The organism is Nibrella saemangeumensis (assembly GCF_039541915.1).
Taxonomy (GTDB): Bacteria; Bacteroidota; Bacteroidia; order Cytophagales; family Spirosomataceae; genus Nibrella; species Nibrella saemangeumensis.
On the sequence record NZ_BAABHD010000084.1, the window covers coordinates 230,686 to 346,028 of the forward strand.

Below are 115,343 nucleotides of genomic sequence, written 5' to 3' on the forward strand. Positions count from 1 at the left end.
CCTACGATGATGCCAATGCCGTAGCCATGGAAATTGGCGAATATGAAGTGTTACCCGTGGTTGAGCAAATCCCGGTAATCTGCGGAGTACATGGCTCCGACCCCCGCCGGCGTATGTGGCACCATTTGCTGAAAGTAAAAGAGATGGGCTTTTCGGGCGTCAATAACTTTCCTACGCACTGCATCGTCGACGGCCAGTTCCGGCGGGTGCTGGAAGAAACCGGAATGGGCTTTGACAAAGAAGTGGAGATGATCCGGCTGGCTACCAAAATGGACCTGTTCTCGATTGTCTACGTGGCTACGCCAGCGGAAGCGCGTCAGATGGCCGAAGCCGGGGCCGATGCCGTCATCGCCCACGTAGGCACTACGGTGGGTGGCTCCATTGGGGTTGTCGAGGCTACCTGCTCCATGGATGAGGCTGCGGAACGAACCCGGCAAATTATTGATGCGGCTAAAGCGGTGAATCCGGACACCTTTTTTCTGACGCATGGCGGCCCGATCAATACCCCCGATGATGTCCGCCTGATTCTGGACCGAACCCAGGCGCATGGATTTGTAGGAGCCTCTTCGCTGGAACGTATGGGTGTTGAAGCCTCCTTAACCGAGTTAACCAGACAGTTCAAGGCGCTGACGCTCAACCGGTCCTGACCAATATTTTTTGCCAGGCAGGTTGCTTACCTTGATGCGTGGTATACCTTCTTCAGACACTTTTCTTATTTTTACATACCGATGTAACGCATTCCGGTTCCTTTACTCTTACATGATGAAGCCTAAATTTATAACCATTAGTGAAACCATTATTGAAAAAATAAAATCCGGAGAGCTACAGCCAGGGGATCAGATACCTTCTGAAAACGAACTCATCAAACATTATCAGGTCAGCAACACCACGGCCCGCAAAAGTCTGCTGGACATTGAGTCGAGGGGCTGGGCGAAACGAATCAAAGGCAAGGGTACTTACGTGCTGAACCGGACGCGGGACCACCACCTGATCCGTACCCTGGGCTCCATTTATGCCACTCGGAGGGGTTTTCACGAGAGCCTGCTGGCCGAAGGGTTTCAACCCAAAAATCTGGTGCTTGAAAAAACGATTCTGCCCGATGGCATCTCGTCGGAAATCGGCGGCAAACATTTTATCATTGATGGCCCAGTGCTCAAACTACACCAGCTCCGGTACGCCGACGAGGAAATCATCAAAGACGAACTGAAGTACATTTCCCTAAAGCTCTGTCCGAACATCAACCGCATGCCGACGGAGATTTCGTATTTTAAAGTGTACGAAAGCTCCTACCACCTGAAAATTGAGGAGGTCAAACAGACGCTGAGTGCCGATATTCTGCAACCCGACTCGGCGGAAAACAACTTTGAGCTGAAAAAGGCAACCCCCATGTTTATTCTGGACAGCGCGGTGGTCTGCACGGGCAATAAAGTCGTTGAAATTGAACGTTCCTACTACCGGGGTGACAAGTATAAGTTTGCCATCATCGCCAATCCGGATTACAACGATACCAACGGCCAGTCGGAAAGCTAATCTGCCTTTATTTCGTGTTGGCTAACCATTCGATGATGGTATTGGCGATGATCTCATGGCCCGCCAGATTCGGGTGGTTAACGTGCGACATATAATCTTTCACCGCCCCGGTAAGCGCTATTTTCTTGAACACTGCATACGGATCAGCGAGCCCGACATGATGCGTCTCTGCCAGTTGCCGGATCTGGATGGTATGCTGTTCCAGCGGATTGTCGGCCGCCAGCAGGTCAACCCGCTGGTCGGGCGAGGGGGTTAGCAGGATCACTTTAATATGTTGCGCCAGCGCCTTCCGAATCATGCCGTCCCAGGCCTCTTTTGTCTTCTCCATCCCCTGAAACCGATCATTGAGGGCGTAGTCGATCAGGAGCACATCAGGTCTATGCACCAGTACCTCCTTTTCCAGCCGTGCATTCCCTTTTTGTGAGTTCTCTCCCCCGATAGCCGTCACGATGACATTAACCACCGCATACGGGTATTGCTCTTTAAGCTTCCTCAGCACCAGATGCGGATACGACTCCAGCGTATGAACCTCATGATTATGCCAGAACCCGGCCGGCACGGAATGCCCGTGAAAGACGATATTGATGGTCCGGTTTTTCGGCCAGACGGCATTCAGTTCTTTCTTTACGTCGGCCAGATACGAATTCTTATCCGCTACCTGCGCCTGACTGGTAATTGACAGGAAAAGCAGGATACCAGGAAGACAGGTCAGAAGTTTCATGGTTTTAGGGGTTTTACGGTCCAGAGGGTAACGGGCCCCAGCAGGCCCGACTTTTTGAGCGGTACATCGCCCCATGGGGTCAGGTTCTTGTTCGCTTTAACGATATTGGTATTCGTGAATTTTTCGCCGGTGAGCGCATCGCCGGTCATGCGGTTCGACCAGGTATTGGCTACCTCTACTTTCAATTGATTGGTCCCCGGTATGAGAGCGTCCGTAATATCAAACCGGTGCGGCTTCGCCCAGGTAATGCCCATGGGCTTGTTGTTCACCCATACTTCAGCGACCTCAGCCATATCGCCCAAATCCAGATAGATTCGTTCATTTGGTGCGGGTTTGGCGACGGCAAACGACTTCTGATAGGCCGCGATACCCGAAAAGTAGCGAATGCCTTTTTCGGGAGCCTCGGTCCAGGACATCAGTTTCGGGAACGAAGCTTTTTCGGGCGCTCCCCAGTTTTTGGGGAACGTGAGGTTCCACGCACCGGTGAGTGTGGTAACGGGCGATAAGACGTCTACCCGCTGCGTAGTGGCTCCCTTCTTTACGCCGGAGGGGCTTTTCTCCAGCGAAAAGAAACCAGACGGGGTGTACTGGATCATCGGCGGCCCCCCACCCGCGCCGGCAGTAACCTGGTAGTGAGCAGCCGGCTTTTCGTTGGTGAATACAATAAAATAAGTTCCATGAGGAGGCAGGGTGAGCGGCATCACCGCCTGGCTACCCGTCTGATCGTAGACGCTAACCGGCACGATCTCGCCGGATACGGGGTCCCATAGCTGGGGCGCTTTGCCCTGCTGACGGAAACTACAGTTTCTGGATACCCATTGATCTGTGGTGTTCCGAATCAGATAGAAGTCATTACCATTCCGGGCGGAGTGAATATAGTCAAGCGTACCGGCTTTCTGATCCGAATAACTGAAATCAGGGGAGACCTGTAAGGCTTCCAGTACCTTCACGGGTTCGGTCGTAGCGTATATCTTGCCATTCTCACGAGCTGTACGGGTAAAGGCGCTGGTCGTCCATAGCTGATTCGCTGCGGCTGCCACCTCGCTGCTGGCTTTGGGCTGGTGGGTCAGGCCCGCCGATCCAGCCGGCTTCTGGCCTACGATGATCGCTCCCTGTTCGGCCAGTAGCTTGAGTTTAGCCAGCGCCTGCGGGTTCATCCCGGACTCGTTGCCGATGCTGAGTACCTTGTAGCGGCCGACACCCGGCAAAACCAGTTCACCCTTGTCGACGGTCAGATTGTTGATGAGCACTTCGGTATTGACGATCTCGTAGTCATAACCCGGTCCGACGCTGAAGCGCGTATTCTTGGGGGGCACCAGGTTCGGCACGTTGTCGCCGTAGTAATGGAGTACATCCGCTACAAAGTCCGTGTTCTGAAGAATAAAGGAGATACGCGCCAGGTAGTCATTGAACGGCTTGATCTTGGGCCACCAGACACGCCGGTCGTTGTAGTGCGTACCGGCAAAGTAAGCGATACCCGGATACCCGAAGCCGGTTGGATTATGGGGAAAGCCGTGAATGACCAGCCGGTTCATTCCTTCGCAGAAGGCGCGGTCGGCAATGACCTTCAGATTGGCCGGCCCTTCCTGCCAGTCCCAGTAGCTGGTGAAAGCCTCTTCTTCCACCATGCCCCGTTTGTAGATATGCGAAGCAGCCGCAATCTCTTTGACCAGCCAGATCAGATCCACGATACTGTCTTTATCGAAGAACGTGCGGTTGTACCAAAACTCTCCGCGGGGAATGTCGAGTGAACCGAGCGCTTTCAGGGTCTCCACCGGAATGTGGTGCAGGTGACCCGGTCCGCCGGCTTCCGAGGTGATCTTTAGCCCATACCTATTGCAGATCTCCTTCGACTTCCGGTAGTGATTGTTGATCATCAGCTCCGAAAACGTCTTGGTAAAATCAACCTGAAAGCCTTCGTAGGTGTTAGACGCGAACAGAGCGGGCGTGTAGATGGCCGGCAGGAACTTGTAAATATCATAGCCGTGCAGTTTCCGGAACGTTGCGGGCAGCGACGACGTCCAGGTAAACTCCTTGGCCTCGTAACTGGCGAGGTATAGGTACTTCAGAGCACTCTGGCGGAAATCACCGATCCGGGGCTTCAGACGGTCAATAAAATACATCAGGTGCATCTCGGTCGCCGTCGAATCGAAATGGTCGATAATGGGCCCCAGCGAATTGGGCGTAGGCCGGATCAACTGCTCGCCGGAGTTGGAGCAGACATAGCGGTACACATCCCAATCACCGGCGGGGGCTTGCCAGGCAAGGGTTTCCGACGCGGCATCGAAGTGTTTCGTTACATTGATGATCGCTGAGGTATCCGTCAGATTGCCGGCACCGGCCGGCACCGCAATAACGGCTACATCTTCCCGGTAAACGGGCCTCCCGGTATCATCGTACTCAATCTTGCGCGGATTGCCCTGCCGGTCGGGCGTAATGGTCGGGAAGGGCAACTTGACGCGGGCAGGGGAACTGCCGGTAAGGGTTGTTTTGGAGAAATAGAGCGTTTTGGCTGCGTGCTTCGGCTGCACCCAGCTTCCGCCGGCATTCCAGCTACTGGCCAGGTTCAGGCCTACCTCCAGGTTTAGTTTACCGGCTTCCTGAATGGCCATCTGGATCACATCCAGCGACTGATCCCCCATAAAAGCGGGACCCGCCGGAATAATCCGGTTGGGATCGCTGGCGGGCGGCAGTCCGATTTCGAAAATATCGACGCCACCTAAACCGGCATTTTTGATGGCCCGCAGTTCTTCTTTGAGCCTGACGGTATCCACGTAGCCGTTGAGCCACCACCAGTATACCTTAGGACGTGCCGGGAGCGGTGGGCGTTTAAACCCTTCTTTTAGGACGATCAGCTCATCGGAAGGCTTCTGGCCAATGCGAAACGAGAGTAACGTGGCCGTTCCCACCAGGATCAGGGCACCCATGATTATCCACCTGGTCAATCGCGGCTGACGGTTATCACGCTGATTTCTGCTAAAGCTTTCCATTCGTAGTTATGTGAAAGGGTTGAACAGTTTGGAGGGTAACCGGTCCCAAAAGACCCGACTCGACTAAGGGCGTTTCAGACCACAGCAACTCCCGGGAGCCTCTTACTTTCAGGTTGGTCTGGGTATAGTTTTCCTTCTCCCTGATATCGCCGATGATCCGGTTCGACCAGGTATTGATGACTTCGACGCGCAGCGAGTTTTCACCGGGTTTTATGACATCCGTCACATCGTAGCGGTAGGGCGCGGCCCAGGTTATGCCCAGCGGTTTTCCGTTCAGCCATACGTCAGCCACCTTACCTACTTTGCCGAGGTCGAGGTAAGTCCGGCCGGAGGAAGCCGCAGGCCTGGTGTAGGTAAACGTTTTGGTGTACAGACCGGCCCCGGAATAATGCGCAATACCTTTATCGGCAGACTGTGTCCAGGAGATCAGGGTCGGAAACGTTGCCGTTTCGGGTGCTCCCCAGCCTTTGGTGAAGGTAACATGCCAGGTTCCTTCAATGGGCTGAACCTGTATCCTGTTATCTATCCGACTGGCTTTGGCGGTACCCGTAAGTTCAACATTGCCGTTCTCCAGAAACTCCAGCCCATTAGGGGTATACGTAAACAGCGGTGGATGCGCCGTTGTCGAGGTTACCGCTTTGAAGGGCGGGGGGCTGCTTTGCCGGTTGAACACGACAAAGCAGGAACCGTACGGACCAAACGTAAGCGGTACCTCAACATGATCTCCAACCTGGTTGTAGACCGGGATTGGAATGATCTGCCCCGTCACGGCATCCCATAATTCGGGGGCTTTACCGGGTTGTCGGAAAGAGCAGAGCCGGGCTACGGTCTTGTCGGTGGTATTGCGTACGAAGTAAAAATCCAGTTCCCCTTTTTTGTGGTGGATGTAGTCGAGCAGGGGTTGACTCTTGCCCATGTAGTCGATCCGCTGCGAGCCTTTGTCGGGATAGTCGAAATCGGGCGATACCCTGAGGGCCTGCAGGATTTGCCCGGCCGGTGTCGTAAAGACCTTCCCTTTTTTCAGCTCATTCGGTGAAAAGTTACCTGTACCGTTCCACAGCCGGTTGGCTACTGTCTGGCTGGCACCCCACACGCCCGTTGGTTTCGCTCCAGTGATAATGGCCCCGGCTTTGGCGAGTTCTTCCAGTTTTCGAAGTACAGCCGGGTCATCTCCGATGATTTCATCCAGCGCCAGGACTTTAAACTGCGCCCCGTACGGCAGGGTAAGCAACCCGTTTTTGACGGTGAGGTCGCTCAGGAGCTTTTCGGTATTAATAAGCTCATAGTCATACCCGGAGCCAACGGCAAAACGGGAGTTCTTGGGCGTACCAAAGTTGGGCACCTTGTTGCCGTAGTAGTACAGGACATCGGCGACAAAGCCGGTCTCCTGCAACACGTACGAGACCCGCGCCAGGTAATCGTTGAACGGTTTTACTTTAGGCCACCAGGTGGTCTTGACGTTGAAATGGGTACCGGCGGCATACACATTACCCGGAAATCCCTGCCGGGTAGGATTATGGGTAAAGCCATGAATGACCGGACGACTCATGCCCTCACAAAAGGCCCGGTCGCCGATGGGCCGCATATCGCCGGGGCCTTCCTGCCAGTTCTGAAAGCTGGTGAAAGCCTCCAGTTCGGTGATTTTGCGTCGGTAGAGGTGCGAAGCAGCCGCAATCTCTTTGACCAGCATCAGCAGGTCGATACTGTCTTTGGTATCGTCGAGCCGGGCGTGATTGATCCAGAACTCACCGCGGGGTACATCCAGCGAGCCCAGAGCTTTAATGGCTTCCACCGGCACATTATGCAGTGGTGGCCCCGGCCCGCCCGACTCCGAAATCAGGTTCAGTCCGTAGCGATTGGCAATTTCTTTACCCTTTCGGTAGTGGTTGTTGATCATCAGCTCGGAAATGGTCCGGTTCAGATCCTGCTGGAAACGATCGGTGGTTTTCGGGTCGAAAGCCGTTTTGTTGAAGATGTAAGGCAGAAATTTGGCTATGTCGTAGCCGTTCAGTTTCTTAAACTGATCCGCTAGGGAAGGGGTCCACAAGGCATTTTTGGCTTCGAAGCTGGCCAGGTAAAGATTCTTCAGTGCCGTTTTCCGGAAATCCCCCAGCACCGGTTTCAGCCGGTTGATGAAGTACATAAAGTGCATCCGGGTGGCGGTCGAGTCGAAATGATCGATGATGGGGCCCTTCGAGTTGGGACTGGGCAGCAACAGCGGATCCCCCGAGTTGGAGCAGACGTAGCGATGAATTTCCCAGGTACCGGTCGGTACAGACCAGTTCAGGGTTTCTGTTTTCGGGTCAAAATAGCGGGTTACATTAACAATCCGGCTGGTGTCCAGATACGTTTGTCCGGCCTGAACCGGTATGGCCAGCACGGCTACCTCCTGGCGGTACACGGGCCTGCCATCGGGTGCAAACTGAATCAACAACTCATTCCCTCTGCTGTCTTTCTTCGGAATGTCGGGAAACGGTACCGGAATCGACTGGCGGCCCGGCTTATCCATCATGAGTTTAGACACGTACAGCGACTTTGCCGCGTACTCGGGCGTTACCCAACTGCCACCGGCATTCCAGCTGCTGGCCAGATTCAGGCCTACCTCCAGGCCGAGCTTCGTCGCTTCCTGAATCGCAAACGTGATGGTCTTCAGCGACTCGTCACCCATGAACGACGGCCCGGCGGGAACCAGGCCGTCGGACCGGAAACCGATTTCAAAAATATCGACCCCACCCAGCCCGGCATTCTTAATGCTTTGCAGTTCTTCCCGCAGCAGGGTGGTGTCGGTATGTCCGTTGAGCCACCACCAGTACACCTTAGGCCGAGCAGTGCCTTTGGGATCTTTAAAGCCGGCCTGCATGGTTTTCAGATCCTGCGCCTTGCTGGCGTATGGTAACGCCAGGCAGGCAAGCCAGCAGGCCGAAAAAACAATAAAAGCCAGGTAGTTGCGTGTCCGTATTTTCATGGTTGTTCAGGGGTTAGGATGCCGGAGTGCGAACGTCACCAGGATACGACCAGATTACCGGTTACGTTTTCCACGATATAGTGCTTACCGAAGCGGTTGTCGCCGGCTTTAAAAGTGACCTGGCCTGTTTTCCAGGGGTAGGCCGCATTGACGTAGGCGTGAAACTGCTGATCCGTTATGTGTTCTTCGGGATAGATCCGGACCGTAGCATTTTTCAGGCCCTCGACGCTATACCGTTTGGTAATACCTTTCTGACCGGAGTGAAGCTCTTTGAAGGAGACAATTCCATCGGTCTGCTCCACAAAAACCCGGCACTCCCGGTTCCAGGATGTCGGCATGGTGTAGGTGGAATTTCCGCGGTCCAGTTTTGTCTCCAACCCCAGCAGCAGCGGAGCGCCCTGCTGGAACCGGAAGCGCTGTTTTACGGTACTGTTGGGGTTGTAGCCGGAGAATATAAAGGCATTGTTACTGCGGGCGATGGTCAGCACCGGGTTCTTGATGGATGGGTCCTGCTTCTCCACCGAGTGGCCGAGGCCAAACTCCTGCAGGATATACCGCAGGTGCAGCGGACCCGTAAACCATTTCTCCGGGTCATCGGGCGTCAGTAACCGCCCCCCCGTAAAACTGCTGGCGTTGGTGCCGCGCAGGTAAGCCACTTTTCCGCCCTGCCATTCCGGCCTGGTGCGAACCCAGACTGCATCGCGGCTTTTACCACCCTGCTCTACCTGCACCAGCAGTTTGGTGCCGGCATCACTGCTGTTTTTCAGCGTCGTGCGGAAACCGCCACCGCTGAACAGGGCGCGGTGGTTAATCACGCTGGGGTACGCTTTCTCCAGCATATCGGTCATGTAGTTCGTCCTGATCCGGAACTCGCCTTCGAGCGGAGCGTCATTCGTCTGGTTCAGGAAATCCAGAAAGGCCGGGCTGGCATGATCCGTAGGGCCAAAAATGATGAGCTTGCCGCCTTTCTGGACAAAACCCATCAGGGCCTTTTCCAACGCGGAGCCCACATCCGGCGCAATGGTCAGCAACGTCGACTCCCGGAAGTAGCCCGGCTGTCTGGCTATAACCGACTGGAACGAGGTGGTGGAAATGACCGTGTTCAGCGGCAGGCCGTTATTGATGGCCTGCCGGATGTACCAGTCACCGTAGTAGACTTCCGGTAGCCGGTCTTTAGCCGAGTACGCCCACTGGTGGTACTCATCAAAGGGATAGACCCAGACCAGCGGGCCGGGGGCCGTGGGTGCATCGTAGCGGGCTTTCAGGATGTGCGGGGTAACCTCATCGGGTACCTGCGTGGGCATTTCGCCCAGGGAGTTGTCGATGGTCAGGAAGTTCAGGTGCGTGGGGATGCCGATTTTGCCGTTGGCGTCAATCCGGCTGACTGACATCGGCAGGTAAATATCGTGCGCTTCCCGCCCGTAGCGATCGAGCCAGGGGCTGTTGAGCCACCAGGGGTCGTGGGTGTAATAGCGGAACAGAAAGCGGTTGTCGGGCAGTTCGGCCATACGCGACATATAGCCGACCATCTCCAGACCAAAATCCCCATCCAGAGCCGCCCAGGGCGAGTTCGGCGGAGGCAGCATGTTGTAGTTACCCTCGTAAATCTGTTTCAGGTTGACGGCATCCCGCGCCAGGTCAGCACCGACCGACAGGTTGGTACCTCTCGTCTGGATCTGAAACGTTGGGCATTCCTTCCGGAACAGCTTCCAGAAATCATTGATTTTCGCGGTTAAGTCCGCCAGCCGGTTTTGGGCAAAGTCTTTACCGGTAAAGATGGCACCCGTAGCCGACCAGCCTTCGGCCCCGAACCCAAACCCGTTGCTGAACCAGATGTAATCGTACCCTAAGTCCTTCAGAAAATGCTGACTCTGCCGGCCGAAGAATAGGCCAAAGGGTGTGTTGGCCGGAATGCCTTTGGGAAAGCCGGCGTAGGTGTTGTTATCGGCGTTCAAAACGGAATAACAACTGACAAAGCTTTTATGGCCCATGGCGCTGCCGCCCAGGATTTCCGGATGCTTTTTGTATTTGAACTCCGATTTGGCAAACTCCGGACCGGGGTCGAAGGTAGCCCCCACCAGAATCGGCTTGCCCGTCACGCGTTTCCCTGCTTCTTTCAGCGCCTGAATGATAAATTTGAGGTCGCCGTAGGTAAACGCGGGCGGGTTGTCCATGTAGAGGTAAGCCCGCTCGTGGATGGAGAGTTCTTCCGGTCCGGAGCCTACTTCGTGTTTGGTGTTGGGATTGCCCAGGTAGCGGGCCCACTCCAGCGACTGATCAAGCGTACCCTTGTAGTCCAGGATTTCGGAACCATCGCTGGTCCACAGCATCACAGACACCGTATCGGTATGGCGAAGCAGCGAATGCCACTGGGTGAACATTTCGGTAGCGACCTCGCGGATATAGGCTTTATCATTCCTTTTGAACGGCTTTAGCGAGGCCTCCAGCGTAATGTTGTTGAATGATTTGCCTTTCAGGTAAGAATTACCAGCCTGAGCCTGAGCAGGCTGCGGATTTACACCGCAGCCCAGCATCAGGCAAAAGAGAAGGATGAATAAATGGACCGGGAATGTTTGCATACGTACGACGTAACAGCCAGGGTACTGTGGGGTCTGGTTAGTACCCTGGGTTTTGTTTGACAGTTGAATTCAGGTCTACCTCATTCTGCGGAATCGGGAACAGCAGTTCAAAGTCTTCTACCGAAAAGTTTAACTTTTGACTGGCGTAGTGAGCATTCAGTACTTCCCTGGCCCGGCCCGTCCGGACCAGATCAAACCAGCGGTGTCCCTCCAGAAAGAACTCCAGTTGCCGTTCTTTTTCCATAGCTGTCCGGAACTGCTGCTGGCTGAGATTGGCTAACTCCGGCAGTTTTGCCCGCTTCCGGACCTGATTTAAATAAGGCAGCGCTTCGGCGGTTTTACCCAGTTCGTTCAGGGCTTCGGCGTACATCAGCAGCACATCCGCGTAACGCAGCACAGTAAACGTTACGCCCCCGTCCGAAAGGGCAATGGCGTTGAAGTCGACAAACTTCAGACCGTAGCGGGAGTAACTCTTTCGGCCGTTGATCAGCCGGACGGAGTCACTGACCGATACCGTTTTACGGTCGTCCCCAGCTTCGTACGTGTTTATCAGATTGAGCGTAGGAACAATCCGGCCGGAACCCTGCAGGTTGTTGGGAAAAATAGCCATGCTGGTGATGGCGGGCGTAAAGACTGCGGAGTAGTTGTTGCCCAGGTTGCGGTTCGTGGTGTACTGAATTTCCAGCATCGACTCGGCCAGGTTGTTATTGCCCGACGAGAAGAGGGTTTTGTAAGCGGGAGCCAGCGAATACCGATTGGCGTCAATCACCTCCTTCAACTTATCCGCGGCCGGCTGGTACTGTTGAAGGGTCAGGTACACTTTACCCAGCAGTGCTTTCACCGTACTGCGCGACGCTCGCGTTTTATCGGTATTCAGGGCCGCCGGAAGGAGTGATTCGGCACTCTGCAAATCCGCGATAATTATTTTATAGACCTCCTCCTTCGGCTTTAAGGATAAGTCGCTAGCCGCAATCTGGCCAGGGCTGGTAAACTCCTGATCGGTGATGGGTACGTTGCCGAACAGACGAACCAGGTAGAAATAGCTCAACGCCCGCAGGAATTTGGTTTCTCCAATGATCTTGTCTTTGGTGGCCTGGTCGAACTCCACCTTGTCGATGCGGTTCAGCAGGGTGTTGCTTTTGGAAATGGTGGACAAACAGGTACTCCACATCCCGCTGACGATACCATTGGTGGAGGTCAGGCCGTTCTGATCAAGCTGCATCTCGTCCGTTGTCGGCGACGACCACTGGATCTCGGCGTTATCGGTATTCAACTCGGCGACATACTGTACGGCGCTGTTGCTGTACAGGCCCCGAATATTGCTGTAGATACCGACCAGTGCTTTCTCAAAATCATTCTGGTTCTTGAAAAAGCTTCCGGTGCTGATCTGGTGCTGCGGGTATAATTCAAGGAAATCACGGCATGAAGACAGGCCCACCATCAGGAGGGTGGCTGCTATTAGCATCTTCTTCATAGCATTTATCGATGTTTTAACTGTTTAGGACTGATTAAAGCGCCACCCGGACCCCAACGGTATAGGTACGCGGATTGGGATAGGCGAAAAAGTCGATACCCGTCCGGCCGATGTTGTCACCGCCGGTACCTCCTTCCGGATCATAGCCGGGGTACTTCGTGAAGGTGTACAAATTGGTGATGTTGGCGTAGAGCGACAGGGCCTGTAGCTTCAGCTTTTCGGCAATCGTTTTCGGGAAAGCGTAACCCAGATTGACATTGCGGATGCGCACAAACGACCCATCGAACAGGTATTTGGAGGTACCCGCGCTGAAGCCGAAGGCGTAGTCGTTGCGGATGGAACGGGAGTAGATCCCGGCGCCGGGACTGCTCTCGGAACGCCAGCGGTCGGCCAGGGCAGCCAACTGGTTTTGTACACCGGCTCCGTTGATCGATACCTCTCCACCCTGAAAATACATATCATTGCCATGTGAGCCGTAGACGTCTACGCTGAGGGACAAACTTTTATACGCAAAGCGGTTGCCCATACCCAAGGTAAATTTAGGCCAGGGGTTGCCCACGATGGTCCGGTCGGCCTGGGTGATGACCTTGTTGCCGTCGGCGTCCAGGAACCGGTAGTCGCCCGGCTGGACTCGGGGGTGTTGGAGCGGGCTGGATTTAACTTCTTCGGCATTCTGGAAGACACCCTGAATCTTGAGCAGCCGGAAGCTGGAAATCGGATAACCCACCTGGGCTACCTGATACTCGGAGGTATTGATCCGGGCATTTTCTGTGTTGAGGGCCAGTACCTTATTGCGATTCATGCTGAAGTTCATGTCTGTACTCCACGTAAAGCCGCCTTTGGCGATGTTCTGCGAATTCAGCGTCAGTTCCAGCCCTTTGTTTTCGAGTTCGCCGATGTTCTGAAGTGAATTGGAGAAGCCGGAGGCCGCCGGTAAGGCTACCGTGAGCAGCAGGTCTTTTTTATGGCTGCGGTAGACATCGGCGGTCAGCGTCAGGCGGTTCTGGAAAAGCGACAAGTCTAATCCGAGGTTGGTCTGTATCGATCGCTCCCAGGTGAGCTCGTCGTTGGCCAGGCTGGTAGGGGTGATGCCGGCAATGACCTGTCCGCTGCTAACGGTACGGGCAATGCTGAGCAGACCCAAACTGGCGTAATTGCCGATCAGGTTGTTGCCGGAGGTTCCGATGCTGGCCCGGATTTTCAGTTCGCTGATCGCCGGAATGGCTTTCATAAAGTCCTCGTCCGATAGCCGGTAGGCGGCCGACAGCGACGGGAACGTACCCCACTTATTCCTGGCCCCGAACCGGGAACTTCCGTCGCGCCGGACAGTAGCCGTCAGCAGGTACTTGTCGGCATAGGAATAGTTGAGTCGCCCCAGCCAGGAGAGCATTGACCACTCACTTTCGAAGTTGGTACCGGAGGTAATGCTACCGGCGGCCAGGAACGGTACATCGTCGGTGGGGAAATCAGACGCCCCCGCCTGCAGAATATTGTCGTTGTTCTTCTGCGCGGTGAACCCAACGATGGCATCGAAGCTGTGTTTCTCGTTGATCAACCGGCGGTAATTCAGCGTATTCTCATTCAGCCAGTTCAGGCTGTTCAACTCCGTAACACCGGCGGTAGCGGCACCGGTCCGGCTGGTAGCGAGACCTACTTTGGACGATTTCCACAGCCGCGTAATGTTATTGGAATAGTTGACACCCACCGACGATTTCAGGACCAGGCCACTGGCGATCTCGTATTCCAGATAGGTGTTGGAAAAGACGTTATTGTTCTTTCGCTTATCCGAAAATTCACTGGCGATCAGGAGCGGATGCTCGACCGGGATACCCGTAGGGTCAGAGAACTCAGAATAGTAGTTGCCGGTGGCATCGTATACCGGAATGGTCGGATCGCTGGCCAGCGCGGCCGAGATTAACCCCCGGTGCTGCAGGTGCCCTTCGGCTCTGGCAAAATCACCGTAGGAATGGGTGCCGGCGAAGGAGGTACCCAGCTTCAGTTTAGGGGTCAGGTAAACGTCCAGGTTGGTCCGTAAATTGAATTTTTTGAACGTCGAGCCGATGATAATGCCGTCCTGATCCAGAAAACCACCCGATACAAAGTAGTTGAGGTCATTTTTACTACCCGTTGCCGATAACTGGTAGTTATGTACCAGGGCTTTTCTAAAAATAAGGTCCTGCCAGTCGGTACCGTAGCCTTCGTTGGCGAACTGCTCCGGATTGCGGAAGGCCGGTTTGACGCGGTTATTGGCCGCCCGTGCTTCGTTCGGGTCGGTGGCTTTGCCGCCTGAGAATACCCAGGCATTGTCCCGGCCTTCGGCGACGAATTCGGCATACTGTCGGGGCGTTAACAATTCAATCTTTTTAACTAACTCCTGCACGCCGGTCGAGTGCTCGAAGTTAATCTGCGAGCGGCCCTGCTTTCCCCGCTTGGTCGTGATGATGATGACCCCGTTGGCTCCTCTGGACCCATAAATGGCGGTAGCCGACGCATCTTTCAAGACCTGAATGGATTCAATATCAGCCGGGTTAATGGTACTCAGCGGGTTAATCCGGTTGACACCGCTGCTGCTGGCAATCCCACTGGTTGAGTACGAGTTGGCCGCGAAGGAGCTGAGGTCAGACCCCCCTCCGCCGGTCCCGATGGCGTAGCCGTCAATGACGTATAACGGCTGGTTGCCCCCGGTAATGGAGTTAACCCCTCGCACCAGCACATTCACGTTGCCGCCCGGTGCGCCTGAGTTCTGCGTAATCTGCACGCCGGCTACTTTACCCTGCATCATCTGATCGAAGCTGGAAGCCGATGGTACCGGCACCAGATCCTTGGGAGTCAGGTTGACGATAGAGCCGGTCACATCTTTTTTACGCTGGGTACCGTAGCCGACCACCACCACATCGTTGAGTTGCTGCATATCGGGCTTCAACGCCACGTTTACGGTACTGCGGTTATCGACCGGAAACTCCTGTAAGGTGTAACCGATGAAGCTGACAACGACGGTGGCACCGGGAGAGACATTCAACTGAAACGACCCATTGGCATCGGTAGCCGTGCCATTGGTGGTCCCTTTCTCAGCAACGGTAGCGCCAATCAGGGGCGCGTTACTTTCGGCATCGGTAACCTTACCCTGAATAAGCCGCTTTCCGGTCGACTGAGCCCTGCCTTCATAAACTGAAGCAATCAGGCTCAGCACAAAGCACATAAAGGCCAGTGTGAGACGAGGCTTTAAAAAGTGTATCATGGTAAACAGGTTTAGATTGTAGAGGCAATGGTAGTTGGGTGGGAAAAGACTTTAGGAACATATGACTCAGTTGATGACGACCGACTCGATATTGAGGTAATTGGCAATTTTCTGGATCGTGGCGGCATGATGACCGATGCCCAGCGCGAAATGGTGAGTAGGGCCTTCTTTCATCCATCGCTTCAAAAAGGTCCGGACATCCGGTTTAAAGAAGCCCCGCGTGTTGGTATTGCCGGTTGGCGGGATAGGCCCTTTGATGGATTCTCCTTCGGCAATCACGAATTTGAACTTCCCGTCAAACGTCGAGCTGATGCTCAGCATGGTGATGGGTCCTTCCTTGATCTGGAACTCGACCCCGGCGCCAAAGCCGGGTTTGCCGTGGTATTTCTTCAGGCTGCGCAGGACCGGCCGACCTTCGGCAATGGCGATGTTATGGGGGCCATCGTGCCCGACCAGCACAAAATCCTCTTTGAAATCGACCGGGTGGAACTCGGCAAAGCTGCCGCCAATGCCCAGCCTTTCCATAATGAGCATTGCAATACAGGTCTTCAGGTCCGACTCGCCACACATCGGAAAGCCCGCGCCGGTAAGCAGGGAGTTGCCCACGATCAGGTTCGACATCACAATCCGGGTATCACTCCCGTCTTCACCATCGTAGTAATAGGCAAGAGCATCCAGGTTTTTCTCCCGGACAAATTTTTCCAGTGCCACGGTTACCTGGGCGGCAATTTGCAGATCGGCCTCTTTGAGTTTTTCGGAAATAGGGTCCGATACCGGGTCGGGCGTGTCGAAAAAATCCAGAATGCGCTCTTTCACCGGTTCGATCTCCTCGTCGGTGGCGGTCCGGAACTTAGTCACAATTTCATGAGCTTCGCATTGCACAATGTGCGGACTGAAATGGGCGGTCAGCATGGTGGAGTCCGAATGCATATCGAGCATAGACTCGATCGGGTGGCCGATGTGGCCGATCCGGGCTGTTTTGAGATCGTGCAGCACGGTGGCGATCCGGCAGTATTCCTGAATTTCAGCTTCGGCGGCCGGATCGTCGTGCAGGGTACCGATAATCATTTCCGGGATCTTCTTGCCCATTCGGACAGCTACCCCGGCAAATTCAGGCAGGGCACAGATGTCATCGTTGTAGAGTTGGAGGTAGGTAGAGGCATTACCGTAGTCCAGCGCCTTATCGGGTTGCAGGGCCACCAGCACAATCGGCGTATCAATGCTTTTGATGATGATACCGAAGGTACTCGATGTGGCATAGGTGAGCATGTCACAGAAGATTAGGTCGAGGTTGGCCGCCTTCAGTTTCGGCACCAGTTCGTAGGCTTTGGTGGCGTCGTCAACCAGTCCGAAGTCAATGATCTCCACATCACTACCGGCGTTGATCTTTTCGATAAAAACCTCCTGCTTCCGGAGCAACTGATCCAGGAGACCCTCGAACTGCCCCCAGTATTTGAAATACCCTACGCCGAAAACCCCAATTCTGGGTCGGGTGCGTTTGCGGTGTCTGACTGACAATGAGTTCTCCTCCGGAGTGACGAGCAGGCTTGTCGTATTTTCCATTTTATTCGTTAGTTTCTTCTACTTAACGCACTAAGTTATTTTGCCAAAAAATTTTTGTTCGCTAACCGGACCTGTTCTTACACGTTAACGGGCTCGGCCGCGTTGAACACGGAATCATACAACGGCTTTATTTTCGGTATGAAAAGGATAAAGACGATAAACGCCAGTGGGTACAACAGACCGGACGCAATCCAGAGCGGACGATAGGTGTAGTTCTGGATAATAAGGCCCATAAGTGGATTCAGCAGCAGGCCCGAAACCGCTCCGGCTGTGCCGCTCAGCCCAACCACTGTAGAGGTAGCCCGCTCCCCGAACATATCGGAAATCGAGGTAATATAATTGGTAATCCAGAAGCCGTGGGCAAACATAAACACTGACATCAGGGCGATAGCGACTTCTACCGAAGCAACCCATTCAATCATGGGTGCCACCAGCGTTAGGGCAGCCGCTACACCCATAATGGTCTTCCGGGCTTTGTTGATGGAAAAGTTATGTTTGATCAGTTTATCGGAAAGCCAGCCCCCGATGATGTTGGCAATGCCCAGCGCCAGAAACGGTATCCAGAAAAGACCACCGATTCGTTCGAAGGAGACATTCCGAACCTCACTGAGGTATTTAGGAATCCAGAACATGAGGAAGTAAAAAACGGGATCGAGCAGAAAACGAATCAGAATCAGCACCCAAACGGGTCTGTTTTTCAGAAGGTTAGTAAATGGAATGCTTTCCTTAGCTACGGAGGGCTCCTCTGCCCGCTCAGGCTGTACCGCTTTTGTTTTTTGCTGCCAGGGAATCAATAGCCATACGACCACCCAGCCGATGCCAATCAGGCCCGGCAGAATAAACCCGCCCCGCCAGCCGTACAATTCGGCGATCCAGATCGTCAGAGGAGGGGCAATAACGGCTCCAATGGCCGAACCCCCAATGGCGATGCCGTTGGCCAGCGCCCGCTCTTTTTTGTCAAACCAGTCATAGACGGTTTTGGCGGCTCCGGGAAAACATCCGCCTTCGCCCATACCCAGCAGGAAGCGAAAAGCAAGCAGCTGTCCAACCGTAGTCATGAACCCATGCAAACAGTTCGCAATCGACCATAGACCTACCGAAAGAGCCAGGCCGGTTTTTCCCCCGATTTTGTCAATAAGCCGCCCACCCAGGGTAAACATGAGCGCGTAGCTGATCAGGAAGCTCGTATTGATCATGCCGTACTGAACATCCGTGATGGAGAACTCCTTCTGTATCTTTATGATGGCAATCGACAGCACCTGCCGGTCCAGGAAGCTCAGCCCGGTGGCCACAAACAGCAACGAAACAATAAACCAGCGGGTAGAGGAACTTTTCATTAGCTTAACGCACTAAGTTAACGTGAGCAAAGCTAAAACCTCTGAAATAGAAAGTCAACAGGTATGGTACTTTTATTTTGTTTAATTGCAGAATGTCGCGGTCGGGCTGCTTAGCCTGGGGTAGGTTATAGCGGCTGTTTCCATCCGTACGCAGGACGTGCAACAGGTGAGTAGTAAGCCATCATTAAGTCCGAAAACCAGCTTGTTTGGTGAAAACCGGATCAAGGCTTTGCCTGCTCCAGTTCGGCCAGCGTCCAGGGATTTGTCCGGCTGGCAGTTTCCTGACGGAGTTTGGTTACTTCTTCCGGTTTAATGATGGGCAGAATCCGGCGGTACACACCCGTAGCCGTCACGGGAGGCCGGATTGGTGCGGAGCCGGTCGCGCTGCCTGTTGCCTGGGCAGGGCGGTTCTGAGCCGGTGGGGGCGGGGTACCAAATTCAAACCGGATGTAGTTGGCGACGGAAGCAATCCACTCGTCGGTGTTGTCGGCCATAGCCGGCATCACGGTCGGGTAGTTTTTGCCTTCAATCGGTCCGGAAAGGCCATGCAGCAGAATTTTCAGCAGCATATCTCTGTCGGCCAGGTGCTTCGAACCGGCAATGGGCGGAGCCACCTGGCTGGCCAGTCCTTTGCCATCGGTGCCGTGGCAGGAGGAGCAAAGGGATTTGAAAATCTCAGCGCCTTTCAGGACGGAAGTGCGGTCAACGGCAAGCAGCCCGCCCAGTTTACTGCCGTACCGTTTGTAGTCTTCATTCCTTTGCAAACTGCCTTTCACGGCCATCAGCATCGGATTGTCGGCGTTTTTCGCCAGCAGTTCGCTACTTACCACCTGGGCTTTAGCCGAGGGGCTGGTGTTCAGGGATTCCAGCAACTGTACCCGTACGTCTAAGCTCGGGTCATTCAGCAGGGAGGCAACCTGCGTGATCATCGCTTCATCATTTTTCTTCAGATACGGCTCGCTGATCCAGATGGCGGCCCGTCTCACCTGCGCATCCTCATCCTTTAGCGCAAGGGCGATCGTGGCCGGGTCAATAGCCTCCAAACCCTCCAGCGTCCACAGCGCATGAAGGCGGCCGAGGGCACTGGGTTTTTTGGCCAGAGCGGCCTGCTCACCAGCAACTAGTTGCTTCAGCGAAGGCACTACCGACGGGTCGCCCAGCACAATCAGTTGCCGCTGGGCGTTATCGCGCCACCAGCCGTTCGGATGGTCCAGGTGCGCAATCAACTGACGGGCCGACTCGTTCAGCATGTTCGGTTTGGGGCTGGGCTTCACGCCATCCTGCACCAGCCGCCAGATGCGACCGTGCTGAACGTGCTTGTCCAGGCCCAGCCGCTCAATCTGCGGACGAATCCAGCTTCCTTTTGGCGTCCATTGCGATTCCTGAATGATGCCCCGGTTCATATCCACGATGTACAGGTTGCCATCCGGACCGGTATAGGTATTGACCGGCCGGAAATTGAAGTCGGTGGAGGCAATGAACTCCTGCTGGTGGTATACGTTTTCGAGGTGTGTTTTGCCTTGCTTGTTCACGACGTTCGCCCGCCGGACAATGCGGGCCACTGGTTCGCAGATCAGGTAATCGCCGACCAGATCGGCCGGTAGTTTATCGCCCCGGTAGATGGATTGCCCGCAGCCGGCCGTGAAGTGATTCAGCGTACTGTCGGGGCGAAGGCGCCGGGGGCCACCCTGCACGTCGGGGTTGGCGATGATGGACCATACGGGAGCGAATGTTTCTTCATCGTAGGCATCGGCAAATTCGAGGGAGCCATATTTTGGATTGATCTGAAAACCAGAACCGGCATTTTCGCCACCACCCCGACTGAAGAAGAGCCGACCGTAATTGTCGTGCGTCAGCCCCCACTGCCCGTTGGAACCACTATGGAGTGAGTCGACCTGAATAGTCCCTTTGGTGTAGCGGAACCGCACCGGATCGACGGTGACATACAGCCAGTTGTCGATGTTCCAGTCGAGCCCGCTGCGTTGATGCTCCAGGTTGCCGGGCGCTTTTCGGGGGACCTGGTAAATGCGCTTTTTGGTATCTGCTACGCCATCGCCGTTGGTATCGGTGTAGCTCCACAGGTCGTAGGTGTGGGTTTCGTTGACGAGCACTTCATTGCCGACGCAGAGGATCATGCGGGGCAGCAGTAGTTTGTCAATGAATACCGAGCTCTTATCCATCTTGCCGTCGCCGTTGGTGTCTTCCAGCCGCACGATGCGGCTCACCGGCTCATGCTCGCCGGTAGCGTCGGCATCCTGCATGTAGGTATCCATTTCGGCCACGTACATACGGGCGTTGCCGTCCCAGGCAATCGCCACCGGTTCGCGCACCATCGGTTCACTGGCAACCAGCTCCATATGGTAGCCTTTCGGTACCCGGAATGCTTTCAGGCTTTGTTCTGGCGTTAAGTGGGCAGGGTTGGCAACAGGATTGACTACTGGCTTTGGGCCGAGGTCGTCTCCGGAGGGAGAGACCGACTGAGCAGTCTGCGGGCTGTTGGTTTTTGAAACGGTACAGGTAACGACCAGCCCCGAAACCGCCAGCATGCCGGCGAGCCAGAGTGTATTTTTCATAGGAGCGTTCAGACTTGAAAAAGGAATAGAATAGTTAACGGATAAAGCCTTCTGGCTTTGGAATTTACCGGTTGAGCTCTAAATAAAATCAGCCCGGTTGTTAGCAACCGGGCTGAGTAGGGTAAATCCTGTTTCTATCTGGCTATGAGCAGCCGCTGCACCATTCGTTTGGCAGCCGTTTGCCACTGTACCAGGTACAAACCCGGCGGCAGGTGGCTCAGGTCGGGCGTGTACTCGTTCAGGCCAGCCCGTACCGGTACGGGCTGGCTGTAGACGGACCTACCCAACGGGTCCAGCACCGTGAGCGTACCCGGCTGCGTGTCGCTTGTCAGCACCTGCACCCGCACCGGTCCGTTTGTAGGGTTGGGGCTCATGGTTATCCGGCTTTCGGCTGGTACCTCGGCCGAGGAGGCCGCGAGCCGGACCGCACTGTTGGGTGTCTCAATACGGACATTATCCAGATAAATCTGGTTTGCCCCCGACGTTTGCGACTGAACAACCAGGCGCTTGATGCGGGCTGGATTACCCAATTGCGGCATAGTGATCACCACTTCCTGCCAACCGTTCGGCTTCGGTTTGAAGCTGTACGTCTGACTTGCCTGACTGTCGTTCTCGGCGTAGGTGGTTACCCCAATCTGTTTATTCGTCGTGGCATACATCCAGAACCGGATCGTTGTCTGCGCAGTCGGGATCAGGTGCGTGTTTCGGAAGATGGACCAGCCCCCCCAGCCGTCGGTATAAGCCAGTGATGCAGAATAGGTGCCCACTTTGACTGGACTGGTAGTGGCGTAGTTGGTCTTGAGCGACCAGGACCATTCCTGCCAGCCGGTGTTCAGTGCTTCGTCATAAATCAGCTCAACTGTCGACGATCCGGGGCAGAAGGTAGTCGTGGCACTTACCGGTGCGCTGGATACCTGTGATCCTCCGGTGGCTTCCTTCGCAACTACCGCGAAGGTATATGCTGTGCCGCAGGTCAGACCAGTAACGTCGTACACGGTGGCTGTGACGTTACTGTTCAGTAGGGTACCGTCCCGGTAGACTTCGTACGCTGAAGCCGTCATGCCGGTAGGGGCGGCCCAACTCAGCCGCAGGCCGGTGGTGGTTACGTTGCTGGCAACCACTGGAAAGGAAGGTTCCAGGCGAACGTTGTCGAGATAGATCTGGTTGGTACCCGATGCATGCGACTGAATAACCAGCCGTTTGATTCGGGCGGGATTGCCTAACTGCGGCATAGTGATTACCACTTCCTGCCAGCCGTTTGATGCAGGCACGAACGAAAACGTCGCACCCGGCAGGCTTTCATTCTCAGCATACGTGGTTACCCCAATTGTCTTATTGGTGGTCGCGTAGATCCAAAAACGCAAGGTAGTCTGCGGAGAGGGCATAAAATAACTGTTCCGGATGATGGACCAGCCCCCCCAGCCGTCGGTATAAGCCAGTGATGCAGAATAGGTGCCCACTTTAACCGGACTGGTATTCGCGTAATTAGTCTGCAGCGACCATGACCATTCCTGCCAGTTGGAACTGAGTGCTTCCCCATAAATAACCTCACTGCCAGAAGGCGGACAGGCGGGTGTTGTTACACTGACCGATGGGCTTTGGACCGACTTGTTTCCGGCCGCGTCTTTGGCGAGTACCGTAAACGTATAGACCGTTCCGCACACAAGATTGCCTACGTTCAGCGAGGTGCCGGTAACGTTGCCGTTCAGCAGGGTGCCGTTCTGGTATACTTCATACGCACTGACGCCCACGTTGTCGGTGGATGCCGTCCACGTTAGTGTCAGACCTGCAGCGGTTACGTTGCCGGCTACCAGGTTGGCTGGCACGGTTGGTGCCTGGCTATCGGCGCAGGCGGAGGTTGTTACGCTCAACTCCTCGCTGCCCGTAGAAAGGTTACCCGCGGCATCTTTTGCCCGCACCGTGAAGCTATAACCGGTATTGCAACGTAAGCCCGTCACATCGAACGACGTACTGGTAACATTTCCATTCAGCAGCGTTGTCCCCTGATATACTTCGTAGGCTGTGACACCCACGTTATCGGTGGATGCCGTCCAGGTCAGGCGCAGGCTGGTACTGGTTACGGCATTGGCAGACAGGTTAGCCGGAGCCGTCGGTGGCTGATTGTCGGAGACTGCCTCTCCGGCAATCAGCCGCACATCGTCGATGATGAAACTCTGCGGGCCGCCCGAGCCATCGGCAAAAGAGATCCGCTGTAGCTGCACCGGATTACCCCATTCGCTCCACGGAATCCGCACGAGCGTCCAGGTATTGGGCTCAGCGCTGATGCGATAAAACACCTCCGTCGGCCCGGTGTCGATCTGGCTCATGGTCACGCGTACGGGTTTGTCGGAACCGTAGAACCAGAACTGTAACCCGCCGGGATAATTGGCCGTGTTCAGCACCTCACTGTTACGCAGGCTCAGGGCCCCCCAGGCTGCAGTTACGTTTACCTTCAGCGACCTCTGTCCAACTTTTACCGGGTCGGTATTGGCAAAATCCTGGGTGCTGTTCCACGACCAGTTGGAGAATGTGCTCTTCAGCGCATCGCCGTAGATAATATAATCGTTGGCGCTGGGCGCAGGTGTGTTGACGGTCACCGCATTGCTCGGATTCGACCGATTGGCCGAGAAGTCGATGGCCTTCACCGTGAATATATAAGTGTTGCTGGGCGAAAGCGTCGTAACGTTGAAAAACGTTTGTGTCGATTCGGCGATTTTGGTGCCGTCCTGATAAATCTCATACGCCGTTACGGCCCGGTTATCGACCGATCCCGTCCACGACAGCCTGACCGAATACGGCGACAGATCAGACGCTACCAGGTTAGTTGGGGCGGTCGGCGCTTCGGTATCGGTGGGGTCGGAGGTGGGCGTCATCAGGCGACTCAGCAGACTGATATAAGGAGCCTGGTTGTAAATAGCCACTTCGGTAAAAATCCAGGAATTCTCCGGGTAGCCCGTATTCCAGTCTTTGTACCGTTTTTGTAATGGTTCATTGCGGATGTAGCCTTGCGTGCCGTCGTACTGGTCCATGTTGTTGGGACCGCCCGTCAGGTAGCCGGGGGCCGGGCCTTTGGATGAGGTCAGCGCGTTATCCCAGGCGGTGCCGTCGGCGAACCAGGTGTGGTAGATCTCGTTCTGCGAGTCATCAGCCCCGTAAGCGTACATGTTCGACAGCATCACTTTTCCCTGGGCGTTTACACCGTGAAACCAGTGTAGATACTGCTCAGCCACTTCCCGGTACAAGGCCTTGCTGCCGGTATTTACGCTGAAATCAACAAAGTCCAGGTTAGCCACCCCCGCATTGCCACGTACCTGATTGCTACCCCAGTGGTACTGCGGATCAGCCATGTGGGCGCGGTACAGGTCGGTGCGGGCGTTGTAGTCGTTGATGGACAATACACTGTTCTGCTGACTTTTCAGACTCCGGATGTGCGTGGCTACCGAAGGCGTAGCGGCCGGATGTGCGGCATAGCGCAGTAGGGCCGTGTGAACGTGCATGGTATACGGTCCCCACCACTCGTTAGCAATCGGCTGAATCGACTGGTACCGTGAATCAATAAACGTTTTGTATTCAGCTTTGCCGGTAGCCTCGAACAGGTAGATAGCCGCCACCATGGCCGATTGCCGCTGTATGTCGGCCGGCTTGTCGGCATCACCCGACTTAATGTCGCCGTCGTCGCAACTGGTCTGAAAGGTCGTAAAGTCGTTGGTTGTTACTTTCGCTCTGGCAAAGGCGCGTTCGGCGCGGACGATCATGTCCTGTGCGAAGGCATGCAGGGCCGGGATGTTTCGGTAAACAGCGCCGGCTGCCGCAAACATAGCCGCCCCTGACAGGGTCGAGGAGGTACATTCAGGCAGGTAGTAGCGTGGCCGCGTGTCGGCGCTGGGTGGATTGGTTTCGTTGTAGTTGTCTACACCGACCTTCAGGAACAGCCCGCCCGTACCGGTAGCGTCCTGCATCCGGCGCATGAAGTCAAGCTCCCACTTCACTTCATCCAGAATATCCGGAATACCATTGCCTGATTCGGGAATGTTGACGTTGTCCCCGAATACCGACGGGTTCAATCGATACGATTCCAGCAGCAACACCACCGGTTCCTCTGCAAAGGTTACGTACTTGTTCATATCGCCGGCATCCATCCAGCCACCATGCAGGTCGCGGGCGGTACTCATGTCGCCTTTGGCGTAGCGACTGGTAGCTTCACGGTCCTGCCCCGGCCCTTCGTGCGTAGCACCGTCTGCCCATTTGGCGTCGGTATAAGGCGGTTGCTTGGCGAAGTTAATACGCTGGTAGAAATACGTGCGGACGGCGGCCTTTAGCACCTCATTGTACACATTGTCGCCAATCTCGAAGCGATAGGAACCTACATTGTTCCCCACATCGAAGATGTAATACGAGCCGGGCGTGTTGACGGGCGAAAAGTCAAACCACCAGCCCTTATCGCCGGACGACGTTTGCGTGGCGCCGTTGTTCCAGGCCTGGATGGTGCCGCTAAAGACTACGGTATCGTCGGACCACCGGCGTACCTGGTACTGGTTGGGCCCCGTGCTGGCGTTGAAGGGCTGATTGGCATTGGAGCCGACCTGCGGATTAATGATGACCGCCACTTTGCGGGCGTTCTGCAGGTAACCGAACTGATCGACGCGGATGAAGCCGGTTGTGGTGGGTGGTGAGGATAGACTGGGATACGTGGTCAGTAGCCAGACCAGTAACCATAACAGTTGTTTTTTCATTAAAAGGATAGTCCCGCGCCCTGAACGGGTCGTTTACGTTTACACAAGTGCTTTTTCAGGGCATAAAAGCACCGGCAAACTTAGGGCGGAGGGGCTCGGGGAACAGGTCAGCTAAGGACGAACCGGTATAAACAGTCGTTGAGCTGAACGAAAGTGCATATGAGAAGAGCCGCAATCAGCAGAAAATGGCCGCAATGACCTTACAATTGGCTCACACCCACTGCTCGGTCTGGTGTTCTTCCAGATCCCACACCAGCCATTTGTATCGCCGGGCGGTGTCTTCGAGCGGTTGCACTTCCCGGTGTGAGTCCAGCAGGCAATAGGGACGCTCAATACGCACCGCTCCGGAGTCGAAAAAAGTCAGGCGGTGATAAGTATTATCTTCTGAACTAATGCCGCAGAGGATGCGAACGACGGTTGATTGAGTTAAGGCTTCCATGGTGCAGATCGTTTAGTGGTTAGACCTGTTTTCTGGCCGAACGTTTAATGCCGGCCGATTACTTATCTACTTTACCAACGATACGTTATCACCGGTAGCCTTTTCTTTTGGGCGCTTTGATTCCGCTGTCAGGGAGAGGACCTATACCCACTGTTCAGTCTGGTGTTCTTCTATATCCCAGACCAGCCACTTATGCCGTTCCGCAGCTTCCTCAATGGTTTCGACAGGCTGGTGGGTATCACACAAACTATAAGGACGTTCGATCCGGACAGTGCCGGTATCATAAAAAGTAAGCCGGTAATAGGTATCGTCGGAGGGATTAATGCCACACAGAACGCGAACGACGGTAGGTTGGGCAATGGCTTCCATAGCGCATAGGAACAGGTTAGTAAGAAATTAGTCGGTGCTGTTGATCATTTGGTAACCGTGTGACTATAGCAGACCACCTGCACGGGCAGGGGTAACCAGTATAGGACCAACAGCAGGAAAGAACCAGGTTAGTTAAGGATTTTCCACCTGACTGGCGGGCTTAGACTCCTCGTCGGGCAAGATGAACAGCAGCAGCAGACAGGCCGTTGCCAGCATCGGTAGCAGTACCGTGATATTAATGGTACTCAGCCCCAGGTTGTCAATGAATACCTTATAGGCGGCCTGGCCGGAGAAGGTTAATTTCTGCACAAAAAGCAGGCTGATGGCAAACAGGACCATCAGTACGGGGCGTATATATCGTTTGAGCGTTGTCATAAGGTTGAAACTGCTATAACCATCAGGCTGGATCAGGTCGTTGCGCCTTCACATAGGGTAACTGGTTATCGAACCCCTTGCAAAATCAGTGCTAACTTTTCATATAAGCCCAGGGAATCGAGGAAACGGTTATCTCCGGTGGGCAAGAACTGCCGGGAGGAAATTGAAATCTGCTTCTGAAAAGGTGGGTTACTAAACTAGTCTGGCACGCATTTTGTTTATTCATTGGATAAGTAAGATAGAACTTAATCCGCTACCGAATGATATAAAGACAAAAAGCTTAACAGTGGGTATAAGAAGCCGGCCGGAGTGCCGGCTTTTTTGTTGCCGGAGCGTCAACCGGTTTGCGTATACGCCGGAGAGACGGGCACTAGTAAAAAAGAAGTTTTGGCGTATTGATTACAGGTGGGAAAAAAAATCTACACCGGTTGTAGAAGGTGTGGAGGTCACGCCGACTGATCTTATCTCAGGTACCCCAGCGACGTTAAGAATTGATCCGCCTGCTGAACGGTTTCGCTGTAGTACCTGGAATTCTGGTGGTTAAAGAAGCCATGTTCCTGGCCTTCGTAGAGATGGAGGTCGCACCGGCTGCCGGCTTCCTTCATTTTTTGCTGATACAACTGCGCCGTTGCCACCGGAACCAGTGCATCCCTGGTACCTAAAAAAACAATGGTGGGTGGTGCCCCCGGCCTGATGTTATGCAGGGGGGAAATTTCCGGGTACCTGTTGCCAAATTGTTTATATCCATAACCTCCGGGACCATTGTCAAAGACCGGGTTGAACAAGACCAGGGCATTCGGTCTGGAAGAAACCGAAAGGTCTTCATTGGCTTCTTCCAGGCCAATAATATTCCCGGCCGCAGCGGCTAAGTGGCCCCCCGCAGATCCTCCTGCCGCTACAATCCGCTGGGGGTCTATGTGGAGCCGGTCGGCCTGCTGCCTGAGAAAACGAATGGCTGACTTGGCATCGCGCACCGCGTCAAAGGGACTGGTGTGGTGAAGGGAGTCGACCCGGTAATCGGCCAGTACGCTGACTATACCCCTGCCGGCGAAGTAAGCCGCATGGGGCAGAAACTGCCGGTAGCTTCCCTTATACCAGCCACCCCCAAAGAAAAAGATGATAACCGGATACGATCGGGTAGTGTCCAGGTCGGGAGGATAATAGACCCGCAGGAAGAGTTGTACGGAACTAACCCGTTTGTATTCCAGCCTGAGTGACTCTTCCTGCGCACAAACCCAGGGAATCGTACCTGCGATGAGAAAAAGGAAAAGAGCGGCCACCTTTTTCATTAGAAAAGTTTTTTAGGTGAATCGATTTTGGACCTAGAAGGCAAAGAAAGAAGGGGTCGCCGTTCGTTCCTGCCCTCCCGTTAATTCGCTATTGAAAATAAATTTCAGCCGTCTGTTCTTCCTGTTCCATTCGCTTTTTTACATACCCCCGGTAGTGGGCCTGCTGGCCCGCGTAGGCATCTCCGCACGATAAGGCATTGTACGTCATGTAGAGCTGCCTACGGCTCACCTGTGATCGGTTGGGTTCACTGCTGTGGGGAGTCAGGGAGTGGAATACAATAATGTCACCAGGCTCGGTGGTAGCCACGACTTGACCGGATAGATCCATTCGGGCGATTTCCGCTTCCTGCATGTTGCGTAGTTGGCCTACCGGTGTAAGCAGTTCGCGGTGGTAACCAGGGTAGAGTTCAAGGGCACCATTTTCCCGGGTAGCCGGGTCTATCGCCAGCATCACCGACAGGATTTTGTCCGGATGAATGGCCTCAAAGGTATCCTCCCCCGCCTGTGGTTGCCACCAGGCAAAGTCCTGGTGCATCTCGTAGCCCCGCATACGGGGTACCTTGAAGATTAGTTTATCCTTAAACAGCACCGGCTCCTCGCCAAATATAGAGCGGAGGGGTTCCAGAATCCGGTCATCGAAGAGCAGGGCTTTGAACCGGACCGACACGTCAATCACCGGGTCCACGCGCTCTACCACCTTTTGTCCGTCGGGCATCTGATGCATGGGGGTACGCAGGTTGTTCTCGGCGATAAAATCCGCGTGTAAAAGCTGGTCGGCTTCCTGCTGCCAGGCTTGTACTTCGTCGGGAGAAAAACGGTTGCGCAGGATAAGGTACCCGTTATCCCGGTAAAACTGGATTTGCTCCGGACTTAATTCAGTTGACCGGAGCTGACTTGCTTGATTCATAGTTTTCTGAGGTTTGGTGTTGTTTATGTTGTTTCAGATTGAATCGTAGAATGGCTGCTCCCAGTAGCAGAATTCCTGCCCCAAGAAAGGCAACATACCAATGGTGAGCGGTGGTAAGTATACTGAGGATCGTAAAGCCTAGTCCCGTGCACATAAAGGTCCAGGCCACTACCCGTATGCCGTAGCTATTGGTCGTCATACTACTACCCCTGGTCTCAGGTTCTAAAGAGGACAGGGGAGTGGCAGCGGGGCACCAGGTCCCTTCGAAGGTGCTACTTTTGTACTTGATCCATTCGTAGGCAATAAGGATCAGCGGTGTAACGATTAGCCCTATTACCGTTTCTTCGGTCCGGTTCAGGCTCAGGCCCATCCAGGATGGTGTCACAAACTTGAAGAACAGATTTACCAGCAGTCCACCGCCGATGGAGAGGTACATGCCCCGTCGGTCGAGACGGGAGGAAAAAAGCGCCCAGACGGGTGGAGCCAGGAGCGGTACGTAAGTAAGCGCATTGATGGAAAACACCAGCGCCACTACCCCGCCAATGCGGGGTACGCTATCGGCAATCACAATCATCAGAATACCAAAGCCAACGGTAGATAAACGGGCGATGCGCATGAGGCTCCGGTCGGAGCTGTCGGGCCGGATGAGCTTCCGGTACAGGTCGTTGGTAAACACGGCCGCGCACATGTTGAGGATGGTATTGGCACTACTGGCGGTAGCGGATACCATGGCGGCCAGCATCATACCCAGCATACCCACAGGGAGTACGCGCTGGCACATCTGAATGTAGGCCGTTTCGGCCCCCTGCTTGTCCAGGGTACCATTGAGGATAAAATACGCCATGGGCGGTATCATCCAGAAGACCGGGCTCAGGATATAAAGTCCGCCAAAGAGCAAACCGGTCCGTCGGGCGGCCGCTTCGTTCCGGACGCTGGTGAACCGCTGGATGTAAGTCCAATCACCCCCTATTTTGAAGATATGGACCAGAATGAATGATACCATGAACAGGGGCGTGTACTCGCTGCTGGTCAGCGAGCGGTGGGTGTCGGGCAGCTTATCCAGAAACCCCGAAAGGCCGCCTACTTCCATCAGCGAAAGGGGGACGGTGAGTACCACCGTGGCGGTCAATATCACAAACTGCAGCACGTCGGTAACCAGTACGGCCCAAAGACCGCCCAGAGCGGTGTAGAGGATGATGATACCGCCCAGCAGGAGGATAGACCAGAAGAGGGACAGGTCCGTAGCTACCTCGAGCATACGGGCCACCGGATAAAGTACCGCGCCGGCCACAATAATGCCGATAATCATGAAGAGGTAGATGTACACCTGCTGCAGGGGCGTACCGAAGCGTTCGCCAATGTACTCCGCGGCCGTCAGGATATTGGCCCGCTTCCAGCGGGGGGCAATCCAGAAGGCCACGACAAACCCCGCGATGCACATGGTCCACTGAATGGCGATGGCTACCAGGCCCTGCTGGTAAGCGATGGAGCCCCACACCACAAAAACTCCGGCCGAAAAAAAGCTCATGTACAGCGAAAGGCCGCTGATCCACCAGGGTACCTCCCCTCCGGCCGCAAAGAAGCTGCGGGTGTCGGTACCGGACCGGTTGAAGAGGACGCCAATGACCAGCATCATCAGGAAGTACACTACCAGAACCGATAAATCAAGACTATTCATTGGGATTGGGGACAGTTGAAAAGGTACGAGAAGCCATTTTTATCGAAAAATCATGCTTTGTTCATCATTGATTTATATCGGTCTGTGAGTAGCGGGAAATAGCGCTACTTCATGAAATGCGCCAGAAACCCGAGCGTATAGGGAGAGATCACCCGGTACCCTCCGGTCTGTAAGGCCGGGCCTCCTTTATTGGCCTGCGCCGTTCCGGTCAGGTAGCCATCGGGCGTAAGGTAAGGCTGTAAACCCCGACGCGTCCGTTCAATGTGCGGGAGTACCCGGTCCGGCAGAAGTCCGTACCGGTGTCCATAGGCTAAGGCAGCCGCGATGCCGGCCGAACCCGAGGTTTCAAATCCGGTGTCGGGCTGGTCGGTGAAGCAGTACCACAGCCCGTTGGGCTGCTGCCGGGCGAGGACCCGCGTTACCGCCGATCTGAAAACCGCCCGCAGCAGGCGCGTCTGTTCATCCTCGGGCAGGTGGTGCAGCGTCTTAGCCAGGCCCAGCAGGTACCATACGACGCCCCGGCCCCAGTTGGGGTACTGCGGCTCGCCCTGTTCCAGGGTGCGCTGGTAGATAGTTTCCTCCCGGTCCAGCCGCTCCACCCTGGCTTTCAGGGTACTTATGGAGAGCGCTGCCAGCTCGGGTTGGTTCAGCAGCCGGGCCATTACCGCCAGCGGGTAGCTCACGGTGTAGCACTCCTCGGTCTTGATTGGTCGGTTCCCCTGTCCATCGGCTATCACTCCCCGGGCGTCGACGTGAGAGCTACTGAAGTCAATGGCCAGCTTGAGCAAGGGGTGGTTGGGCTGGCTTTGGGCCAGGATCGCGAAGGGGAGCAGTGACTCCACTCCATTGACCTGATTGGTAGTTTTTTGATTATTAAGATTGGCATAGACCAGGTCCTGCTTGCCAAAGTACATGGCCAAATGGGCCTGAAGTACCTCCCGGGCCCGGCGGGAGTTTTTGGAAAGTTCGTGAATCCCATCCAGGTTACAGCCGTGCATCCAGCCGAAGGTCTGCAACGATTCCAGCGAAAGCAGCCGGTCCTTCCAGGCATCCGATGCAGGACCTGAACCTGGTAACAGCAGGTGGGGGAGGTAGGCAGCCGGTGCCGACTGGCTGGTAGTTCCGGCCGTGAATACATAGAAAGGTTTCTGTCCGTGGGACTGATGGAGTACCACCCCTTCCTGCATTATATCCGGTACCAGCTCATCGGGAACCAGGAGTTCGTAGGGCTGCATGTACACAGCATACCGGATATCAAACTCCCCGATTGACTTTCCCGACCGGGCGGTCCTTACCTGAATACGGGTTTCTTCCCGCACATCCGTAGCGCTGGTCAGGCGCAGACGTACTCCTTTTGTGACGCTTGTTTTCTCCCATTGTAGCCGTAATCCTTTTCCTTCGGTGGGCACACGGGCAGCCACCCAGTCAAATGGAATATAAACAGGTACTTCGGGGATCTTACCTGGGTTTTTGGCAACAAGGTACCGGTAAGGGAATAGAGGTCTATTGGGCTCCCATCCCGGCAGAAATGGCAGAGTCGTGAGTACCGATGCGGAGCGTAACCACTGTCGTCGTGTTAATTGATTCATAGTAATAGTATACATCCCAGTCAGGGTAGCGCTTTTTTCCAGCCCTGGTGTAATTGCTTTTTCAGCCTTTCCATTACGGGCCGGTAGGCGGGAAGTGCCGCCAGATTTTTGTTTTCCTGGGTGTCCGTCTGGTGGTCATAGAGTTCGTATTCGTAAAATCCTTTTTCGGGAACGGTCCATTCCACCAGCCGGTAGCGGTCGGTGCGCAGGGTATAGCCGAAGCCGTCGCCTACGCCGGGTATCTTCCAGGGGTACAGGCTGAAAGCGGCTTTTTTCCACGCCCGCCGGGGTTGTTCGATGAGGGGGCGCAGGCTGATGCCTTCCAGGTCGTTAGCTACGGGCAGTCCTGCGTAATCGGCCAGCGTTGGGTACACGTCCACAAACTCTACCAGTCCGTTGGTAGCCTGCCCCGCGTGTCGCATACCTGGCACGGATACAATCAGCGGGGCGCGGGTAGAGATTTCGTAGTTGTTATGCTTGCACCACATGTTATGCTCACCCAGCTGAAAGCCGTGGTCTCCCCACAGTACCACGATGGTGGTCTTATCCAGCCCCAGTCGTTGCAGTTTATCCAGTACCAGCCCTACCTGCGCATCCACAAAGCTGACCGCGGCCAGGTATCCATGCTTTAACTCCCGGCTTAGTTCGGCATCAATGGCTTTGCCTTTGGAAATATTGTCGTAGGTCCGGAGTTCGCCGGAGCTGTGCTGGGCGTAGGCGGGTGCCCCCACGGGCAGATACGGATTCGGAGCGGGCGGAATGCGGGCCGGGTCGTACAACTCCCAGTACCGGCGGGGAGCCACAAAGGGCAGGTGGGGCTTCAAAAAACCCAGGGCCAGAAAAAAAGGCGTACCTGCTTCGGCCCCCTTTTTCAACTGCCTGAGCTGCTCCATGGCCCGTACGGCCAGTTCCCCGTCCATCAACAGGGAGTCGGGAACTTCGGGCGCTTCGAAGGCCGGACCGCGCCGGCGGTTTTTCCAGTCGGACCAGTCCACGCCACTGGCTTTGAGCGAGTCAACCAGGTCCTTGATTTCCTCAGCCTTCTGCGGACTGAACAGGGCTTTTGAAAAGTACCATTCAGGTTGTGAAAAAGACGCGGGGTTGGGGTGATGAAAGATCTTGCCCATCCCCAGCGTGTGGTACCCTGCGTTTTTGAATAGCTGAGGCAGCGTAACCACGTCAGGTACTGCCTTTCGTACCGGCGTTTCGAGGTCAAATATCCGGATGGTCTCCGGGCGCTTACCCGTCAGCAGCGAAGCTCGCGACGGAGCACAAACTGCCTGCTGGCAGTAGGCCCGATTGAACAGCAGGCCCCGGCTGGCCAGTTTATCTATATTGGGCGTTTTGACCAGCGTATCCCCGTAGCAGCCCAGCAGCGGCCGCAGGTCGTCCACGGTAATAAACAGGACATTATACTTTCCTGGCGTTTGCGGATGCCCCGGGTACCCCAGGAGTAGGAAAAGGCCGATGGCTAGTGCTGTTACCGATTTGCGCATGTGTACTTTGGATTAATAAAAACATAACCCTAAAAGCAGGCAGACCCCTGTTGGCGTGGAGAGTATCCTTCCCAATCCGGGTACTGCCTGCTTTTAGGATAATCAAATCGGATCCATATACCCTTCTATTTGATAATAAACTGCTTCCGCAGGGAACGGCGGCTGGTGTTTATTTGCAGGAAGTACACGCCCGCCGGCAGCTCCCGCAGTTCCAGTTCCTGCCGGTTGCCCGCTACTTTCCGGTCCAGGACGGTCTGTCCCAGGATCGTATGGATCAACAGCTTCGCAGTGGGTTCCAACTGCTCGTCCCGGTTCCATTCCACGGTAAGCTTACCCTCGGAAGGATTAGGGTACAGTCTAAATACCTGGTTATCTGCTGCTTCGCTTACGCTCAGCCGGGCTCCGGCCGCGCAGGTTACAGATTTTGTGGTTGCCGTAGCGGTCCGCAGCTTCCCATCGGGACCGGCCACCGACCACGATACCTGTCCACCAGCCGGAAAAGAGACCGTAAAGGCGTTCTGCACCCGCTGGGGCTGGAACTGGACGACCTGGCTGGTACCGGCGGGTGTCAGGTAGTTGGCCGGTCCGGCGGGTATGTACACGGGCATATCCATGTCATTCTTATAGCCGAAGCGGGCGGTCCACTGGTCTCCGCCGTTGTCTACAATACATTCCAGGATGGGTTTTACTCCTTTATCCTTATCGGTCGTTGTAACGGTAAACGTCTGAATTACATCGGCCGCCGGGGCGTACTCCTGATTACCCGCCTGCGAGGCTTTCAGGGTAATAGGCCCGATCCCGGTGATGGTCAATAAACCGTCCGACAGTGTAGCGGGACCCGACACCAGCTCGATACTGACCGGAAGGCCGGAGGTGGCCGTAGCCGTCAGGGCAAAGCTTTGGGGCGGGTTACTCTGGTACACCACATCGGCCAGCTGCGTAAAGGTAATGGTCTGCGCGTCGAGGGGGCGGGCTATGTACAGGTTCAGGACCGACACGGGCGTACCCGCTGATATTAGTCGTTTGGGCGTTTCGTCCCGCTCGAGGTAGCGTGTTACATCACCCCGCGTTTCGGTCACCAGTCGCTTGAAGTACTGCTGGTTGGTAAAGGCGGTGGTACTTACCTGCTCACTGAAAATAAAGTTGGCTTTGGCATTGATTACCTCAAAAGCGGGCATATCAGCGGGTACATTGTCGGCGGCAATGCTTTGTCCACCCAGTATTTCTACTTCGGCCCCGTTGATGGCTTTTACCAGCGTCCCGAATTTCTCGGTCTTCAGACCCAGCACGTACAGGGAGCCCCCGTCAACAAGTACCTTGGTTTCAATCTGCTCGGGGTTCAACTGCCGGGCGTACACCTCCTGATTCCTGAATTCAAACTGCGGAGTTCCCTCCGGAGGCATCGAGTTTTTAAAGGGTTCGGGCGCTACGTTGCTGTGGTTGCCTCCTTTGACATCTTCGATGAATACCCTTCCGGTGGCGGTTCCGGTCTTATAAATCTTCCCGGTATGGCACATGACATTCTGGATCACCATATCCTTGTCTGAATTATTTTCAAACAGGGGGAATCGCTTGCGACGGTCCACGCTGCCGGGCCAGCTCAACGGAAGCGGCAGGCTGATGCCTTCGAGGACGACGGCCGGGTAGTTGGTACTTTGGATGGTAAAGAGGGCGGTGGTTTGATTTTCCAGTTCTACGGTTGTGAACATGGCGGCATAGTTGCCGACGTACCGCCTGACGTTGCCATAGATGGTGACCGGGCTGGCGATGGTGTAGATACCAGGTTTCAAATAGAGCGTCGTCTTGGCTTCGTTGCCCGGCTGATTCATGTACGCAATGGCCGCCCGGATAGCCGGACCGATGTCCTGCGGGTTGGCGGCATCCACGCCGGGTACGTAGCCACCGGCAAAGTCACAGACATTCACCCAGTTTTCGGGCAGGTCCCAGGGTACTTCGGGCGCATCGGGAATGGCTCCTTTTTTCAGGTTGAGGGTTTTGGTGGGGGTATCGTCCCATTTTTTAAGCGTTGACCCGTGTACAAATTCTTCGATGGGTCCCGTGATAGTCGTGCCGTGGTTGGTCAGGCTGCTGGCAAAACCAGTGACCGTGACATTTCGTACAAACGCGTAGCCTTCTTCGTTTACCAGAGCGGAAGCGTCAGAAGAGCCTTCCAGTTCGGAGTCAACGATAGTGATCATGCTGTTAGCCGAACGGCTCAGTACCGCCGGCCCCCCGAGACCGGAGGTTTTGAGCTTGCGGATGCTCAGGACATTGTCGGTATTGAGGATACCTCCCAGTCGTGAGTTCTTGATGGTAATGTGTTCCATCACCATGCTGTAATTGGGGGAAGCAATCCGGATGCCGTAGTCAAAACCCTCAATGGTCACATTTTTTATCAGGGAAGGACCGGGAATTTTGGCCCGTTCCATGTCCAGCCCAGCCCAGTCCGTCGGCGGACCGGATCAGTACATCCCGTACACTGCCCTGGTTGTTGGCAATGAACCGTAGGCCAGCCGCACCGGGATTGCCACTGCCCACGTCGATGGTCAGGTTGAATACGCCCTGCTTAAAGGCGACATTCACAAAGCTACCCGGCTGGTAGTCGGCGCGGGAGTTGCTCAGTACCGGGCGGGGATTGTCGGGGTTCTGGAAGTTGGGGTTGTTGTCCGTTAGTTTCAGGATGGTATGGTCGCGGCTTTGTCCCTGAAAAATAATCCCCTTACCGTTGCCATTACCAGTGAAGGTTGCGTTGAGGTTGTCCACAAAGACAGCATCCGATAACTTATAGGTACCGTTGGGAAAGTACAGTACCTTCCGCTTCACCGCCAGGTAGGGGTCCCGAGTGTGCTCGGCAATCGCCTGCATAATGTAGGGGGTAGCGTCCACTACGCCCTGGTTCAGGTCGGCCCGGTAACAAAGGATATTAATAACCGCGTCATTGGGGAAAACAACGTTCTGACCGGGGAATGCGGCAGCCGTCGGTGCTACCGGCTGAATTTGCCGGGTGCGGGTATCCTGGCCGGGGCTCGGCGGATTGAAGCCATCGCTGATGGTGACTGTAACCGTTCGGGCAGCCAGGCTGGGCGAGGCACTGGTCGTTTTAAAGAGAACCGCCCGCAGGGCCTGCTGGTACACCAGGCCGGGCAGGTTGCCTGTGAGGGTTAGCTTCCCTACCGAAGGGTCCCATTGGGCCGTCATGCCGGCGGGCGGTACGGGCAGGGAAAGTACATCGCTGCCAAGTTGGTAGTTGTTCGTAATTTGTACAGTAAGCGAATTCAATCCAAACGCATCAACAACCGAACTGGTGGTAAGGCGGTACGAAACGGCCTCATTACAGCCAATGACGTATTCCAGAGCGGTACTTTCCATGCTCCCCAACAGAGGCTGCGGAGGAGGGGTAACGTTGATCACGCGGCTGAGCAGGTTGCTGGCGATAGCCTCCTGGTAAGTAGTGAACGCGACGGTTCGCAGCCCGAAATCGGGAGCTAAAGAATTGAGATTCTGGTAAGTCACCCGGCGCAGCGCGGTCTGGTAAGCCAGGGGCGACGCGCTGCCGGACAGGGTCAGGGTACCGGTAGAGGCATCCCAGTTGCTGCTGACGCCCGCGGGCAGTTCCGTCGCTGTCAACTGGTCTTTGCCTTCCCGGTAGCCCCCGGTAATCCGGACAGTAGCGGACGTAAGATTACCACCGGCGCTGCTGAGCAGGCTGGCAGTGACAGGTACCTGCGAGCTGCCCGGCAGTACGTACAGCAACTCGTTGGCTTCGATGTCGGCCAGGTAAAAGGCCTGCGCGTCGCGCTCGTACGCGCCGATACTCCGGCTGTTTGGGTTATTACGCAGGAAACCCCGCTGGTCTTTGGGTAGTACCCCTGCCAGCGAGGCAATGGTACCTGCCTCGGTCAGTACAGCCGGGTTGGCCCCGGCGACCAGCGCCACCGTTTGAGTAATGCCCTCCGTGCCACCGTTGTCAACCAGCGTAGGCGTAGTGGTACCGTACAGCAGCAACAGGCTGTTGCCCGTGGTATTGGCAGGGTCCGGATTTACCCAGGTATAGCCGTTGACACTGCCCAGCCGGTTGTAGTTAAACTCGGAGTTGAAACTACCATTGAGGTCTACCCCGTTGGGGGACGTGTTACCGGATACGATCGAATAGTTCAGCCAGGAATTGGCGCTGGAAGCTCCCCAGAACCCTCCGCCCACGCCAGCGCTGTTGGCTACTACGGTGGCCTGGTGCAGGGTGATCCTACCGGTGCTGGCATTGGAAATTCCGCCCCCGGCTCCGGTAGCGCTGTTTCCAAATAAAGTACTGTTTGTAATGGTGGCGCTGCCGGAGTTGGCAAAGCGAATACCGCCCCCCCCGCTGCTGGTCGCCAGCGCCTGGTTGTTATGAATAGCTGAATTACTAATGAAAACAGCTCCGGTACTGTTGAAGAAAAGACCAGCCCCGTGGCTGCTGGACCCTGTTTCGGTGAGGTTGTTACGGACCGTCACCCCATTCAGGGTGGAGGTACTTCCCCCCGTTTTGTAAAGGGCCCCACCACCGATAGCCCGTGCGGTGTTCCCGTACAGGCTACCGCCGGTTATTATGAGGGTACCGGCTACATAGATACCACCCCCGCCCCCCCGGGTAGAGAGATTGTCGTAGACGGCCGAGTTCGTGAGGGAAAGGGAAGAGATGGCGTAAATACCGCCACCCCCGTTGGTGAGCCCGGCGGACATATTGTTATAAATCTGCGAGTTTTCGATGGTTACAGGACCATCCGCATAGACGCCACCGCCCCCATGGCCTGTGCTGGTACCGGTAGATGCATTATTGTGAATTTTACAGTTGATCAGGTGTAACTGCGGTATTGGGTTAGCGCCACCCAGGTTTCTGCTATAAATACCTCCTCCGCGTTGCGTGGCGCTATTGCCGTAGATGGTGCAATTGATCAGGGTCATGGTAGAGCTATTGTTGAGTACGCCCCCGCCCAGTCCTAAGCCTCCCCCGCCGGTAATAGTCAGATTCGTCAGGGTGATGGTGTTGCCGGCCGGGGTACCCAGCGGCCTGATGCCACTGTGGGCCTGAATAGTGAAACCCGTTGCGGGCCCCAGAATGGAAATGTGGGTACCCAGGGAGGGTAGTTGGGACGTCAGCACCAGGGTACCCGTTACGTCAATCCGGATCAGGTGCGGCTCCTGCGGGGTGGCGGAGCCATCGCCGTTGGCCTCGGCGATGGCCCAGCGTAAGGTTTGCGTGGCCGGACCAGGCTCACCCGGTCCATCAGCAGTAGTATTGACCACAAAAGTGGTCGCCTGAGCAACCGTAGCCCAAAGCAGCAAAAGGAGTACCGTATAGAGTCGTTGCATCATGATTTTGCAGGTGAGATATCGTTTTGAAGAGACAAAGAGAGATCTGGCCGGACCTTCTGGCCCGGCTGATAACGAATTACCCTAACCTTAATTCAGCTTAATACCCTGGATTCTGGGTCAGTGATTTGTTGATCTGAAGTTCACGCAGCGGAATGGGAAAGAGAAGCTTGCCTTGGGTAACCTGACCGATCTTGTTGTAGAGATAAGGTGTACTGCTGTTTTTGCGCTGTTGCAAATGAGCACTCATAACGTCCAGCGCTTTGCCAAAGCGAAGCAGATCGAACCAGCGGTGGTTTTCGAAAGCAAATTCCACTCTTCTTTCCTGGAGTAAGACATCCACAAAATTCTGGGTCCGGTCCGCATTGCCCAGGCCGGCTCTGGTCCTGATGCGGTCAAGCAGGTCCCAGCCCTCGCCGGTAGGGCCCACGGCCTCGGCCAGCATCAGCAGTACATCGGCGTAGCGTATAATTGGAAAGTTGTCATCGGAGTCAAGGGGTAGGCTGGGGGCATCTGAGAATTTGAGAATTCGGGGTTCCAGCACTACCTGCCCGTTTGCTTTAGTATACGACTCGGCTACAGAAACTTTTTTGCGCAGATCGCCTTTTTCGTAAGCCGCAATAATATCCTGGGTGGGCGAGTTCAGGCCCTGTCCGCCACCGCCCCGGTAGGTACTTCCGTATATGTCCAGGCCAGCCCGAGCCGGCAGCCAGGCGTCGGCATAGGTGCTGCCTTCGCCAACACCCCCTGATTTGAACTGCAGCTCAAACAGGCTTTCAGCGCTATTTTTGTTGGCTCTGCCCCATAGTTTGGCATAATCCGGAAGAAGTTGATACTGGTTGCTGCTGATGACTTGTCGTAACTCACTGGCTGCTTCGGCCTTCTGACCCACCGTCAGGTATACTTTGGCCAACAAGGCCCGCGCAGCTCCCTGCGTTACTCTTCCTCGTTGCCCCGTCGGGTAGCTCAGTGGCAGAAAGCCCGTTGCTGTTTTTAGATCCTGGATCAACTGCTGATACACCCGTTCGGCAGGCACGCGGCCTTCTCCAAAGGCGGCCGATGGGGTGGCAAATTCCTGGGTAGGCATGGGTATATCGCCAAACAGCCGCACCAGGTTGAAGTAGAGGTAAGACCTCAGAAACAAAGCTTCACCCCGGTACTGATTCTTCAGCTGTTCGCTGAAGTCGATGTTGCCGATCCGTGTTAGCACGGTATTGGCCCGCGATATGCCGTAGTACGAACTCCGCCAATGGTCAAGGACCAGCCCGTTATCGGGCAGTACGTAGAATTCATTGATCTGATTGAACCCTTCGGCAAAACCGCCAAGGGCCAGTTGGTGCTGCTCGGTATTATCCGACCGCATCTCTTTCAGGGCCCAGCCCGATTGCTCCAGCAGGCGCTCATTGACGGCATCATACACACCTATTACCGCCAGATTAAAATCATCGGCGTTTCGGAAGAAAGCTCTTTCGTTGGGATTGTCAATGGGGGCCAGGTTCAGGAAATCCTCCCCGCAGCCCGACAGAAATAGGGTTAATGCGCTACAAACCAATAGCTTTATAGTTCTTAATTTCATAGTGGTAACGGATTTAGCTTCGTCAGAAAGTGAGGTCAATGCCAAAGGTATACGTGGCTGGCAACGGGTACCCACCGCTGTCAATGCCCTGCGAGATGGCGCTGTTGCCATACTCGTTTACTTCAGGGTCAAAGCCTTTGTATTTGGTAAAGGTCAGTACGTTGGCCCCGGAAAAATAAACGCGGGCATTGGCCAGTTTTACCCGGCTGATCAGGGGCTTGGGCAGGTTGTAGGCGAGTACGATGTTGCGAAGCCGCAGGTAGGAGCCGTCCTCGACAATCCGGGTGGAAGTGGAGGTATTACCGTTGCGGTCACCCCGGATGGCTCTGGGCTCGGTGGCATTGGGGTTCTCCGGCGTCCAGCGATTCTGCCAGTAGTCGCGGGTCACGTTGAAGTTGGAACTGCCCCCAATCAATATCCGGCGGGTCATGTTTAGGATATCGTTTCCGTAGCTGCCCGAGAGTAGCACATTCAACGAAAAATTCTTCCAGCTCAAATTGTTTCCCAGTCCGAAAATAAACGTGGGGTTCGGGTTGCCGATAAAGGTCATATCTTCCGAATCTATCTTTCCGTCGCCGTTCACGTCGATATACTTAACATCCCCACCCGAGGCATTGGGTTGAATTTTAGTCCCGCTGGCGTTGACGTAAGCATTGGCTTCTTCGGTAGACTTGAAAATCCCCGGCGAACGCAACCCCCAGAATTGGGAAAACGGTTGACCTTCTACCAGCACGGCCGTGGTTCCGCCTAAGTCCGTACTGACAAAGCGCCTTTCGATGGGTCCCAGATCGACAACCTTGTTCCGGTTCCCCGAAATATTGAAGCTCGTATTCCATTTTAGCGCACCGGTTGTATTGACGGAATTAATGGCCAGTTCAATCCCTTTATTTTCTACTTCGCCTATGTTGGTAAGGGCGCTTCCGAAGCCGGAATAGTGTGGAACATCAATGGCCAGCAACAAGTCTTTAGTCTTCTTTTTGTAGATATCCGCAGATAGCTCTAAACGCCCCTGGAAAAAGCCGATGTCTATACCCGCATTGGCCTGGTAGGTGGTTTCCCAGGTAAGATCCTGGTTATTGGGGGTAGAAATAAACTGGCCGTTTGCCAGGTTTGCAGCGGTTCCTAAAACATACCGGACGGGTGAAAGCTGGCCGATAGACGAGTAATTGCCGATGTTGAAATTACCGGTAAGCCCGTAGCTGCCTCGTATTTTCAGGTTACTGATACCATCCAGATCCCGCATGAAGCGCTCCTCTGAAACCCGCCAGCCCAGCGCCAGGGAAGGGAAATTGCCGTACTTGTTGCCCGTACCAAAGCGCGACGAGCCGTCTCGGCGAAAGCTGGCCGTTACCAGGTATTTGCTGTTAAAGGAGTAGTTGATGCGTCCCAGGTAGGATTCTAGCGCCCACTGCTCGCGTTGGGCTGTACCGCTGGTCACCTGCCCGGCCGCTACGTATTCGACCAGGTCGTTTGGGTAGTTTATGGCCCCTACAGCATTCAGCTCATAATCTGATTTCTGGACGGTGTAACCCAGCGTCGTGTTGATTTTGTGGTTGCCAAAAGAACGGTCGTAGGTCAGGATATTCTCGTTCAGCCAGTTGATATCCTGCGAAGACCGGGACGCCCCGCTCGGTACACTGGGTGGGGGGCTACCTCCATTGGCCAGTTTGGAACCCCTGAATTCCCGGTTCCGGAAAGCATTGATATCCCCGCCAAACGAAGTCCGGACACGTAGGCCGTTGAGTAGTTCGGCTTCCACGTACATATTCCCCAACAGCCGCAGATGCCCCACCTCAAACGACGACTCCCTGGCCAGTGCGACGGGGTTGTCGATGTTGCCCAGGCCTATACCGGTACTGTTGGTACTGAGGGCAGTCTGGCTGACGTAATTTCCGTTGGCATCATAAACCGGGTACAGGGGTGCGGCCAGCAGGGCGCTGTTGACCAGGCCGCCCCGTACGAAGTGACCGTCATTATCGACCAGCTGATTATAACTGTAAGAAGGATTGAACCGGATGCCCGCTTTTATTTTGTCCGTTACCTGGGCGTCGATATTGCCCCGGAACGAGTAACGCTTAAACCCCGATTCAATAATGACTCCCTCCTGGTCAAAGTAGTTGGCCGAAATAAGGTACTGTAATTTGCTGGTCCCGCCGTTGAACGACAGCTGATGATTTTTGATGGCGGCCGTTCTGAAAATTTCATCCTGCCAGTTGGTATTAGCCCGCAGGGGATGGTTAGGGTCCAGCACCAGGTCGGAATTTCTCCAGGCCCCCCGGCTGGCATTGGCCACATTGGGGTTGTTACCCCGGTCGAGCCACCCATTTTCGTTGGATTCAATCACAAAAGCCGAAAACTCACCGGCATTGAGCATGGGTATCTGTTTCCGGATTTTGGAAAAGCCGTAATAGGTATTATAGGACATGGTGTTGCGCCCATCCCTGCCTGATTTGGTCGTGACAAGTACCACGCCATTGGCTCCTCTGGAACCATAGATGGCCGTTGCCGAGGCATCTTTTAAGATTTCGATGGATTCAATATCGTTCGGATTTATGGTCGATAGCGGGTTAATGGGCTGTACCGTGGGTAAGCTACCTGCCAGAGCGCCATTGTTGGTAATGGGTACACCATCAATGACGTACAGGGGGTCAGAACTGGCGTTGATGGAAGAGGCTCCCCGGATGCGTACCGTTACCCCTCCACCGGGCGTACCTGACGTCTGATTCACCTGCACACCAGCGGCCTGCCCCTGGAGGGCCTGGTCAAAGCCCGTGAGCGGCTGGTCGGCTATTTTCTGGGCATCGATGGAAGAAACCGCGCCCGCAATATCCCGCCGGTTCTGGGTACCATAGCCCACGACGACCACCTCACTCAGGGCTTTGTTTTCGGGTGCCAGCGATACCTGAAGGGTAGTTTGCGTCCCGACGGATACCTCCTGGGTTTTGTATCCCACAAAGCTGAATACCAGCACCGGTGCCCCTGTTTCGGGAACGGAAAGCTCAAAGCGACCGTCGGTATTGGTGGTGGTACCCCGCTGGGTACCTTTCAGCACGACACTGACACCCGGCAGGACAGCGTTGGTTTCGTCGGTTACCCGGCCCCGGATGGTTTGGTCAACGCTGACTTGTCTGGATTGTCCTATTGCCTGCCCATCGGGAAGTTGTTCGGTAGTTTCCTGGAGTTGACCCGTGTAATTCGGGCGGGTCAGGACAATTTTGTTGCTACGAATTACCTGATAGCGAATCTGGCGCGATGTAAACAGTTGCTGAAGTACCCGCTCCAGGGTTTCATCCGTGGCCTCCAGACTGATCTTATCGTTCGGGGCAATTACCCCCTTCTGGTAGGAAAATGTAACATCCGCTTTCTTTTCGATATCGCGCAGGACGGTTCTAAGGTCGGTATTTTTTACGTGCAGACTGATCCGTTCCTGCAAACGATCCTGCCCAAGAGTGGGTCCGGCTACACTGAAAGAAGCCAGGCAGCTTATAAGGAGCAGGTGAATGGTCGTGATTTTCATAAGATTGAAAATCTCTTTTTTGGTGAAGGAAATTGACATACATTTAATGGTTTTTGTTCTGGAAAGACAAAACGAAGGCTCAGGCAGCTCCCTAAGCTGCGGAGTAGTGGGGAGTGATGTTGCACCATCATTCCCCTTTTTTAAAAGAGAGGTTACGTAAAGTCAGATCATAGGAAACAGTTAGGTCTTTTTCATTGGTTATCGACACCCGTTCGACTCAATAAGAATTTGGGCGTCAATCTCTTTGTACGTTGCTCCGATGGTTTGTGTGATAACCTCCAGCTGATCGTACAGCGACTCATTGCTAAGCGTAGTGGTGATGTAACAGCCGGCAAGAACATCGGCATTGTATAGAATTGACACGCCGTAAACGCGCTCCAGCGCCTGTAGTACAACCGGTACCGGCGTTTCTTCAAAGTACTTCCGGGAGATGGTGGCCACCGGCTGCACAGGCTGGGGTTCGTCTACCAGACGTCTGTTCAGGAGTGCGCTCTCCCGGCTGAAAATGGCCTGTTGATTGGGGAGAAGCACCAATCCGCCCGTTTCAGGATCATTGATCTCGACATGCTCCTGCTTGAAAACGGATACCCGGCCCGTATGTACCTTCACAATAACCTGCTTATCGTAGTCGAAAGCGCTGATGCGGAAGCTGGTGCCTAGCACTTTGGTTACCAGCTCGTTGGCGTATACGTAAAACGGCCGGCCCGGATCAGGCGTAATCTCAAAAAAAGCTTCACCACTCAGCACTACCTCGCGTCGCCGGGAATCGAAATGAGCAGGGTAACTCAGTTTTGCCCCCTTTTCGAGGGTAATTATACTCCCATCTTCCAGCACGATTCGCTGCGCTGCGTTCGTGGTGTTGATTTTCTCCATTCGTTGGGTAACCGCCTTGGCAATCAGATCATTATAGCCAATTGTTTTTGTCCGGGCCGGCAGGATCGCTATAATGCTCACAACGACCAGTACCAACACAACAGCCGCAAACTGATAGGAGTATGCCTGCCAGAATAGAGGCTTAGACTGCACGGCTGGCTCCCCGATCGTGTGCGCTTCAATTCTGGCCCAGACCGCCCGTTTATCCGGTTCATCCGAAATCGGTTGCTGCTCAGCCGAGTAGATATCCAGTATCACCTGCCGGGCCTGATCCACCAGTGTTTGTTGCTCGGGGTGTAGTTCCAGGAAGTATGCCCAGGCTGTATTTTCTTCCGGGTTGAGTACCCAGCGAACGAACGAATCGTCGTTCAGAAAATCGCTTAGCTGGAAAGGAGGATGTTTCATCTTGAGAATTTAACAAAGTCGATCGCTACCCTTACAGGTGCCGGTACGGGATGGAAATACCCTTGCCCGGTTAGTTTTTAAGAATTAAATGGGGAAAAGCAACACATACAGGGTTGAAATGAACCGTAGGCCGAGCCGCAACACTGCATACGATTTGAAAAGCAGGTTACTGACAGACTGCTTGGTGAGTCCCATAAGCTGAGCCATTTCATCCAGACTTAGGCCGTGGTAAAACCGAAGATGTATGGCCTCGCGCTGCCGTCCGCTCAACTGGGTAATGGCATGCTGTATCCGCTCCCGCTGGCTGGTTTCGGTTTCGGTCTGAATGGTATGCTGTTCCGACGACAGAGACACCAGAAAATCCAGAAAGTCGTCGATGTCTTCGGCCGTTTCAAAGCGGTCGTGGCGGATGTTGCGGATAATCTGGTTGCGTAAAGCGCACAACAGGTAAAATTTTACGTTTTCAACGTCAGCGAGATGCTCTTTCCGTCGCCATAACTCCACAAAAACATCCTGGATGGCGTCTTCCAGCAGTTGGCGGTTAGCGGTGAGCCGGAAGCCATAGCGGGTTAGTATGGCGAAGTACCGTTGGTATAACTGCTCAAATGCCTGGCTATCGCCTTTTTTGAAGCTGTTCCATATGATCTTCTCCTGGTTTTCCTGGTGCTGTCGAGCGAGTCGGGAGGTCATCTGTCCCATGCGTACAGTTGGGTTAGTAGAATTGTGTATGGTTAATAATCTTCTATTTTTTCTTTGTGGAAGTATAAAACTGACTCATTACTAAGATAGGGATGGGTCGATGAAAAAACTACCCTATTTTTTTGCTTTTCCTGAAAGAAAGCCACCGCAGGACATGAGAAAAATACCCGGTCGGCAACGAGTAAAGAAACCGGCAAGGGGAAAGGTGCCTGTCCACTATTGGGCGAACACCTGTCCGCCTACGGACAATATATAGAATACACTGGCAGATAGGCACCTGATAACCAGCGCTTTTTCAGGCAGGCATAGGATTTGCTTTCTTGACAAGTAAGATCAGTCAACGTCTTATGTTTACCAATTTCTTTAAGACTGCCTACCGTAATCTATTCAAGAATAAATTCTTTACGGTATTAAACATCATTGGCCTAGCCCTGGGCATGTCGACCAGTTTATTATTTGTGGCCCTGCTCACCTTCCTTTTCCGGTTTGACGAGTTTCATCCCCACAGAGACCGGATTTACCGGGTAACCACGCAAGTCTATGATAATGTAGAAAATCCGCACTACGCATCTGCTCCGGTTGGCCTTGCTCAAAAACTGAAAGATGAATTTACCGGAGTCGACAAAGTAGTCCGCATCCATAGATCACTGGGGGGCGATGCGATCTACCAGGAGAAGAAGATTCCGCTGTATGGCTATTTTGCAGATCCTGAGTTTTTAGACGTTTTCAATTTTTCGTTACTGCATGGAAATAAGGCGACGGCACTCACCAAACCGAATACCGTTGTTATCACGGAAACAGAAGCCATGAAACTGTTCGGCAGCACCGATGCATTGGGTGAGGTTATCCGCATGGAACCGTACGGCGATCTAGTGATCACCGGTATTCTGAAAGACGTACCCGAAAACTCCCACATGCGGTTTGATGCCATAGCTTCCTATGCCACCTTCCTGTCGTATAAAGGGGCTTCGTTCCTGGCCGATGAGCAGGGCTGGCAATCATTTGCTAATTCCTATGTCTACTTTCTGCTTGCCGAAGGCGCTGAGCCCGCTACCATCGGGCATCTCCTGGATGAAACCGCCAGACAGCGGTATACCAAAAAGGATAACAAAACTGCTTTCAGGCTCCAGGCGCTGACCGAAATTGTACCGGGTCCTCAGCTCTATGATTCTTTAGGCCAGACCTGGAGTTTCCTGGGCCTTTTTATCATAGGCTCAATCACGCTGGTCATACTGATACCCGCCTGCTCAAATTATGCCAATCTGTCGATCTCACAATCCCTGGAGCGCATGAAGGAAATAGGGGTGAGAAAAGTGATGGGCGGACAAAAGAAGCAGCTTTTTCTCCAATTCATCGTAGAGTCGACGATCATTGTGCTGCTGGCGCTGCTGCTTTCCTATCCGATTTTTGAACTGATACGGGGCGATTTTTTATACCAGATGGTTGAGACCGAACCCCTGGATTTATCACCTACGCCGGCAACCTTCATTGGCTTCTTTCTATTCGCCATCCTGGTTGGGATTGCCGCCGGGATTGTTCCGGCGCTGTATTTCTCAAAGATTTCGCCCATCAATGCCCTGAAAGGGAAAGAAATAAAGACAAGCCGTCGCTCGTACTTCCGCAGGATTGTGCTAACCACGCAGTTTGTGCTTTCCCTTGGTTTTATTATGGCTGTTGTCATTATGATGCGACAGTATCAGTACTCGATACACTACGACTTTGGATTCGAACAGCAGCAGGTTCTGGATGTTGAGCTGAAGAATGTGGATGCGCAGCGATTCAAAAACGAATACGGAAAGCTCTCCTCCGTGCAGCGGATAACCCTGTCGTCGCATATCCTGGGCATTAGCAGCGCTCCGGAACGGCCCGTCAGGCTGGCGCACCAGGCCGACTCGCTGGCGGCATCTTCTATATCCGTCGATGAGGGATTCATTGCAACCATGAAATTAGCCTTGCTGGCCGGCAGAGACTTCAGTAATAAAGCTGCGGAGAACGCACGGCTCATTATTGTCAATGAAGATTTTGTCAAAAAGTTAAATCTGAAAGATCCGTTTGCCGCCATTGACCGGATGTTTGTCTTACCGGATGGCCGAGAGGTGCGCATCGCCGGTGTTCTCAAAAATTTCCATTATGCAGGTCTCAAAGAAGCCATCAAGCCGTTTTACTTCGACTACGATCCGGCCCGCTTCAAGTATGCAAATGTTAAATTGGTATCAAAGGAGGTGGTGGGCGATCTCCCGGCGATGGAAGCGCTCTGGAAGAAGATTGGCGGTGACGGTGAGTTCAGCGCACAGCTTTTTTCAGAAGAGATCAAAGAAGCCTATAGTTTTTATATCATGATCATGAAGCTATGGGGCTTTCTGGGGGTATTAGCCATCACAGTGGCCTGCCTGGGTCTGTTAGGGACGGTCTCCTTCACGACTAAAAAACGCGTCAAGGAAATCAGCATCCGAAAGGTGATGGGGGCCACTTCCGAAAGCCTGGTGCTGCTCTTATCCAAAGAGTTCATTATCCTGATGGTCATTGCCAGCGTGATTACCGTTCCTGTGATCTATGTGCTTTTCAACTACCTGTTGGCCACCGTCCAGCATTACAGGATAGAAATTGGCTTTATCGAAATCATTATTAGTCTGCTGATCATGATGGTGCTGGGCCTGTCGACCATTCTGTCGCAAACCCTGAAAGCGGCCAATGCGAACCCGGTTGATAATTTAAGTGTGTCATCCTAATCCCATTTTTAATCCATAACCCAAGCCACACCCTGCTATGATTCGTAATTATGTAAAAACCGCGCTCCGAACCCTGGGCCGGAATAAACTCTACACCCTGCTCAATATTGCCGGACTTGCCTTTGGTATCACCTGCTTCTTGCTTATTGGCCTGTATCTGTTTGATGAACTTACCTTCGACCAGCAGCATAGCCGGGCCAGCCGTATCTACCGGGTTATTCAGCATAAGAGCATAAAAGGCGAAGCCACCACCGTAGCGGCCGGCAGCTATAAGCTGGCCGAAGAGTCCCCTAAAACGATTGCCGAAATCGAGGGTACGACGCGGATGTCGAGAATCGGGCGGGCGAATCTGATTAATCCTGAAAATCCCGTGAATTTTCAGGAAACCATCACCAACGCAGATGAGAAATTCTTAACGATCTTTGATTTTCCGCTTGTGCTTGGGGATCGGAATACCGCTTTAAAGGAGCCCAACTCAATCGTTATCAACGAAGATCTGGCTACGCGGCTGTTTGGCAGCACCCAGGTACTGGGCAAAACGCTCCAGTTCAGCCATATGGAAACTCCGCTGAAAGTGACCGGCGTGCTGAAAAACCACCCGCCTAATTCAAGCTTTGATTTCAATTCGCTGGTCTCCGAAGCTTCGTACCGGAATGCCGATTTTTTCAAACAAACAGCGGCAAGTGACTGGTCATCCGCCGATTTTTCGGTTTACCTGCTGCTAAAACCCAACACGAACGCCGAAGCGGTTTCAGCTAAATTAACGAAGCTCATCCTGACCAACTTTAAGCCAGAAGTCGGAACTAGTTTATCGTATAGCCTGCAAGCCTTGAACGACGTCCACCTGCATTCGGAAGGCATTACCGATGGTGCCAGAAACTCAAACGTTGAGGCTATGGCGCAGGGAAGTCCGTTTTACATCAACATCTTCTCGTTTGTCGCCTTATTCATTCTGCTTATCGCCGGGATTAATTACATGAATTTATCGACCGCCAGAGCCTCTAACCGAATAAAAGAAATTGGCGTTCGTAAATCGATCGGTGCCGAGCGGGCCCATCTGGTGTATCAATTTCTGGTGGAAGCCCTGCTGGTGACAGGCTTCTCGCTGGTTGTGGCGTTGGTGTTGGTCAATGTGCTGCTGCCGTTCTTTAATCCGCTGGTCAATAAACACCTGACGCTGGGTTTTGGAACCGACTACCGGATCTGGCTGATGACCCTGGCCGCTACGCTGCTCATCGGGCTGCTGTCTGGCAGTTACCCCGCTATGCTGCTATCCGGGTTCAAGCCGGTTCTGCTGCTGAAAGGGAAGCAGATAAACCAGCGGGGTAACCTGAGTCTGCGCAAAACTCTGGTGGTTTTTCAGTTTACCATCTCGATCATCATCATTATTGGAACCATCGTTCTGATTTCGCAGGTACGGTTTATGAATACGACCAACCTGGGTTTTAACAAAGATTTGATGGTAGTAATCGATATCAATACCGGCGCTGCCAAAAAGGGTTATGAATCGATTAAGGCCGATATGGCCAAAATCCCGTCCGTGAAAAACGTTTCGGTTTCGTCGCGGGTACCCGGCGAATGGAAAATGATTCGCACGGTTAAGATCAACAACCAGGGTAAAGCCAGTGAACCTAAGGTGGCTTATTTTATCGGGGTGGACAAAGATTTTCTGAAAACGTTTGAAGTCGGCCTGGTGCAGGGACGAAACTTTATCAATCCGACCGATTCAACTGCGGTACTGCTGAATGAAACGGCGGCTCGTCTGTTAAACATTACCCAGCCGTCTGGCCAACTGGTGGAGATGCCGGCCATGTCGCGGGGGGGGGATTTTGAACCGGTGCTGGTTAATAATGAACCCTTCAAAGCGAGGGTCGTCGGGATTGTCAGGGATTTTCATTTCCAGTCGCTGCGCGATAAGATTGAGCCGCTGGTCCTGGCGTATAACCAGAATCCGATTCATGACATTGACTACTACACCGCCCGTATCGACGCCAGAGGCATTCCTGAAACCCTTGAAAAACTGAAAGCTGTGATGATGAAAGCGGATAGCGACGAGCCGTTTGAATACCATTTTCTGGATCAGCAACTCGCCAACTTTTATCAGGAGGATGCCCGGCGGCAAACGCTGCTGATCTGGGGGGCTGTGGCTACGATTATCATTGCCTGCCTGGGGCTTTTTGGACTGGCCACGTATTCCGCCGAACAGCGTGTCAAAGAAATTGGGGTGCGAAAAGTGCTGGGTGCGAGCGTTGCCAGTCTGGCCTCGCTGCTGTCGATGGATTTCCTGAAACTGGTCATTATTGCCAACGTCATTGCTATCCCCATTGCGTGGTGGGCTACCGACAGGTGGCTGCAGGAATACGCCTACCACATCGATCTGGCTTGGTGGATGTTTGCGCTGGCCGGCCTGCTGGCCGTGGGTATTGCGTTGCTGACGGTCAGCTTCCAGAGCGTAAAAGCCGCTTTGATGAACCCGGTGAAAAGCCTGCGGAGTGAATAAATCGTCGAGGCTTAAACACGCCCAATCGTTGCAGCTACGGGGAACAGATTACCCTGTCAGACGAAAAGTGCCGCCCAGTCACTGAAATGTGGCGACGTAAACAAGGGCAACTCCGCGTTACCCGGTGACCGGCAGGTCCAGGAGGAGCAGCAGAGCGTCGTTAGACAAGGCTTCAAATTCCAGCGCATTAGCCTTCTCGTACAACAGCGCGAGGCCATCTTTTTCGTGAAGCAGCCGGTTGGCCACCTCGAAAGCACCCTGTATAATGAACACAAAAATGCCGGTGGCCTTCGAGTGAACTGTTACCGTATAGGTGCCTTCCTGCCGTCCATCGTACCGGCCGATAAAGCTTCGGCTATCAGCTTTGGAACTGGTTGAATCAACCAGAGGTAAAAGCGTGTTTTTTCGGGAGAGATCAAAACCAGCCTGACTAATACCAGGCGTAAAGTCGACTATTGGCGGTATAAGCCACCACTGTAAAAAATTGATGGTTTCCTGATCGTATGGATTACTGATGGTATAGCGCATACCGGCAGCCAGGGACAAAATTCCTGCCTGCCCAGCCTCCAGAAAACCGCTGTCAATATCACTCAGGTACTCCAGTCCACCTAGTACCGGCAGCAGCACCACCTGCGTGTTTTGCTCCACTTGCAGGCTCAGACTGGCTCCGGCCCGCAGCGTATCATCGTTCAGCAAGTACAATGCGCCAAACGGCTTGCGGCTTTCGTCGGCATACTGGCCGAAGTTGAAGGTATGATAGCTGCGGAAGAAATCGGTTTCGGAGCAGCCGCGCTGGTCGGCGAGGTATATTTGAGCGTGCGTGTTCATCTGTCGCAGTAAGCACGTGGTTAAAAATCAGGTGCGGAATGAGTAGATCCATTCCACACCTGAGCCTCTAATAATCAGGCGTTAACAACAATCGTATGCGTTAGGGTATAACCACCCGACAGACTGCCTGAGACGGTGGCGAGTTCGGTAGCGAAACCATCCCGGAATACGTTATCGGTTTCGTTTTTGGTATCCTGCGCCCCTTTGGTGTAGCCGTACGACTGACCGGTGGTGTATACCGTATTGGCAACGTCGTAGGGGAACGCAATCTGGGTCACCAGCAGCGATTTGCCGGATGCGTTGTAGATATGGACGTGGATATGCGGAGCCCGGGCCCCGTACCAACCGGGAAAGATTGACGTAAAGCTGACCAGACCATTAGCATCAGTCGTCTGCCGCCCACGCAGGAAGTCGACTTTCGTGAAGTTGACGCTTTGCATGCCGCTTCCGCCGTATTCGGAGTAGTAGCCATCTTTATCGCAATGCCAAACGTCCACCAGAGCGCCGGCCAGAACGGCGCAACCACTGTTGGCATTTTTGATGGTGATGTTCATCGTCATCGGTACGCCCGTACGATCATCGCGAATGTCTTTGCGTACAAAGTTGGTGGGTACTTTGGTTGGGAAAGGTCCTTCCGTTTCCGTGGGCGATACCGAACAGTTGCTGGCCGAACTACCGTTGGTAGAGCCGGTGGACGTGGTGGTGCCCGAACCGGTTGTGCTAACGGCGTCTACTTCCGAGTCTTTGCAGGCACCCAGCACAGAACTAATCGTGGCGATTCCCAGCAGGCTGCCGAAACCTTTCTTCAAAAATTCTTTACGATCCATTGTGACTGTATAACAGGTTTGAATTGGTCAGTGACTTACTTAATGGTTGTGTGGTCAACCACAGATTTAATATCCCGTGTTGCGTCTTTAAATTCCCGGATGCCCTGGACCAGACCACGGGCTAATTGAGGTAGTTGCTTCGCGCCGAAGAACAGCAGGAGCGCAGCCAGAATCATTAATATTTCGGAGGTTCCTAATCCAAGCATGATTTTGTGTTTTCGGAGGTTTTATGATTGTTGCCTTATACCTGATTAACGGTGTTAGGTAGCCTCTTCGTTCACCCCTCAGGCGGTGTGTAGAGTAATAGGGCAGATGTGCCGACGAAAAGGACTAAACCGAAGGAATAACTTTGGCTATGGTACTTTTGCCGGTTTGCTTATGGATGCCTGTTATCTGGAAGGCTTAAAATACAAGAGGCTGACCCTATAGAGGCAGCCTCTTGTAAAGCTGGAACAGACAGCCGGTTATTAGCGCGAATTTACCTTCGTAACAACACTGCTCACCGTAAAGCTGGTGTATTTTGTGCCGGGCTTGTAGGTGCCACTCTGGTACAGACCGTCGGTGCCGGTACCTGTTGTACTGCCGCCGTAATAAACATCGTAGGTAGTGCCTTTAACCAAAGTCGGGGAAGAGAACGCCACAGGCTGATATTTCTTGGAAGGTTTGAACGTAAAGATCTCCTTGCCGTCGCTTGACCGGATGTGTATTGGTGTTCCCGCCTGCTGGGCGGCTGTCAGACCCACCAGCACCGAGTTCTGGGTTGATGTGGTGCCCGGAGCCTGAGCCATGCCGGAACTTCCCACCGCCAGTAAAAAGCCACCGCTGATCTGGAAGGACACATCATAATCAAGAGCACCGTTGCCGCTGGCCGTAGGGCCGTTGACCAGGACAATGCCGTTGGTTATGGTAATAGTGCCGTTGGCATCGAGCCCATCCCCGTTAGCGTCGACGTATACAAAGCCCCCGTTGATGTTCAGCTTGTAGATGCTGGACGAGGAAGAACCCATTGGGCCTCCGCCGGTACCCTTGCCGGCGGGGGCATTAATGCCATCGTCGCTGGAGACAAGGTGAATGGTACCATCGTTGATGGTAATTGTCTTGCCCTCTAGTCCCTCGTATGATTTGGAAATACTAATTGTACCTCCGTTGATGGTGAGATTTGTTTCGGCATGGATACCATCATCGCCGGCTGCAATGTTCATGGTGCAGCTCTTAATGATCAGCTCGTCTTTACTGGCAATCCAGATGCTGAGCCCGGAAACCAGAACTCTTCTTAGGTTCGTTGTGGTGGCTTTCATTAAGCAGGAGATATAATTCGTTTTTAAGAGGAATGTATGTACGGGATAGCTAATCCTGCCTCAGTAGCATTAAGTTGATTAAGCTGCGTCAGGCGGTCACGGTTAGTTTAATGCCATCGGCGCTCAGGCTGGTATTGTACGCTTTTACGGCACGGGTGGGCGGGGCTGCTTTTACACTGCCATTAATGTTGAATAAACCACCATGCTTGTCGCATAGAAAATCATTCTGCGTCAGCCGGTAGCTCAGGTTTCCGTTTTCGTGGGTACAAAGCCGGCTAACGGCGACAAATGAACTGCCCTGCGCATTGGCAACCAGCACATCACCAACCCGGATAAACTGCCCCTGCGTGAGCAGCTTTTTATAATCCTCCGACGTCAGATCAAGCGTAAAGTTTACATATACCACTGGCCGCGGTGGCGTTACCCGAAAAGCCTGATGAAGTGGGGTTGGTGGAGGTGCCGCCAGCTGGTACTTCGTTGGAAGAACAGGCCGTTAGCCCACCCATGCAGTACAGAGACATCAGGGCGGCACTGCTAAGGCCAAGGCTACGCAGAAAATCTCCGCGATTCATGGTTGTTTCTACTGACGGTTGGTTCGTCATGCGTGTACAGGTTTGACTAATTTATCCCTAATACGCTGATGGCCCGCCAACTGTTGCAACGCCCAGACAGAGTGTCGACAAGAGCGCTGATTGTGTCGATTACCAGCGCATACCTGACGGAAAATCCAGTTGTGTAGCAAAAGGTGGTTTGTTGTCGATAAGACAGGTTTTATAAAAGAGCAACAGGTTTGTGCTGATGGAGCCATCCTCTCTAATAATTGAGAGAAGAGAAAACTTTGTCTGTATCGATAAAGCTCGGGTTTGTGTCGACAGAGATGGGCGCTACGTCGGCAGATCCAGGGGCCGGGTTGAACGTAGATTACATAATACAGTACATTGCAGGTGTTATGAAATTTCTGGAACGCTATCAGGTCTGGCTGCACGTAATCGGTTGGGCGGTATTTATCGGCCTGCCGTTTGTGACCTTCCCCGACTTTGCCATGAACCGGTCGATGCTGTTGAGTCTGGGTGTACCCCAGCTTATTACCAGCGTGTGCATCATGGCGTTCTTTTACTACAATTTGTACCGGCTGACGCCTGATCTGCTGACGCACCCGGACCAGGCTAGTTCTGAGCATACTGATTCACGTACCCGGCGATTCTGGCTGATCTTCGGATTAGTGCTGCTGGCCGTAGCGATTGTGAAGTGGGCCTGCTTCTTCGTGTTTCCGCCTACGCCGGACTGGATGCACCCGCCCGATATGCCTGCCCCTGCTGAAGAAAAAAATTGGGGCCGGCCACCCGCTCGTGGTCCGCAGGGCTTTTTTGGCGCTGTTCCGGGGGTAATCAGTACCGTTATTTCCTTCTGCTTTGCGTCGCTGGTAAGTTCGCTCATTGCGTTGGGGCGGCAGCACGCACGCAGCCGCGAAGCGCAGCAGCAGATGGTCTATCAGAAAGTATCTGCCGAACTGGCTGTGCTAAAGCTCCAGGTCAGTCCGCACTTTTTATTCAATACGCTGAATAACATCCGCTGGCTGGCCCGGAAGAAATCCGACCAGACCGAAGAGGCTATTGTCACCCTTTCCCAACTGCTGCGGTACATGATCTATCAGGCCCGGCACGACAAAGTACCCCTGCGGCAGGAAGTCCAGCATTTGCAGCATTACATCGACCTGCAAAAGATGCGGCTGACGACCCGGCAGGCGGTTTCGTTTACCAGCGAGGGCGATATTGATGCCTATCAGATTGAGCCGTTGCTGTTTATTGCCTTCGTTGAAAATGCCTTCAAATACGGCTTACACAGCCAGCAGCCGAGCCAGATCAGTATTTCGTACGATGTGAGAAACGATACGCTGACGTTCTGCTGCGAAAACCCCATTTTTGTCTCCGCTACACCCCATATACCGGCAGTGGCTGCCCGCAATCCTGATTCGGGTATTGGCATCGACAACGTACGGAAGCGGCTGGCACTGCACTATCCTGACCGGCACGAGTTGCATATTTCCCGCGACGGTGGGCTGTTCCGTATAGGCTTAACCCTGCACCTGAAGCATGACACAGTTGCGCTGCATCGCCATTGACGACGAACCCTTTGCGCTGGAAATTCTGGCCGACGATCTCAGCAAGATACCCTTTCTGGATCTCAAGGGGCAATTCACCAGTCCCATGGACGCCTGGGAACTGCTGCGGCAGGGACAGGTTGACCTGCTGTTCCTGGACATCCAGATGCCGACTGTCACGGGCCTTCAGTTTCTGCGGAGTCTTATTGATCCGCCGATGGTTATTCTGACAACTGCCTACGAACAGTATGCGCTGCAGGGTTATGATCTGGATGTGGTCGATTACCTGCTCAAACCCATTCCGTTCGACCGGCTGCTGAAGGCCGCCAACAAGGCGTATGCGTTATTTATGCTTCGTCAGCCGGGTGGGGCCAGTCCGGCACCGGCTGAACGCCCCTTCTTCTTTATCTTCTCTGAATACCAGGAAATCCGGATTTTTCACGACGAGGTATTGTATGTTGAGGGCCTGAAAGACTATGTGAAGATTTTCACCACTCAGCAGCTCCGACCCATTCTGAGCCGGCTGACGCTGAAGGCCGTTGAAACCAAACTTCCGGCCGGTACTTTCTGCCGGGTGCACAAATCATTTATCGTCGCTCTTGACAAGATTACCTCATTTCAGAAGACCAAATTGTATATTGGGAAGCAGGAGATTCCCATCGGAAGCAGCTACCTGCCTGATTTTGAGAATAAGTACCGGGCAGGTTAAGGCATATTAGCTCCATAAAGGTGTGATTTGGTCCGGCTATTTCGTGTATATTTATGCAGGAACGCCTAAGCAGGGCTATATGGAAGACGGAGAAGTAAAAAAGAAAAAAAAGAAAAAGGAGAATAGAGGGGTAGAGACCATGTTTCGGACCACCATGGCCAGTCACCTCAAGCTGAGCGAGATGGCCGACAGTAAAGCCAATATCATGATCTCGATCAATACCATTATTGTCTCCATCCTGATTTCGGTGTATGCCAAGGACTTCGACAATGCAGGTACGTTATTGATCCCTACCGGAATCCTGACCACGGTTTGTCTGCTGACCATTACCATCAGTGTGTTGTCGACCCGGCCGCGAATAAAGTCAGATCAGCCGGCCAATGCGCCGGAGACGCCCGCAAAGGCCGATCTGCTGTTCTTCGGGGATTATATAAAACTTTCCAGGGAAGAATACCGCACAAGCCTGTTTGCGGTGCTGGACGATAACGATGCCGTACACGCTATGATGGTTGACAACCTGTACGCCCAGGGGCTGGTTCTGACCCGCAAGTACCGGCTGCTAACGTATGCTTACACCATTTTTATGATCGGTTTTCCCCTGGCGGTACTGGCATACGCTATTGCGCTGCTGATTGGCCGGTAGGAGGCCCACCCGCTTGCGCTTAATTGAGCCCTTTTATGGTGATATAACTGTTCTGATTGAGTAATCCCTGGTTGATAAACTGAGTTTTTACCAGCGATGGCTTGTTAATCGTTTCGTAAAACTGGTCCATGTACTTTAGCGTACGCTTCACATAGGCAGGTTCGAGATGCGGGTTATTCTGGTACAGCGCATACAGGTCGGGCTTAGCCCTATTGAACTCATCAAAGACTTCCTGAAACGATTCCGGAGCGTAGTGGTATCCCCGGTAGAGCCGCTGCCGTACCGAGCTGAGCTGAAGCTCCTCGGCCGGACGCGCATATGGTGCCTCCACGATACCGGAATGGTCGAAATCATACGGTACCGGAACCGGCTGCTTATGGGCTTCATCGGTTAGCAGTTTGATGTTGTGCAGATACGGCACCGACCAGTCCGTATTGCCGATCAGGTATTCGAAGACGGCTACCCGCAGCATTGTTTTCAGGTCAACTCTGGCCATGTTAAGCTGTTTTTTATCCAGAATTTTGGCGGAGTTGCGTTTAGCCAGATCCGTTTCATCTTCCAGCAGAATAGCGTACCGGGTTTCCGGCGACCGTTTGCCCAACGAATCCTCGTAAGTTACCTTGGCCAGCCGGGCCCTGAAACTGTAGTCCGTCAATTGGTTCAGCACTTTATAGACCATGTATTCCCGGACCACATACTCTTCGTTCTGGCAATGGGTGACGAGTTTCAGCTTCCCCTGCTTGTCGAAGAGGTTGCCTTTGGGAATCTTTTTTGGAAAGTTCAGCCAGAGAGGAGGGAAGCGGCAGTTCATCGCTTTCCGGCGGAAATTCCCCCGCGCCATAATTTTGATCGGGAGGGTTACTGACTCCTGGCGGGTATCCTGGTAGGAGAGCGTAGCCGGATGGTAGCTGGGCGTTTCGCCCCGGTCTTTGAGCACAGACGACAGGTTGGCCCGCACGGTAAGCTGCAAAATGTCTTCTGACTTAAAGAGCCTGGTAAGCCCTTTTTGCTTTACCGTGTCTTGGGCGAGACCGTTTACCGGAGCCGGTTTGTCCATAACCGGCATAATCCGGGTGAGAGAGGCCGGCTGCCAGTGGCCCAGGCTTATGCTAATCAGGAGAATGAGCAGGGTAGAGGAAAGATGGTTCATACGTAAAGAGGAATTGGTTGCCGGAAACAGAAGCCGACACTGTACGGTGTCGGCTTCTCACCGATTACATAACGGGTAGTTTCCAGCCGTTATGGTAGTTGGCCTTCATGATGGTATTGGCCTGCGGGTCGTTTTTAAAGTTTCCGGCGGCTGCGTCCCAGTAAACCTTACGTCCGGTCTTGTAGGCGATATTACCCATATGGGCGTTAATGGCCGCTATGCTTCCCGTTTCGATACCGCACTTCAGCATCGCCGGGTTGTTGTCTTTGATGGCCTGCACAAAGTTTTTGGTGTGTTCGTTCAGGTAGTCGCCGTTACGGGCCTGATCCGGTACGTCGTCTACTTTGTAGACCTTAATACCGTTTTTCGTCTCTGTTTCCGGATGCAGCGCCCAGCCCCCCCGATCGAGCACGAGCGTAGCATTATTACCGATGAAGGCGATGCCTTCGGTGCGGCCGTAGTTACCGCCGTCGATGCCGGTAGCATGTTCCCAGAGCATATTGAAACCGTCGTATTCGTAAACGGCTTGTAGGGTATCCGGCGTTTCGGAGGCATCGTCGGGGTAAGCCAGTTTACCGCCCGACGCCATCACCGATTTGGGCGCTTTGGCGTTCATGGCGTACAGGGCAATGTCGATTTCGTGGACACCCCAGTCGGTCATCAGGCCCCCGGCATAATCCCAGAACCAGCGGAAATTGAAGTGAAAGCGGTTGGGGTTGAACGGTCGTTTGGGCGCCGGACCCAGCCACATATCGTAGTCGACACCCGCCGGAGGGGCTGAGTCGGGTTTGACGGGTACGGGCATCATCCAACCCTGATACGCCCAGACCTTTACCAGCCGGATGTTGCCCAGCTTACCCGAGCGGACGTAGTCAATGGCTTTTTCGTAGTGCGAACCGCTGCGCTGCCACTGCCCGATCTGAATGATCTTGTTGTAGCGTTTGGCCGCTGCGAGCATTAGGTTACACTCTTCAATGCTGTTGGCCAGCGGTTTCTCACAATACACGTGCTTGCCGGCCGACAGCGAATCGATCAGGGCCATGCAGTGCCAGTGGTCGGGGGTGCCGATGATCACCGCATCCAGCGTTTTGTTTTCCAGCATCTTGCGGTAGTCCTTGAATAGCTGTGGGCGGGTACCCTGCATTTTCTCGACATCGACGGACCGTTTGTCCAGCACACTCTGGTCCACATCGGCGAGGGCCACGCACTGCACATCGCTCTGGAGCAGGTGGGAGCGGAGGTCCGACCAGCCCATGCCGTTGCAGCCGATCACCCCGATCTGAAGTTTGGCATTAGGCGACACGTACCGGCGCTGCCCGGCAATGGCTTCAACGGCGGGCAGGCTGATGAGACCAGTGCCGGAAACGGCCAGGGCAGAATTGCGGATAAATTGTCGGCGTGATGTTTTCATGAGGGTAAGGGTTATAGCGAAAATTACGAAGGAGTGTCCTGTTCTCCAAATGGCAACAGGCTGTTTGATTCTAATTTCCTTCGCCCGGAGGGGTTTTGTTTCGCTAACCGGTAACGGGTAAGTATATACTGAATTCGGTTCCCAGTCCTTCCTGGCTCTCCACTTTCATTTCTCCATTATGTCCTTTGGTGACAATATCATAGCTCAGACTTAAGCCCAGACCGGTACCCTGCCCGGTGGGTTTGGTGGTAAAGAAAGGCTGATAGATTTTATTAAGAATCTCTTCTGGGATACCAGTGCCGTTATCTTTCACCCGTAACGCTACCTTACAGTCTTGAGCGTGGGTGGTAATCTCAATCTGCGGTTGGTAGTCATGGTCTGCAAGCTTAGCTTTTTGCTGTGTTGCATAGAACGCATTATTGTACAGATTCAGAAGAACCCGGCCAATTTCCTGCGGAGCCATGGCTACCTGCCCCAGATTCGGGTCCAGGTTTAGTCGAAGGTCTGCGTTAAAAGTCTTGTCTTTAGCCCGCAATCCCTGGTAGGCCAGCCGGAGATATTCATCAGCCAGCGCATTCAGGTCGGTGGGCTGCTTTTCACCGCTGCTGGTACGAGAGTGCTGTAGCATACCTTTGACAATGCTGTCGGCGCGCTTGCCATGGTGGTTTACCTTCTCCAGCGTTTCTCTTAAATCTTCGGTAATTTCCAGCGCATCTTCAGCCCGGCCGGCCCGGATTTCTTCCTCAAGTTCCTCTACCAGTTCGGTACTGACCTCGGCCAGATTATTGACGAAATTCAACGGATTTTGAATCTCATGGGCGATGCCAGCGGTGAGTTCACCTAAAGACGCCATTTTCTCTTTCTGGATAAGCTGGGCCTGGGTAGTTTTAAGTTCGGCGAGTGTCTGTTCCAAATTATCCCGCTGGGATTCTATTTCTTCTTTCTGATGCTGAATTTGCTCGGTGCGGGCAGCCACTTTGTCTTCCAGACGGCGGTTCTCCCGGCGCAGTTCACGCGACCGGTATTGAATATAGCTCCAGATACCACCTGCAAACAGAATTGCATAGATTGTATAAGCCCACCAGGTGTACCACCAGGGCGGCAAAACCACCACCTTTATAGATGCTCCCTGTTCATTCCACACCCCATCACTGTTAGCTGCTTTTACCCGAAAGGTATAGGTGCCGTGTTTGACATCAGTATAGCGGGCGGTACGGCCCGTACCGTTGTAAATCCAATCGGCGTCCAGTCCGGCAAGTTGATAAGCATATTGATTTTTAGTGGCTGACAGAAAACTTAGCGCTACAAAATCTATGTCAAAGAAGTTTTTGTCATATGAAAGGGTTATCTCTTTTCCTGTAATCGGATAAGGATGATCTTTTACTTTAAACTGGGTAATTGCAACAGCAGGCTTGTACCGGTTCTGCTGAATCCGGTCAGGGTGAAAAACGGTGAATCCATTGTTACTGCCAAAATAAATGGTACCATCCGTTGGGTCCTGAAGAGTAGCGTTTCCCGTTTGAAAACCAGCGATAAGTACGCCGGAAGGGGATCCGGCTAAGCCATCGGTATATGTAAAACGGGTGGTTTGTAAAGTTTGGGTATTCAAACGAGTGATGCCTTCTTTGGCCAATATCCATACGTTCCCGGCCTTGTCCCCTGAGATTGCGTGGATCGTGTTGGATTGCAGACCATTGCCTTTTGTATAAGTTGTGAATTTTCCTGTTTTAGGGTTTAACTTGTTTAATCCGCTCCCGTAGGTACCTAACCAGATAAACCCCTGTTGATCTTCGTAAATACAGGTAGCCGAATTGTTACTTAAAGAATGTGGATCATTTGGTTTATAATAATAATGAACCACCATTCTTTTTTTACGATCGATTCGGTACAAGCCACCCCCGCCTGTTGAAAAAAAGCCTGAATGAATGGCTACCCAAAGCATACCTTCTTTATCTTCATATATAAACCGGATGCCGGGGTAAAACTCCGCATTTCGCTTTTTTAGGTGAAAGTCATACCGAATAAACTTTTTTTGTTTACCATCGTAATATTGTAAGTTCCCCCCGTCCGTTCCTACCCAAATAGTATTGTTACGGTCTTTAAACAGGACATCAACATTATTAGATGCAATACTTGAAGGATCTTTTGGGTCATTTTTAAAATTGATCACCTTGCCTGTATGCGAGTCAAATTGAATAATGCCGTGCTGGGAGGTGCCTAGCCAAAAGACTCCCGGCTTTTCTTCGCAGGCAGCTGCGAAATAGGAATCACTTTTGTCATTTTTAATATTATCAGGTTCATATAGTAAGGTTAACTCTTTTTTTTGTGGTTGAAACTGTAGCAGGTTCCGGTTCGTAAGAATATAGACTAGATTCTTTTGGCTTTTTAGGATTGCCGCGATCTGGTTGCTACCTGAACCAAACAAACTGGTAGCCTCATGTAAGTATCTGTAAAATTTTCGTTGAATTGGGGAAAAGTACACCGCTCCTCGTCCGGTCGTGCCTAGCCAGACCAGGCCTGCGTTATCAACCAGAATACAATGACCAAGGGTTTCTAATTCAGGTAAAAATTCCTTGTCTTTATAAAGCGTAAATTGACCAGTCAGGGGATCGTGCCGGAATAAGCCATTTGATGCTGATATCCAAAAGTTGCCGGTTTTATCCTGAGTTGTTGTGTATATAAAGTTATTACCTAAATCATTGGCGTCTTCTGGGTTATCGTAAAAGTGCTTTATGCATTTTCTGGTATCAGGATCGAGAACAATTAATCCATGGTTGAGGGTACTAAGCCATATTTGTCCTTTATTGTCTTTAAATATATGGTGAACAATACTGTTTTTAAGTGCTACAGAGTCTTTAGCGTCCCCGGTAATATGGATAAAAGAGTTTTCCCCGGGATTATATAAATCAAGCCCATCACCAGTGCCGATCCACAGTCGTCCTTTCTCATCTTTACAGATTGAAAATACCCGGTTGTTTACTAAGCTACTTTTATCTTCAGGTTTATGTACATATTGGTGAAAAAGGTTCTTTTGGGGATCATAACTCGTCAGTCCATCTGTGCTGCCAAACCAAAGTACGCCGTTATTGTCTTCAGCAATCCCTTCTATCGCTCCTTTGCCCATGCTGTTTGGGTTGTTCGGATGATGAGGATATCTCTTCCAGACGCCGGTTTCGGGGTTAAACGAATTTACACCACCCCCACCCCCAGTACCTATCCATATCAGACCGGTGTGGTCTTCGAAGACTGCCATGGCATTATTATCACCTAAACTGTTGGTGTCCCGTGGATCATTCTGGTAAAGGGTCATGGTGTAGCCATCATATTTATTTATCCCATCCTGGGTCGCAAACCAGATGAACCCCTGTCTGTCCTGCATCATACCAAACGCTGTATTGTTTGACAAACCCTGTTCAAAGCCAAGCCATTCGAACTTAATTTCATTGTTTAAGTATAGATTGTTCTTGGCAAGTTGGGCGTGTACCGTTGAGATAGTTGCTGCAGCCAGTAGAACTGAATAGCAAAGCGCTATGCTCAATGACCTAATTAACAGATTTTTATTTGTGAAGATTAACATATTATCATAAGATAAGTCAACAAATCATTTTACAAACGAGAGCAGAACTTGGAGTAGCCTTTTAAATGGTATCAGTTTAAGAAGTCGCTGTTCAATAGAGATTATTGTCACGTGAATAAAGCACTTGTACTTATGAATTATCTTGGACGGAATTGAATTATATCAAACTAATATAGGCGTTTTTAAAGAAAAATGCCATCCGTGATTTATTTTTCGGTCGTATAAATTCAGATCTTAGTCCATATTTCTTAGAAGATGTGCGGAGTACGTCCTTTCTTCGTAAATTGCAGCGCTTCAACACTTCATCAACCGACCTGATTCACTATTGGGCCGGTTTTTTTGTACCTAACCCGGAATTAACTGGGCATTCCAAACATGTTTTCAGTCAGGTCAAAAATATCCGGCATGGGATGGTGAATTCCCTGGTCTATACGTCTTTTCCCCGATAACAACCACTACCCAATTACCTGTATGATTGATTTCTTACCGCAGTTGCAAAATCTGTTTCCCGAAGAGAGCCAGATTCCTGAGGAGTTCCGGATTGAGCCCGTTCACCAGCGCGAGTTCCTGATTAACGGCGAGATGCGGACCTGGAACGGTCCCACTGTAGACGTCTTCTCGCCGGTCCATGTAAAAACCGCCAATGGCCTGGAGCGTAAGCTGATCGGCAGTTATCCCATCACAACGGATGCCGAGGCTATGGAAGCGCTCGATGCCGCCGTAGCCGCCTACGACAACGGCCGGGGCGAATGGCCCACCATGTCGATCGGCGACCGCATCAACTGCATGGAGAACTTCATCGGGAAGATGCTGGAGCGGAAGAAACAGATTGTCGACCTGTTGATGTGGGAAATCGGTAAGACGCTCGGCGATTCCACCAAGGAGTTTGACCGGACGGTGGAGTACATCTACGATACCATTGATGCACTGAAAGATATTGACCGTTCCTCATCGCGTTTCAAAATCGAGCAGGGCATTATCGGGCAGATCCGGCGGTCGCCCCTGGGCGTGGTATTGTGTATGGGGCCATTCAACTACCCACTCAACGAAACATACACGACGCTGATCCCGGCCATTTTGATGGGTAATACCATCCTGTTTAAGCCGCCCAAGCACGGTACGCTGCTGCACTACCCCATGCTGGAGGCTTTTCGCGAGTGTTTCCCCAAGGGCGTAGTCAATACCATTTATGGTCGGGGGGCCAACGTAGTGCCGGCACTGATGCAGTCGGGTAAGATCAACGTGCTCACGCTCATCGGCTCCAGCCGGGTGGCCGATCAGTTGAAGAAAATGCACCCGAAGGTAAACCGCCTGCGGGCCGTATTGGGGCTCGACGCCAAGAACGCCGGTATCATTCTGGAAAACGCCGATCTTGAACTTGCGGTAAAAGAATGTATTCTGGGTTCGTTGTCGTTTAACGGGCAGCGTTGTACGGCTATCAAGATTATCTGGGTACACCGGTCGGTGGCCGACCAGTTTCTGAGCCGGTTCTGCGAAGAAGTTAATAAGTTAAAGCCGGGTATGCCCTGGGAAAAAGGAACGCAGATTACTCCGCTGCCGGAGCCGAACAAGCCGGCGTTTCTGACCGAGTGCATTGAGGATGCCGAAGCGCAGGGTGCCCAGGTGCTGAACGACGGCGGGGGCATTGTTGAAGCTTCGTATTTCTCCCCGGCCGTGGTGTATCCAGTAGCGAAAGGGATGAAACTTTATCGCGAAGAGCAGTTCGGTCCGGTGGTGCCGGTGGTGCCGTTCGACGATATTGAGGAGCCCATCGAATACATTATTGAATCGGATCACGGGCAGCAGGTGAGTATTTTTGGTACCGATACCGATCAGCTGGCCCGGCTGATCGATCCGTTGGTGAACCAGGTGAGTCGTGTGAACATCAACGCCCAGTGCCAGCGTGGTCCCGATACGTTCCCCTTCACCGGTCGCAAGGATTCGGCGGAAGGGACGCTGTCGGTGGAAGATGCCCTGCGCTCCTTCTCGATCCGGACCGTCGTAGCTACGAAAGATACGGATAGCAACAAAACGATTCTGAACGAGATCATTAGTGACCACAAGTCGCAGTTTTTGTCGACGCATTATATTTTCTGACGTACCCCGTACCAGCGGTGGTTCGCCACTGCGGTTTTAGTCCGTTGGTCTATCGTACCGTCCGTCGGTACGTAAATCAAAGCGAATCCACCCGGATTCGCTTTTTTTGTGTAAGTTTCGCAGCAGCAACCAAGTCCAACCAAATCCGTCAACAGACCTGCACCATGGGCCTTTTCGATTTTATCCGCAACGAATTCATCGAAGTCATCGACTGGGTCGATAACTCCACCGATACCGTCATCTGGAAATTTCCCGACAATGGCAACAACATCAAGTATGGCGCTCAACTGACCGTCCGGGAGTCGCAAATGGCGGTGTTTATGAACGAAGGGCAGATTGCTGATATCTACCCGCCCGGCCGCTATGAACTGACGACCCAGAACATGCCGATCATGACGACGCTGCGGTCCTGGAAATTCGGCTTTGAGTCACCGTTCAAGGTTGATATTTACTTCGTCTCCACGAAGCAGTTTACCAACCTGAAGTGGGGCACGCAGAACCCGATCATCGTACGCGATCCGGAGTTCAAGCAAGTGCGGGTGCGGGCCTTTGGGGTTTTTTCCCTGCGGGTGACCGATGCCGGTAAATTTCTGAAGGAGTTTGCCGGGACAACGCCCGTGGTACGCATCAGCGATGTGGAAGGCCAGCTTCGGACGGCCATTGTCAGTACCTTCTCCGATACGGTAGCGGAGACCAACGTGTCGGTGCTGGACCTGGCGCGGAATTACCAGGAACTGGGCGAAAAACTGCGGCCCATGCTGCAAAACGACTTTACCGCCTATGGCCTCGAACTGACCCGATTCTACATCGAAAACACCAGCCTGCCGCCGGAGGTAGAGTCATTCCTCGACAAGACGACCCAGATGAACATGGCCGGTGACATGGCCCGTTTTCAGCAGTTCCAGGCAGGGATCGCCATTGAGAAAGCGGCCGAGAGTGACGGCCCGGCCGGTACTGCCGTGCTGATGGGTGGTCTGGGTAGTTTTATGAACAGTACCAATGCCGGCACCCTGCCTCCGCAACCCGGGCAGATACCCGATAAAGCGCAGATTCTGGCTCTGATTAAAGAGTTGGGAGAACTGAAATCGGCCGGTATCCTGACCGAGGAGGAGTTTACTGCCAAAAAAGCTGAATTACTGTCGAGGTTATAAAAACGGGTATGCATTCTGAACTAACCGATGTCGTTCGGGTGCCGTGTAAGGCCTGCGGTTCGCAACTAAGGTTCTCCGCCGATAAGCAGAAACTCAGTTGCGATTATTGCGGCAATACCGAAGACCTGCTGTTTACGAAAACCAAACTAATTGAGAATCCGCTGCCTTTCCGGCTGGAGCAGGATCGCCTGACCCAGGCACCGACGGAAGAGAAGCGTGTTTATGCCTGCCGGAACTGCGGAGCCAGAACGACCATAAACTTCGATACACCGACGGTAACCTGTGCCTTTTGCGGCTCAAAAAACGTGAACCCCGAAGCCCAGAAAACCCGGCTGATCGAACCGGCGGGCGTGTTGCCGTTCCGGATTTCCCGCGAAGGGGCGTTGCAACGGTTTAAAAGCTGGGTGGGCGACGACTGGTTCGCGCCCTCCGACCTGAAGGCCGGGGCCATGCTGGACAACCTGCACGGCATGTATATTCCCTACTGGACGTTCGACGCCTGGGCGGACTCCGACTACGAGGGTGAAGCTGGCTTTTACTACTACGTGCCGGTACAGGTTCGCGACGCCAACGGCCGCACCATCACCCAGCAGCAGCAGCGGGTTCGCTGGGAGTACCGGTCGGGAAGCCACCAGGGTTTCTACGATGATGTGCTGCTGATGGCTTCCCAAAAGCTATCGGCGCAGGAGGGAGCCGTGCAGGAGGTCAGTCGGTACGATATGCAGGCCGTGGTCGATTATGACCCGCGCTTTTTGCTGGGCTGGGAGGCTGAGGTATACAGCATCGACCTGCCGGAGAGCGTTCGGAAAGCCGAAGAAGAAATCAGCGACCGCGAACGCAGCGCCTGCGCCAGTCAGATGGGTGGCGATACCCAGCGCGGGCTGCGGGTAGACACCCGGCTCAGGGAGCAGACCTTTAAGCATATCCTGCTGCCGCTATGGATTTGTGCCTACGTCTACAACGGCAAAACATTTCGGTTCCTGGTTAATGGCCAAACCGGGCAGGTCGCCGGTGAGCGACCAAAGTCGCCCTGGAAAATTGCCCTGGTGGTGGTCGCCTTCCTTCTCCTGGTGCTGCTTTTATACAGTGTAGCGAATAGGTAAGGAACGGGGGTATCGCTTTGCATCTGTTTATTTCACCCAAAAACTCATTTTGTGCTGCTAGCAGACCGGCTTCAGAAAACCTTCGACGATATACACGCCGTCCGATCTATATCCCTGCAATTGCCGCCCGGCCGCATCATGGGCCTGGTTGGGGCCAGCGGCTCGGGCAAAAGTACCCTGCTGAGCGTACTGGCCGGGCTGCTTGATGCCGATGGGGGTACGGTTACACTGAACGGCAAGCGGGTGCCGGGGCCGTCGGAGGTGCTGGTCGCGGGGCATAACGATATCCGGCTGGTGCATCAGGAATACCAGCTCATGCCCAATATCTCGCTGCGGGAGAATATTGCCTATGCCGTACGCTTTTATGAAAAAGAATACCAGCGGTTCCGGGTCGATGAACTGGTAAAGCTATGCCGGCTGGAAGCTGTGCAGGACCACCTGCCCCGGCAGGCATCGGGGGGCGAAAAACAGCGCACCGCTATTGCCCGCGCCATTGCTGAGAAACCGGCCGTGCTGCTGCTCGATGAACCGTTCAGCCACCTCGATTTGCTCAACCGCACCCTTATCCGCGACCTGTTGTTCGATCTGGTCCGGCAGGAGCAGACGGCCTGTCTGTTTGTTACCCACGACGCCACTGACGCGCTCTCCATTGCCGATGAAGTAGGTATTTTGCAGATGGGGCACCTGATTCAGACGGGTTCGCCGGTGGCGGTATACCGCAGACCTGTTACCGCCTATGCTGCCCGAATGACCGGACCGGCTAATATCATCCGCGCCAAACGCCTGAGCTCATTGGAACTCCCCGCATCGCACCATCCGGATGCCTGCTTCTGCCTGCGTCCGGAACAGATTCACCTCAGCGAAACGGGTGTTCCGGCTACCGTCACGGCGGTTTTCTTCAAGGGGAGTCATTTTGAGGTAGAGGTCGACGTAAACCGGTACGTCCGCTTACGGCTGTTAACGACTCGTGCCGAGCTTAAAGAGGGTACTACCGTACATCTGCACATTGGGGAAGAAGCTGTCTGGTGGCTAAAATAGCAGGGGGCGAGGGGCAGAGGGTGTATAGCCAAACTTTAACCCGTACGTTTGGTTACTAAGGGAAATTAACCAATAAACGTTATGGACAAGAAACAACACGAGGGATACAATGATCCTTTTAATGAAAATACCAAGCCACCCAGTACACTGGTAAGCATAAAAACCGAAGACGTAAAGGTGGATCCCGATGAAATAAACGATAACTCCATGGGCGAAGAAGGCCACGGCGAAGATTACCTGGAGCGCTCTAAACGCGAGCGCAGTAAATAAGGTCGAGCGCCCAGCATCCCTGCTGGGCTTTTTCTTTTAGGCTCCCCATCAATCTCCTCAGCAGCGCTGCTAAGTCTGCCGTTTACAAACTCACCCAGAACGACGCCTTTATGGTAAATGGCGTAACACCGGGGTTGTCGCGGTACGTAAGCCGGTGAATGGCGTCTACGCGCATTACCTTAAAGATATTGTCGATGCCGTAACCTACCTCTACATATGGCGTGCGGCCCAGTGGCTGAAAACCGGCTACCGGTTGTCCCAGATCATCGGTAGCCGGAATGGCCGATAAATTATCCGGACTGACTCCGCCGACCAAGACTTTGGCCGTGGTCAGGAATCGCCATTTGAGTCGCCGAATGGCCGGTATGCGGTTAAAAAACAAGCCTTCAAAATTGTGCTCCACCCGGATGGAGACATATCGGTCGCAGACAAATTCAAAGAAGTTCATCAGGTTGTAAGCATTGTCGACGTAGAACCACGACTCGTTACCGAGTGGCGTGTGGAGCAGGGGGTAGGGCAGGATAGAAGGAATGTACCCGACGGATGCGTTATAGTAGGTCCGCCCCAGTGCTCCCAGCCGGAATGAATGTTTTACATCGAACGAGAAACGGTGGTAATTGAAAGCTCCGTCCAGCACGTTGCGCAGCCCGATTATGTACCGGAAGGTATAAACAGGTTTGCGGGTTGCTCCCAGGCTGAGCCGTTCGTTGTCATTCTGCAGAATAACCTCATCGGGGGCCAGACGCGTCTCCAGAATGACCTCCGTAGTCCGGAATTTTCGCTTCAGTGGCGAATCGAATCCCTGTGTAGGGCTGGTCCGATAGGCAAAAGCATAGAGGGGTTCAAAAGTCCGGTTCCGAAAGGTAACGGTTTGGGTAAAGCCCTTGCCCAACTCCCGGCGCAGATACGCCTGGTTGTCTTCCTGAAAGAACGGTCGGCGGAGGCTGCCGAACCTGGCATAGGCGTAAAAGAACGAGTTACTGCCCAGGTTCTCCGGCGTAAGCCCTACCTGTTCCAGATCGTAGGTGCGTCGGGCACCGATCAGGGTCCAGGGCTTGCGGCTCACGATGTAGTCGGCGCCCAGACTGTACTTAACCTGCTGATCGAGGGTACCGTATGCCGCATAGCCCCTGAGCACCCAACGCCGGCTAAAGCCCGGATTGGTACGCAACCCTACCCGGAAGCGGTGTCCCTCAATGGTGTTGCTGGCGTAACTATACAGGAAGGGACCGTAATCCAGGTGCAGTTTTCCCAGCGATTGGTAACCATTGAAGCCTAAACGTATTCCCTCACCAACCACACGCATGAAGGGAACATTGCGCACCGAATCAACAATCTGAAAGGTTCGGAGTTCTCCGGCCGTCAGGGTCTCGGGCCGTACGCTGGTCCAGTACGAAGGGGATGACTCCTTGTAATCGTCAGCCAGTTCAATCGACGGATCGTAGAAATTCACTTCTTTGGGTTCGTTGACAACAATTTGCCGCGCCGACGAATAGAAGCGTACCAGACCACCGGGGGCGCGGGGGAGTAGCTCGTCGGTGTCGATCATGACCTGCGTCCGAACCGGGAGCCAGGCGCCGGCCGATGTTGGTTCCAGCTCCTGTTCAATCCTGATTTCGTCGATAAAGTTGATATTGGCACGTTTATCAATCTGGGCAGCTACCTGCACCAGCGCGTGGCTCGTGGTATCAATCCAGATTGTGCCGGCAAAAGCCAGATCAAAGGACCGTTTGGGCTGGTAGTCGATCTGGTAACAGACAGATTCTCCAACCTTTACGGTATCGATCAGGCGGTAGGTGTACACGCCCTGCCACACATCGGCAATAGGCGAGGGAATGTCTTTTTGGAGGACATTCAGGTAGTTACGGTAAAAATTGTACTGCTGAAAGGATGTGCCCGTAAATTGCGAAATCAGCCCACCATCGGTAACGCCCACGGCTTTGACCTGCGTTTTTCGTACCAACTCTTTCGCTTTTTCAGGGCTACTGCGGTGGTAATAGCTGGAGAGTTGTTCGGAAATAAAGATGGGTACTGCCGGCCTTCCTGCTTCGTCGGTAATGGTGGGTAGTCTGGCCAGCAGGCGGCCTACCGGTCCAATGCGTGGTGCCCCTTTTCTGTTTTTTCTGCCCGATTCCACATTGTTAAGGTAGGCCTCAATCTTGGTATAGCTCTCATACTCATACGCAGTAAGTTGAACCGGATTGTGTTCATCCCGGTGCCGGATAACCTCACGCATGATTCGATACGCCGGGTCGCCACCCTTACCATAGACTTTTACCTCTTGGAGCCGCTGACTGCTGGGTATGAGCACCACATCGATAACCTGGTTGCGAAAGGGTTGCAGGGGGTACGCCCTGGACTGGTACCCTAGGCTGGACACCAGGACCGAATCACCCGACAGGCTGGTCTTAAACAGGTAGTGACCCTGATCGTCGGAGGTTATACCGGAGGCCTTCCCCTTAAGGGCTACGCTGGCAAACGGCACCGGCATACCGGAAGGATCGGTAACGCGCCCGGATATGGTGTAAGTGGTTTGGGCCTGAATGGTGTTGATAAACAGCAGGAGCTTAACAATCAAAACCACGGCTGATTGGAGTAGCCGTTTTATCATTGGGTTGGTGGATCAGTGAATGGGTGTATATACACAAATATAGTCAACAGAGTTTACTAAAATACCCTTAAAAGACGAAGGCGCTGAAAAGTTGCCTGAACCGGCTGATTCGGCCGATTAACTCTATTAGTCGAAGGGTAGGGGAGTAAGGAATACATCAGGTCATCACCGAATACGAAAAAAAAAGCCCCTGCGTTGCAGGGGCTGATCATAAGATGTATTGTAAAATCAGGATTATACCCGTTCGCCAACAACAACGACTTCTTCAGGTTTTCTACGAATATGATTAGCCGCTTTTACAATCAAAAAGATGATAAACGCAATAATCATGAACTGAAGAGCCGTATTCAGGAAATTGCCGTAGCGGATGGCAACCTCCGGTGTTTCGCCAACCGCATCTTTCAAAATTACTCTCAGGTTACTTAAATCGACTCCGCCCAGGAACAGGCCCAGAATCGGATTAATGATATCTTCTACCAATGAATTCACGATTTTACCGAAAGCCGCACCGATAATAACACCAACGGCCAGATCAAGTACGTTACCCTGGGCAATAAACGTTTTAAACTCTTTAAGCATAGTCGTAATAGTTTTAGAAATGGTTTTGGTTTATGATCATGTGGCAAATGTCTACCGAAGTTTTCAACTCGGCAATAGGTAATTAGCTACTGTACAAGGGCTTAATAACCTTTTAACCCTAATTCTTTATATGAAGAGTTTTACTCGGCTACTTAATATAAAATTAATGCTCGTTTATTCAGGTGTGCCGGCAGCTTGCTGACTGCTGCAGTGCAATATATAAAAAAGCACCGGATCAGACAGACCCGGTGCCGGTAATTTATACATGGCTTACATGTATTTAAGGTCGTTGTTGGGCTTCAGGTGAATGATGCCTACGGCGTTCAGCAGGCGGATCAGCGGGTAAGTGGGGTCGAACTCGTGCCAGCGGAAACCACCGAAGTTAGCGCGGCCGCCGTATTTGTGGTGGTTATTGTGGTACGACTCGCCCATCATCAGAAAATCAAGCGGCAGCAGGTTTTTGGCCGTATCATCCACGGCAAAGTTAACGTAGCCGTAGCGGTGGGCGTACCAGTTGATAATTGCCCCGTGCACCGGTCCCATAACGTAGTGGATCGGCAACAGCAGAAACATCCACCAGGCAGTGGCGAAGTAGATATAAAACAGCGTATAGGCCACACCCCAGGCTATCCGGACCACCCAGCGGTCGCCCAGCCATTCCATAAACGCCCAGTTGGGAACGCCCTTCTTGAACCTGGGATCGATACTGTCTTTGTTCTTAAGAATATCATTATAAAATGATTTGGTTTTCCACATCATGTCAACCAGACTGTCGGAGTAGTCGGGAGAGTGAGGGTCTTTTTCGGTGTCGGCGTAGGCGTGGTGGAGCCGGTGCATGATGCCGTAGGCGCGTGGACTCAGAAACGACGAACCCTGGCTGATGAACGTGAGCACGTAAAAGAACTTCTCCCAGAAGGGGCTCATCGTGAACATTTTGTGGGCAGCGTAGCGGTGCAGAAAAAAAGTTTGCATCAGAACGGACATGTACCAATGCAGCAAAAAGAAACCAATAATTATCATGCGAATAGCGGACTAGTGTAAGCAATGCCGCAAAGCTATGGCATGAAATCAGGGCAGGAGGTGACAAAAATCAGGTGTGGTCAATTAAACATATGACTTTCATCAGGTCGGCGGGGTCAGTTGGGGTTGAGGGAGGAGTTCTTCCGGTTACGAAACTCCTTGTAGTCGCCCACCAGCAAAGCCGCTTCGTGCAGCAGTTCGGTGACGTTGATTTCGTCGGTCAGCAGGTCAATTTTTTCCTCAAGTTCCCGCAGGGCCGCTTTGGATTTCCGGCTCTTACCGGAGGGGCTGTCCATCGAGTCCAGCAGCATAATACGACCGATCAGGAGCAGGCCCAGGGAGGTCTGAAGTTCCGGCAGGATATAGCTGTATTTTGTAACTTTTACGGTTTGCATTCCAGATGCGGTAAGTTGACAAAGATAACGAAAAGCCCTGCATCGTCAGGTACGGGGTCTTAAATATATTTATTGGGATAAAAATCTATAGATTAAGCCTATTTTAACTTGTCTTTCGGCCTCTCTTCGTAATTTTATAGTCACGACCACTTACAATCACCTAAATGTTATGAAGAGGGCTCAAGTAAAAGAATATTATGGGCACATTGCCATAATAGCGATCCTGATTTTGACACAGTTATACAGTGTCTTTGTTGCCAACACCACCGATGTGTACCTGACCAGTCAGCATTACCTGGGTTTCGTGGCTACGGCCAGCCTGGCCATTCTGCTCTTTGTGCGGCCGGCTTTTTTGTTTTATGGTCTCGGTATTATCCTGATTCTGGGTGTAGAGAACATCATTGGCTTTACACCTGAGCTGCAGTTTACCAGCACCCGTTGGTATTCGGGCGGAACGGCCCTGCCGGTAGCGTATCAGAATTATTCGCTCTTCCTGTTCTTACTCTGGTCCATGTTTTCCTACCAGCGCCTGGCGCAACTGGGAAAAACGCTGCTGGCGAGGGTAAACTAAGCATTTCAACATGGTCAGCAAAAAAGTCCTACTCCGCGTGGAGTAGGACTTTTTGTTTGGTAGCGCCGATCTGCTGCCAGGCCGGCCGCAAACCGGTTTGTAAACGCGGTGTTCAGCGTATAGCCTACACAGGACGCTGGCACGGTTATGAGAAAACGAGTGGGATAATTATGCGTAGGTTTGAGTAAGAATTTCTACAGCTTTCTACATACGTTCCAGATCAGGGATTGAAAATAATACGTTCATGTGTCTGTATTTCAGCGTCTACGTCCCACTAGCTAAGCTTGTTGGAGGTATTTTGGGGATTGGCACAGATTTTTCATACGTTTAGGCAAAACATAAATGATTAACTACTTAATATACAACGTCATGGGAAATCTTCTGTATACTGTAGCGGTGATCCTGATCATCCTATGGTTAGTCGGTCTGTTAGGCTTTAACAGCTTTGGATTAGGCAACATCATTCACGTACTGCTGGTTATCGCCATTATTGCTATTCTGCTACGGGTTATTGGCGGTGGTCGAGCCGTCTGACGGAGCAGAGTGCAACGCAAATAGGGATCTATAAAGGTAGAGCTCACGGGGTAAAAGTCCTTTGGTTTGTCTTCCGGACAGGCCAAAGGGCTTTTTCAGTTTATGAATGGGTGCCGGCATCCTCACTGGCCCCGTAGGCCAGCCCGGTCCAGTCCCAGTTTTCCCGGCCTTTGGCCAGGGCGGATACCAGCCTGCTCTGTACCAGTTGGGCCAGCGGCATGGGCGCTTTTACCTCACTCGCCATCTGCAGCACCAGGTTCATGTCTTTTAGGCCCAGTGGCAGCCGGAATCCCACGTTTTCGTCGTACACCTGCCGCGCAATCATGGTCCCGTAATTCTTGTAAATGGGGCTGGCAAACATGGTGGACGAAAACATATCAATCAAGGCCTGGCGAGATACACCGTTCTTCTCCGCTACCGTCATAGCCTCGGCCATTGCTTCCATAGCCGCACCAATCATAAAATTACCGGCCAGCTTGACTACGTTAGCTGTAGAAGGTTCATCGCCAAAGTCGTACAGACCCTGTGCCACAATAGCGGACAGGATTGGCTTCACCTGCTCCTTTGCTTCAGCGTCACCCGATACACAAACCCAGGCCTGCTTAGCCGCTACGGCAGCCGGGCGACCAAAGATCGGGGCCGCCACGTAACGGGCATCAAACCGGGCGTGGTGTTCGGCCAGTTGGCGGGCCGTCTGAGGGGCAATGGTACTCATGGAAATGTGGATGCCGTCTGCACCCAGGTTACGGGCAAATTCATCGGTGAGCGTTACCTCTTTCAAGGCGGCATCGTCGCTGAGGAGAGTAATAACGTACCGGCAGGTCTGCGCAACTTCTGACGCACTGGCGGCTACCGTTGCGCCTTTATCGCCCAACGGCTTTGCTTTGTGAGGGGTTCGGTTGTAAACGGTAAGCGGATGGCCGGCAGCCAGAATGTTTTCGGCGAGGGGCAATCCCAGGCTGCCTAAGCCGATGAGGCCAATGGAGTCGTTCATGAGGAGTTGATTTTTGGTTAATCAATACTAGATCTAATTCTAGCCCTTTTGTGAGGCAAGTATTCATGAAAAACAAAAAGGACGGCAATTGCCGTCCTTATCTTGATGTAATTGCAGCGTTGCTTTTAGAAACCACTAACGTTCAATCGCCCACCAGTTACAGTTATTCCGGAAAGAGAGGGTGTTGGCACCGCACTACTTAAAATCGCGGACTTTATTTCCTCAGCAGTTGCGCTCGGATGAGTTGAGGCATATAACGCTGCTCCACCAGTTACATGTGGAGTAGCCATAGAGGTACCGCTGTACGAGCCGTAAGAATTATAGGCTAAGCAAGAACTGATACTAGATCCCGGTGCACCAATATCAACCATAGTGGCACCATAGTTTGAGAAGCTGGATTTTGCTCCAGTTGAGGTAATAGCGGCTACTGCGATTACTGCATCATAGCCTGCTGCAGCCTTTGTATCGTAATTTGATGGGTAACTTGCAGTTTTATTGTTATCATCACCTACACCATCACTGCCACCATTTCCTGCCGCAGCAATAAAAAGAATATTAGCTTTGGCTCCTCTTACTATTGCATCTAAGAGTGCCTGCGAGAAGCCGCCACCACCCCAAGAGTTATTCGTAGCTACAATGTTAAGTCCATGTCTAGTTTTGAGATCGGTAAAGTAATCAACGGCTTTAATAGCATTAGCGGTTGTTCCCCCACGACGGCCCAAAAATTTACCGGAAATCATTGTTACATGCCAGTTAACCCCTACAACTCCTGTACCGTTCATTTCGGCCCCAATGGTACCAGCTACGTGTGTGCCATGATCGTCGAGGCTACCTCGAGTACCTCCATCATATATTGTATTGTCACTCCCATCAAAATCCCATCCATCCGTATCATCCACATAACCATTTTTATCATTATCCACACCATCTACCGGATCATAAGGGTTATCCCATTCATTAGCATCTAAATCGGGATGCGTGTTTTGAAATCCTTCATCAATAATACCGACATAGACAGTAGTAGATCCCGTAGGTGCTGTAGACTTAGCCCAAGCTTCACCGGCTTGACTACCGTATTGATTGGCCGGGCTGGTAGCATCACCGTACATGCCCCACAGCGACCCATTTGTAAAATAAGGATCATTAGATGTCGCTTGATGCTGATAAATAAAGTTCGGCTCGGCATACTCAATCTCCGGAAGTCTTTTGAGCTGGCCTACTGCCTCTAGTACAGCTAGCGGGGTACGAATGAGATGAACGCCCTCGCTGTCACCTGCCCGCTCCATAGCTTTGGTCAGAATGCGCTCGGCTACTTCGCCTTTTATTCGGCTCAGGGCGGCCAGCCGCTTTTCCTCACCGATACCATTTTTGAATTTTACTAACATTTCGCCGGCCACGTAGTCCTGACCTGGTGCCATACGCGCATTGGCGTCGGTTTTAGATGTTGATGCAGCATTGTCGAAATCTTTTACCGGCTCACAGCCCACCATCGTTAACGTAGCTGCCAATGCTACCGCAGCTACTCCCCTCTTGTTTAGGTTAATCATTCTTTTCATAGAATTTAAAAGATGAAGAAATGAAAATGCCTTACAATTTAATAAAGAATTAATCTGTTTTTCAAATTAAAATTTTAATCGTTATTAAATGGGATACGATACTTTTTAGTAAAAAAATAAGGCAGATCAACTGATCTGCCTTATCGCAAGTATATGATTTTTTAGATTAAGCTAACTTCCAGCCGCTGCGGTAATTGCGGGATACGAACTGGTTGGCTTCGTCGAAATTGGTGATCTTCATGTTCTTGCCGTCCCACATCAGCGTTTTCCGGCCGGGGTAGTTAAACCCTCTACCGTCTGCTTTCGGTGTCCGCAACGTGTAACTGCGGATGGCCAGGTTCCCCATCAGCACCGACTCCGTCAACGGGCCGGCAAAATCGAAGGATGAGGTCAGGGCTTTGTGTTCTTTGCTGTTGAAACCAGCTTTGCAGGCTTCGGTCCACAGCACCTGGTGGCCGTTTTCCGGAATACCTTTGCCGTCGGCACCTTTAGGCTTCGGCGCGGCTTCCAGCTTGTCCCCGCTCTTGGTGTACAGTTTCGGGTCGTCGCCGTACATACCGCAGGCAATCAGCCCCTTGTCGCCGAGCAGGAACACACCGTTCTCGCCGTTTTCGGGGAAGGGTTCGCCGGCGGGCAGCATATCCGGCCGGAACGGACGCAAACCGCCATCCAGCCACACCATCTTAACGGCCGACTTGTTCTTGGCCGAAGCCGGGAATTTCAGCTCGACGTGTGACGAGGGCGGACAGCCTTCCGGAATGTACTCGGGCGTCCAGTCTTTCAGGAACACCTGACCGATGCTGGTTTCCACTTCCGTCGGATAGCCCAGGCCCAGCACCCGGAAAGGCACATCCATGATGTGGCATCCGATATCGCCGAGGGCACCGGCCCCAAAATTCCACCAGCCGCGCCATTTGAAGGGATGATAGGCCGGCGTATAGCCAACTTTTTCGGCTGGTCCGAGCCACAGGTCCCAATCCAGCTCGGCGGGTACTTCGGCAGCCGGTTGTGGTACCGGAATCCCTTGGGGCCATACGGGCCTGTTGGTCCAGAGGTACACCGTATGGACGTTACCCACCATGCCTTTGTCAAACCACTCCACCATTTGCCGCTGCTGGGGATTAGACGACCCCTGGTTACCCATCTGCGTAACCACCTTGTATTTGCGGGCGGCCTCGGTCAGGGCGCGGGCTTCGTAGATGTTGTGCGTCAGCGGCTTTTGCACGTATACGTGTTTACCCCGCTGCATAGCGGCCATGGCCACTACCGCGTGGGTATGGTCGGCGGTTGATACCGTGACGGCATCAATGGTTTTGCCTTCCTTGTCGAGCATTTCGCGGAAATCCTTATAGCGCTTGGCGTTCGGGTGTTTCGTGAAATTCTCCTTTACGCGGGGCAGTCCCCAATCAACGTCGCAGAGGGCGACCATATTATTGGCACCGTTGTTAAAGGCATTGTTGGTATCGCTGAAGCCTTTACCGCCAACGCCAACGCCGGCAATATTAAGTTTATCGCTGGGGGCAATAAAACCTTTACCCAGCACATGGCGCGGGACAATAAAGAAGCTGCCGGCGGCTGCCAGGGCACCGGCCTGCAGGAACTGACGGCGGGACGAAGTCGAACGGGACTCGGGTGCCGTGTTTTCTGACTCTTGCATCTGAATAGTTAGGAAATATGATACAGGTATACGTTAAAAAGGAATTAGCGGCTAAGTTATACCTGAAAAACGACAAGTTTTAACCGGAATTGTAATATCTTTCTGTCCACCCGTCCAAAAGGTCCCTTTAGTATATTTTCTCTGTTATTCCGTAACCCAATACTATGCGTTTTTTTCGAAGCTTACTTTTCGTCTTTTTGGTAATTAACTTTCCATCGTCAGGGGTTCAGGCTCAAAAGCTTATCAAACGGAAAACCACCGTTTCGATTGCCGGTGAGCAGTTCTATATCAATGGTCAGCCTACCTTTAAAGGTCGTACCTGGAACGGCCATACGATTGAAGGGCTGCTGCCCAACTCGCGCATGGTACAAGGCATTTTTGAGGACTACAATCCAGCGACCAGGGCGAAATGGGCCTACCCGGACACAAAGAAATGGAGCGCCGACCGGAACACCGATGAATTTATAGCCGCCATGCCCGTCTGGAAACAGCACGGCCTGCTAGCGTTTACCATAAACCTGCAGGGAGGTAGTCCCGAGGGGTATTCTAAAGATCAACCCTGGGAAAATTCAGCGTTTAATCCGAATGGTAGCTGGCGGCCCGATTATATGAACCGGCTGAAGCGTATTCTGGATAAGGCAGACGAACTGGGAATGGTAGCTATTGTAGGCTATTTTTATTTTGGTCAGGATGAGCGGCTGACCGATGAAGCCTCCGTAATCCGGGCGGTCGATAACGCCACTGACTGGCTGCTGGATGGTGGTTACCGGAACGTACTGGTCGAAATCAACAACGAGTGTAATGTCCGTTACGACCATGATATTCTGAAGCCGGAGCGGGTGCATGAACTCATCCGGCGGGTAAAGGCTAAAACCAAAAATGGCCGGCGGTTACTCGTCAGCACCAGCTACGGCGGAGGTACCATTCCCAAAGAAAACGTAGTCCGGGAGTCGGATTTTCTGCTGCTGCATGGTAATGGCGTGAAGGAACCCGAAAAGATTGTTGGTATGGTGAAGCAGACGCGGCAGGTTGCCGGTTACCGACCCATGCCCATTGTCTTTAACGAGGACGATCATTTTGATTTTGACAAGCCGGCCAACAACTTTCTGGCCGCTACCAGTGCATACGCTTCCTGGGGGTATTTTGATTACCGGATGAAAGATGAGGGATTTGACGAGGGTTATCAGTCGGTGCCGGTAAACTGGCAGATCAGTTCCGCTCGTAAAAAAGGCTTTTTCGACAAACTGAAGGAAATCACCGGCGGTCTGCCGCAGTTGTCGGAAAAACGGTGAACCCAGACGCCCCTTACGATTGTTTTGAAAATACCTATGAACACGGACCAGACAACCCGCTACAGCCGGAGCTTACCCGAACTGCGCTTTTCGCTCAACCTGCTCTACGTTGGACGGTTACTGCTGGGTATGTCAGTCGCTTCGTCGCTGGACGACAATCACCTGGAAGAAATTGATGAACGCATTGAAGAGGTAACCGACGAGCTGGTGGTGACCGAACTGCTGCACGAAGCGGCCGTTCTGGCCGGCGATGTGCTGCCGGAAACTCCGCCTACTGAACGATTTAACTGATATTCGGGCGAGCCAGCAATTGGGCCCGGTCAAAAACGAAATACCTTCATCAACAACAGAAATGCCCCGGTCAGCGGGGCATTTCTGTTGTTGATGAAGTAAACAGCATTCTACGCAAACTCAGGTTCGGCCGGTACTGGCTGTTGCTTCAATAATTCTTTGGCGACAATGTATCCAGAGCCGCCGTTTACGCCATGCCCGGTCCAGGTAGCCGCTCCCAGCATATACACGTTCGGGATGGCGGTCTGGTGGCTGGGCTGACCCGGTAGTGGCCGGTACACATAACTCTGGCCCAGATCGTGGGCTCCGCCGTACGGGTCACCGGGACCGAGGTTCGGGCTGAACTTAGCCAGTTCGGCGGGGCTGATAATGTGCCGGGCCAGCAGGGCGCTCTTTACATTCGGGACATGCTTCTCCACGATCGAGAGGATCCGGTCGGCAAACTTCTCCTTCAACATCTCGTTCCAGAGTCCTTTGCCTGGTTTTAGTTTACCGGCGGCATCACCCTTGGGCTGGCAGGGTACCTCCAGCACCTGCACCCGCATAACGGCTTTGCCTTCGGGGGCGCGGGTTGGATCCAGATTAGATGCGCAATCCACTGTGAATGTTGGATCGGTCGGCAGGAGCCCGGCCATAGCCTGGGCGGTTGCCAGGGCGCAGTTGTCCAAACCGCTCGACAGGTGCGGCTGACCAATGCGGTTGAATCGCTCATCGCGCCAGCAGGGTGGCTCGCTCAGCGCCAGGCTGATCTGCACACAGCCCCGGCCGTAGCGGTAGCGTGATGCCTGTTTGGTGAGCACCCCATCGACGGGTGTTTCAGAGAGTAGTTTCAGGTATAGCTGGTCGGGGTTCACAGAGGCAATTACTCCCTTTTTAGCCTCCCACTGTTCGCCGTTTGTTGCGCGGATGCCCACCGCTTTTCCGTTTTTGACGAGAATCTGATCAACAAGGGTGTCACATTGAATGGCACCGCCGTAGTCGGTCACCAGCGTGGCCAGAGATTTTGCCAGCATTTCGCTGCCGCCTTTAGGGACGGCCATGCCACCGCCCATCAGGGCCAGCATGACCAGCGGTACCCAAACACCACTACCGATTTCGTCGGGCGTACGGCCGAGGTGCATCACCCACGGAGCCAGCATGGCCTTCATGGCTTCTGACCGGAACGGGCTGACCACCTGCCGGGCGGTCCCAAACGCGAAGTAACTGAAGGCCGGATCGCTTAATAAAGTAGCCAGGGTCTGTTTTGCTTCCGGTGATGCCATACTTTGGCCGAAGAGGCTGAAAACTGGACCTGCGTAGGGGGTAAAGGTGTTCAGCAGGTCGCCTAAAACGGTCCCGTCGCCGGGATGCAGTCGTTCGGCTTCGGCAATCAGGGCTTCCGGTGACCGGGAGAATACGGCTGTTGTGCCGTCGGGCATTGATACACCGGTGGGCAGGTCGGTATTTAAGTAGTGAAGGCCCCGCTTACCAAGTTCTTCACCTAATTCGGCAAAGGCGGCACTAGTAGTAAACAGCGGATGCGCGGCTGAATAGGTATCGTGGATAAAGCCGGGAAGCGTAAGTTCTTCGGTGCGGACCAGGCCGCCGGCGCGGTCGTTTTTCTCCAGCAGCAGCACGCTGTGGCCGGCTTTTACAAGATAGGCTGCGGCAATAAGGGCGTTGTGCCCGCTACCGATAAAAAGGTAATCGTAGCTGGTTTTCATAGGGTTATACGGAAGAATAGAATAGATAGGTTTTTGCTTATGCCTGGAATAGTAAACAAATATTGTCACCCTGCCCAAAATGGTAGCAACCCTTACACACGAATGTGAGAAATGGTTGATTGAACCGTATAAAATAGAGCCTGAACCGGTATAGGGGGGCCTTATCTTTCTTTAGAAGATAGCCTGGGATGCTTTGCCGGGAAACGAGTTTACTGACAAACGCTGTGCTTACTATGGAAAAAACGCTGACACTTCAGGTGAACGGTAAGAAACATACCGTCACCGTTGATCCGGCTACGCCGTTGCTGTATGTGCTGCGCAACCAGTTGCAACTGAACGGACCCAAATACGGTTGCGCCCTCCACCAGTGTGGCTCCTGTATGGTGTTGCTGAATGGTAAGGCCAATCCCAGTTGTCAGATCCCGGTCGACGCGGTTACGACTCTTTCCATTACCACACTTGAGGGGCTGATTCGACCGGACGGTAGCCTGCACCCGGTACAGCAGGCGTTTGTCGACCAACAGGCGGCCCAGTGCGGGTACTGTCTCAACGGTATGGTCATCTCGGCGGTGTCGCTGTTGCAGGAAACCAAAAAGCCCGATGATACCGCCATTCGGGAGGGGATGCAGCGGGTACTGTGCCGATGTGGATCGCAGGCCCGTGTGATGCGGGCTATCAAACAGGCCGCCCAACACTCGTAACAGCCCTAATCAACTATCGCCATGAAAAAATCTTCATTAGCGGGTGCGGTATCGCGCCGGAAATTTCTGAAGGGAGCCGGCTGTCTGACGGTTGCTTTTTCAATGACCGATACCTGGGCGGCCGTCGGGGAGGTAGTAGCGAACGACCGGTTGCCCGATAGTCTGCGTCGTCACCCCAGGGTAAGTGCCTGGCTGGAAGTGCTGGCCGACGGACGGGTACGGGTGTTTACCGGTAAAACAGAATTGGGGCAGGGCATCCGCACCGCTATCGCTCAGGTAGCTGCTGAAGAACTGGATCTGCCCATGGAGCGTGTTGAGCTGGTCCTGGCCGATACCGGCCGGACGCCCGATGAACGCTATACCGCCGGAAGCGCGTCTATTGAAAGCAGCGCCATGTCGGTGCGCTACGCGGCTGCGGCCGCCCGGCAGCTACTGCTCGAACGGGCTGCTCAGAAACTTGGCCGGCCCGTTGCCCAGCTCCAACTGGAAAACGGAGTAGTAAGCACCGCTGGCGGAAAAAAACTGACGCTGGCGGACATTCTGGACGGTAAGCAGATTGAGGATGAAGTTCGCCTGCCAATTACCCTCAAGCCTAAGCATACGTATCGGCTGGTGCGTAAGGAAGTACCCCGGTCGGATATTGGCCGCATGGTACGGGGAGAGCAAGTGCATATCCATGACCTGCGCTTGCCGGGAATGGTACACGCCAGGGTAATACGACCCGGCAGTTATCAGGCCCGGTTGAAAAAACTCGATGAGGCAGCGCTGCGCCAAGCCGTGCCCGGTATCCTTAAAACGGTGGTAGACGGCAACTTTATCGGGGTTATTGCCGCTGATGAATATGCCGCAATAAAGGGCCAGACGTACCTATATCAACATGCGGAGTGGTCGGTACCCGATACGCTGCCGGCGGGCAAGTCGCTGGCGTACCATATTAAGGAATTGCCGGCCAAAACTGAGCGGGTAGCCGAAAAGGGTATCATCCCGTCCGGTTCGGGAGCGGTTATCAAAGCGAGTTATTTCAAGCCGTACCTGATGCACGGTTCCATCGGCCCGTCCTGCGCCATAGCCCTGTTCGAAGGAGGTAACCTGCAGATCTGGACGCACAGCCAGGGTGTATTTCCGCTGCGGGATGCCTTGCAGAAGTGGCTGAAGTTATCCGCCGAACAGGTACACGTAACGGCCGTGCCCGGTTCGGGCTGCTACGGTCATAACGGAGCCGATGATGTAGCGGCCGATGCCGCCCTGCTGGCAATGGCGTATCCGGGTAAGCCGGTGCGGCTGCAATGGTCGCGGGAGGAAGAACACGCCTGGGAGCCCTACGGCAGCGCCATGCTGATGGAACTGGAAGCGGGGCTGGACAATGCCGGTAAAATTTCACACTGGAAGCTGGACCTCTGGTCGGACACCCACAGCAACCGCCCCGGTGGCGACCCCTCGAAGCTGCTGCCGGCCTGGCATCGAAAAGAACCGCTGACGCTGAAAACATCGGGCTTCAGCGGTGGTACCGCCCGTAACTCGGAGCCCTATTATACCATTCCGAATCTACAGATTGATACGCACTCGATTGCCGGGCCGCTGCGGGTATCGGCGCTGCGTAGTCTGGGGGCTTATGGGAATGTCTTTGCCATTGAGTCGTTCATGGACGAACTGGCCGAGAAAGCCGAAAAGGATCCAATGGCTTTTCGGCTGATGCACCTGTCGGACCAGCGGGCCATTACCGTTTTGACCAAACTTCAGGAACTATTGGCTGCTCAGAAAGTGAGCTCAGGTGAAGGGATCGGGATAAGTTTTGCCCGCTACAAAAACACATCGGCCTACTGTGCGGTGGCCGCCAAGGTAGCGGTGAACGCAAAAGAGGGGTCCGTTCAGATGCAGCAGTTGTGGGCGGTGGTCGATGCCGGTGAGGTCATTAACCTGGATGGCCTCAAAAATCAGATTGAAGGCGGTATGATCCAGTCGGCGAGCTGGACACTGAAAGAAGAGGTGCAGTTTGACGCCCGGCACGTAACCAGCCGCGACTGGGTGTCGTATCCGATCGTTCGGTTTAGCGACGTACCGGCGGTGGCGGTTACCGTTGTCGACCGCCCGACGGAACCGCCTTTGGGAGCCGGAGAGGCCGCTCAGGGACCAACAGCAGCCGCCATCGTCAACGCGGTATACCGTGCCTGCGGCAAGCGGGTTCGGCATTTGCCTGTCCGGCCCGATAAGGTTGCTGGTTGAGTGGTCAACTGATTGAGGTTGCGTTAAACCCTAGCCGTTGTTTTTTGTCAAAGAGGGCAAAACACCATTAGCTTCTTTTGACAATGAGAAAGATTGGATTGATGCTGGTAGCAATAGCTACCCTGGCCGTCGGCTGCAACTCCCAGCGGCCGTATACCGGAGCGCGCACCGGAAGCACTGACCGGTACGACGAACGCTACGACAACCGCCGGAACGACGGCCGCCGTGACGACGGCCTCACCATGCGCGATACCCGCCTGGAGCGACAACTGAGACGCTACGAGAACGAACTGAACCTGACGAACCGGCAAAAGCGGGAACTAGACAATATCGTTCAGAAATACGAGCGCCGGGGGCTGAACCGCGACGAGCAGACCTACCGCGAAGCGTACCGCCGACTGCAACAACAGAAACGGCAGGAACTGCTGTCGGTACTGACTTCCCGGCAGCGCGATACCCTACGCCGGCTTGAAGAGCGTAACCGGGACTACCGTGACCGGGATTACCGCGATCGGGACTACCGCCGAAACCGGAGCTAAACCTGAGGCACAGAAGCCCCGCCATGTTACTGGCGGGGCTTCTGTTTTCTTATTGAAACCGGTCGTTCATCTGCCTGAACGTTTCGTCCGGTTCATCGCGCGTCGCCCGCATGTTCCGGGCGGGAGGTGCTATAGCCGATTTCTTTCTCTCCGCCTGTAATGAGTCTGTTGAGGGTATATAGCCAAACCTTAGAAAAGTGACCTTAAAACACAACGGCTAAGGCATTTATCGCAGAATAAAAATAATTTTTCTTGATTATTTGTTATTTAATCGATTAAGCTTACATTTGATTAGACACAGGAGCCAAAGAGTAAGGGCTGCTAACCGTAACAGATCATGGGAAAGAAGAATTTGTCCTTGAAGGATATTGCCGAGAAGGCACAGGTATCGACTGCCCTGGTCTCGTACGTATTAAACGGTAAGGAAAAAGAAACCAGAGTAGGGCAGGAGATCGCCGAAAAAATCCGGCAGATTGCTAAAGATTTCAATTACCAGCCCAACTACCTGGCCAAAAGTTTACGAAGCGGAAAAACATACACGATTGGGTTAATCATAGCCGATATATCAAACCCATTTTTTGCCAACATTGCCCGGATTGTTGAAGACGAAGCAAAAAAGAATGGCTATACGGTTATCATCGGCAGTTCCGACGAAAATGCGGCCAAGTCGCGGGACCTGATCGATGTCTTTGTCAATCGAAAAGTAGACGGGTTTATCATCGTTTCCTCGGAGGATACGGAAGAACAGGTGCAGGACCTGATGGACAAGAACATTCCGTTTGTGCTGCTGGACCGGCACTTTCCTGAACTGCCCACCGATTATGTATCCTTAAATAACTATAAGGCGGCCTACGAAGCCGCAACGCATTTGCTTGAAGGGGGGTATTTAAAAATCGGCTTCATCGGCTATAAATCCCGGCTCTTCCACATGAAGGAGCGTATCCGGGGCTACCAGGAAGCCCTGCAGAATCACCAGATTGCGGCTGAGCCCGAATGGCTGCTGGAGGTTGAATTCAATACACTGGAAGAAATCAGGACGGGGATCGATAATATGCTGGAGGCCCGCCACCGGGTAAACGCCCTGATATTTGGAACGTACCGATTAGCCATTAGCGGCTTAAAATACATAAATGAGCTGGGGTTGAAGGTGCCGGATGATCTGGCCATTGTCAGTTTCGGGCAGGCCGAAGCGTTTGACCTCTATTACTGCCCGATCACGTACGTCCACCAGCCGATGGCAGATCTGGGAAAAACGGCGGTGGAGGTGCTGGTGAAGAAACTGAAGGGGGAAGAAGGGGAAAAAAAGCAGGTGATGATGGAAGCAGAGATTATTACCCGAAGCTCGTCTAAAGCAAAAGCAGCAGTAGACTGATCTATTTTTTTATAAAAGCCTAATCGTTTAACTATCCTAAATCCTTACCTTCTTTTATGCAACGTAGACGTTTTCTGCAATCGGCGGTACTCGGTGCCGGTGCGGCTTTGGCCGGTTTTCCGATTCCGGAGGCAGAGGCCGCTCCGCCGAAACTCAAGATCACCAAAATTCGCTACTACAGTGCGCCCGGTTACAACAAGCCCCTGTTCAACCAGGCGCGGGGTATTGTCGAAATAGAAACCGACGGCGGCATTATCGGTATTGGTGAAGGTGGCTCTAAAGACATGATCGAGCAGTGCGCCCAGATGATGATCGGCGAGAACCCCTTCCGCATTGAGCATATCTGGCAGAACCTGTACCGGGGAATGTTTTATCCGCCCGGCCGCGAGAAACTGCACGCGCTGGGTGCCCTGGAAATGGCACTCTGGGACATCAAAGGCAAAGCCCTGGATGTGCCGGTCTATGAACTACTGGGCGGTGCCACCCGCGATTATGTGGAGTGTTACGCCACCGGTTTTCGCGCTTCCAAAGCCAAAACTGAAGAGGAGCGGGCCCGCGACTGCATCGAGGCCGGTCTGCGGGCTTACCGCATCGGGCCAACCGGCGGTAACGGCGATCAGCCCTTCGACTTCTACGACAACGCCAGGAAAACGATCGAATTCTGCAAGCGGATCGATGCCGCTGTGGGCGGAGGGGGCAAATGGGCCATCGATCTGCATACCCGGTTTGATACGACCGAAGGGATCAAGATATGCAAAGCGCTGGAGAACCTGGAACCGTACTTCGTCGAGGATATTGTGCGCTCGGAGAACCCCGACGTATATAAGACCGTTCGGCAGATGACGACGGTACCCATCGCCGTTGGCGAGCAGTTTGGCGACCGCTGGGACAGCAACAATTTTATCGAGCAGCACCTTATCGATTATACCCGTTTTACCCTGCCCAATACCGGCGGCATTTCGGAATTTAAAAAGCTGGCGTCGATGTGTGAGACGCACTACGTGGGCATGATCCCGCACTTTACCGGCCCGCTGGCTACGGCTACGCTGGTGCATGTGCTGGGCTCCAGCAGCCCTATGCGCTGCCTGATGGAGCTGGGCGGGGGCGAGCCTGAGCGGCCGCCTTACTTCAACGAAGATTTTGTGAACTTCAAAAACGGTAAGCTGTACCTGAACCCGGCCCCCGGCCTGGGTGTGCGGTTTGACCCGAAAAAAGCCACGTTTGTCATGGAGGTAACCTCAAACACGAAGTTCCCTCACCCGATCCTGAAAAGTCCCGACGGTGCCATCCACAACTGGTAAAACCACCGGTGCTTTTGAGGCTTACCTGTATTACGTTATTACCTTCTTTTACAGTTAACCACTCCCTTATTATGAGAAAAAATCTATGGTTTGCAGCCTTTCTGTTGCTGCTTGGGCAAACGGTTGTGTTTGCGCAGGGGGGCAGAGTAACCGGTCGGGTAACCGGTGCCGATAACCAGGGCCTTCCTGGGGTAAATGTCGTCATTAACGGCAGCACGGTTGGTACCGTTACCGACGCCACGGGTAACTACACCATCAGCGTACCGGACAAAGCTTCGCTGGTATTTTCCTACATTAGCTACGTTACCCAGACGGTTCCGGTCAACGGTCGCTCGGTGATCAATGTGCAGCTGGTAGAAGACACCAAAAGCCTGAATGAGGTCGTGGTCACCGCCCTTGGTATCGAGAAGGAGGCCAAGACGCTGGGATACGCCACGGCCACCGTCAACGCCGACCAGATTTCGACCAACCGGACGCCTAACTTTATGAGCGGCTTACAGGGTAAAATGGCCGGGGTGAACATTACCACTATGGGTACAGGACCCGCCGGAACGGCCAAAATCCGGATTCGCGGCCAGTCGTCCTTCAGCGGTCAGAACAACCCGCTGATCGTGGTGAACGGGGTGCCCATTGACAACTCCAATTATGCCCTGGGCGGGGATTTCGGCTCGCGGGCGGCCAACAGCTCCGACGGGGGCGACGGTCTGAGCAGTATCAACCCCGACGATATCGAAACCATGACCGTGCTGAAAGGCGCTACGGCGGCTGCGCTGTACGGCTCACGGGCCAAAGACGGCGTGGTGATGATTACCACCAAAAATAAAGGTACCGGCAAAGGCTTCGGTGTTACCTACAATACCAACTTTACCACCGATACCCCGCTCGATTTTACGGATTTTCAATACGAATACGGCCAGGGTGAAGGGGGTAAGCGCCCCACTACCCCAAACCCAACCTCGGGCGTTTGGAGCTTCGGCGAGAAATTTCAGCCGGGCATGACGCAGACCCTGTTCGATAACGAAACCTGGCCGTATGAGCCGGTATACAACCGCGTTAGTAAGTTCTACCGCGTGGGGACCAACTTTACCAATACCGTCACGGTATCCAACAACGGACAGAACGGCGGTTTCAGCCTGTCGCTGGGAAATACCGACAACAAGGGTATTATGCAGAATAATACGTTCAACCGCAAGGTGGTAAACCTGGGCTTTACGCAGAATATTACCAGCAAACTGACGGCTTCCGGAAACATCAACTACTCCAAAGAGAATAACATAAACCCGCCCCAGTTGAACACGCAGGACTTCTCGGTGTCTACGGTCATATTCACGCTAGCCAACTCAATGCCGTTTGATGCCCTGGAGCAGAACCAGACCCTGCCCAACGGCGATGAGTTTGTGTTTTCGCGCTTTCTGGTACGGAACAACCCGTACTATTCCATGAACAAGCACTTCGAGAACATCAAGCGGGACCGGCTGTTCGGCAACATCGCCCTCAAATACCAGTTCACCGACTGGCTGTACCTGCAGGGCCGGATTGCTCAGGACTATTATGTACGGAATCAGGACTATAACATTCCGAACGGCTACGCGCCGATTCCCCGCGCCCCGGTCGGGTATGTAAACGGCTCGTACACGCAGGATGTGCGGCAGAATACCGAGCGAAATCTTGACTTCATTTTGGGCGCAAACAAAACATTCGGGACCATTGGTCTGGACATTACCCTGGGAGGGAATGCCCGCTACGCCCGGAACGATTACAACAGCGTAACGGTGCAGGATTTTGTGCAGCCGGGTCTGTATACGGTAGCCAATGGTAGGATTAAGAACCCGATTTATGGCCTGTCAGAAAAGAAGATCAACTCCCTGTTCGGAGCAGCTACGGTTTCATACAAGGATTTCCTGTACCTGAACATGACGGCTCGCAACGACTGGTTCTCAACCCTGGCCGAAAACAACCGCAGCATCCTGTACCCGTCGGTAACGGGTAGCTTTATTTTCTCACAGGCGTTTGAGAACATGCCTACCTGGCTCTCGTTCGGGAAGCTGCGGGCGGCCTACGCGCAGGTGGGGTCGGATAACGTAGCGCCGTATTCCAACGCCCTATACTATGCCGTAGACAATAACTCATTCCCCAATCCGTCGGGCCAACTGGTTCCGCTGGGGGGTATCAATGCATCCGTTGTTCCCAACAAAAACCTGCGTCCCCTCCGCATTCAGGAAGCCGAGGTGGGTCTGGAACTGAAACTGTTTGGCAATCTGCTCGGGCTGGATCTGACCTACTACCACAAGACAACCGACGACCAGATTCTGGCCGCCCAGATCTCCGATGCCTCTTCCTACACCAGCAAGCTGATCAACGTCGGCCGGAGTCAGAACCAGGGTATCGAGCTGGCGGCCAACTTTTCGCCAGTCAACACGGGTGGCTTCCGCTGGGATGTCAACGCCAATGTCTCGTACAACACCTCGAAAGTGCTGCGGCTGGGCCTCTCACCGAACGACACCATGATCACCGTTAGTTCGGGTGGTGGGCGCAACCTGCACCAGGTGGTGGGTAAGCCCATTGGCCAGTTGTATACCTTCACCTACCTGCGCGATGCCCAGGGCCGGCAGGTGTTTGACGCCAACAGTGGGATGCCGCTGCGCAATAATGTGCTGCAAAACGTGGGCAATGCGCTGCCCAGGTACTTCGGCGGTATTACCAATACCTTTACCTACAAAGGTATTCAGTTGTCGGCGCTGATCGACTTCAAGCTTGGTCACAAAATGATCGCCGGCCGGAATATCAACTACATGCGCCACGGCTTATCGAAGCGGACGCTGCCGGGCCGGGCCGAGGGTTTTGTGATTGGGAACGGGGTAAATCCGAACGGGGAGGTGAACAAGACCAAAGCGGCTGTGCAGCCCTTCTACGAGTCAATTAACCCCCTGGGTATCAATGAGGACTTTGTGTTCAATGCCGGCTTTTGGAAACTACGTCAGGTGTCACTGGGCTATGACTTTACCAAACTCCTGCCCGAGCGGCTGTTTATCAAGGGCGTCAGGCTAAATGCCGTAGCCAATAATGTGCTGGTGTTAAAAAAGTGGACGGAGAACATGGACCCGGAAGAAGCGCTGGTATCGTCGGACAACGCCGTGGGGCTTGATTTCTGGCCCGGTTTGCCGCCAACCCGCAGCGTCGGCTTTAACCTCAACCTCAGATTTTAATTGAGTCCGCAAACGCTAGAAAAACATGAAAAATCAGTTCAAATATACCCTCGCCCTGCTGTTCTCGCTGAGCGTGTTCTCCGGCTGCGACCAGGGCTTTACCGATGTAAATACCAACAAGGTAGACCCAACCTCGCTGGCTCCGTCGCTGGTGCTGAACAAAGCAATTGTCAGCACTACCTACCTCGATGGTTTTGGTACGCTGGGGATGCTGACCTACAACTTCGGCATTGTGCAGCAGATCATTACGCCCTACGGCAGTTCGCTGTCTGGTGCCAATTACGACCAGGTCAACAACAGCAACACGCCCCTGGTCTGGACTAACTTCTACCGCAACGTGGTCAAGCAACTGGTTGCTGTTATTGACCAGACAAAGAGCGACCCGTTACAGGTGAATACCTATCAGGCAGCCCGCATCTGGAAGGCCTACGTGTTTATGATCCTGACCGACACCTACGGGGACATACCGTATTTTGAAGCCGGACAGGGGTACACCAACGAGATTATCTCCCCGAAATACGATGCCCAGCAGGCCATCTACAAGGACATTCTGAAAGAACTGGAAGAAGCATCGGCCGCATTGAAAACCACTGAAGCTCCGGTTACCACCGACATTTTGTACGGGGGCGATGTCGCCAAGTGGAAGCGCTTAGGTTATTCGTTTATGCTGCGGGCGGCCATGCGCCTGACTAAAGTAGATCCGGCAACGGCCGAAGCCTACGTGAAGAAAGCGGTGGCCGGCGGTGTGTTTCAGTCCAACGCCGATAACTCGGTGATCCGGCACACGGCCATCTACAACAACTACATCGCCAACCACCTGGCTGCCCGGGAAAAGACTAATTTTTATCTGGCAGCTCCGTTTGTGAACTACCTGAAAGAAAACAACGACCCCCGGTTGCCGATCTTTGCCGTGCGCTACGTAGGGGCCAAAGGAGGGCAGGAGCAGACGACTTCGCGGGCGTCGTCAGACCCCAGTGTGCAGGTGGGCATGCCGATGGGCTACAACGACGTATCCATTACCACCGTGTTGCAGCAGCATGGCGTGGCCAGTCTCTGGGATTTCTCGCAGGTCAACCTGAACACCGTGCTGAAACTGGATTCGCCGGAGTTCCACATCACGTATTCCCAGGTGCAGTTGCTGCTGGCGGAAGCGGCCGTTCGGGGCTGGGTAACGGGTTCAGCGGCTGAATACTTCACCAAGGGCGTGCGGGCGAACCTGGAGCAGATGGCGCAATACGGTGTAACCATTCCGGAGGCTACCATTAAAGCATACCTGGATGCACACCCGCTGGATACCAGCAAGGCGCTGGAGCAGATTAATACCCAGTACTGGGTGTCTACGTTCCTGGACGGCAACGAGTCGTTTGCCAACTTCCGGCGCAGTGGATATCCGGCCCTGAAGAAGAATCCGTATCCCGGTTCGGAAGTGAAAGGCGATTTTATCCGTCGCCTGCCGTATCCCGATAGTGAGATCGTGGTGAACTCTGCCAATATGAACGAAGCCATTAAACGGCAGGGAGCGAACACACTGGATACCCGCATCTGGTGGGATAAGCAATGAGCCTATTTCTGAATTGACTATATTACCTCCTGAACCCTTACTTTTTATCACAGCATGAATAAACTGGAACAAAGCCGCCGGGAAACGCTCAAAATGCTGGGCATGGGCTCGTCGGCCGGACTGCTGGGCCTGTTTGGCGGTACTTCCCGTGCAGAAGCCCGCGAACAGCCAAAGCCAGGCTACGCCGATGGCATGCCTACCGTTAAAATCAAAAGCGTAAAAGCCATTGCTACCGCTCCCCAGGGCTCCAATCTGATTGTCGTTAAGGTAGAGACAACTGAGCCCGGTTTGTACGGCCTCGGTTGCGCTACCTTTACCCAACGGGCGGTTGCCGTGGTCACGGCTATCAACTCGTACCTGCCCGATCTGGTGGTTGGCAAAGATGTTGACAATATTGAGGACATCTGGCAATCGGTGTACGTCAGTTCCTACTGGCGGAACGGGCCGGTGCTCAACAATGCCCTGAGCGGTCTGGATCAGGCCCTGTGGGACATAAAAGGAAAACGGGCGAAGATGCCGGTGTACCAACTGCTGGGTGGTAAAGCCCGTTTTGCCATACCGTGTTATACCCACGCCAGCGGCAAAACGCCCGAAGAGGTGGCCGAGAGCGCTCAGAGCATCATCGACCGGGGCTTTAAGTACGTACGTATCCAGCAGGGTGGCTATGGCGGAGTCGGCAGTATAAACCAGCAGCCGGATTTTAAGGCAGCCAAATTTGGGGGTGAAACCGACAACTACATGAACGAGCGGCAGTACCTGCGGGCAGTGCCCAAGATGTTCGATGTGGTGCGGAAGCGATGCGGGGAGGATGTAGAACTTCTGCACGACATCCACGAGCGGGTGCAGCCGATGGACGCCATTAATATGATCAAGCAGGTTGAGCAGTACCAGCCGTTCTTTATTGAAGATCCGTTCTCCCCTGAAAACATGAAGTGGTTTGCTCAACTGCGGCAGACCACTACCGTCCCCATAGCCATGGGTGAGCTGTTCAACAACATCAACGAGTTCAAGGAGCCGATGGTGAATCAGTGGTTTGACTACATCCGCATCCACGTGTCGCAGATTGGTGGTATTACGCCGGCCATGAAAGTAGCGAGGTTAGGTGAGTGGTTCAACGTCCGCACGGCCTGGCACGGTCCCGGTGATGTGTCGCCGGTGGGTCATGCCGCCCATGCCCATATTGACCTGGCCGTCTGGAATTTCGGTATTCAGGAAGCTGTCAGCTTCTCGGATAAGATGAAGGAGGTATTCTCAGGCTGCCCAACCATGAACAAAGGCTATATGTCGGTCAATGAAGTGCCGGGGCTTGGCGTCGACATCAACGAGAAAGAGGCTGCCAAATACCCAATTGGAACAAAGTCAAACTGGCAGGTGCGCAAGATGGACGGGACGATTATCAGGCCGTAAGGTTATTCACCCCCAACCCGACCCGTCGGACCGCCCTTCAGGGGGTTGGGGGTAACAAATATTCCTAAACCCCTAAACCGTGAAAAATAACAAACACTCCCGCCGTTCGGCCATTCAGTCCGTACTGGGAATGGCGGGAACGGGCCTGTTGCTGCCCCAATCGTCGTATGCTTCCAATCCGGCTCCGTTCCGGGATTACAGCAATGTGAAAATCACGAAACTGGAAACCTTCCTGGTCAAGCCCCGTTGGATCTTTCTGAAAATTCATACGGATGTCGGCGTGGTGGGCCTGGGCGAGCCCCTGCTCGAGGGCCGGGCGCTTACGATCCAGACGGCCATCAAGGAAGTGGAACCCTACCTGATCGGCAAAGATCCCCGACAGGTAGTCCACCACTGGCAGGCCATTTACCGCCACGCCTTTTACCGGGGCGGCCCCATTCTGACGAGCGCCCTAAGCGGTATCGACCATGCTTTATGGGACATCAAGGGTAAACTGCTGAACGTCCCGGTCTATGAGCTTTTCGGCGGACCAACGCGGGACCGGGTACGGGTTTATGGCCGGGCCAGCAACGCAGAGGATATGAAGAAGCGAAAGGCTGAAGGCTTTACGGTGATAAAAACGGGGGTGGCTAAAAAGAACCCGTCCGATTTCGTCGAGAATCCGAAGTTTATCAAATACGCCATCGACAACTTTGCATCCCTGCGCGAAGCCGGTGGCAATGATATGGATATTGGTATCGACTTCCACGGCGCTATCCCACCGCAGACCTCCAAACTTCTCATTAAAGAGCTGGAGCCGTATAAACCCATGTTTGTAGAGGAGCCGGTGCAGGCGCAGAATGTAGATGTGTTGGTGGACATTGCGCGGGGAACCCACCTGCCCATTGCTACGGGCGAGCGGATCTTTACCAAATGGGGCTTTCGGGAAATTCTGGAGAAGCGGGCGGCCAGCATCATTCAGCCTGATCTCTGTCACGCGGGTGGCATTACCGAAGGGCGTATCATTGCCGGTATGGCTGAGGCTTATTACGTGCCCGTAGCCCCGCATAATCCCATGGGGCCGATCTCGCTGGCCGTTGGCCTGCACCTGGCCGCCAGTGTGCCCAACTTCCTGGTGCAGGAGCAGGTAACCCTGGGTGAGGGTTATTTGAAACAACCTTTTAAATTGCAGAAAGATGGAACCGTGCTGATTCCGCGAGGGCCCGGTCTGGGCATCGAACTGGATGAAGCTCTACTGAAAGATAAAATCGGGCACGACTGGAAGAACCCGGAGAGCTACAACGCACTCGATGGGTCGGTCGTCGATTGGTAACTGCTACTCATGAAGTCAATTTTACAGCCCTTCCTGCTGGCGCTGCTGGTGGCCAGTAGTTGTGTGCATACGGGTCCGAGCCGGACGGTATCCGTCCGGCAAAATGAAGACTGGGACACATACGGCGGCAACAAGGCCGGCAACCGATATTCCTCCCTGACGCAGATTAACACTCAAAACGTCACGAATCTGCAACCGGCCTGGAGCTACGACACCGGAGAAAACAACAATCCCGACGGGCGGGGCAATGATATTCAGTGCCAGCCCATTGTGGTTGGTGGTGTATTGTACGGGACTACCCCGCGCATGAAACTCTTTGCTGTCGATGCCGCTACGGGCAGGCAACTGTGGCAGTTTGACCCGTTTGCCGATCCAGGCCGGAAGCCGCAGACGCACCCGGTTCGGGGTGTGGTCTACTGGGCCGATGGCACCGATAAGCGCATCCTGTATTCGGTAGGGTCGAGCCTGTACGCCATCAGCGCGACCACAGGTAAGCGGGTAGAGAGCTTTGGCGACGGTGGAGAAGTTGATTTACACGAGGGACTCGGTACCAAAGAAACCCTGGGCCATGAAGTAGCCAACCTGTCGATCCGGTCTACGACGCCCGGTGTGATTTACAAGGACCTGATCATTATGGGCTCCAGCGTCTCCGAATCGGGCGATGCGCTCCCTGGGCACCTGCGGGCTTTCAACGTCCGGACGGGTAAGCTGGCCTGGGTTTTCCATACCATTCCCCAGCCGGGCGAGTACGGCTACGAAACCTGGGGCAAAGAATCGTATAAAAAGATCGGCGGGGCCAACTGCTGGGCCGGTCTGGTGGTGGATGAAAAGCGGGGGATGGTCTTTGCCGGTACCGGCTCGCCATCGGTCGATTTCTACGGCGGAGACCGGCCGGGTCAGAATCTGTTTGCCAACTGCGTGATCGCGCTCAACGCCGAAACGGGTAAACGCATCTGGCACTACCAGACCATCCACCACGATCTGTGGGACCATGACCTGCCCTGCCAGCCTAACCTGATTACGGTAACGCACAATGGCCCCGACGGCCGGCCACGTAAGGTTGATGCGGTGGCGCAGGCCACTAAAGACGGACTGATTTTTGTCTTCAACCGCGATACCGGCGAGCCGCTGTTCCCGGTTAACGAAGTACCGGTGCCAACTTCGCCGGCCCTGCCCGGTGAACAGCCCTGGCCCACGCAACCTATACCGGTTAAGCCGGCTCCTTTTGCCATGCAAACCGTGACCGAAGCTACGCTGACCGACCGAACATCGGAAGCGAGAGCCTTTGCGCTGGAGCGGTTCCGGAGCAGCCGCAACGGCAAGTACATGCCACCGAGTCTGGAGGGTAACCTGCTGCTGGGCCTGGGCGGAGGAGCTGAATGGGGCGGTACCGCAGCCGATCCAAACGGTATTCTGTACGTCAACGGCAACAACATGCTGTGGTACCTGAAGATGCGCGACCGGCGCGAACCGCCGAAAGGTACTACGGCCGTGGCGACCCGCGGCTCAACGCTGTTCAACACCTACTGTTCCGCCTGTCACGGGGCCGATGGTAAAGGAGGTGTTGGTGGGGAAGGGGCACAAGCGTATCCATCCCTGATGGATGTGAATAAGCGTCTGAACAAAGCCCAGATTCACACCGTCCTGGAAACCGGTCGGGGCCGTATGCCGTCCTTCCAGCATATTGCCCGCGCCGACCGGGAGGCTATCGTCAATTTTCTGCTGAAAACGGAGAAGGAATCCGAGTCGAAACTGGCGGGCACTGACAATGGTGTGGATGAAAGTCCATCATTCCCCTACCTGCCGCCATTTATAAACAATGGCTTTACGCAGTTCCGCGACAAGGACAACTATCCGGCCGTAAAACCACCCTGGGGGACATTCAATGCCGTAGACCTGAACACGGGCGAGTACCTCTGGCGGGTGCCGCTGGGCGAATATCCCGAACTCAGCAAAAAGGGTATCCAACCGACGGGTACCGAAAATCATGGCGGACCGGTAGTCACGTCGGGTGGGCTGGTGTTTATTGCCGCCACCTACGACGAACACCTGCGGGCGTTTGACCGGAAAACCGGCAAGGTGCTGTGGCAGTATAAGCTGCCGGCGGGTGGTTTTGCGACACCCATTACGTACATGGTGAATGGGAAGCAGTATGTGGTGATTGCCGCCGGCGGAACGCGGTACGGGCTGAAGCCCGGTGGTACGTATGTGGCGTTTGCGTTGCCGTAGGGGGAGTTGTCAGGCCTGTATTATGTGAGTGGAGACCGATCTGTTTTAATGGAAAATTACCTGCTGTGTTGTGATTGGGGAACGTCTGTTTTTCGGTTGCAAGTCATTCATATCGCTGACTTTACCGTGCTGGCCCAGGAGGTGTCGCCGGATGGGATTGCGACTACGTTCAATAGCTGGAAACAGCAGGCCGGGGAGGACGCTGTACCTAAACCGGAATTCTTTCGCCGGCAGCTAAAAACAAAAATTGCCGGGCTGGCAAATCGGGCAAGCATTCCGCTGGATCATGTGCCCATGATTATTTCCGGTATGGCCTCTTCGTCCATTGGCATGGAGGACGTACCCTATGCCCAGCTCCCCTTCGCGCTGAACGGCAGCCGGGCCAGTGTCTGCTATTTCGACAGCCAGGTGGATTTTCCGCATGAGGTGTACCTGGTCTCGGGGGTTCGGAGCGGAGAAGATGTCATGCGGGGGGAGGAAACGCAGCTGATTGGTGTAACTACGTTGCTGCGTTCGACCGACCGTACGCTGGACGACGCCATCTTTATCTGTCCCGGCACCCACTCCAAGCACATGTATGTCCGGCAGGGGCAGTTGGTCGACTTCCATACCTACATGACCGGTGAGGTGTTCAGCCTGCTGGCTACTCACAGCATTCTCAAAAACTCTGTCGATGTGGAGCAACTGACCGATTCACTCGAACATAGCCCGGATGCTTTTAAACGGGGGCTGAAAGACGCCGACTCCTGCGCCCTGCTCAACCGGATCTTCACCACCCGCACCAATCAGCTTTTCGGCAAACTGAACAGTCAGGAAAACGCCCTGTACCTGAGCGGTCTGCTCATCGGGTCGGAGCTGAAGCCGTTGCAGAAGAAGACAAAACAGGAACTCGTGCTGTGCTGCGGCAGCAGCTTGTATCCGTTCTATACCCTCGCTATTGCAGAGCTGGGGCTGGCTGATCGCACTACAATTGTGCCACCGGAGCTGGTCGACAAAGCGGCTATTGTGGGGCAGGTGATTCTGTTCCAGAACCACCGGAAGAAACTAAACGAAGTAGTGAAATGAGTCAGCCATTGTTTTCGCAGGAGCTGTTTTCCAGGGTTCCAATCATCGGCATCATCCGTAACCTGACACCCGAAGCTGTGGCAGCCATTCTGCCTGTTTACCGGGACGCCGGACTGACAACCGTTGAAATTACGATGAACACCGATGGCGCAGCGGAGATCATCCGGCAGGCACGGGACCTCTATTCTGGCGACCTGAACATCGGTGCCGGAACCGTATGCACGAAAAAGGATTTGAAAGAAGCGCTGGATGCCGGGGCCCAGTTCATTGTAACGCCCATTCTGGAGAAGAAAATCATCAAAGCCTGCCAAAAGCAGGAAATTCCCATCTTTCCCGGTGCTTTTACGCCTACGGAAATCTACAAAGCATGGTCGCTGGGTGTGACCATGGTCAAAGTCTATCCGGCCGCAGCCATGGGGCCCGGCTACATCAAAGACCTGAAAGCCCCCCTCAATCAGATAAAGCTGCTGCCCACGGGCGGCATCAGTTTACAAAACATGGCTGCTTTCCTGAAAGCCGATGCCGACGGTCTCGGCATCGGCGGAGAGCTTTTCGACAAACAGATCATCAACGCAAAAAACTGGCCGGCCCTCAAAGCCCACTTTCAAACGTTTCTGGCCGAGCTGCCCACCCCAATGAACCAGTTAACCACTCAACCCCTCAACTAATCAACCCCCCTCATGTCTTCGCCCAAAACTGGAAATTACCGGTGGCTCATTGTCGTGCTGTTGTTCACGGCCACCACCATCAACTACCTCGACCGGCAGATCATCGGGTTGCTAAAACCTATTCTGGAGGTGGAGTTTACCTGGACCGAAACCGACTTCGCCCGCATTGTAATCGCTTTTACGGCTGCCTACGCGGTGGGGTTGCTGGGGTTTGGCTGGTTTGTCGATAAGGTAGGGACGAAGCTTGGGTACGCCATTACGGTAATCTTTTGGAGCATCGCCGGTATGCTGCACGCGCTGGCCCGGAGCGCGTTTGGGTTTGGGGTGGCCCGCGTAGGGTTGGGGTTAGGCGAAGCGGGTAACTATCCGGCTGCGGTGAAGACCGTGGCCGAGTGGTTTCCACAAAAGGAACGGGCGCTGGCTACGGGGTTGTTCAATGCCGGCACTAGTGTTGGGGTCGTGGTGGCACTGCTGCTGGTGCCCTGGATTCTGAGCCACTACGGCTGGCAGGAGGTATTCTGGATAACGGGTTCACTGGGTTTTATCTGGCTTGTTTTCTGGTGGCTGCTCTATGACGTACCGGCTAAGCAAAAGCGCCTGAGCGCCGGGGAGTACTCGTATATTATCAGCGGACAGGAGGGTGATCTGGATAGTAAGTCTTCCGTGAGTTGGATTAAGCTGTTTACCTTGCCCCAGACCTGGGCGATTATCACCGGCAAAGGCCTGATCGACCCGATTTACTGGTTTTTCCTCTTCTGGTTACCGTCCTATTTCTCGTCTACTTTCAACCTGGACCTCAAGAAGTTCAGCCTCGAACTGGCCATTATTTATACCGCTACGACCATTGGTAGTATCGGTGGTGGTTACCTATCCTCCCGACTCATTAAGCGTGGATGGCCAACCGTTAAAGCCCGTAAGGCGGTACTGCTTGTCTTTGCCGTGGTGGAGCTTTCCGTTATTTCGCTCCAGTTTGTCACGGATGTCTGGGTGGCGGTGGCGCTGATCAGTCTGGCGGTGGCGGTGCATCAGGCCTGGGCGACTAATGTCTTCACGCTGGGATCTGACCTGTTCCCCAAAGAAGCCGTAAGTTCGGCCGTCGGTATTGGCGGTATGGCCGGGGCAGTGGGCGGGATGCTGTTTCCGATGCTGGTTGGCTCGCTGCTGGATAGCTATAAAGCCGTTGGTAACTTGACAGGAGGCTATAATATTCTGTTTACGCTTTGCGGCTGCACGTATCTGGTGGCCTGGACCATCATTCATCTGCTCACCCGAAAGCGGGATAAGCAGCCATTGACACCCCGCATGGACCCCCAGGCTGCGTAAGAACTTTTTACCGGATAGGTAACATAGAGTAGGTAGTTTACGTTAGCCAGAAAGAAACATGCCTTATCAAGCTTGCTGAATTCCTTTCGCTTCCTGGTAAAAACCTTGTTGTTCCTGGCCATTGGAGTCGGGCTGAGCTACGGACAAACTCCGCAAAAAGCCGAGGTCAAACTGCTGAGTGCCGTTCCCGACCGTTTGAAGGTTGAGCCGACATTGCTGACTACGGCTGATTTAACGCGAATCAGCGACGATGCTCTGTTCTCCCGCTACCGCAAAACGGTGGTGATGGAAGGCCGGATCAATAACTACATGGATCAGCCGGCCGGTGATAAAGCCGTCAGGCGGTACCTGGTCAATCAGAAACATGAGCTGTCGAAACAGGCCATCCGGATCGGGGAGGAGCTGGCGAAGCGGAATGCACAGAAGGTCAACGCTAAATGGTCGCACAACCGGGCGTTCTGGGCGCATGAGGTGCAGCGGATGAAACAGTTCTTTCTCGCCAACGTGGAAACCCGGACGAAAACCGGCAAGAACCTGACCTGTGTCAACACCTTCCGTCGCGGTGTTTCTTTTTTGTACGACCGGTCGGGCGATGTCCGGAAATCTAAAAATTCGCTGGTGCAGTATGGGCTTTCAGTCCCTCCCGATAACAGCATTGAGTCGCTGATGGCGCGGGCGCAGGTCTGTGGTATGGCCAGTCCGGTTCGGGTGGTGCAGTGTATCAGCCCCTGGGGCCGCAAAATTGATGAGGGTAACTGGGACAAGCCCGTCAAACTGAACGAAAACGTGTGGGATGTGCTGATGGGCATGGTCAACGAAGACCCCCGCTTCAGCGTCTTCTGCCTGAGTTTAGCTGATGGCTACCACGTGGCCACCCTAACCGTAGACAACCGCGACCGCAGCAATCCCAAACTCTACTGGGCCGACCAGACCAATAACCATAACGACGGCTGGGAAGAGTACCAGCGAAAAGATAGTGGCCGTCCCACCAAATATAGCAAGAACTACGTACGGGGCCTGAATGAGTACATCCTCTACGCCATTCAGGAGTTCTGGAAACGCGACGACCCCCGTAACCGCCCTACACCCATCATCCGCATTTGGCGGCTCTACAACAATCCTTCACGGAATAATCTATATACGGAGTTGAAAGGGTAGGTTTTATCTGATAGTGAGGGTGTCACTGACTTTTGTTCTAAATTAGCCTTTGCCTGTAAGGGAGAAATCTCCTTATTTTAGCGTGCAGTTTTTCCCTGAACCTTATGCCGCTTTCTCTCACCAACTTCGATCAGCAACTGGCAACGGCGCTGTTGAAAAAGGGCCTTGAATACTACAAAAAAGGAGCCGTTCGTGAACTGGAGCAAAATGATAAGGGCGTCTGGCAGGCGTTTGTAGACGGTACCGAGTCCTATGAAGTGGAGGTTGAGCTGAAGAAGCAGGAAATTACGGCTCACCGCTGCGACTGTCCGGTTTCCGATACCATTTGCAAGCATCAGGTGGCGGTGTTTTACGCCCTGCGCGACGAAAGTAACGAAACCGAAACTGTCGGTGTAGCCCCGAAGAAACGCGGACGAAAGCCGACCAGGGCCAATGAGCGAGTAGCTGCAAAAGCGCCTAAAAAGCCGAAGGACTCGTTCGAGGAAATCCTGAACAAGCTTTCCGAGGCCGAGTTGCGGGAGTTTATCAAACAATATGCCCGTAAAAACAAAGACATCAAGGCGAACCTGACGCTCCGCTTTGCCGACCGGCTGGAGGGCGTTGGCAAAGCGCATTACCAGAAACTGCTCAAAGAGGCTGCCCGGGTGCATAGCGACCGCCACGGCTTCATCGATTACCGGAATGCCCGTCAGTATGCCCGGCATATTGACACCGTTCTTGACCGGGCGGCAACCATGCTCGGCGCCCAGAATTATCCCGGCGTATATGACATTGCGCAGGCCGTGCTGGAGGAAGTCGCCAAGGCAATCGGGCAGATGGACGATTCGGATGGTGGGGCGGGTGGTGCGTTGGCGCAGGCATTGATGCTGATTGAGCAAGTGTACCGCCAAACCGATTCGGTGGAGCTGAAACACCAGGTGTTTGACTACCTGATGCAGGAGTCGCAGGAAGACCGCTACCACGGCCCGGGCTTTAACGGTATTATTCTGGACCGATTGGCTGAGTTGTGTGACTACCCGGAACAGGAATCAGCCTACGAACAACTGCTTGACAGCCTGCTGGCTAAAGCCCGTGTGAGGCCTGAGGTGGTGGAGCGTGGCATTCGGTTCTTCTACCCCACGTCGTCGGACGGGTGGAACTGGGATGAGCAGCAGCTTATTCAGCGTAAAATCAAGCTATATACGCACCGCGGCCGAACGGCCGAAGCCAGGCAGCTACTGGAAAAGAATATCCACCTGCGCCCATTCCGCGAGCAACTCCTGAACGAACTCATCAAAGAAAAACAGTTTGCGCGGGCCAAAGCAATCGTCAACGAGAAACTAACGCCCGAACCACCCCCGGTTACTAAAGGAAAGGCCAACCGCAATCCCGGCATGTCTGATTGGGAGCGTCTTCGCCAGCAATCGCAGTGGTACGGCTGGCTGCTCAAAATTGCCGTGGCCGAACAGGATACGGCAACTATCCGCGAATACGCCCTGTGGCTGTTCCGGGAGTCGGGCTATGGGCAGCTGGATTATTACCGGCAATTCAAAAACTCATACCCGGCAGCGGAGCGGGCCAACGTGGCGGCCGATATGATTGCCGAGTGCGAACAAAACAAGAATCCAGTCAAAGCCCCGTTTGCCGGGCTTGGAACGGCCATTTTCCCAACTAGCCTGGCCAGACTTTATGTCGAGGAGCAGCAATGGGAGAAGCTGATGGTGCTGGTGGAGAAACAGGGCGGCTTGCAGGAAGTGCTGGAGTTTGAAAAAATCCTGAAAAAGCATTTCCCCGAACGGCTGCTCCAGGTGTACTGGAAAAATGTAGACCGTTATGCTGAAACCAATGTGGACGCCGGTGCGTACCAACTCGTCGCGGAGGTACTGCAACAGATGGCGCTCCTACCCGGCGGTGACGAACTGGTCCAGGAGATGCTGGCTGGTTACCGGACCCGCTACGCCCGGCGCAAACGCATGATGGAGGAGCTGGACAAGGTAAAACTGACCTGACAGAAAAACAAATTGCTGGTTGATAAGTCACACCGGTAATACGGATTCGACTTATCAACCAGCAATTTTAGGCAGGCTTACCCTTGTCGATTAGTCAGCGCCCGTAGCCAGCTCCAGATCAACCTGGGCCATCAGGTAATCATAGATAGCTTGCAGACGATTGGTTTGTGCCTGTCGGAGTGCCAGTTCTGCATCGGTTACGTCACTGAGTTTAGCCAGTCCCTGTTGATGGCGGCTTTGGGTGCGGGCGTAGCTACGTTCAGCGGCCTGAACTACACCCAACAGGGTACGGATGCGCTGGCGGGACTCTTCCATGGCATACAGATGGGCACGTACCTGGTTGGCCATTAGTGTTTTGGTGTACCGAAGCTGCTCCTGTGCCTGCTCGGCCGCCAGCTGAGCCTGCTGCACTTTCGGGGCAGTGGTGGCATTATACACCGGAATGCTCAGTTGCACCCCTACGAAACTGACGAACGGCCAGCGACTTTCGGAAAACCGAAAATTATTGGTTTGTGACAACGTGCTGGCCTGTCCGAAAAGGCCCAGCGTGGGCTGCCGGCGAGCCTGCTCCATCCGGATCTGTAATTGACTGTTTTCAGCAGCTAAGCCTAGCTGCCGCAGTTCCGGCCGCCGTTGCAAGGCTCCCTCGATGAGTATCTCCTCGGTCATCAACTCGCCAGCCGGGTTTACCAGGGAATCGGTCAGGACCAGATTAGTAGGGTCAATGCCTGTCAGTACAGCGAGTTGGTTTTTAAACAACACAATATTGCGGTCGAGTTTAGACAGCGTAGGCCGCAGGTTCTCGACTTCAACATAAGCCCGGAGGGTATCGGCATCGGTAGCCAACTGCGTCCGGTAAAGATTGCGCACTTCGCGTAGCGCCTGCTCGGCCCGCCCGATACTACGGACCAGTAGCGACCGTTGCTCCTGAACCAGCAGTATGTTCAGGTAATGCTTTTTCACCTCGGCCACCTGTTTGGCTACCACCGCCTGAAGCCCGGCATCGGCTACATGCTGCCCTAAAGCAGCCTGCTGGCGGGCCAGCCGCAGGTTTGGCTGGACGAGCGGCATTGCAACGTTTACCCCCGCATTATACTGGTTGTTCAAAGCCGCCTGAACGGGTGTCATCCGGGAGTCGTCCAGTGAAAAGCCGCCTTCGGGCGAGATGGAGAAGGCCGGGAAGAAGAACACCGGTGCACTCAGGTTACGTTGGTACTGAACTGTTCCGTTGACGCTTGGTAACTGCATCCGCTTCACTTCTTCGGCCCGGACACTGGCCTTCTGCACCTCAATTTTCGCAACCCGTACGTCGCCGTTTTGCTGACGAACCAGTTCAGCCGCCTGGCGCAGGCTGAGCGTATATGGTTGGGCACCCAAAGTGGATCGCTTTCCATTAGGTGATACCGGTTGAGCGATCAGCCCATTGGCGATGAGTAGCAGGACTATACCAACAGGTATGGCTTTTGCCGCCAGTTCTTTTTCCTGCGTACGCTGACCAAGGGATGGAGTGCGCTCTGTTTTACCCTTCGTGTTACGTCTCAGACCCCGGGCGAAGTAGAAGTAAACAACGGGTACGAATACCAGGGTGAGGAACATGGAACTGCTCAGACCACCGATGAGGGCCCAGGCTAAACCAGTTTTTAGTTCGGCTCCGGGGCTGGTAGCCAGCGCAATTGGCAGCATGCCAATTACCATCGCCAGTGTTGTCATTAGAATGGGTCGTAGCCGGACGTGACCTGCTTCGAGCAGGGCATCTACCACGGCAAGTCCACTCTCGCGGTTTTCGTTGGTCCGTTCTACCAGTAAGATGGCGTTTTTCGCGACCAGACCCAGCATCATAATCATACCCAGAATGGTGAATACGTTCATCGAGTTCATCGTCAGGGCCATCGCAAAGAGGGCTCCAACCAGGGCTACCGGGATCGAGAAGAGCACCACGAACGGGTACTTCCACGAATTATAGAGCGCTACCATCACCAGATACATGAACAGGATGGCTGCCAGGAACATCAGACCCAGTTTGCCAAAAGAATCATCCTGCAATTCCAGATCGCCCCCATAGGTGACACGCACCGATGGGTCGAGGTGGAGGTTGGCCACCGCCTTCTGAATGTCCACGCCAATGTCACCAGCGGGTCGTCCGACGGCCTGCGAGGTAATCGTCATTGAATTGTCGCGGTCTTTGCGCTCCAGCATCGCCGGGTCGAACGTTTCGCGGATCGTGGCTACCTGCCGCAGTTCAACAGGCTGGCCTGAGGCATTGGTAAGCGTCAGTTTGCCAATTTGTTCGGTGCGATTGCGGAACGACTCGGCAAAGCGGATGCGTATGGTGACCGTTTCATTGCCCTGCTGCATCTTTAAGTCATCAAAGCCTGCTAAGGCGGTGCGGATGGCCATACCCACGGATTCGGTGCTGAGGCCATAGCGAGCCAGTTTCTCCTGATCGACGTCAATCTCCACCTCCGGTTTGCGGACATTTCCCGAAAACCGCACGTCGGCCGTACCCGGAATTTGTCGCATGGCTTCGGTCAGGCGAGTAGTTTCCTGACGCAAAATGTTGCGGTCTGTTCCGCTGACCATCATCACAATCGGTGCGGCATTGTCGCTACCCAGCAGACCCAGCGGATAAGCCCGCACCCGTGCTCCTGGCATTTGCACGGCTAATTCTTTTACCTCCCGTGTCAGTCGGTTCAGATCTTTATTGCGCTCGTTCCGGGGTGAAAACGTGACCGCAAACTCCACCGCATTCTTACTGGTGGGCAATCCCGACCAGCCTTCCGGGTTGGCTCCGACGTTGGTAAATACGCGCCGTACTTCGGGTAATTGGTATAATTTCTGCTCAAACTGTTTGGCCATGGCATCGGTCTGCTCAAGTTTGTAGCCCTCCGGAAACTGGAGTACAACGTTGATTTCACCTTTATCGGTGGGGGGCAGGAACTCACCCCCGATGAAGCCCGCACCCGGTAGCATCAGCGCCAGCATGAATAAGGAAAAGGTAATGAGAACCGTAGTTTTGCGGTACGTTAGTGCCCGACGCAGCAGTCGTGCATATGCGTCGGAAATCTGTCTGTACAGCCGTTCAAAACCTAAGCTAAACCGACCCATCAGGGTATCGTTGGAGAGGTGTTCGAGTTTACCGAAGCGGGAGGCAATCATGGGCGTCAGCGTAAACGAGACGAGCAGGCTAAAGAGGGTTGAGATCACGACGACCAGCGAAAACTCCCGCACCAGATCACCGACCAGCCCAGGCACAAACGACAGGGGTACGAATACGACAACGTCAACGAGGGTGATGGCGATAGCCGCAAAACCAATATCGTTCCGGCCGTTCAGGGCAGCCTGGCGTTTATCTTCGCCTTTTTCCATCCGCTGATAAATACTTTCCAGTACCACTATGGAGTCATCCACCAGGATACCGATGACGAGCGAGAGGGCCAGCAGCGTCAGCAGATTCAGCGTGAAGTCCATCAGGTTCATAAAGATGAACGTCGAGAGCAGCGAGACCGGAATAGCCACCATGACGATCAGCGATGACCGCAGGCTGTGGAGAAACACGAACATAACCAGCGCTACCAGTCCGATAGCCATCATCAGGTCGTGGTTGACGGCGTCGGCTGCGGCCAGCGTAAACTCTGCATTATCCTGGGCGATGGTGAACTTTACCCCCGTCGAAGCGTATTCAGATTCGAGCTGCGCCAGTTTTTTACGCACAGCCTCGCTCACTTCCACGTTATTGGCTCCCGCCTGTTTCTTGACCAGTATACCTACGGCGCTACGTGCTTCAGGTCGCGTGCTGTCCGACGCTACCATGTAGCGGTTCAGGTTTTCCAGGTCCTTTTTCACATACGCTACGTTTGCTACCTCACCCAGCTTAATCTTTTGTCCAGAGGGGCTGGTATACACGATAATTTCCCGCAGGTGGTCCAGCGCGTCGGTTTTCCCGACAACCCGGACAGAATAAGCTGCATCAGCGTCTTTTACACTACCCGAAGGCACATTGAGGTTAGCAGACCGGATGGCGCCTACCACCTGCAGGGTGGATAAGTTGAACATCCTTAGGCGGTTGGCATCGAGGGAGACATTCACCTCGGCCTCGGGCAGACCAACGAATTGCACCTGCCCAACGCCAGCCACCTGCGCCAGCCGGGGCTTAATCTGATTCTTCAGCAACGTACCGAATTCAAGTTCGCTCAAATTGCTGTTGGCGGCTAGCTGTACCACGGGCCGCTCAGTAAGCGAAAAGCGGTCGAGCGTTGGCGTGCGGGATCCAGCAGGTAAGGAGCCGGTTACGGTATTGACCTTGCGCTGTACGTCCTGCTGCGCTTTATCTACGTCCACATCGTGCAGGAATTCGACCATGACGACTGATACGTTTTCGATCGAGAGTGCTGTAACCCGTTTGATGCGGTCGGCCGAGGAGACGGCGTCTTCTATTGGTTTGGTGATTCCCGTTTCAACTTCCGCTGGCGACGCACCGGGATACGGTGTCGTTACGATGATGAATGGAATAGACATATTCGGCAGGAGTTCATACCGCATCTGCGAGTACGAATAAAGCCCCAGGATACCCAGTACAACGAAGAGAACAATGACCAGAATGGGGCGCGTAATGGAAAGGAGAGTAAGTTTCATGGTTTCGCTGTATTATTCTGTCACAGCTACTTGCTGCCCTTCCTTTAAACCTTCTGTGCCGCTAACAACGACTTGTTCACCGGCCCGGAGACCGTCACGTACAACCAGGGTAGTGCCAAATGTAGCGCCGGGCTGAATGGGCCGCAGCGAGAGGCTGCGGTTGTTGAGTACATACACGGCCGGCGTAGCGCTGGTCGTTACGAGGGCAGCCCGGGGAATTGTCAGACCGGATGTGTGGCTGGCGCCCGGCAGTGATACGCTGGCAGACATTCCTACTCGTAAAGGGGTTGCAGCCTGGTTGGCGACCTGGATTTCGACTGGAAATTTGCCGGTTTCACCACCTTTCAGTCGAACCTGCTTCACCGATCCGGTAAATTTTTGGCCGGGGTACATATCAAACGCTACATTAACCGTCCGGCCCGGCTTAAACAGACTAACCTCTGCTTCGGGTACGCCAATGACCAGCTTCACGGCCGATACATCGGTGATGGTCATCAGCGGGGTGCCGGGGGCGATAAACATACCCGGTTCAATCAGCTTAGTGGTTACTATGCCCCCGATAGGTGCTTTCACCACGGCGTCCCGAAGTTGCTTTTTCAGCGTTAGCCGTTGCGTTTCGAGGGTGCGTACCTGCAAACGGGCGGTTTCTACCTCTGCGGTGGGAATATTATTCTCGCGGTGCAATGTCTCATAGCGGGTCAGGTCAGTCTGAGCTTTGTGAAGCTGGGCTTCCACCTGGGCAATTGCCAGTTCTGTCAGTTCGGTATCCACAGACAATACAGCCTGTCCGGTCTGCACGGGGCCATCCAGCCGGGCATTCACGCTCCGCACGGTACCCTGCGTTGTGGCATTCATCACAACCTCGCGCCAGCTTTCAGTTTTACCGATGTACTGAGCCGATTCGGTGAAGGTCTGCTGCACCACAGGGGCTGTTTTGACAGTGGTAACGAGCGGCTTCTGAGCCTCCTGAATCTGTTGTTGCTGCTTTTGTTTGTTGTTCACCAGCAGCGCTCCGGTGCCACCAACGAGCACCAGGCTGGTCAGGACGATCAATACCTTTTTCATACGTAAAGAGGTGTGGTTTTGGTCAGCGTCAGTCCGATAAGTTGGCCTCCACTGTCCGGTTAGAAAATAATGCTGGCTAAACGGATTGGCTACCTGCAAGGAGAGCCCTCCGAATAGCGATGTAAAGGTTGGGAGAAGACCAGTCCGATACCAAACCTACCAGCATGAAGGAGACAAAAAAAGAGATGGAGCGTAAAAGGTTATATGTGAAGCGTTTATTCGGTAAATGTTTAACTGATATAACCAAATGGTTACAAGCGAAAAAAGGCCCAGCCAAGCGGCCGGACCTTTTAAGTATCTATCCACACCATTAGAGTTCCAATTGCTGATCGCCTACGTTTTCGAAGACAATCTCGCCGTTGGTATCTAATTCCATCAAAACGACGGAATCTTTTTTGACCGTTCCGGCCAAAATTTCTTTAGACAAGGCGTTCAGAATACGCCGTTGCATGACTCGTTTCAGCGGACGGGCACCAAACTGCGGGTCGAAACCTTCTTCGCCCAGTTTTTCGAGTACCTCGTCGGTAGCATCCAGCGAAATGCCGTTTTCGGCTAGTCGCTTCTGGATGTGTTTAAACTGGATGTTCACAATCTGACGAATATTTGCTTTCGACAGCGGTTCGAACATCACAATTTCATCAACCCGGTTCAGGAACTCAGGCCGTACGGTTTGCTTCAGCAACTCCATTACGGCATTTTTGGCTTCCTCCACAACCAGGTGGTGATTCCAGCCCTCGTCTTCGGCAAACTTCTCCTGAATCAGATGACCACCAATGTTCGAGGTCATAATAATTAGGGTATTCTTGAAGTTTGCTACCCGACCTTTGTTGTCGGTCAGACGCCCCTCGTCCAGTACCTGCAGCAGGATATTCCAGACATCCGGGTGGGCTTTTTCAATTTCGTCGAGCAAAATCACCGAGTACGGCTTCCGGCGCACGGCTTCGGTCAACTGACCCCCTTCGTCGTAACCCACGTAACCTGGAGGGGCTCCAATCAGGCGGCTCACGGCATGGCGTTCCTGATATTCTGACATATCAATACGAACCATGGCGTTTTCGTCGTTAAACAGGTATTCAGCCAGCGTCCGGGCTACTTCCGTTTTACCAACCCCGGTGGTACCGAGGAAGATAAACGATCCAATCGGACGTTTCGGATCCTGCATACCTGCCCGGCTCCGGCGGACGGCATCGGCCACCGCCTGGATAGCTTCCTCCTGCCCGGCAACGCGCTTGCTCAGCTCCTGCTCCAAATGTAATAATTTTTCCCGTTCACTTTGCAACATCTTTGCTACAGGAATTCCAGTCCACTTGGCAACAACCTCTGCAATATCTTCGGCGGTTACTTCTTCCTGCAAAAGATTATGGCTGTCGCCGTCTTTTTTTGTCAGTTCATCCAGCCGTCCCTGGGCTTCCGGAATGCGGCCGTAGCGAATCTCGGCTACCTTCCCGTAATCACCGGAACGTTCGGCCTGCTCGGCTTCCAGACGGAGTTGGTCCAGTTGCTCTTTCAGTGTCCGGATTTCGTTTACCGATTGCTTTTCGACCTCCCAGCGTGCCTTCAGGCTGTTGCGCTGCTCGTTCAGGTCGGCAAGCTGCTTGTTGAGCACGGTTTCTTTTTCTTTATCGTTTTCGCGCCGGATGGCCTCCCGTTCAATTTCAAACTGCATGATGCGCCGGTTCAGTTCATCGAGTTCTTCCGGAACGGAATCAATTTCCAGCCGCATTTTAGCGGCTGCTTCGTCCATCAGGTCAATCGCCTTGTCGGGCAGGAAGCGGTCGCTGATGTACCGGTTCGACAGTTCGACGGCGGCAATCACGGCGTCATCTTTAATGCGTACCCCATGGTGCAGTTCGTAGCGCTCCTTAATCCCGCGCAGAATGGAAATAGCATCGGGTACATCGGGCTCATCGACCAGGACTGATTGGAACCGGCGCTCCAGCGCTTTATCTTTTTCAATATATTTCTGATACTCCTTCAGCGTAGTGGCACCAATGGCGTGCAATTCGCCACGGGCCAGCGCCGGTTTCAGCAGGTTGGCGGCATCCATGGCACCTTCGCCACCGCCGGCACCCGCACCAATCAGCGTATGTATCTCATCGATGAAGAGAATAATTTCGCCCTCAGAGTCGGTCACTTCTTTAATAACCGCTTTCAGACGCTCCTCAAATTCACCTTTATATTTGGCACCGGCAACCAGCAAACCCATGTCGAGCGACACGATAGTCTTCGACTTCAGGTTTTCGGGGACATCGCCCTGTACAATCCGCTGGGCCAACCCTTCCACAATGGCCGTTTTACCGACACCCGGCTCACCGAGCAGAATCGGATTGTTTTTGGTCCGGCGACTGAGGATTTGCAGCACCCGCCGTATTTCTTCGTCGCGGCCGATTACCGGGTCAATTTTCCCGGCCTGGGCCATTTCATTCAAGTTCTTGCTGTACCGCTCCAGCGACCGGTACTTTGCTTCTGCATTCTGGTCCTTCACCGATTCGTTGCCCCGTAATTCTTTTATCGCTGCCTTTAATCCTTTCTCCGTAAAGCCGGCATCCTTCATCAGGATGGCTACGTTGTCTTTTCCCGCCAGCAGGCCGAGCAACATCATCTCGACGCTAACGTATTCATCACCAAAATCTTTCAGGTAGCTGGTTGCTTTCTGCAATGCAGCCGCCAGATCATTGCCAAGGTACGGTTGACCGCCCGAAACTTTCGGGTAGCCGCTCACGATGCTGTCCAACCGGCTGGTTAGCAGGGTCCGGTTAGCGTTTACTTTCTTGGTCAGGAAGTTGGCCGTGTTCGGGTCTTCGTCCAGAATAGCCTTCAGCACGTGACCGGTCTCAACAACCTGCTGGCTGTTGCCCTGTGCGATCATACTCGCCTGCTGAATGACTTCCTGTGCTTTAATGGTGTAATTGTTGAAGTTCATGGCTAAAGTCCTTCGTTTATTCCTTTACTAATTCAGGTTGATGTTTGTTCTCTTTACGTAGTATCAAACTATGCACCAAAAGTTCAAACCAGCCATTTTGTCCATTTTCTAAAAAGATTTACTTGTTTTTGTGACAGAAAGGCATAAAAAAAGCCGGTCATCCACCGACTCTCTTTCCACGCTTTTAGCTTGATACTATTGCAAATTTGGAACGTCATCAAGACTGTTAAAAATAAACTTGCCCTGCTCCTTACCAATTCTGACCATATCGTCGGCTCCGGCCGAGGGGCCGCCTACGCGCAGGACCGCATCGCAGCGATTCAGGAGTTGAATGGCGACCGGATGAAAAATCTGCGTGAAGATTTCATCACCAATTCCGGTGGAACCAGCCGTTTCGATCAGGGGTAAGGCAAACCACTCGCCGAGTACCGGAAGGTGACCTTTACGGTAGATTTCCAAAGCCACTTCGTTCATCAGGTGAACGTTAGCTGCGATTTTTTTCGGGTCGTCGCCGGTGCCGGAACGATAAGGGCCAGCAACAAGAATCAGGAGGGATTGACCAGGCTGGTTCATAGCAGATTGTGGAGTTTGGCGTACTGAAGCAGCATAATGGTCTTGCCGTCTTTTATTTCGCCGGTCTCGATCATGTCCAGCGCCCGGTCAATCGGTAGTTCCAGCACATCGATGTCTTCTTCCTCTTCAAGGCCACCACCATCATGTACCTGCATTTCTTTCGCGTATTCGGCCACGAAAAAATACAGCTTTTCGGTGACGGAACCCGGCGACATATATGCTTCAAACACCTTGCGAACATCGCTGATCTGGTAGCCGGTTTCTTCTTCGGTCTCTTTCCGGATGCAGTCCTCCGGGTTGTCTTTGTCCAGCAGGCCGGCGCAGGCTTCAATAAGCATGCCGGATGGGTTGCCGTTTACGTAGGTCGGCATCCGGAACTGACGGGTCAGGATAACGGTTCTGAACACCTTATTGTAAAGCAGGATCGTAGCGCCATTGCCCCGGTCATAGGCTTCGCGGCTCTGCGTTTGCCACACGCCATTTTTCTTCTGGTAGTCGAAGGTTACTTTGCGGAGGATGTACCAATTGTCGGAGAGAATTTCTGTCTTCTGAATTTTAACGCGGTCGTTGATCATGGGCCGTCTGTAAAAATGTGTGGTTTGGCGCAATGTTAATGAAATTCCGGATGGTGAGTCCGGATCGTTTAGTATAAGGTAATTGCTAAACAGATTATTAACGGTTATGCACCCTTTCCCGGATGGCTAAAGACTGACTACCCGCACGTTTCAGATTGTTATCGTTACTAAATTTTGGCAGGTCGATAAACTGTTTACTTTTGACCTGGCGTATCGTTTGCAGCTAACCTGAAAATACATACATAGTCCAACCATCACAACTACCTTATTACGTATCATGAAAATAGCCATAATTGGTAGCGGCCACGTAGGCGGAGCCCTGGCCCAGCGATTTATTCAAGTGGGTCATACGGTCCTCGTGGGCGTTCGGTACCCCCTCTCCATGCGGTCTGTTCTCCTCGCCATGAAAATTGGCGAGGATCGCTTCACTACGGTTGAATCCGCAGCCCAACAGTCTGAAGTAGTGGTGCTGGCCACCTCTACGATGGCTGCTATTGACGTTACCAGGGAACTGGGTGATACTACTGGCAAAGTCATCATCGATACCATGAACGCTGGGAGAGGCAGAGGACCTGAAGGGTTTCATAACACCACAGAGGCAATAATGGCCAACACCCTCACCC

The 115,343-nt window shown here is 53.6% G+C and carries 78 protein-coding genes (2 of these 78 only partly in view); 32 read left to right on the forward strand and 46 right to left on the reverse strand.

All coding sequences use genetic code 11. From position 1 onward, the window contains the following. Positions 1-647, forward strand: the 3' portion of a protein-coding gene (locus ABD949_RS28665; protein ID WP_345249625.1) for a phosphoenolpyruvate hydrolase family protein. Its footprint begins 220 nt before the window's first position; the window shows 647 of its 867 coding nt (coding positions 221-867); its start codon lies off the left edge, out of view; the stop codon is at positions 645-647. Positions 648-759: 112 nt separating this feature from the next. After that, positions 760-1,530: a GntR family transcriptional regulator gene (locus ABD949_RS28670; protein ID WP_345249627.1), complete on the forward strand. Its 771-nt coding sequence runs from the start codon at positions 760-762 to the stop codon at positions 1,528-1,530. Positions 1,531-1,537: 7 nt separating this feature from the next. Here ABD949_RS28670 and ABD949_RS28675 read toward each other — a convergent pair whose 3' ends face one another. From ABD949_RS28675 to ABD949_RS28790, 24 genes are all read right to left on the reverse strand, one after another. Then, entirely contained in the window at positions 1,538-2,251 is a 714-nt protein-coding gene (locus ABD949_RS28675; RefSeq protein ID WP_345249629.1) for an SGNH/GDSL hydrolase family protein, read from the reverse strand. Next, positions 2,248-5,196 (reverse strand): glycosyl hydrolase, encoded by a 2,949-nt coding sequence (locus tag ABD949_RS28680; RefSeq protein ID WP_345249631.1) that lies wholly within the window; start codon positions 5,194-5,196, stop codon positions 2,248-2,250. The genes ABD949_RS28675 and ABD949_RS28680 overlap by 4 nt, the downstream gene beginning before the upstream one ends. Positions 5,197-5,227: 31 nt before the next feature. Next, positions 5,228-8,206 carry a glycosyl hydrolase gene (locus ABD949_RS28685; protein ID WP_345249633.1) on the reverse strand — a complete coding sequence of 993 codons (2,979 nt, stop codon included), beginning with the start codon at positions 8,204-8,206 and terminating at the stop codon, positions 5,228-5,230. A gap of 35 nt (positions 8,207-8,241) precedes the next feature. Beyond that, positions 8,242-10,785 (reverse strand): hypothetical protein, encoded by a 2,544-nt coding sequence (locus ABD949_RS28690; protein ID WP_345249635.1) that lies wholly within the window; start codon positions 10,783-10,785, stop codon positions 8,242-8,244. A gap of 37 nt (positions 10,786-10,822) precedes the next feature. Next, positions 10,823-12,259: a RagB/SusD family nutrient uptake outer membrane protein gene (locus tag ABD949_RS28695; RefSeq protein ID WP_345249637.1), complete on the reverse strand. Its 1,437-nt coding sequence runs from the start codon at positions 12,257-12,259 to the stop codon at positions 10,823-10,825. Between the two features lie 34 nt (positions 12,260-12,293). Beyond that, positions 12,294-15,497, reverse strand: a complete 3,204-nt coding sequence (locus ABD949_RS28700) for a SusC/RagA family TonB-linked outer membrane protein (RefSeq protein ID WP_345249639.1) — start codon at positions 15,495-15,497, stop codon at positions 12,294-12,296. A gap of 66 nt (positions 15,498-15,563) precedes the next feature. After that, positions 15,564-17,060 (reverse strand): L-fucose/L-arabinose isomerase family protein, encoded by a 1,497-nt coding sequence (locus ABD949_RS28705; RefSeq protein ID WP_345249641.1) that lies wholly within the window; start codon positions 17,058-17,060, stop codon positions 15,564-15,566. A 77-nt stretch (positions 17,061-17,137) separates the two neighbouring features. Continuing rightward, a complete protein-coding gene (locus ABD949_RS28710) occupies positions 17,138-18,397 on the reverse strand; it encodes an MFS transporter (RefSeq protein WP_345249643.1) in 1,260 nt (419 codons plus the stop codon). Between the two features lie 221 nt (positions 18,398-18,618). Next, a complete protein-coding gene (locus ABD949_RS28715) occupies positions 18,619-20,970 on the reverse strand; it encodes a DUF7133 domain-containing protein (protein WP_345249645.1) in 2,352 nt (783 codons plus the stop codon). 134 nt (positions 20,971-21,104) lie between these two features. Continuing rightward, a complete protein-coding gene (locus tag ABD949_RS28720) occupies positions 21,105-25,703 on the reverse strand; it encodes a glycoside hydrolase family 9 protein (RefSeq protein WP_345249647.1) in 4,599 nt (1,532 codons plus the stop codon). 211 nt (positions 25,704-25,914) lie between these two features. Continuing rightward, a complete protein-coding gene (locus tag ABD949_RS28725; protein ID WP_345249649.1) occupies positions 25,915-26,142 on the reverse strand; it encodes a hypothetical protein in 228 nt (75 codons plus the stop codon). 141 nt (positions 26,143-26,283) lie between these two features. After that, positions 26,284-26,511, reverse strand: a complete 228-nt coding sequence (locus tag ABD949_RS28730) for a hypothetical protein (protein WP_345249650.1) — start codon at positions 26,509-26,511, stop codon at positions 26,284-26,286. Between the two features lie 132 nt (positions 26,512-26,643). Beyond that, positions 26,644-26,886 (reverse strand): hypothetical protein, encoded by a 243-nt coding sequence (locus tag ABD949_RS28735; RefSeq protein ID WP_345249652.1) that lies wholly within the window; start codon positions 26,884-26,886, stop codon positions 26,644-26,646. A gap of 461 nt (positions 26,887-27,347) precedes the next feature. Beyond that, a complete protein-coding gene (locus ABD949_RS28740; RefSeq protein WP_345249653.1) occupies positions 27,348-28,175 on the reverse strand; it encodes an alpha/beta hydrolase in 828 nt (275 codons plus the stop codon). Between the two features lie 88 nt (positions 28,176-28,263). Next, positions 28,264-29,082, reverse strand: a complete 819-nt coding sequence (locus tag ABD949_RS28745; protein ID WP_345249655.1) for a phytanoyl-CoA dioxygenase family protein — start codon at positions 29,080-29,082, stop codon at positions 28,264-28,266. After that, complete coding sequence (locus tag ABD949_RS28750; RefSeq protein WP_345249657.1) at positions 29,051-30,760, reverse strand: sodium:solute symporter family protein; 1,710 nt, start codon at positions 30,758-30,760, stop codon at positions 29,051-29,053. The genes ABD949_RS28745 and ABD949_RS28750 overlap by 32 nt, the downstream gene beginning before the upstream one ends. 104 nt (positions 30,761-30,864) lie before the next feature. Continuing rightward, positions 30,865-32,349, reverse strand: coding sequence for a glycoside hydrolase family 88 protein (locus ABD949_RS28755; protein WP_345249659.1), 1,485 nt, complete (start codon positions 32,347-32,349; stop codon positions 30,865-30,867). A 20-nt stretch (positions 32,350-32,369) separates the two neighbouring features. After that, positions 32,370-33,845, reverse strand: coding sequence for a sulfatase (locus ABD949_RS28760; protein ID WP_345249661.1), 1,476 nt, complete (start codon positions 33,843-33,845; stop codon positions 32,370-32,372). Positions 33,846-33,970: 125 nt separating this feature from the next. Then, a complete protein-coding gene (locus tag ABD949_RS28765; protein WP_345249663.1) occupies positions 33,971-36,274 on the reverse strand; it encodes a T9SS type A sorting domain-containing protein in 2,304 nt (767 codons plus the stop codon). Beyond that, entirely contained in the window at positions 36,222-39,197 is a 2,976-nt protein-coding gene (locus ABD949_RS28770) for a right-handed parallel beta-helix repeat-containing protein (protein ID WP_345249665.1), read from the reverse strand. Before ABD949_RS28770 ends, ABD949_RS28765 begins: the two co-directional genes overlap by 53 nt. A 97-nt stretch (positions 39,198-39,294) precedes the next feature. Next, entirely contained in the window at positions 39,295-40,770 is a 1,476-nt protein-coding gene (locus ABD949_RS28775; protein WP_345249667.1) for a RagB/SusD family nutrient uptake outer membrane protein, read from the reverse strand. Between the two features lie 22 nt (positions 40,771-40,792). After that, the gene (locus ABD949_RS28780; RefSeq protein WP_345249669.1) at positions 40,793-44,326 is read right to left on the reverse strand and encodes a SusC/RagA family TonB-linked outer membrane protein; all 3,534 of its coding nucleotides are present in this window, start codon (positions 44,324-44,326) and stop codon (positions 40,793-40,795) included. A gap of 159 nt (positions 44,327-44,485) precedes the next feature. After that, positions 44,486-45,565 carry a FecR family protein gene (locus ABD949_RS28785; protein WP_345249671.1) on the reverse strand — a complete coding sequence of 360 codons (1,080 nt, stop codon included), beginning with the start codon at positions 45,563-45,565 and terminating at the stop codon, positions 44,486-44,488. Between the two features lie 84 nt (positions 45,566-45,649). Further along, positions 45,650-46,264 (reverse strand): RNA polymerase sigma factor, encoded by a 615-nt coding sequence (locus ABD949_RS28790; protein ID WP_345249673.1) that lies wholly within the window; start codon positions 46,262-46,264, stop codon positions 45,650-45,652. Between the two features lie 347 nt (positions 46,265-46,611). Between ABD949_RS28790 and ABD949_RS28795 the strand changes: the two genes are divergently transcribed. Together ABD949_RS28795 and ABD949_RS28800 are read left to right on the forward strand one after the other, a co-directional pair. After that, complete coding sequence (locus ABD949_RS28795) at positions 46,612-48,993, forward strand: ABC transporter permease (protein ID WP_345249675.1); 2,382 nt, start codon at positions 46,612-46,614, stop codon at positions 48,991-48,993. A gap of 37 nt (positions 48,994-49,030) precedes the next feature. Continuing rightward, entirely contained in the window at positions 49,031-51,493 is a 2,463-nt protein-coding gene (locus ABD949_RS28800) for an ABC transporter permease (RefSeq protein WP_345249677.1), read from the forward strand. Positions 51,494-51,610: 117 nt separating this feature from the next. On the opposite strand, the gene ABD949_RS28805 is transcribed toward ABD949_RS28800, so the two are convergent. From ABD949_RS28805 to ABD949_RS28830, 6 genes are all read right to left on the reverse strand, one after another. Then, positions 51,611-52,321 (reverse strand): pirin family protein, encoded by a 711-nt coding sequence (locus tag ABD949_RS28805; RefSeq protein WP_345249679.1) that lies wholly within the window; start codon positions 52,319-52,321, stop codon positions 51,611-51,613. Between the two features lie 74 nt (positions 52,322-52,395). Next, positions 52,396-53,148 (reverse strand): dioxygenase family protein, encoded by a 753-nt coding sequence (locus ABD949_RS28810; protein WP_345249681.1) that lies wholly within the window; start codon positions 53,146-53,148, stop codon positions 52,396-52,398. Between the two features lie 35 nt (positions 53,149-53,183). After that, positions 53,184-53,354 (reverse strand): Sec-independent protein translocase subunit TatA/TatB, encoded by a 171-nt coding sequence (locus ABD949_RS28815; protein ID WP_345249683.1) that lies wholly within the window; start codon positions 53,352-53,354, stop codon positions 53,184-53,186. Between the two features lie 261 nt (positions 53,355-53,615). Beyond that, positions 53,616-54,446 carry a carbohydrate-binding domain-containing protein gene (locus ABD949_RS28820; RefSeq protein WP_345249685.1) on the reverse strand — a complete coding sequence of 277 codons (831 nt, stop codon included), beginning with the start codon at positions 54,444-54,446 and terminating at the stop codon, positions 53,616-53,618. 88 nt (positions 54,447-54,534) lie between these two features. Continuing rightward, entirely contained in the window at positions 54,535-54,852 is a 318-nt protein-coding gene (locus tag ABD949_RS28825) for a QcrA and Rieske domain-containing protein (protein ID WP_345249687.1), read from the reverse strand. Further along, positions 54,827-55,048, reverse strand: coding sequence for a hypothetical protein (locus ABD949_RS28830; protein ID WP_345249689.1), 222 nt, complete (start codon positions 55,046-55,048; stop codon positions 54,827-54,829). Before ABD949_RS28830 ends, ABD949_RS28825 begins: the two co-directional genes overlap by 26 nt. Positions 55,049-55,395: 347 nt before the next feature. Between ABD949_RS28830 and ABD949_RS28835 the strand changes: the two genes are divergently transcribed. The 3 genes from ABD949_RS28835 (at position 55,396) to ABD949_RS28845 (ending at position 57,899) form a co-directional block, all read left to right on the forward strand. Continuing rightward, positions 55,396-56,568 carry a sensor histidine kinase gene (locus tag ABD949_RS28835; protein ID WP_345249691.1) on the forward strand — a complete coding sequence of 391 codons (1,173 nt, stop codon included), beginning with the start codon at positions 55,396-55,398 and terminating at the stop codon, positions 56,566-56,568. Continuing rightward, on the forward strand, positions 56,540-57,256 hold the full coding sequence (locus tag ABD949_RS28840) for a LytR/AlgR family response regulator transcription factor (protein ID WP_345249693.1): 717 nt from the start codon (positions 56,540-56,542) through the stop codon (positions 57,254-57,256). Before ABD949_RS28835 ends, ABD949_RS28840 begins: the two co-directional genes overlap by 29 nt. 79 nt (positions 57,257-57,335) lie before the next feature. Further along, positions 57,336-57,899, forward strand: coding sequence for a Pycsar system effector family protein (locus ABD949_RS28845; RefSeq protein ID WP_345249695.1), 564 nt, complete (start codon positions 57,336-57,338; stop codon positions 57,897-57,899). Positions 57,900-57,918: 19 nt separating this feature from the next. On the opposite strand, the gene ABD949_RS28850 is transcribed toward ABD949_RS28845, so the two are convergent. From ABD949_RS28850 to ABD949_RS28860, 3 genes are all read right to left on the reverse strand, one after another. Continuing rightward, the gene (locus ABD949_RS28850) at positions 57,919-59,049 is read right to left on the reverse strand and encodes a hypothetical protein (protein WP_345249696.1); all 1,131 of its coding nucleotides are present in this window, start codon (positions 59,047-59,049) and stop codon (positions 57,919-57,921) included. Between the two features lie 64 nt (positions 59,050-59,113). Next, entirely contained in the window at positions 59,114-60,460 is a 1,347-nt protein-coding gene (locus tag ABD949_RS28855) for a Gfo/Idh/MocA family protein (protein WP_345249698.1), read from the reverse strand. A 103-nt stretch (positions 60,461-60,563) separates the two neighbouring features. Continuing rightward, entirely contained in the window at positions 60,564-63,998 is a 3,435-nt protein-coding gene (locus ABD949_RS28860; RefSeq protein ID WP_345249700.1) for a sensor histidine kinase, read from the reverse strand. Between the two features lie 510 nt (positions 63,999-64,508). Here ABD949_RS28860 and ABD949_RS28865 point away from each other — a divergent pair. From ABD949_RS28865 to ABD949_RS28885, 5 genes are all read left to right on the forward strand, one after another. Further along, a complete protein-coding gene (locus ABD949_RS28865; RefSeq protein WP_345249702.1) occupies positions 64,509-66,134 on the forward strand; it encodes an NADP-dependent glyceraldehyde-3-phosphate dehydrogenase in 1,626 nt (541 codons plus the stop codon). Positions 66,135-66,298: 164 nt separating this feature from the next. Continuing rightward, positions 66,299-67,285, forward strand: a complete 987-nt coding sequence (locus ABD949_RS28870) for an SPFH domain-containing protein (RefSeq protein ID WP_345249704.1) — start codon at positions 66,299-66,301, stop codon at positions 67,283-67,285. A gap of 8 nt (positions 67,286-67,293) precedes the next feature. After that, the gene (locus ABD949_RS28875) at positions 67,294-68,388 is read left to right on the forward strand and encodes a TFIIB-type zinc ribbon-containing protein (RefSeq protein WP_345249706.1); all 1,095 of its coding nucleotides are present in this window, start codon (positions 67,294-67,296) and stop codon (positions 68,386-68,388) included. A 51-nt stretch (positions 68,389-68,439) separates the two neighbouring features. Further along, complete coding sequence (locus tag ABD949_RS28880; RefSeq protein WP_345249708.1) at positions 68,440-69,426, forward strand: ABC transporter ATP-binding protein; 987 nt, start codon at positions 68,440-68,442, stop codon at positions 69,424-69,426. Positions 69,427-69,507: 81 nt separating this feature from the next. Then, positions 69,508-69,696 (forward strand): hypothetical protein, encoded by a 189-nt coding sequence (locus ABD949_RS28885; protein ID WP_345249710.1) that lies wholly within the window; start codon positions 69,508-69,510, stop codon positions 69,694-69,696. An 82-nt stretch (positions 69,697-69,778) separates the two neighbouring features. Here ABD949_RS28885 and ABD949_RS28890 read toward each other — a convergent pair whose 3' ends face one another. The 4 genes from ABD949_RS28890 to ABD949_RS28905 form a co-directional block, all read right to left on the reverse strand. Further along, the gene (locus ABD949_RS28890; protein WP_345249712.1) at positions 69,779-72,307 is read right to left on the reverse strand and encodes a DUF5686 family protein; all 2,529 of its coding nucleotides are present in this window, start codon (positions 72,305-72,307) and stop codon (positions 69,779-69,781) included. A gap of 234 nt (positions 72,308-72,541) precedes the next feature. After that, positions 72,542-72,886 (reverse strand): large-conductance mechanosensitive channel protein MscL, encoded by a 345-nt coding sequence (gene mscL / locus ABD949_RS28895; protein WP_345249714.1) that lies wholly within the window; start codon positions 72,884-72,886, stop codon positions 72,542-72,544. Positions 72,887-73,156: 270 nt separating this feature from the next. Continuing rightward, the gene (locus tag ABD949_RS28900) at positions 73,157-73,906 is read right to left on the reverse strand and encodes an acyl-CoA desaturase (protein ID WP_345249716.1); all 750 of its coding nucleotides are present in this window, start codon (positions 73,904-73,906) and stop codon (positions 73,157-73,159) included. Positions 73,907-74,022: 116 nt separating this feature from the next. Then, a complete protein-coding gene (locus ABD949_RS28905; RefSeq protein ID WP_345249717.1) occupies positions 74,023-74,301 on the reverse strand; it encodes a hypothetical protein in 279 nt (92 codons plus the stop codon). Positions 74,302-74,470: 169 nt separating this feature from the next. Between ABD949_RS28905 and ABD949_RS28910 the strand changes: the two genes are divergently transcribed. Together ABD949_RS28910 and ABD949_RS28915 are read left to right on the forward strand one after the other, a co-directional pair. Next, the gene (locus tag ABD949_RS28910; protein ID WP_345249719.1) at positions 74,471-74,872 is read left to right on the forward strand and encodes a hypothetical protein; all 402 of its coding nucleotides are present in this window, start codon (positions 74,471-74,473) and stop codon (positions 74,870-74,872) included. Positions 74,873-75,241: 369 nt separating this feature from the next. Beyond that, positions 75,242-75,406 carry a lmo0937 family membrane protein gene (locus tag ABD949_RS28915; protein ID WP_345249722.1) on the forward strand — a complete coding sequence of 55 codons (165 nt, stop codon included), beginning with the start codon at positions 75,242-75,244 and terminating at the stop codon, positions 75,404-75,406. 100 nt (positions 75,407-75,506) lie between these two features. Here the strand turns inward: ABD949_RS28915 and ABD949_RS28920 are convergent, their stop codons facing one another. From ABD949_RS28920 to ABD949_RS28930, 3 genes are all read right to left on the reverse strand, one after another. Further along, positions 75,507-76,400: an NAD(P)-dependent oxidoreductase gene (locus ABD949_RS28920; protein ID WP_345249724.1), complete on the reverse strand. Its 894-nt coding sequence runs from the start codon at positions 76,398-76,400 to the stop codon at positions 75,507-75,509. A 125-nt stretch (positions 76,401-76,525) separates the two neighbouring features. After that, positions 76,526-77,956, reverse strand: a complete 1,431-nt coding sequence (locus ABD949_RS28925) for a S8 family peptidase (RefSeq protein ID WP_345249726.1) — start codon at positions 77,954-77,956, stop codon at positions 76,526-76,528. A gap of 166 nt (positions 77,957-78,122) precedes the next feature. Next, on the reverse strand, positions 78,123-79,613 hold the full coding sequence (locus ABD949_RS28930) for a Gfo/Idh/MocA family protein (RefSeq protein WP_345249728.1): 1,491 nt from the start codon (positions 79,611-79,613) through the stop codon (positions 78,123-78,125). Positions 79,614-79,777: 164 nt separating this feature from the next. On the opposite strand from ABD949_RS28930, the gene ABD949_RS28935 reads away from it, so the two are divergent. Further along, positions 79,778-80,905 carry a hypothetical protein gene (locus ABD949_RS28935; RefSeq protein ID WP_345249730.1) on the forward strand — a complete coding sequence of 376 codons (1,128 nt, stop codon included), beginning with the start codon at positions 79,778-79,780 and terminating at the stop codon, positions 80,903-80,905. 36 nt (positions 80,906-80,941) lie between these two features. Further along, on the forward strand, positions 80,942-81,196 hold the full coding sequence (locus tag ABD949_RS28940) for a hypothetical protein (protein ID WP_345249732.1): 255 nt from the start codon (positions 80,942-80,944) through the stop codon (positions 81,194-81,196). Between the two features lie 110 nt (positions 81,197-81,306). Here the strand turns inward: ABD949_RS28940 and ABD949_RS28945 are convergent, their stop codons facing one another. Continuing rightward, on the reverse strand, positions 81,307-82,899 hold the full coding sequence (locus tag ABD949_RS28945; RefSeq protein WP_345249734.1) for a phytoene desaturase family protein: 1,593 nt from the start codon (positions 82,897-82,899) through the stop codon (positions 81,307-81,309). A 233-nt stretch (positions 82,900-83,132) separates the two neighbouring features. Here ABD949_RS28945 and ABD949_RS28950 point away from each other — a divergent pair, with 233 nt between their 5' ends. The 15 genes from ABD949_RS28950 to ABD949_RS29020 all read left to right on the forward strand — a co-directional run bounded on the left by ABD949_RS28950 (position 83,133) and on the right by ABD949_RS29020 (position 104,952). Further along, positions 83,133-83,600, forward strand: coding sequence for a (2Fe-2S)-binding protein (locus ABD949_RS28950; RefSeq protein WP_345249736.1), 468 nt, complete (start codon positions 83,133-83,135; stop codon positions 83,598-83,600). A gap of 21 nt (positions 83,601-83,621) precedes the next feature. Then, on the forward strand, positions 83,622-85,823 hold the full coding sequence (locus tag ABD949_RS28955; protein ID WP_345249738.1) for a xanthine dehydrogenase family protein molybdopterin-binding subunit: 2,202 nt from the start codon (positions 83,622-83,624) through the stop codon (positions 85,821-85,823). An 83-nt stretch (positions 85,824-85,906) separates the two neighbouring features. Then, positions 85,907-86,362 (forward strand): hypothetical protein, encoded by a 456-nt coding sequence (locus ABD949_RS28960; RefSeq protein WP_345249740.1) that lies wholly within the window; start codon positions 85,907-85,909, stop codon positions 86,360-86,362. A gap of 337 nt (positions 86,363-86,699) precedes the next feature. Beyond that, complete coding sequence (locus ABD949_RS28965; RefSeq protein WP_345249742.1) at positions 86,700-87,734, forward strand: LacI family DNA-binding transcriptional regulator; 1,035 nt, start codon at positions 86,700-86,702, stop codon at positions 87,732-87,734. A gap of 56 nt (positions 87,735-87,790) precedes the next feature. After that, positions 87,791-89,035 carry a mandelate racemase/muconate lactonizing enzyme family protein gene (locus ABD949_RS28970; protein ID WP_345249744.1) on the forward strand — a complete coding sequence of 415 codons (1,245 nt, stop codon included), beginning with the start codon at positions 87,791-87,793 and terminating at the stop codon, positions 89,033-89,035. Between the two features lie 71 nt (positions 89,036-89,106). Continuing rightward, positions 89,107-92,241: a SusC/RagA family TonB-linked outer membrane protein gene (locus ABD949_RS28975; protein WP_345249746.1), complete on the forward strand. Its 3,135-nt coding sequence runs from the start codon at positions 89,107-89,109 to the stop codon at positions 92,239-92,241. 25 nt (positions 92,242-92,266) lie between these two features. Next, a complete protein-coding gene (locus ABD949_RS28980; RefSeq protein ID WP_345249748.1) occupies positions 92,267-93,802 on the forward strand; it encodes a SusD/RagB family nutrient-binding outer membrane lipoprotein in 1,536 nt (511 codons plus the stop codon). 54 nt (positions 93,803-93,856) lie between these two features. Beyond that, positions 93,857-95,209 carry an enolase C-terminal domain-like protein gene (locus ABD949_RS28985; protein ID WP_345249750.1) on the forward strand — a complete coding sequence of 451 codons (1,353 nt, stop codon included), beginning with the start codon at positions 93,857-93,859 and terminating at the stop codon, positions 95,207-95,209. 130 nt (positions 95,210-95,339) lie between these two features. Beyond that, positions 95,340-96,521: a galactonate dehydratase gene (gene dgoD, locus ABD949_RS28990; RefSeq protein WP_425576823.1), complete on the forward strand. Its 1,182-nt coding sequence runs from the start codon at positions 95,340-95,342 to the stop codon at positions 96,519-96,521. A 9-nt stretch (positions 96,522-96,530) separates the two neighbouring features. After that, positions 96,531-98,750 (forward strand): outer membrane protein assembly factor BamB family protein, encoded by a 2,220-nt coding sequence (locus ABD949_RS28995; protein ID WP_345249754.1) that lies wholly within the window; start codon positions 96,531-96,533, stop codon positions 98,748-98,750. Between the two features lie 48 nt (positions 98,751-98,798). Further along, positions 98,799-99,815, forward strand: a complete 1,017-nt coding sequence (locus ABD949_RS29000) for a 2-dehydro-3-deoxygalactonokinase (protein WP_345249756.1) — start codon at positions 98,799-98,801, stop codon at positions 99,813-99,815. Beyond that, positions 99,812-100,483, forward strand: coding sequence for a bifunctional 4-hydroxy-2-oxoglutarate aldolase/2-dehydro-3-deoxy-phosphogluconate aldolase (locus ABD949_RS29005; protein WP_345249758.1), 672 nt, complete (start codon positions 99,812-99,814; stop codon positions 100,481-100,483). The genes ABD949_RS29000 and ABD949_RS29005 overlap by 4 nt, the downstream gene beginning before the upstream one ends. 12 nt (positions 100,484-100,495) lie before the next feature. Beyond that, complete coding sequence (locus tag ABD949_RS29010) at positions 100,496-101,806, forward strand: MFS transporter (protein WP_345249760.1); 1,311 nt, start codon at positions 100,496-100,498, stop codon at positions 101,804-101,806. Between the two features lie 72 nt (positions 101,807-101,878). Then, complete coding sequence (locus tag ABD949_RS29015; protein ID WP_345249762.1) at positions 101,879-102,964, forward strand: hypothetical protein; 1,086 nt, start codon at positions 101,879-101,881, stop codon at positions 102,962-102,964. Positions 102,965-103,068: 104 nt separating this feature from the next. After that, positions 103,069-104,952, forward strand: coding sequence for an SWIM zinc finger family protein (locus ABD949_RS29020; protein WP_345249764.1), 1,884 nt, complete (start codon positions 103,069-103,071; stop codon positions 104,950-104,952). A gap of 90 nt (positions 104,953-105,042) precedes the next feature. Here ABD949_RS29020 and ABD949_RS29025 read toward each other — a convergent pair whose 3' ends face one another. The 5 genes from ABD949_RS29025 to nudK all read right to left on the reverse strand — a co-directional run bounded on the left by ABD949_RS29025 (position 105,043) and on the right by nudK (position 114,720). Then, on the reverse strand, positions 105,043-109,584 hold the full coding sequence (locus tag ABD949_RS29025) for an efflux RND transporter permease subunit (protein ID WP_345249766.1): 4,542 nt from the start codon (positions 109,582-109,584) through the stop codon (positions 105,043-105,045). A gap of 12 nt (positions 109,585-109,596) precedes the next feature. Continuing rightward, positions 109,597-110,649: an efflux RND transporter periplasmic adaptor subunit gene (locus ABD949_RS29030; RefSeq protein ID WP_345249768.1), complete on the reverse strand. Its 1,053-nt coding sequence runs from the start codon at positions 110,647-110,649 to the stop codon at positions 109,597-109,599. A gap of 310 nt (positions 110,650-110,959) precedes the next feature. Next, complete coding sequence (clpB, locus tag ABD949_RS29035; protein ID WP_345249770.1) at positions 110,960-113,572, reverse strand: ATP-dependent chaperone ClpB; 2,613 nt, start codon at positions 113,570-113,572, stop codon at positions 110,960-110,962. A gap of 195 nt (positions 113,573-113,767) precedes the next feature. Then, complete coding sequence (locus tag ABD949_RS29040) at positions 113,768-114,145, reverse strand: DUF4406 domain-containing protein (protein WP_345249772.1); 378 nt, start codon at positions 114,143-114,145, stop codon at positions 113,768-113,770. Further along, positions 114,142-114,720, reverse strand: coding sequence for a GDP-mannose pyrophosphatase NudK (gene nudK / locus ABD949_RS29045; RefSeq protein ID WP_345249774.1), 579 nt, complete (start codon positions 114,718-114,720; stop codon positions 114,142-114,144). Before nudK ends, ABD949_RS29040 begins: the two co-directional genes overlap by 4 nt. Before the next feature lie 277 nt (positions 114,721-114,997). Here nudK and ABD949_RS29050 point away from each other — a divergent pair, with 277 nt between their 5' ends. Continuing rightward, a protein-coding gene (locus ABD949_RS29050; RefSeq protein WP_345249776.1) for an NADPH-dependent F420 reductase crosses the window boundary here: on the forward strand, positions 114,998-115,343 show its 5' portion. The gene runs 275 nt beyond the window's last position; the window shows 346 of its 621 coding nt (coding positions 1-346); its start codon is at positions 114,998-115,000; its stop codon lies off the right edge, out of view.

Excerpts from the sequence above, each read along its gene's own strand:
- ABD949_RS28935 (WP_345249730.1), top strand. The coding sequence starts at position 79,778 with ATGCGTTTTTTTCGAAGCTTACTTTTCGTCTTTTTGGTAATTAACTTT.
- ABD949_RS28750 (WP_345249657.1), bottom strand. The coding sequence starts at position 30,760 with ATGAATAGTCTTGATTTATCGGTTCTGGTAGTGTACTTCCTGATGATG.
- ABD949_RS28695 (WP_345249637.1), bottom strand. The coding sequence starts at position 12,259 with ATGAAGAAGATGCTAATAGCAGCCACCCTCCTGATGGTGGGCCTGTCT.
- ABD949_RS29000 (WP_345249756.1), top strand. The coding sequence starts at position 98,799 with ATGGAAAATTACCTGCTGTGTTGTGATTGGGGAACGTCTGTTTTTCGG.
- ABD949_RS28985 (WP_345249750.1), top strand. The coding sequence starts at position 93,857 with ATGAATAAACTGGAACAAAGCCGCCGGGAAACGCTCAAAATGCTGGGC.
- ABD949_RS28920 (WP_345249724.1), bottom strand. The coding sequence starts at position 76,400 with ATGAACGACTCCATTGGCCTCATCGGCTTAGGCAGCCTGGGATTGCCC.
- ABD949_RS28995 (WP_345249754.1), top strand. The coding sequence starts at position 96,531 with ATGAAGTCAATTTTACAGCCCTTCCTGCTGGCGCTGCTGGTGGCCAGT.
- ABD949_RS28870 (WP_345249704.1), top strand. The coding sequence starts at position 66,299 with ATGGGCCTTTTCGATTTTATCCGCAACGAATTCATCGAAGTCATCGAC.
- clpB (WP_345249770.1), bottom strand. The coding sequence starts at position 113,572 with ATGAACTTCAACAATTACACCATTAAAGCACAGGAAGTCATTCAGCAG.
- ABD949_RS28690 (WP_345249635.1), bottom strand. The coding sequence starts at position 10,785 with ATGCAAACATTCCCGGTCCATTTATTCATCCTTCTCTTTTGCCTGATG.
- ABD949_RS28700 (WP_345249639.1), bottom strand. The coding sequence starts at position 15,497 with ATGATACACTTTTTAAAGCCTCGTCTCACACTGGCCTTTATGTGCTTT.
- ABD949_RS28795 (WP_345249675.1), top strand. The coding sequence starts at position 46,612 with ATGTTTACCAATTTCTTTAAGACTGCCTACCGTAATCTATTCAAGAAT.
- ABD949_RS28765 (WP_345249663.1), bottom strand. The coding sequence starts at position 36,274 with ATGGAACGGGCCAAAATTCCCGGTCCTTCCCTGATAAAAAATGTGACC.
- ABD949_RS29025 (WP_345249766.1), bottom strand. The coding sequence starts at position 109,584 with ATGAAACTTACTCTCCTTTCCATTACGCGCCCCATTCTGGTCATTGTT.
- ABD949_RS28865 (WP_345249702.1), top strand. The coding sequence starts at position 64,509 with ATGATTGATTTCTTACCGCAGTTGCAAAATCTGTTTCCCGAAGAGAGC.
- ABD949_RS28975 (WP_345249746.1), top strand. The coding sequence starts at position 89,107 with ATGAGAAAAAATCTATGGTTTGCAGCCTTTCTGTTGCTGCTTGGGCAA.
- ABD949_RS29010 (WP_345249760.1), top strand. The coding sequence starts at position 100,496 with ATGTCTTCGCCCAAAACTGGAAATTACCGGTGGCTCATTGTCGTGCTG.
- ABD949_RS28820 (WP_345249685.1), bottom strand. The coding sequence starts at position 54,446 with ATGAAAGCCACCACAACGAACCTAAGAAGAGTTCTGGTTTCCGGGCTC.
- ABD949_RS28770 (WP_345249665.1), bottom strand. The coding sequence starts at position 39,197 with ATGATGCAACGACTCTATACGGTACTCCTTTTGCTGCTTTGGGCTACG.
- ABD949_RS29020 (WP_345249764.1), top strand. The coding sequence starts at position 103,069 with ATGCCGCTTTCTCTCACCAACTTCGATCAGCAACTGGCAACGGCGCTG.
- ABD949_RS28735 (WP_345249652.1), bottom strand. The coding sequence starts at position 26,886 with ATGACAACGCTCAAACGATATATACGCCCCGTACTGATGGTCCTGTTT.
- ABD949_RS28840 (WP_345249693.1), top strand. The coding sequence starts at position 56,540 with ATGACACAGTTGCGCTGCATCGCCATTGACGACGAACCCTTTGCGCTG.
- ABD949_RS28890 (WP_345249712.1), bottom strand. The coding sequence starts at position 72,307 with ATGATAAAACGGCTACTCCAATCAGCCGTGGTTTTGATTGTTAAGCTC.
- ABD949_RS28945 (WP_345249734.1), bottom strand. The coding sequence starts at position 82,899 with ATGAAAACCAGCTACGATTACCTTTTTATCGGTAGCGGGCACAACGCC.
- ABD949_RS28970 (WP_345249744.1), top strand. The coding sequence starts at position 87,791 with ATGCAACGTAGACGTTTTCTGCAATCGGCGGTACTCGGTGCCGGTGCG.
- ABD949_RS28780 (WP_345249669.1), bottom strand. The coding sequence starts at position 44,326 with ATGTCAATTTCCTTCACCAAAAAAGAGATTTTCAATCTTATGAAAATC.
- ABD949_RS28715 (WP_345249645.1), bottom strand. The coding sequence starts at position 20,970 with ATGAAAAATACACTCTGGCTCGCCGGCATGCTGGCGGTTTCGGGGCTG.
- ABD949_RS28850 (WP_345249696.1), bottom strand. The coding sequence starts at position 59,049 with ATGAACCATCTTTCCTCTACCCTGCTCATTCTCCTGATTAGCATAAGC.
- ABD949_RS28685 (WP_345249633.1), bottom strand. The coding sequence starts at position 8,206 with ATGAAAATACGGACACGCAACTACCTGGCTTTTATTGTTTTTTCGGCC.
- nudK (WP_345249774.1), bottom strand. The coding sequence starts at position 114,720 with ATGATCAACGACCGCGTTAAAATTCAGAAGACAGAAATTCTCTCCGAC.
- ABD949_RS28815 (WP_345249683.1), bottom strand. The coding sequence starts at position 53,354 with ATGCTTGGATTAGGAACCTCCGAAATATTAATGATTCTGGCTGCGCTC.
- ABD949_RS28925 (WP_345249726.1), bottom strand. The coding sequence starts at position 77,956 with ATGAAAAGAATGATTAACCTAAACAAGAGGGGAGTAGCTGCGGTAGCA.
- ABD949_RS28670 (WP_345249627.1), top strand. The coding sequence starts at position 760 with ATGATGAAGCCTAAATTTATAACCATTAGTGAAACCATTATTGAAAAA.
- ABD949_RS28980 (WP_345249748.1), top strand. The coding sequence starts at position 92,267 with ATGAAAAATCAGTTCAAATATACCCTCGCCCTGCTGTTCTCGCTGAGC.
- ABD949_RS28875 (WP_345249706.1), top strand. The coding sequence starts at position 67,294 with ATGCATTCTGAACTAACCGATGTCGTTCGGGTGCCGTGTAAGGCCTGC.
- ABD949_RS28800 (WP_345249677.1), top strand. The coding sequence starts at position 49,031 with ATGATTCGTAATTATGTAAAAACCGCGCTCCGAACCCTGGGCCGGAAT.
- ABD949_RS28790 (WP_345249673.1), bottom strand. The coding sequence starts at position 46,264 with ATGGGACAGATGACCTCCCGACTCGCTCGACAGCACCAGGAAAACCAG.
- ABD949_RS28785 (WP_345249671.1), bottom strand. The coding sequence starts at position 45,565 with ATGAAACATCCTCCTTTCCAGCTAAGCGATTTTCTGAACGACGATTCG.
- ABD949_RS28775 (WP_345249667.1), bottom strand. The coding sequence starts at position 40,770 with ATGAAATTAAGAACTATAAAGCTATTGGTTTGTAGCGCATTAACCCTA.
- ABD949_RS28745 (WP_345249655.1), bottom strand. The coding sequence starts at position 29,082 with ATGAATCAAGCAAGTCAGCTCCGGTCAACTGAATTAAGTCCGGAGCAA.
- ABD949_RS28705 (WP_345249641.1), bottom strand. The coding sequence starts at position 17,060 with ATGGAAAATACGACAAGCCTGCTCGTCACTCCGGAGGAGAACTCATTG.
- ABD949_RS28855 (WP_345249698.1), bottom strand. The coding sequence starts at position 60,460 with ATGAAAACATCACGCCGACAATTTATCCGCAATTCTGCCCTGGCCGTT.
- ABD949_RS28885 (WP_345249710.1), top strand. The coding sequence starts at position 69,508 with ATGGACAAGAAACAACACGAGGGATACAATGATCCTTTTAATGAAAAT.
- dgoD (WP_425576823.1), top strand. The coding sequence starts at position 95,340 with ATGGCGGGAACGGGCCTGTTGCTGCCCCAATCGTCGTATGCTTCCAAT.
- ABD949_RS28930 (WP_345249728.1), bottom strand. The coding sequence starts at position 79,613 with ATGCAAGAGTCAGAAAACACGGCACCCGAGTCCCGTTCGACTTCGTCC.
- ABD949_RS28830 (WP_345249689.1), bottom strand. The coding sequence starts at position 55,048 with ATGACGAACCAACCGTCAGTAGAAACAACCATGAATCGCGGAGATTTT.
- ABD949_RS28740 (WP_345249653.1), bottom strand. The coding sequence starts at position 28,175 with ATGAAAAAGGTGGCCGCTCTTTTCCTTTTTCTCATCGCAGGTACGATT.
- ABD949_RS28960 (WP_345249740.1), top strand. The coding sequence starts at position 85,907 with ATGAGAAAGATTGGATTGATGCTGGTAGCAATAGCTACCCTGGCCGTC.
- ABD949_RS29005 (WP_345249758.1), top strand. The coding sequence starts at position 99,812 with ATGAGTCAGCCATTGTTTTCGCAGGAGCTGTTTTCCAGGGTTCCAATC.
- ABD949_RS28845 (WP_345249695.1), top strand. The coding sequence starts at position 57,336 with ATGGAAGACGGAGAAGTAAAAAAGAAAAAAAAGAAAAAGGAGAATAGA.
- ABD949_RS28955 (WP_345249738.1), top strand. The coding sequence starts at position 83,622 with ATGAAAAAATCTTCATTAGCGGGTGCGGTATCGCGCCGGAAATTTCTG.
- ABD949_RS28810 (WP_345249681.1), bottom strand. The coding sequence starts at position 53,148 with ATGGATCGTAAAGAATTTTTGAAGAAAGGTTTCGGCAGCCTGCTGGGA.
- ABD949_RS28710 (WP_345249643.1), bottom strand. The coding sequence starts at position 18,397 with ATGAAAAGTTCCTCTACCCGCTGGTTTATTGTTTCGTTGCTGTTTGTG.
- ABD949_RS28730 (WP_345249650.1), bottom strand. The coding sequence starts at position 26,511 with ATGGAAGCCATTGCCCAACCTACCGTCGTTCGCGTTCTGTGTGGCATT.
- ABD949_RS28755 (WP_345249659.1), bottom strand. The coding sequence starts at position 32,349 with ATGAATCAATTAACACGACGACAGTGGTTACGCTCCGCATCGGTACTC.
- ABD949_RS28760 (WP_345249661.1), bottom strand. The coding sequence starts at position 33,845 with ATGCGCAAATCGGTAACAGCACTAGCCATCGGCCTTTTCCTACTCCTG.
- ABD949_RS28720 (WP_345249647.1), bottom strand. The coding sequence starts at position 25,703 with ATGAAAAAACAACTGTTATGGTTACTGGTCTGGCTACTGACCACGTAT.
- ABD949_RS29030 (WP_345249768.1), bottom strand. The coding sequence starts at position 110,649 with ATGAAAAAGGTATTGATCGTCCTGACCAGCCTGGTGCTCGTTGGTGGC.
- ABD949_RS28915 (WP_345249722.1), top strand. The coding sequence starts at position 75,242 with ATGGGAAATCTTCTGTATACTGTAGCGGTGATCCTGATCATCCTATGG.
- ABD949_RS28950 (WP_345249736.1), top strand. The coding sequence starts at position 83,133 with ATGGAAAAAACGCTGACACTTCAGGTGAACGGTAAGAAACATACCGTC.
- ABD949_RS28910 (WP_345249719.1), top strand. The coding sequence starts at position 74,471 with ATGAAGAGGGCTCAAGTAAAAGAATATTATGGGCACATTGCCATAATA.
- ABD949_RS29040 (WP_345249772.1), bottom strand. The coding sequence starts at position 114,145 with ATGAACCAGCCTGGTCAATCCCTCCTGATTCTTGTTGCTGGCCCTTAT.
- ABD949_RS28675 (WP_345249629.1), bottom strand. The coding sequence starts at position 2,251 with ATGAAACTTCTGACCTGTCTTCCTGGTATCCTGCTTTTCCTGTCAATT.
- ABD949_RS28725 (WP_345249649.1), bottom strand. The coding sequence starts at position 26,142 with ATGGAAGCCTTAACTCAATCAACCGTCGTTCGCATCCTCTGCGGCATT.
- ABD949_RS28905 (WP_345249717.1), bottom strand. The coding sequence starts at position 74,301 with ATGCAAACCGTAAAAGTTACAAAATACAGCTATATCCTGCCGGAACTT.
- ABD949_RS28835 (WP_345249691.1), top strand. The coding sequence starts at position 55,396 with ATGAAATTTCTGGAACGCTATCAGGTCTGGCTGCACGTAATCGGTTGG.
- mscL (WP_345249714.1), bottom strand. The coding sequence starts at position 72,886 with ATGCTTAAAGAGTTTAAAACGTTTATTGCCCAGGGTAACGTACTTGAT.
- ABD949_RS28805 (WP_345249679.1), bottom strand. The coding sequence starts at position 52,321 with ATGAACACGCACGCTCAAATATACCTCGCCGACCAGCGCGGCTGCTCC.
- ABD949_RS28965 (WP_345249742.1), top strand. The coding sequence starts at position 86,700 with ATGGGAAAGAAGAATTTGTCCTTGAAGGATATTGCCGAGAAGGCACAG.
- ABD949_RS28900 (WP_345249716.1), bottom strand. The coding sequence starts at position 73,906 with ATGATAATTATTGGTTTCTTTTTGCTGCATTGGTACATGTCCGTTCTG.
- ABD949_RS28940 (WP_345249732.1), top strand. The coding sequence starts at position 80,942 with ATGAACACGGACCAGACAACCCGCTACAGCCGGAGCTTACCCGAACTG.